General features: G+C 66.2%; 115 protein-coding genes (1 of these 115 only partly in view). 40 read left to right on the forward strand and 75 right to left on the reverse strand.

The window, feature by feature from the left end; translation table 11 throughout:
* On the reverse strand, positions 1-385 hold a 385-nt coding region (locus tag P1IM2_RS13460), incomplete at its 3' end, for a thiamine phosphate synthase (RefSeq protein WP_260834161.1).
* 93 nt (positions 386-478) lie between these two features.
* On the opposite strand from P1IM2_RS13460, the gene P1IM2_RS13465 reads away from it, so the two are divergent.
* A complete protein-coding gene (locus P1IM2_RS13465) occupies positions 479-1,141 on the forward strand; it encodes a YggS family pyridoxal phosphate-dependent enzyme (protein ID WP_186402784.1) in 663 nt (220 codons plus the stop codon).
* A gap of 31 nt (positions 1,142-1,172) precedes the next feature.
* Here the strand turns inward: P1IM2_RS13465 and P1IM2_RS13470 are convergent, their stop codons facing one another.
* From P1IM2_RS13470 to P1IM2_RS13480, 3 genes are read right to left on the reverse strand one after another with little or no spacing between them, the layout of a single operon-like run.
* Positions 1,173-1,676 (reverse strand): SRPBCC domain-containing protein, encoded by a 504-nt coding sequence (locus P1IM2_RS13470; protein WP_186402785.1) that lies wholly within the window; start codon positions 1,674-1,676, stop codon positions 1,173-1,175.
* Positions 1,654-1,986: an ArsR/SmtB family transcription factor gene (locus tag P1IM2_RS13475; protein ID WP_120694152.1), complete on the reverse strand. Its 333-nt coding sequence runs from the start codon at positions 1,984-1,986 to the stop codon at positions 1,654-1,656. Before P1IM2_RS13475 ends, P1IM2_RS13470 begins: the two co-directional genes overlap by 23 nt.
* On the reverse strand, positions 1,983-2,456 hold the full coding sequence (locus tag P1IM2_RS13480) for a VOC family protein (RefSeq protein ID WP_186402786.1): 474 nt from the start codon (positions 2,454-2,456) through the stop codon (positions 1,983-1,985). The genes P1IM2_RS13475 and P1IM2_RS13480 overlap by 4 nt, the downstream gene beginning before the upstream one ends.
* Before the next feature lie 96 nt (positions 2,457-2,552).
* Between P1IM2_RS13480 and P1IM2_RS13485 the strand changes: the two genes are divergently transcribed.
* Positions 2,553-3,479 carry a glutaminase gene (locus P1IM2_RS13485; RefSeq protein WP_186402787.1) on the forward strand — a complete coding sequence of 309 codons (927 nt, stop codon included), beginning with the start codon at positions 2,553-2,555 and terminating at the stop codon, positions 3,477-3,479.
* On the opposite strand, the gene P1IM2_RS13490 is transcribed toward P1IM2_RS13485, so the two are convergent.
* Complete coding sequence (locus tag P1IM2_RS13490) at positions 3,476-3,859, reverse strand: septal ring lytic transglycosylase RlpA family protein (RefSeq protein WP_186402788.1); 384 nt, start codon at positions 3,857-3,859, stop codon at positions 3,476-3,478. The two genes, P1IM2_RS13485 and P1IM2_RS13490, sit on opposite strands and share 4 nt — an antisense overlap.
* A 106-nt stretch (positions 3,860-3,965) precedes the next feature.
* Positions 3,966-6,515 carry a DNA topoisomerase (ATP-hydrolyzing) subunit B gene (gene gyrB, locus P1IM2_RS13495; RefSeq protein WP_186402789.1) on the reverse strand — a complete coding sequence of 850 codons (2,550 nt, stop codon included), beginning with the start codon at positions 6,513-6,515 and terminating at the stop codon, positions 3,966-3,968.
* A gap of 106 nt (positions 6,516-6,621) precedes the next feature.
* Here gyrB and P1IM2_RS13500 point away from each other — a divergent pair, with 106 nt between their 5' ends.
* Positions 6,622-7,068 carry a hypothetical protein gene (locus tag P1IM2_RS13500; protein WP_186402790.1) on the forward strand — a complete coding sequence of 149 codons (447 nt, stop codon included), beginning with the start codon at positions 6,622-6,624 and terminating at the stop codon, positions 7,066-7,068.
* Positions 7,069-7,077: 9 nt separating this feature from the next.
* On the opposite strand, the gene P1IM2_RS13505 is transcribed toward P1IM2_RS13500, so the two are convergent.
* From P1IM2_RS13505 to P1IM2_RS13540, 8 genes are read right to left on the reverse strand one after another with little or no spacing between them, the layout of a single operon-like run.
* Positions 7,078-7,587, reverse strand: coding sequence for a hypothetical protein (locus P1IM2_RS13505; protein ID WP_186402791.1), 510 nt, complete (start codon positions 7,585-7,587; stop codon positions 7,078-7,080).
* Between the two features lie 2 nt (positions 7,588-7,589).
* Positions 7,590-8,279: a nitroreductase gene (locus P1IM2_RS13510; RefSeq protein WP_186402792.1), complete on the reverse strand. Its 690-nt coding sequence runs from the start codon at positions 8,277-8,279 to the stop codon at positions 7,590-7,592.
* Positions 8,266-9,135 carry an RDD family protein gene (locus tag P1IM2_RS13515; RefSeq protein WP_186402793.1) on the reverse strand — a complete coding sequence of 290 codons (870 nt, stop codon included), beginning with the start codon at positions 9,133-9,135 and terminating at the stop codon, positions 8,266-8,268. Before P1IM2_RS13515 ends, P1IM2_RS13510 begins: the two co-directional genes overlap by 14 nt.
* Entirely contained in the window at positions 9,132-10,157 is a 1,026-nt protein-coding gene (locus tag P1IM2_RS13520) for a stage II sporulation protein M (protein WP_186402794.1), read from the reverse strand. The genes P1IM2_RS13515 and P1IM2_RS13520 overlap by 4 nt, the downstream gene beginning before the upstream one ends.
* Entirely contained in the window at positions 10,157-11,479 is a 1,323-nt protein-coding gene (locus P1IM2_RS13525; protein ID WP_186402795.1) for a DUF58 domain-containing protein, read from the reverse strand. Before P1IM2_RS13525 ends, P1IM2_RS13520 begins: the two co-directional genes overlap by 1 nt.
* The gene (locus P1IM2_RS13530; RefSeq protein ID WP_186402796.1) at positions 11,476-12,441 is read right to left on the reverse strand and encodes an AAA family ATPase; all 966 of its coding nucleotides are present in this window, start codon (positions 12,439-12,441) and stop codon (positions 11,476-11,478) included. The genes P1IM2_RS13525 and P1IM2_RS13530 overlap by 4 nt, the downstream gene beginning before the upstream one ends.
* Complete coding sequence (locus P1IM2_RS13535) at positions 12,431-13,666, reverse strand: DUF4350 domain-containing protein (RefSeq protein ID WP_186402797.1); 1,236 nt, start codon at positions 13,664-13,666, stop codon at positions 12,431-12,433. Before P1IM2_RS13535 ends, P1IM2_RS13530 begins: the two co-directional genes overlap by 11 nt.
* Positions 13,663-14,355 carry a DUF4129 domain-containing protein gene (locus P1IM2_RS13540; RefSeq protein WP_260834162.1) on the reverse strand — a complete coding sequence of 231 codons (693 nt, stop codon included), beginning with the start codon at positions 14,353-14,355 and terminating at the stop codon, positions 13,663-13,665. Before P1IM2_RS13540 ends, P1IM2_RS13535 begins: the two co-directional genes overlap by 4 nt.
* 167 nt (positions 14,356-14,522) lie before the next feature.
* On the opposite strand from P1IM2_RS13540, the gene P1IM2_RS13545 reads away from it, so the two are divergent.
* Both P1IM2_RS13545 and P1IM2_RS13550 read left to right on the forward strand, forming a co-directional pair.
* Positions 14,523-16,724, forward strand: coding sequence for a thiamine pyrophosphate-dependent enzyme (locus tag P1IM2_RS13545; RefSeq protein WP_186402799.1), 2,202 nt, complete (start codon positions 14,523-14,525; stop codon positions 16,722-16,724).
* Entirely contained in the window at positions 16,721-17,770 is a 1,050-nt protein-coding gene (locus P1IM2_RS13550; protein ID WP_186402800.1) for an ACP S-malonyltransferase, read from the forward strand. Before P1IM2_RS13545 ends, P1IM2_RS13550 begins: the two co-directional genes overlap by 4 nt.
* A gap of 248 nt (positions 17,771-18,018) precedes the next feature.
* On the opposite strand, the gene P1IM2_RS13555 is transcribed toward P1IM2_RS13550, so the two are convergent.
* From P1IM2_RS13555 to P1IM2_RS13585, 7 genes are all read right to left on the reverse strand, one after another.
* Positions 18,019-18,222: a LuxR C-terminal-related transcriptional regulator gene (locus P1IM2_RS13555; RefSeq protein WP_234178462.1), complete on the reverse strand. Its 204-nt coding sequence runs from the start codon at positions 18,220-18,222 to the stop codon at positions 18,019-18,021.
* Between the two features lie 25 nt (positions 18,223-18,247).
* A complete protein-coding gene (locus P1IM2_RS13560) occupies positions 18,248-19,648 on the reverse strand; it encodes an ATP-binding protein (protein WP_186402801.1) in 1,401 nt (466 codons plus the stop codon).
* Positions 19,635-20,321 carry a response regulator transcription factor gene (locus P1IM2_RS13565; protein WP_186402802.1) on the reverse strand — a complete coding sequence of 229 codons (687 nt, stop codon included), beginning with the start codon at positions 20,319-20,321 and terminating at the stop codon, positions 19,635-19,637. The genes P1IM2_RS13560 and P1IM2_RS13565 overlap by 14 nt, the downstream gene beginning before the upstream one ends.
* A complete protein-coding gene (locus P1IM2_RS13570) occupies positions 20,290-20,697 on the reverse strand; it encodes a PDZ domain-containing protein (RefSeq protein ID WP_186402803.1) in 408 nt (135 codons plus the stop codon). Before P1IM2_RS13570 ends, P1IM2_RS13565 begins: the two co-directional genes overlap by 32 nt.
* A 96-nt stretch (positions 20,698-20,793) precedes the next feature.
* Complete coding sequence (gene mprF, locus P1IM2_RS13575; protein ID WP_186402804.1) at positions 20,794-23,391, reverse strand: bifunctional lysylphosphatidylglycerol flippase/synthetase MprF; 2,598 nt, start codon at positions 23,389-23,391, stop codon at positions 20,794-20,796.
* Positions 23,388-23,786, reverse strand: coding sequence for a DUF2147 domain-containing protein (locus tag P1IM2_RS13580; RefSeq protein ID WP_186402805.1), 399 nt, complete (start codon positions 23,784-23,786; stop codon positions 23,388-23,390). Before P1IM2_RS13580 ends, mprF begins: the two co-directional genes overlap by 4 nt.
* A gap of 1 nt (position 23,787) precedes the next feature.
* Positions 23,788-24,597: an AcvB/VirJ family lysyl-phosphatidylglycerol hydrolase gene (locus tag P1IM2_RS13585; RefSeq protein ID WP_186402806.1), complete on the reverse strand. Its 810-nt coding sequence runs from the start codon at positions 24,595-24,597 to the stop codon at positions 23,788-23,790.
* A 242-nt stretch (positions 24,598-24,839) separates the two neighbouring features.
* Between P1IM2_RS13585 and P1IM2_RS13590 the strand changes: the two genes are divergently transcribed.
* Complete coding sequence (locus P1IM2_RS13590) at positions 24,840-25,124, forward strand: hypothetical protein (protein WP_186402807.1); 285 nt, start codon at positions 24,840-24,842, stop codon at positions 25,122-25,124.
* Between the two features lie 93 nt (positions 25,125-25,217).
* Here the strand turns inward: P1IM2_RS13590 and hemN are convergent, their stop codons facing one another.
* From hemN to ccoN, 10 genes are all read right to left on the reverse strand, one after another.
* Positions 25,218-26,543, reverse strand: coding sequence for an oxygen-independent coproporphyrinogen III oxidase (hemN, locus tag P1IM2_RS13595; protein WP_186402808.1), 1,326 nt, complete (start codon positions 26,541-26,543; stop codon positions 25,218-25,220).
* Positions 26,544-26,608: 65 nt separating this feature from the next.
* Positions 26,609-26,836, reverse strand: a complete 228-nt coding sequence (locus P1IM2_RS13600) for a hypothetical protein (RefSeq protein ID WP_186402809.1) — start codon at positions 26,834-26,836, stop codon at positions 26,609-26,611.
* A complete protein-coding gene (gene ccoS, locus P1IM2_RS13605) occupies positions 26,833-26,988 on the reverse strand; it encodes a cbb3-type cytochrome oxidase assembly protein CcoS (protein ID WP_058812252.1) in 156 nt (51 codons plus the stop codon). Before ccoS ends, P1IM2_RS13600 begins: the two co-directional genes overlap by 4 nt.
* Entirely contained in the window at positions 26,985-29,108 is a 2,124-nt protein-coding gene (locus P1IM2_RS13610; RefSeq protein ID WP_186402810.1) for a heavy metal translocating P-type ATPase, read from the reverse strand. Before P1IM2_RS13610 ends, ccoS begins: the two co-directional genes overlap by 4 nt.
* Positions 29,105-29,566, reverse strand: a complete 462-nt coding sequence (locus P1IM2_RS13615; protein ID WP_186402811.1) for a FixH family protein — start codon at positions 29,564-29,566, stop codon at positions 29,105-29,107. Before P1IM2_RS13615 ends, P1IM2_RS13610 begins: the two co-directional genes overlap by 4 nt.
* Complete coding sequence (ccoG, locus tag P1IM2_RS13620; protein WP_186402812.1) at positions 29,563-31,035, reverse strand: cytochrome c oxidase accessory protein CcoG; 1,473 nt, start codon at positions 31,033-31,035, stop codon at positions 29,563-29,565. Before ccoG ends, P1IM2_RS13615 begins: the two co-directional genes overlap by 4 nt.
* The gene (gene ccoP, locus P1IM2_RS13625; RefSeq protein ID WP_186402813.1) at positions 31,022-31,963 is read right to left on the reverse strand and encodes a cytochrome-c oxidase, cbb3-type subunit III; all 942 of its coding nucleotides are present in this window, start codon (positions 31,961-31,963) and stop codon (positions 31,022-31,024) included. Before ccoP ends, ccoG begins: the two co-directional genes overlap by 14 nt.
* The gene (locus P1IM2_RS13630) at positions 31,956-32,114 is read right to left on the reverse strand and encodes a cbb3-type cytochrome c oxidase subunit 3 (protein WP_086456482.1); all 159 of its coding nucleotides are present in this window, start codon (positions 32,112-32,114) and stop codon (positions 31,956-31,958) included. Before P1IM2_RS13630 ends, ccoP begins: the two co-directional genes overlap by 8 nt.
* Entirely contained in the window at positions 32,111-32,884 is a 774-nt protein-coding gene (ccoO, locus tag P1IM2_RS13635; RefSeq protein ID WP_186402814.1) for a cytochrome-c oxidase, cbb3-type subunit II, read from the reverse strand. The genes P1IM2_RS13630 and ccoO overlap by 4 nt, the downstream gene beginning before the upstream one ends.
* A gap of 13 nt (positions 32,885-32,897) precedes the next feature.
* A complete protein-coding gene (ccoN, locus tag P1IM2_RS13640; RefSeq protein WP_186402815.1) occupies positions 32,898-34,556 on the reverse strand; it encodes a cytochrome-c oxidase, cbb3-type subunit I in 1,659 nt (552 codons plus the stop codon).
* Positions 34,557-34,727: 171 nt separating this feature from the next.
* Here ccoN and P1IM2_RS13645 point away from each other — a divergent pair, with 171 nt between their 5' ends.
* Positions 34,728-35,399 (forward strand): OmpW/AlkL family protein, encoded by a 672-nt coding sequence (locus P1IM2_RS13645; RefSeq protein ID WP_003041537.1) that lies wholly within the window; start codon positions 34,728-34,730, stop codon positions 35,397-35,399.
* A 67-nt stretch (positions 35,400-35,466) separates the two neighbouring features.
* Here the strand turns inward: P1IM2_RS13645 and P1IM2_RS13650 are convergent, their stop codons facing one another.
* On the reverse strand, positions 35,467-36,159 hold the full coding sequence (locus tag P1IM2_RS13650) for a Crp/Fnr family transcriptional regulator (protein ID WP_186402816.1): 693 nt from the start codon (positions 36,157-36,159) through the stop codon (positions 35,467-35,469).
* A gap of 181 nt (positions 36,160-36,340) precedes the next feature.
* Here P1IM2_RS13650 and P1IM2_RS13655 point away from each other — a divergent pair, with 181 nt between their 5' ends.
* Genes P1IM2_RS13655 through P1IM2_RS13670 form a run of 4 tightly spaced genes read left to right on the forward strand, consistent with a single transcriptional unit; the run spans position 36,341 to position 38,209 of the window.
* Positions 36,341-36,820 (forward strand): response regulator transcription factor, encoded by a 480-nt coding sequence (locus P1IM2_RS13655; protein ID WP_231292865.1) that lies wholly within the window; start codon positions 36,341-36,343, stop codon positions 36,818-36,820.
* A 48-nt stretch (positions 36,821-36,868) separates the two neighbouring features.
* Entirely contained in the window at positions 36,869-37,249 is a 381-nt protein-coding gene (locus P1IM2_RS13660; protein WP_186402817.1) for a hypothetical protein, read from the forward strand.
* A gap of 27 nt (positions 37,250-37,276) precedes the next feature.
* Positions 37,277-37,690 carry a hypothetical protein gene (locus tag P1IM2_RS13665; protein WP_003041525.1) on the forward strand — a complete coding sequence of 138 codons (414 nt, stop codon included), beginning with the start codon at positions 37,277-37,279 and terminating at the stop codon, positions 37,688-37,690.
* 30 nt (positions 37,691-37,720) lie between these two features.
* On the forward strand, positions 37,721-38,209 hold the full coding sequence (locus tag P1IM2_RS13670) for a MarR family winged helix-turn-helix transcriptional regulator (RefSeq protein ID WP_186402818.1): 489 nt from the start codon (positions 37,721-37,723) through the stop codon (positions 38,207-38,209).
* Between the two features lie 54 nt (positions 38,210-38,263).
* On the opposite strand, the gene P1IM2_RS13675 is transcribed toward P1IM2_RS13670, so the two are convergent.
* From P1IM2_RS13675 to P1IM2_RS13700, 6 genes are all read right to left on the reverse strand, one after another.
* Positions 38,264-39,010 carry a sigma-70 family RNA polymerase sigma factor gene (locus P1IM2_RS13675; RefSeq protein WP_186402819.1) on the reverse strand — a complete coding sequence of 249 codons (747 nt, stop codon included), beginning with the start codon at positions 39,008-39,010 and terminating at the stop codon, positions 38,264-38,266.
* Positions 39,000-41,120 (reverse strand): flagellar biosynthesis protein FlhA, encoded by a 2,121-nt coding sequence (flhA, locus tag P1IM2_RS13680; RefSeq protein WP_058812245.1) that lies wholly within the window; start codon positions 41,118-41,120, stop codon positions 39,000-39,002. The genes P1IM2_RS13675 and flhA overlap by 11 nt, the downstream gene beginning before the upstream one ends.
* Positions 41,117-41,938 carry a transglycosylase SLT domain-containing protein gene (locus P1IM2_RS13685; protein ID WP_186402820.1) on the reverse strand — a complete coding sequence of 274 codons (822 nt, stop codon included), beginning with the start codon at positions 41,936-41,938 and terminating at the stop codon, positions 41,117-41,119. The genes flhA and P1IM2_RS13685 overlap by 4 nt, the downstream gene beginning before the upstream one ends.
* Before the next feature lie 78 nt (positions 41,939-42,016).
* A complete protein-coding gene (locus tag P1IM2_RS13690; protein WP_058812243.1) occupies positions 42,017-42,322 on the reverse strand; it encodes a hypothetical protein in 306 nt (101 codons plus the stop codon).
* The gene (gene flgM / locus P1IM2_RS13695) at positions 42,322-42,627 is read right to left on the reverse strand and encodes a flagellar biosynthesis anti-sigma factor FlgM (RefSeq protein WP_186402821.1); all 306 of its coding nucleotides are present in this window, start codon (positions 42,625-42,627) and stop codon (positions 42,322-42,324) included. Before flgM ends, P1IM2_RS13690 begins: the two co-directional genes overlap by 1 nt.
* A 169-nt stretch (positions 42,628-42,796) precedes the next feature.
* Positions 42,797-43,303 (reverse strand): flagella basal body P-ring formation protein FlgA, encoded by a 507-nt coding sequence (locus P1IM2_RS13700; RefSeq protein ID WP_062901622.1) that lies wholly within the window; start codon positions 43,301-43,303, stop codon positions 42,797-42,799.
* A 335-nt stretch (positions 43,304-43,638) separates the two neighbouring features.
* On the opposite strand from P1IM2_RS13700, the gene flgB reads away from it, so the two are divergent.
* The 14 genes from flgB to P1IM2_RS13770 all read left to right on the forward strand — a co-directional run bounded on the left by flgB (position 43,639) and on the right by P1IM2_RS13770 (position 54,499).
* A complete protein-coding gene (flgB, locus tag P1IM2_RS13705) occupies positions 43,639-43,992 on the forward strand; it encodes a flagellar basal body rod protein FlgB (RefSeq protein ID WP_062766137.1) in 354 nt (117 codons plus the stop codon).
* On the forward strand, positions 43,989-44,396 hold the full coding sequence (gene flgC / locus P1IM2_RS13710; protein ID WP_186402822.1) for a flagellar basal body rod protein FlgC: 408 nt from the start codon (positions 43,989-43,991) through the stop codon (positions 44,394-44,396). Before flgB ends, flgC begins: the two co-directional genes overlap by 4 nt.
* Before the next feature lie 3 nt (positions 44,397-44,399).
* A complete protein-coding gene (locus P1IM2_RS13715) occupies positions 44,400-44,726 on the forward strand; it encodes a flagellar hook assembly protein FlgD (protein WP_003041492.1) in 327 nt (108 codons plus the stop codon).
* A gap of 4 nt (positions 44,727-44,730) precedes the next feature.
* A complete protein-coding gene (locus tag P1IM2_RS13720) occupies positions 44,731-45,561 on the forward strand; it encodes a flagellar hook-basal body complex protein (RefSeq protein ID WP_003041489.1) in 831 nt (276 codons plus the stop codon).
* 32 nt (positions 45,562-45,593) lie between these two features.
* Positions 45,594-46,337, forward strand: coding sequence for a flagellar basal-body rod protein FlgF (gene flgF / locus P1IM2_RS13725; protein WP_062901623.1), 744 nt, complete (start codon positions 45,594-45,596; stop codon positions 46,335-46,337).
* Between the two features lie 12 nt (positions 46,338-46,349).
* Positions 46,350-47,138, forward strand: a complete 789-nt coding sequence (gene flgG / locus P1IM2_RS13730) for a flagellar basal-body rod protein FlgG (RefSeq protein ID WP_062901624.1) — start codon at positions 46,350-46,352, stop codon at positions 47,136-47,138.
* Positions 47,119-47,802, forward strand: a complete 684-nt coding sequence (locus P1IM2_RS13735; protein WP_186402823.1) for a flagellar basal body L-ring protein FlgH — start codon at positions 47,119-47,121, stop codon at positions 47,800-47,802. The genes flgG and P1IM2_RS13735 overlap by 20 nt, the downstream gene beginning before the upstream one ends.
* A 23-nt stretch (positions 47,803-47,825) precedes the next feature.
* On the forward strand, positions 47,826-48,938 hold the full coding sequence (locus P1IM2_RS13740) for a flagellar basal body P-ring protein FlgI (RefSeq protein ID WP_062901626.1): 1,113 nt from the start codon (positions 47,826-47,828) through the stop codon (positions 48,936-48,938).
* Positions 48,935-49,237 carry a rod-binding protein gene (locus tag P1IM2_RS13745; RefSeq protein WP_186402824.1) on the forward strand — a complete coding sequence of 101 codons (303 nt, stop codon included), beginning with the start codon at positions 48,935-48,937 and terminating at the stop codon, positions 49,235-49,237. Before P1IM2_RS13740 ends, P1IM2_RS13745 begins: the two co-directional genes overlap by 4 nt.
* On the forward strand, positions 49,234-50,562 hold the full coding sequence (flgK, locus tag P1IM2_RS13750; protein WP_062766134.1) for a flagellar hook-associated protein FlgK: 1,329 nt from the start codon (positions 49,234-49,236) through the stop codon (positions 50,560-50,562). Before P1IM2_RS13745 ends, flgK begins: the two co-directional genes overlap by 4 nt.
* A 39-nt stretch (positions 50,563-50,601) precedes the next feature.
* On the forward strand, positions 50,602-51,432 hold the full coding sequence (locus P1IM2_RS13755; protein ID WP_186402825.1) for a flagellin: 831 nt from the start codon (positions 50,602-50,604) through the stop codon (positions 51,430-51,432).
* Positions 51,433-51,525: 93 nt separating this feature from the next.
* Complete coding sequence (gene motA, locus P1IM2_RS13760; RefSeq protein WP_003041465.1) at positions 51,526-52,389, forward strand: flagellar motor stator protein MotA; 864 nt, start codon at positions 51,526-51,528, stop codon at positions 52,387-52,389.
* Positions 52,389-53,249, forward strand: coding sequence for a flagellar motor protein MotB (locus tag P1IM2_RS13765; RefSeq protein ID WP_062901628.1), 861 nt, complete (start codon positions 52,389-52,391; stop codon positions 53,247-53,249). The genes motA and P1IM2_RS13765 overlap by 1 nt, the downstream gene beginning before the upstream one ends.
* A 179-nt stretch (positions 53,250-53,428) precedes the next feature.
* Complete coding sequence (locus P1IM2_RS13770; protein ID WP_120694154.1) at positions 53,429-54,499, forward strand: sigma-54 interaction domain-containing protein; 1,071 nt, start codon at positions 53,429-53,431, stop codon at positions 54,497-54,499.
* 152 nt (positions 54,500-54,651) lie between these two features.
* On the opposite strand, the gene fliS is transcribed toward P1IM2_RS13770, so the two are convergent.
* The 17 genes from fliS to fliE are packed head-to-tail and all read right to left on the reverse strand — an operon-like array spanning position 54,652 to position 68,433.
* Positions 54,652-55,041 (reverse strand): flagellar export chaperone FliS, encoded by a 390-nt coding sequence (gene fliS, locus P1IM2_RS13775; protein ID WP_062766132.1) that lies wholly within the window; start codon positions 55,039-55,041, stop codon positions 54,652-54,654.
* A gap of 11 nt (positions 55,042-55,052) precedes the next feature.
* Positions 55,053-56,435, reverse strand: coding sequence for a flagellar filament capping protein FliD (gene fliD / locus P1IM2_RS13780; RefSeq protein WP_186402826.1), 1,383 nt, complete (start codon positions 56,433-56,435; stop codon positions 55,053-55,055).
* Between the two features lie 56 nt (positions 56,436-56,491).
* Complete coding sequence (flhB, locus tag P1IM2_RS13785; protein ID WP_062901630.1) at positions 56,492-57,631, reverse strand: flagellar type III secretion system protein FlhB; 1,140 nt, start codon at positions 57,629-57,631, stop codon at positions 56,492-56,494.
* Between the two features lie 2 nt (positions 57,632-57,633).
* On the reverse strand, positions 57,634-58,413 hold the full coding sequence (fliR, locus tag P1IM2_RS13790) for a flagellar biosynthetic protein FliR (RefSeq protein ID WP_003041447.1): 780 nt from the start codon (positions 58,411-58,413) through the stop codon (positions 57,634-57,636).
* A gap of 7 nt (positions 58,414-58,420) precedes the next feature.
* Complete coding sequence (locus P1IM2_RS13795) at positions 58,421-58,690, reverse strand: flagellar biosynthetic protein FliQ (protein WP_058812234.1); 270 nt, start codon at positions 58,688-58,690, stop codon at positions 58,421-58,423.
* 4 nt (positions 58,691-58,694) lie between these two features.
* Entirely contained in the window at positions 58,695-59,480 is a 786-nt protein-coding gene (gene fliP, locus P1IM2_RS13800) for a flagellar type III secretion system pore protein FliP (RefSeq protein ID WP_062766124.1), read from the reverse strand.
* Entirely contained in the window at positions 59,470-59,748 is a 279-nt protein-coding gene (locus P1IM2_RS13805; RefSeq protein WP_003041439.1) for a flagellar biosynthetic protein FliO, read from the reverse strand. Before P1IM2_RS13805 ends, fliP begins: the two co-directional genes overlap by 11 nt.
* Positions 59,748-60,086, reverse strand: a complete 339-nt coding sequence (fliN, locus tag P1IM2_RS13810) for a flagellar motor switch protein FliN (protein ID WP_003041437.1) — start codon at positions 60,084-60,086, stop codon at positions 59,748-59,750. The genes P1IM2_RS13805 and fliN overlap by 1 nt, the downstream gene beginning before the upstream one ends.
* Positions 60,079-61,008, reverse strand: a complete 930-nt coding sequence (locus P1IM2_RS13815; RefSeq protein ID WP_003041435.1) for a flagellar motor switch protein FliM — start codon at positions 61,006-61,008, stop codon at positions 60,079-60,081. The genes fliN and P1IM2_RS13815 overlap by 8 nt, the downstream gene beginning before the upstream one ends.
* A complete protein-coding gene (fliL, locus tag P1IM2_RS13820; RefSeq protein WP_003041433.1) occupies positions 61,005-61,622 on the reverse strand; it encodes a flagellar basal body-associated protein FliL in 618 nt (205 codons plus the stop codon). Before fliL ends, P1IM2_RS13815 begins: the two co-directional genes overlap by 4 nt.
* A gap of 20 nt (positions 61,623-61,642) precedes the next feature.
* Complete coding sequence (locus tag P1IM2_RS13825; RefSeq protein ID WP_186402827.1) at positions 61,643-63,043, reverse strand: flagellar hook-length control protein FliK; 1,401 nt, start codon at positions 63,041-63,043, stop codon at positions 61,643-61,645.
* Positions 63,040-63,483, reverse strand: coding sequence for a hypothetical protein (locus P1IM2_RS13830; protein ID WP_186402828.1), 444 nt, complete (start codon positions 63,481-63,483; stop codon positions 63,040-63,042). The genes P1IM2_RS13825 and P1IM2_RS13830 overlap by 4 nt, the downstream gene beginning before the upstream one ends.
* Positions 63,480-64,811: a FliI/YscN family ATPase gene (locus P1IM2_RS13835; protein WP_186402829.1), complete on the reverse strand. Its 1,332-nt coding sequence runs from the start codon at positions 64,809-64,811 to the stop codon at positions 63,480-63,482. Before P1IM2_RS13835 ends, P1IM2_RS13830 begins: the two co-directional genes overlap by 4 nt.
* A complete protein-coding gene (locus P1IM2_RS13840) occupies positions 64,808-65,404 on the reverse strand; it encodes a FliH/SctL family protein (protein ID WP_186402830.1) in 597 nt (198 codons plus the stop codon). Before P1IM2_RS13840 ends, P1IM2_RS13835 begins: the two co-directional genes overlap by 4 nt.
* Positions 65,397-66,443, reverse strand: a complete 1,047-nt coding sequence (locus P1IM2_RS13845; protein WP_062901637.1) for a flagellar motor switch protein FliG — start codon at positions 66,441-66,443, stop codon at positions 65,397-65,399. The genes P1IM2_RS13840 and P1IM2_RS13845 overlap by 8 nt, the downstream gene beginning before the upstream one ends.
* Positions 66,436-68,088 carry a flagellar basal-body MS-ring/collar protein FliF gene (fliF, locus tag P1IM2_RS13850; protein ID WP_186402831.1) on the reverse strand — a complete coding sequence of 551 codons (1,653 nt, stop codon included), beginning with the start codon at positions 68,086-68,088 and terminating at the stop codon, positions 66,436-66,438. The genes P1IM2_RS13845 and fliF overlap by 8 nt, the downstream gene beginning before the upstream one ends.
* A 3-nt stretch (positions 68,089-68,091) precedes the next feature.
* Entirely contained in the window at positions 68,092-68,433 is a 342-nt protein-coding gene (gene fliE, locus P1IM2_RS13855; protein ID WP_003041419.1) for a flagellar hook-basal body complex protein FliE, read from the reverse strand.
* Positions 68,434-68,679: 246 nt separating this feature from the next.
* Here fliE and P1IM2_RS13860 point away from each other — a divergent pair, with 246 nt between their 5' ends.
* A complete protein-coding gene (locus P1IM2_RS13860; RefSeq protein ID WP_003041418.1) occupies positions 68,680-69,498 on the forward strand; it encodes a flagellin in 819 nt (272 codons plus the stop codon).
* A 121-nt stretch (positions 69,499-69,619) separates the two neighbouring features.
* Here P1IM2_RS13860 and P1IM2_RS13865 read toward each other — a convergent pair whose 3' ends face one another.
* From P1IM2_RS13865 to P1IM2_RS13895, 7 genes are all read right to left on the reverse strand, one after another.
* Positions 69,620-72,904, reverse strand: a complete 3,285-nt coding sequence (locus tag P1IM2_RS13865) for an error-prone DNA polymerase (RefSeq protein WP_186402832.1) — start codon at positions 72,902-72,904, stop codon at positions 69,620-69,622.
* Positions 72,901-74,445, reverse strand: a complete 1,545-nt coding sequence (locus P1IM2_RS13870; protein WP_062901640.1) for a Y-family DNA polymerase — start codon at positions 74,443-74,445, stop codon at positions 72,901-72,903. The genes P1IM2_RS13865 and P1IM2_RS13870 overlap by 4 nt, the downstream gene beginning before the upstream one ends.
* The gene (locus tag P1IM2_RS13875; protein WP_058812224.1) at positions 74,354-75,139 is read right to left on the reverse strand and encodes an ImuA family protein; all 786 of its coding nucleotides are present in this window, start codon (positions 75,137-75,139) and stop codon (positions 74,354-74,356) included. The genes P1IM2_RS13870 and P1IM2_RS13875 overlap by 92 nt, the downstream gene beginning before the upstream one ends.
* Positions 75,140-75,218: 79 nt before the next feature.
* Complete coding sequence (locus P1IM2_RS13880) at positions 75,219-76,628, reverse strand: efflux transporter outer membrane subunit (RefSeq protein ID WP_062901642.1); 1,410 nt, start codon at positions 76,626-76,628, stop codon at positions 75,219-75,221.
* On the reverse strand, positions 76,625-79,819 hold the full coding sequence (locus P1IM2_RS13885) for an efflux RND transporter permease subunit (protein WP_186402833.1): 3,195 nt from the start codon (positions 79,817-79,819) through the stop codon (positions 76,625-76,627). The genes P1IM2_RS13880 and P1IM2_RS13885 overlap by 4 nt, the downstream gene beginning before the upstream one ends.
* A 6-nt stretch (positions 79,820-79,825) precedes the next feature.
* Positions 79,826-81,016, reverse strand: coding sequence for an efflux RND transporter periplasmic adaptor subunit (locus tag P1IM2_RS13890; protein WP_062901644.1), 1,191 nt, complete (start codon positions 81,014-81,016; stop codon positions 79,826-79,828).
* A gap of 104 nt (positions 81,017-81,120) precedes the next feature.
* Positions 81,121-82,023: a LysR family transcriptional regulator gene (locus P1IM2_RS13895; RefSeq protein WP_186402834.1), complete on the reverse strand. Its 903-nt coding sequence runs from the start codon at positions 82,021-82,023 to the stop codon at positions 81,121-81,123.
* A 101-nt stretch (positions 82,024-82,124) separates the two neighbouring features.
* Here P1IM2_RS13895 and P1IM2_RS13900 point away from each other — a divergent pair, with 101 nt between their 5' ends.
* The 9 genes from P1IM2_RS13900 to P1IM2_RS13940 all read left to right on the forward strand — a co-directional run bounded on the left by P1IM2_RS13900 (position 82,125) and on the right by P1IM2_RS13940 (position 89,440).
* Positions 82,125-83,621, forward strand: a complete 1,497-nt coding sequence (locus P1IM2_RS13900) for a CoA-acylating methylmalonate-semialdehyde dehydrogenase (protein WP_186402835.1) — start codon at positions 82,125-82,127, stop codon at positions 83,619-83,621.
* An 87-nt stretch (positions 83,622-83,708) separates the two neighbouring features.
* Positions 83,709-84,284: a hypothetical protein gene (locus P1IM2_RS13905; RefSeq protein WP_260834163.1), complete on the forward strand. Its 576-nt coding sequence runs from the start codon at positions 83,709-83,711 to the stop codon at positions 84,282-84,284.
* Positions 84,285-84,305: 21 nt separating this feature from the next.
* Complete coding sequence (locus P1IM2_RS13910) at positions 84,306-84,614, forward strand: I78 family peptidase inhibitor (RefSeq protein WP_186402836.1); 309 nt, start codon at positions 84,306-84,308, stop codon at positions 84,612-84,614.
* Entirely contained in the window at positions 84,607-85,008 is a 402-nt protein-coding gene (locus tag P1IM2_RS13915) for a RidA family protein (protein WP_186402837.1), read from the forward strand. The genes P1IM2_RS13910 and P1IM2_RS13915 overlap by 8 nt, the downstream gene beginning before the upstream one ends.
* Positions 85,005-86,150, forward strand: coding sequence for an acyl-CoA dehydrogenase family protein (locus P1IM2_RS13920; protein ID WP_186402838.1), 1,146 nt, complete (start codon positions 85,005-85,007; stop codon positions 86,148-86,150). The genes P1IM2_RS13915 and P1IM2_RS13920 overlap by 4 nt, the downstream gene beginning before the upstream one ends.
* Positions 86,147-87,193 carry an enoyl-CoA hydratase/isomerase family protein gene (locus P1IM2_RS13925; RefSeq protein ID WP_186402839.1) on the forward strand — a complete coding sequence of 349 codons (1,047 nt, stop codon included), beginning with the start codon at positions 86,147-86,149 and terminating at the stop codon, positions 87,191-87,193. The genes P1IM2_RS13920 and P1IM2_RS13925 overlap by 4 nt, the downstream gene beginning before the upstream one ends.
* Before the next feature lie 80 nt (positions 87,194-87,273).
* The gene (locus tag P1IM2_RS13930; RefSeq protein ID WP_186402840.1) at positions 87,274-88,056 is read left to right on the forward strand and encodes an enoyl-CoA hydratase-related protein; all 783 of its coding nucleotides are present in this window, start codon (positions 87,274-87,276) and stop codon (positions 88,054-88,056) included.
* 151 nt (positions 88,057-88,207) lie between these two features.
* Positions 88,208-89,083: a 3-hydroxyisobutyrate dehydrogenase gene (gene mmsB, locus P1IM2_RS13935; protein ID WP_186402841.1), complete on the forward strand. Its 876-nt coding sequence runs from the start codon at positions 88,208-88,210 to the stop codon at positions 89,081-89,083.
* Between the two features lie 111 nt (positions 89,084-89,194).
* On the forward strand, positions 89,195-89,440 hold the full coding sequence (locus tag P1IM2_RS13940; protein WP_186402842.1) for a hypothetical protein: 246 nt from the start codon (positions 89,195-89,197) through the stop codon (positions 89,438-89,440).
* 63 nt (positions 89,441-89,503) lie between these two features.
* On the opposite strand, the gene P1IM2_RS13945 is transcribed toward P1IM2_RS13940, so the two are convergent.
* The 11 genes from P1IM2_RS13945 to P1IM2_RS13995 all read right to left on the reverse strand — a co-directional run bounded on the left by P1IM2_RS13945 (position 89,504) and on the right by P1IM2_RS13995 (position 102,264).
* Positions 89,504-89,740, reverse strand: coding sequence for a hypothetical protein (locus tag P1IM2_RS13945; protein ID WP_186402843.1), 237 nt, complete (start codon positions 89,738-89,740; stop codon positions 89,504-89,506).
* Positions 89,741-89,881: 141 nt separating this feature from the next.
* Positions 89,882-91,915: a 3-hydroxyacyl-CoA dehydrogenase NAD-binding domain-containing protein gene (locus P1IM2_RS13950; protein ID WP_186402844.1), complete on the reverse strand. Its 2,034-nt coding sequence runs from the start codon at positions 91,913-91,915 to the stop codon at positions 89,882-89,884.
* 156 nt (positions 91,916-92,071) lie between these two features.
* Positions 92,072-93,274, reverse strand: coding sequence for a serine hydrolase domain-containing protein (locus P1IM2_RS13955; protein ID WP_186402845.1), 1,203 nt, complete (start codon positions 93,272-93,274; stop codon positions 92,072-92,074).
* A gap of 12 nt (positions 93,275-93,286) precedes the next feature.
* The gene (locus P1IM2_RS13960) at positions 93,287-94,090 is read right to left on the reverse strand and encodes an SDR family NAD(P)-dependent oxidoreductase (RefSeq protein WP_186402977.1); all 804 of its coding nucleotides are present in this window, start codon (positions 94,088-94,090) and stop codon (positions 93,287-93,289) included.
* Positions 94,090-94,866, reverse strand: a complete 777-nt coding sequence (locus P1IM2_RS13965) for an SDR family NAD(P)-dependent oxidoreductase (protein WP_062766094.1) — start codon at positions 94,864-94,866, stop codon at positions 94,090-94,092. Before P1IM2_RS13965 ends, P1IM2_RS13960 begins: the two co-directional genes overlap by 1 nt.
* Complete coding sequence (locus P1IM2_RS13970) at positions 94,863-95,936, reverse strand: phosphotransferase family protein (protein WP_186402846.1); 1,074 nt, start codon at positions 95,934-95,936, stop codon at positions 94,863-94,865. Before P1IM2_RS13970 ends, P1IM2_RS13965 begins: the two co-directional genes overlap by 4 nt.
* A complete protein-coding gene (locus P1IM2_RS13975) occupies positions 95,933-97,024 on the reverse strand; it encodes a Zn-dependent alcohol dehydrogenase (protein ID WP_186402847.1) in 1,092 nt (363 codons plus the stop codon). The genes P1IM2_RS13970 and P1IM2_RS13975 overlap by 4 nt, the downstream gene beginning before the upstream one ends.
* Positions 97,025-97,116: 92 nt before the next feature.
* Positions 97,117-98,409 (reverse strand): acyl-CoA dehydrogenase family protein, encoded by a 1,293-nt coding sequence (locus P1IM2_RS13980; RefSeq protein ID WP_003041345.1) that lies wholly within the window; start codon positions 98,407-98,409, stop codon positions 97,117-97,119.
* A 113-nt stretch (positions 98,410-98,522) separates the two neighbouring features.
* Entirely contained in the window at positions 98,523-99,974 is a 1,452-nt protein-coding gene (locus tag P1IM2_RS13985) for an MFS transporter (protein WP_186402848.1), read from the reverse strand.
* Positions 99,971-101,410 (reverse strand): MFS transporter, encoded by a 1,440-nt coding sequence (locus tag P1IM2_RS13990; protein ID WP_062901659.1) that lies wholly within the window; start codon positions 101,408-101,410, stop codon positions 99,971-99,973. Before P1IM2_RS13990 ends, P1IM2_RS13985 begins: the two co-directional genes overlap by 4 nt.
* Positions 101,407-102,264: an SDR family NAD(P)-dependent oxidoreductase gene (locus tag P1IM2_RS13995; RefSeq protein ID WP_062766081.1), complete on the reverse strand. Its 858-nt coding sequence runs from the start codon at positions 102,262-102,264 to the stop codon at positions 101,407-101,409. The genes P1IM2_RS13990 and P1IM2_RS13995 overlap by 4 nt, the downstream gene beginning before the upstream one ends.
* 172 nt (positions 102,265-102,436) lie before the next feature.
* Between P1IM2_RS13995 and P1IM2_RS14000 the strand changes: the two genes are divergently transcribed.
* The 4 genes from P1IM2_RS14000 to P1IM2_RS14015 all read left to right on the forward strand — a co-directional run bounded on the left by P1IM2_RS14000 (position 102,437) and on the right by P1IM2_RS14015 (position 106,252).
* Positions 102,437-103,618 (forward strand): acyl-CoA dehydrogenase family protein, encoded by a 1,182-nt coding sequence (locus P1IM2_RS14000; protein WP_003041330.1) that lies wholly within the window; start codon positions 102,437-102,439, stop codon positions 103,616-103,618.
* A gap of 3 nt (positions 103,619-103,621) precedes the next feature.
* Positions 103,622-104,740 carry an acyl-CoA dehydrogenase family protein gene (locus P1IM2_RS14005; RefSeq protein ID WP_186402849.1) on the forward strand — a complete coding sequence of 373 codons (1,119 nt, stop codon included), beginning with the start codon at positions 103,622-103,624 and terminating at the stop codon, positions 104,738-104,740.
* Between the two features lie 52 nt (positions 104,741-104,792).
* Complete coding sequence (locus P1IM2_RS14010; RefSeq protein WP_186402850.1) at positions 104,793-105,596, forward strand: SDR family oxidoreductase; 804 nt, start codon at positions 104,793-104,795, stop codon at positions 105,594-105,596.
* Positions 105,597-105,736: 140 nt separating this feature from the next.
* Positions 105,737-106,252: a hypothetical protein gene (locus P1IM2_RS14015; RefSeq protein WP_186402851.1), complete on the forward strand. Its 516-nt coding sequence runs from the start codon at positions 105,737-105,739 to the stop codon at positions 106,250-106,252.
* Positions 106,253-106,318: 66 nt separating this feature from the next.
* Here P1IM2_RS14015 and ppc read toward each other — a convergent pair whose 3' ends face one another.
* A complete protein-coding gene (gene ppc / locus P1IM2_RS14020) occupies positions 106,319-108,988 on the reverse strand; it encodes a phosphoenolpyruvate carboxylase (RefSeq protein WP_186402852.1) in 2,670 nt (889 codons plus the stop codon).
* A 109-nt stretch (positions 108,989-109,097) separates the two neighbouring features.
* On the opposite strand from ppc, the gene P1IM2_RS14025 reads away from it, so the two are divergent.
* A complete protein-coding gene (locus P1IM2_RS14025) occupies positions 109,098-109,652 on the forward strand; it encodes a hypothetical protein (protein WP_062901666.1) in 555 nt (184 codons plus the stop codon).
* A 2-nt stretch (positions 109,653-109,654) separates the two neighbouring features.
* On the opposite strand, the gene P1IM2_RS14030 is transcribed toward P1IM2_RS14025, so the two are convergent.
* Positions 109,655-110,076, reverse strand: the 3' portion of a protein-coding gene (locus tag P1IM2_RS14030; RefSeq protein ID WP_186402853.1) for a YbaY family lipoprotein. The gene runs 1 nt beyond the window's last position; 422 of the gene's 423 nt are visible here — the last part of the coding sequence; the start codon is cut by the window's right edge — 2 of its three bases fall inside, at positions 110,075-110,076; its stop codon occupies positions 109,655-109,657.

The following is a 110,076-nucleotide window of genomic DNA, read 5'->3' on the forward strand; positions in this document are numbered from 1 at the left end:
TTAGCAGCGCGGCATCGATGTGCGACCGCGTCGGGTGAAGCGGCGAGACGAATGCGGCGTCGGCGCCTGCCCGCCGGGCGCGGTGCGCCTCGCGATGGTCATGGACCGGCATGGTGACGATCAGGCCGTTCGCGCGCGCCTGCGCCGCCCGGCGCGCGGCATGCTGCCGCAGATGGACGCCATCGGCCCCCAAGCGCCGCGCCTCGGCGGGCGATCCCGCGATCAGCAGCGTCAGCCCGCGCGCTTTTGCGATACGCGCGAGGCGGCGCGCGAGGCGCCAGCGCGCGCCTTGCGGCAGCGCGTCGTGCCGCAGGACGATGCCGCTTCCCGGCGGCAACAGCGCGGCGAGCGCCACCGTCCCGGCCGCGCTGCGTGCGTCGCTCATCAGCCAGCATGCGGGCAGGGGGTGGCGTCGGACCATCGCCCTTCCTATAGGCGCGTCGCGGGCGCACGCAACGCGCCCTTCGAGGATGACGATATGAGCGATGCGGCAAGCCGGCTGGCCGAGGTAGGGACGAACATTGCAGAGGCGGCGCGCCGCGCCGGGCGCAAGGCGGGCGACGTCTGCCTGATCGCGGTGACGAAAACGCATGATGCCGATGCGATCCGCCCGCTGATCGCCGCCGGCCAGCGCCATTTCGGCGAGAATCGCGTGCAGGAGGCGGCGGCCAAATGGCCCGCGCTGCGCGGGGAAACTCCCGATCTGACGCTGCACCTGATCGGTCAGCTCCAGTCGAACAAGGCCGAAGAGGCGGTCGCGCTGTTCGACGCCATTCACTCGGTCGATCGCAGTTCGCTCGTCCAGGCGCTCGCCAAGGCGTGCGACAAGCTCGGCAAGGGGCCGCAGCTTTTCGTTCAGGTCAATATCGGCGACGAGGACCAGAAGGGCGGCTGCGCCGTCGCCGATCTCGCGGCGCTGCTCGCCGAGGCAAAGGCGGCGGGGCTGGCGATCGACGGCCTGATGGCGATCCCGCCCGCCGATGTGGACCCGGCGCCCTATTTCGCGCTGCTCGACGAACTGGCCGAGCGCCACGGCCTGCCGCTACGCTCGATGGGAATGAGCGGCGATTATGAAAAAGCGGTCATGCTCGGCGCGACCCACGTCCGCGTCGGCACCGCCTTGTTCGGCGAGCGCGACTAGCGTCCAAACCCCCAGGAATCTGCGGCCCGCCTTACAAATTGCGGCCCATCGCAGCTAGTAACGCGCGCCAATGTTCGCCGAGGCGGCGCTGGAACGGCATCAGGTCGAATCCGTGGCGCGCGGCATGGCTTTGCGGGATTTGGTCCCAGCCGCGATGCTCGACGGTGACGCGCGTTTCGGGGCCGACGGCGTCGAAGCGCACCTCGACTTCGGTGGTGTGGTCGGCGGCAAAGCCGGGAACGCGCCAGCCGAAGGCAAGCCGCTTGCCCGGCTCCCACGCACGGATGCGGCCGATCTCCCATTCGCGGCCGTCGGCGAAGCGCGTCACCAGCCGCCCGCCGGGCCCCGCGGGGTCGAAGCGCGGCACGCCGTCGTCTCCGCGCGCCAGCTCGAACAGCGGATGGCTTTGCCACCAGCTGCCGATGTCGCGGGTGAACACCTCGAAGGCGCGCGCCGGGGTGGCCGCGACGCGCAGGGCGACGATCACCGCCGCACCGCTCATGGCGAGCGGCTCATGGCGCGCCGCGCTCGACATGCGCCTTGAAGGCGGCGAGCTGCTCGCTCCACAGGCTTTCGGTTTCGGCGAGCCAGCCCTTGAGCGCGTCGGTCGCGCCGTCCTTCAGGCGATAGATGCGGACGCGGGCGTCGAAGGGCAGATAATGATCCTCGACCAGCCCGCCATCCTTCAGCGCCTTGAGGTGCCGGCTCATCGCGGGCGGCGCGAGGCCCAGCGTGCCGGCCAGCTCGCCGGCGCTATAGGGGCGCCGACCGAGCAGTTCGACCGCGCGCCGCCGCCGCGGGTCGGCGAGCGCCGCAAACACGGCATCGACCGCGGCCGCGCTCAATCGTCGAGCCGCGTCTGGGTGGTGAAGCCGCCCTCGGCATCCCATTCGGCGGCGGTCTTGGCCGCGACCGTGACGCCGAAGGTCCAGATATGTCCCTCGGGATCCTTGGCGCGATAGGTGCGGTCGCCATAAAATTGCGTCTCGGGCTCGGCGATGATCGCGGCGCCCGCCGCGCGCGCGGCTGCGCAATGTGCGTCGATATCCTCGCCGGGGGCGAGCTGGACATGGACGCTCTGGGTGTTCTTGCCGCCGATCGACTGCGGGCTCTTGTGATCGTCCGACCATTCATTGCCGATCATCACCATCGAGGCGCCATAGCCCATTTCGCTGTGCGCGAGATTGCCGTCGGCATCGAGCAGCACGAACAGCGGTTCGAACCCGAATGCCTCTTCCAGCCAGCGGAACGCCGCCTTGCTGTCGCGATAGCTGATCGCGCTCGATAGCCCCTTGGGGCGGTGCGCTTCGGTCATGTCTCTCTCCTTGCGACTCATTATTTCCAGAATGGAGAATATTTATCAAAAAACGAAACTAAGTGCAATTCCGTCTGAAGTCGCTAGGAAAATGGCATGCCCGATCTCGCCCGCTGCGTCGCCGAAGCCTATCAGACTGCGCTGCCGCACCGCGGCCAGGGCAAGGTCGCCGACTATATCCCCGCCCTCGCCGGGGCCGATCCCGACCGCTTCGGCTTTGCCCTCGCGCTCCCTGACGGAACGGTCCACACCGCGGGCGACGCCGACGAGGCTTTTTCGATCCAGTCGGTGTCGAAGGTGTTCACGCTCGCCCTTGCGCTGCGCCGGGTCGGCAGCTCGCTATGGGACAGCGTCGGCCGCGAGCCGTCGGGCAGTGCCTTCAACTCGATCGTCCAGCTCGAAAGCGAGCAGGGAGTGCCGCGCAATCCCTTTATCAACGCCGGGGCGATCGCGACCACCGACCGGCTGATCGACGGTCGCTCGGCCGACGAGGCGGTCGATGAGATCGTCGCCTTCATGCGGGCCAGAGCGGGCGACGCAAGCGTGGCGATCGACACCGGCGTTGCGGGATCGGAAAATGACACGGGCGCGCGCAACCGCAGCCTTTCCTATTTCATGGACGCCTTCGGGACGCTGCGCCATCCGGTGGAGACGGTGCTGTCGGTCTATTTCCGCCAATGCGCGCTGTCGATGAGCTGCCGCCAGCTGGCGCAGGCCGGCCTGTTCCTGGCCTTCGAGGGCCGCGACCCGCGCACCGGCGAACAGCTTCTCGACCCGCACCGCGCGCGGCGCATCAACGCGATCATGATGCTGTGCGGCCATTACGACAATTCGGGCGAATTCGCCTTTCGCGTTGGCCTGCCCGGCAAGAGCGGGGTGGGCGGGGGCATCCTGTGCATCGCACCGGGGCAGGGATCGATCGCGGTCTGGTCGCCGGGCCTCAACGAAGCCGGAACATCGCTCGTCGGCGCGCTCGCGCTCGAACATTTCGCCTATGCGGCGGGTTGGTCGGTGTTCGATTAATCCTGGTCGGCGACGAGCGTCAGGCTGACCTTGGCGGTGCCGCTGCGGTGCATGCCGATTTCCTTCGCCGCGGCCTGCGAAATATCGATGACGCGGCGGCCGCCGAAGGGGCCGCGGTCGTTGACGCGGACGATCACGCTCTGGCCGTTGGACAGGTTGGTAACGCGGACCTTGCTGCCGAAGGCGAGCGTGGGGTGCGCTGCGGTCATCTGATCGGGGTCGAAGCGCTCGCCGCTCGCGGTGCGATTGCCCGCGAGTTCGCGGCCGTAATAGCTTGCCGTGCCGTTGCCGATTTCGGTTTCGCCGCCGCCGAACTGATCCTGCGCCACCGCCGGCATCGCCAGCACCAACGCCAAACTCATCGCCATCACCCGCCGCATGGGCAGCCTCCCCCGTTTCAGGTGGAGCGCTCAAAGCAGCGGCGCGGGCGGCTTGCAAGCTGCCCGCGCCGTGCCGGTTTGATTCTGCGCCTAGTGGTTTGGTGCCTCAGACGTCCAGATTGGCAACCGACAGCGCGTTGGTCTGGATGAAATCGCGCCGCGGCTCGACCTCGTCGCCCATCAGCCGCTCGAAGATTTCATGCGCGACATCGGCCTGTTCGGCCTCGACGCGCAGCAGCGAGCGGTTGGCGGGATCGAGTGTGGTTTCCCACAATTGCTCGGCATTCATCTCGCCCAGTCCCTTGTACCGGCTGATCGACAGGCCGCGGCGGCTGTGCGTGAAGATGGCATCGAGCAATTCGGACGGGCGCGTCACCGGCGCGGCCTTGGCGGCGCTCGCGGCGGTCGGTGCCTCGCCATCCTCGCCCTCGGCATCGCTGACGGACTCGACGACCGCAGCGGCACTGGCTTTCACCAGCCGTCCGGGGCCACCATAGGTTTCGGCCTGTTCGGCGGCGAGTTTGTGAAGGCGGCGCGCCTCCTGGCTCGCGAGGAAGCCGGCGTCGATCGCGTGATGATCGCTCACCCCGCGCCAGCGGCGTTCGAGCGTATAGCCGCCGCCTTCGACCGCCTCGACGGTCCACACCGCTTCGGCGCCGCCGGTCAGCGCGCGCTCGGCGGCATTGAGCCAGTTCGCGGCAGTTGCCGCAGCGCTGTGGCGTCCTGCCGTATCGAGCGCGGGATCGAGGGCGCCGACCAGCGCCAGTGCCTCGACCAGCCCATGATCGAGCGTGCGGGGGACGTAACGCATCAGCGCGCGGAGCCGTCGGCCATGCTCGATCAGGCCGCGCAGATCGTTACCCGACCGTGCGCCGCCCGACGTTTCGAGCATCAGCGCGTCGATCCCGGCATCGACGAGGTAATTTTCAAGCGCGGTGTCATCCTTCAGATACACCTCGCTGCGCCCCTTTGCGACTTTGTAGAGCGGCGGCTGGGCGATGTAGAGATGGCCGTTCTCGATGATCTCGGGCATCTGGCGGTAGAAGAAGGTGAGCAGTAGCGTGCGGATATGCGCGCCGTCGACGTCGGCGTCGGTCATGATCACGATCTTGTGATAGCGCAGCTTTTCGATGTTGAATTCGTCGCGGATCCCGGTGCCGAGCGCCTGAATCAGCGTGCCGACTTCCTTCGACGAAATGATGCGGTCGAAGCGCGCCCGCTCGACGTTCAAGATCTTGCCCTTCAGCGGCAGAATGGCCTGCACATGCCGGTCGCGGCCCTGCTTGGCGCTGCCGCCTGCCGAATCCCCTTCGACGAGGAAGAGTTCGCACTTGCTGGGGTCGCGTTCCTGACAGTCGGCAAGCTTGCCGGGCAGGCTCGCGATATCCATCGCGCCCTTGCGCCGGGTCAATTCGCGCGCCTTCTTCGCGGCCTCGCGCGCCGCGGCGGCGTCGATCACCTTCTGGATCACCGCTTTGGCGTAGGCGGGATTTTCCTCAAGCCATTCGGTCATCCGGTCGGCCATCAGGCTTTCGAGCGGCTGGCGCACTTCCGACGAGACAAGCTTGTCCTTGGTCTGCGAGGAAAATTTCGGATCGGGCAGCTTGACCGAGACGATCGCGGTCAAGCCTTCGCGCATATCCTCGCCGGTCAGGCTGACCTTTTCCTTCTTCAGCAGGCCCGATTTTTCGCCATAACCGTTGAGCGTGCGCGTCAGCGCCGCGCGGAAAGCGGCGAGGTGGGTGCCGCCGTCGCGCTGCGGGATATTGTTCGTGAAGCAGAGGACATTTTCATAATAGCTGTCGTTCCACTCGAGCGCGACGTCGATGCCGATGCCGTCGCGCTCGCTGCTGATCGCGATCGGATCGGGCAGCAGCGGATTCTTGTTGCGGTCGAGATATTTGACGAAGGCCGCAATCCCGCCCTCGTAGAACAGGTCGTGGACGACATGTTCGGCATGGCGGGCATCGACCAGCTTGATCCTTACGCCGGAATTGAGAAAAGCGAGCTCGCGATAGCGATGTTCCAGCTTTTCGAAATCGAACTCGGTGACATTCTTGAAGGTATCGGTCGATGCCATGAAGGTGACACGGGTGCCCTTCTTGCCCGCAGGCGCCGGCCCGTTGACCTTGAGCGGCGCAACCGAATCGCCATGCTCGAAGCGCATCCAATGCTCCTCGCCATCGCGCCAGATCGTCAGTTCGAGCCATTCGCTGAGCGCATTGACGACCGATACGCCGACGCCGTGCAGACCGCCCGACACCTTATAGGCATTGTCGTCGCTCGTGTTCTCGAACTTACCGCCCGCGTGAAGCTGGGTCATGATGACCTCGGCCGCCGAAATGCCTTCCTCGGCATGGATGCCGGTCGGGATGCCGCGTCCATTGTCCTCGACGCTGACCGATCCGTCGCTGTTGAGCGTGATGAGTACCAGATCGCAGTGGCCGGCGAGTGCCTCGTCGATCGCATTGTCGCTGACTTCGAACACCATGTGATGCAGACCCGACCCGTCGTCGGTGTCGCCGATATACATGCCAGGCCGCTTGCGCACCGCGTCGAGGCCTTTCAGCACCTTGATCGAATCGGCGCCGTAGCTGTTCTGATTGGGCTGCTTGGGGGCGCTTTCGCTCGCGCCGCTCGCGGGGGTGTCTGTCATGCCGATTATATAGGGTCGGCGGCCGCAAAACCCAAGCAAAAATGCGCCGCTCGGCGCGCTGCCGACGGGCGTTGCGCACGGCGGCAGCGGCGGCTAGTTTCGAACGATGAAAAGCCCTCTGAACCTCCGTTCGATCCTTGCCGCCCTCGCGCTTGCCGCGCTGCCGCTCGCCGGCTGCTCGCAGCCCGCACCGCCTGCCGACAATGCCCCTGCGGTCGCCGGCCCGCCGCTCGCGACGCGCGCGGTCATGACCGGCACCGAAGGCCCGACGCTTCCCGCCTGCTCCAGCATCAGCCGCGTCAAGGACGGCGGCACCGACGTCTATTGGGCGCCGGGCGAAACGCGCGCCGTGAAGGCCAGGCTGCCCGGCGCGATGAAGGTGTCGGTGTGCGAGGCAACCGATGACGACGCTTGGTTCGGCATCGTCTTCGCGGCCCCCGGCACCGACGAGGATATGTGCGGCGTCGGCCGTTCGATCAGCAGCGCGCGCGAATATCAGGGACCGTGTCGCTGGGGCTGGATCCGCGGCGGAACGGTGCGGCTCGGCGCCTAGCGCGGCTGCCTAACGGCAATCCTCGATCACGCGGCCGATTTCGGACTGGACGGGCAGCGTCAGCGCCCGGCCGTTCGCGGCTTCGAGCGCAAAGCGGCCGCGACTGAAGGCGATGCGGTCGAGCCGGATATCGCGGCTCGGTACGATCGCCGTACCGCCGTCGAAGCGCACCTGGTCGGTGGCCGCGCTGGTGCGCAGTGCGACGGTGCCGTCGAGCGCGGCGGTCAGCCGGATAGCGCCGCCGCTGCACGCCATGGTCAACAGCGGCGCCGCGCCGGCGGTCGGTGTGAAGATCGCGCTGCGGCTGCCGGCATCATAGCGCCAAGCGCCGCGATCGAGCGCGCGGTCGTCCCACCCTTGCGTCGGCGCGGGGGCCGGCGGCGGCGGTGTTGCGGCGGGCGGTTGCGGCGCGGGGGCGGGCGGTGGTGCCGCCGCTTTCGGAATCGCGGCGCAGCCGGCGAGCAGCAGCCCCGTCGCCGTCACAGCCGTCAGTTCCGCCGTCTTGCCGCGCAAAACCATCCTCAAAACCCCTGCCAATCGATCACCTCATCCAGTTCGGCGCGCGGAACCGGCCATTGATTCACCGGTGCCGCCGCATCGGCATGACCGATCGCCAGCCCGGTGAACAAGATCTGGTCGTCGCCCAGTTCCAGTTCGTGCCGGATCGTCGCGCCGTACATCGCCCAGCATTCCTGCGGACAGCTTGCAAGGCCATGTTCGACGAGCAACAGCATCACCGACTGGAGCCACATGCCCATGTCGGCCCATTGCGGCGGTCCCATGATGCGTGAACAATGAAGGAAAAGCATCACCGGTGCGCCGAAACCCCGGTAATTCTCCATGAACCGAGCGAGCCGGCCCGGTTTGTCCTCGCGCGGGATGCCGAGCGAGGCGTAGAGTGCCTCGCCGACGCCGAAGCGCCGGCTTTCCCACGGGTCGGTCAGTCCGCGCGGGTAGATGTCATATTCGGGTTGCTGGCCGTCGCGCCCCATCGCGATCCGCGCCGCCACCGCCGCCTTCACGCGCTCCCAGCGCTCACCGGTAACGACCGTCACCTGCCACGGCTGCAGATTGCCGCCCGATGGTGCGCGCTGCGCGTCGGCAAAAATCCGTGCCAGTACCGCCCGGTCGATCGGGCGGTCCGAAAAGGCGCGCACCGAACGGCGGCGGTGCAACGCTTCGGCAACGGACAGGGCATCATTCGCTGGCATATTTATCCTCTCGGCGTTTTCCGAATAGCAAGCCGCGTTCGAGCCGGGCCTTGAGCTGCCGATAATAGCTCGTCAGGAACACGTCATCCTCTTCGGCGACGGGGCGGCCGATTTTGCCGCGGATCGTGTCGGCGACATCGCGCATCGCGCGCGGATCGGCGCCGCGCAGCACGCGCTCCAGTTCCTGCAATTCATAGATGCCATAGACGGCGAGTTCGGCGTCGGTAAAGCGGATCGCGTCGACCCCGCCGCCATCGGCGGTGATGTCGCGGTCAAGCTTCGCGCGCTTCGCCATCACGACCCAGGTTCCGGCGATCAGGTCGCCCATCCGCATCCGGTCGCGGTTGAAAAGCAGGAACAGGCTGAGCGTCAGCGACCAGGCGACCCCAGCGAGCGCGGTCCAGCCCGATACCATATCCTCGGCCGCGCCGACGCCCATCATGGTGAGGGGGAGGAAGAGCTCAAGCTCGCGGATCAGGTTGCGCGCGACCACTGCATCGGCGGTGAGCCGGCCGCCGTCGCGCGCAACGACGCGAATGCCCATCAGCCGCTTGCCGGGCGTCGCCGCACGCGTGCCAAGTTCGAAGCCGATGAACCAGAAGGTCCGCAGAACAAAGGCGCCGAGCAGCCAGACCGTCACTGCGATCGACGAATTGGACGCCAGCCCGGCCCAGAGGATCAGCAGAGTGAACAAAATGAGCGTCAGGACGATAAGGATCAGGTCGATCAGCAGCGCGCCGAGCCGGAGCGCCGCGCTTGCGATGCGCAATTGCAGATCGACTCCTTCGGGCGTCACGAATTCGCGCAGCTTCTTTTCCTGCGCCGCGCGCATCCGCAGATTACCCGCCGCGCTCAAGCGACATTCTCGCGGCGCGGGATGTAGAAATAGGCGAGCCAGAAGGCAAGCATCAGCGATCCGATCGCATAGCGCATCACGGTATCGGTGATGAGCTGGCGCCCGAACCCTTCGAGCAGGCCGGCGGCGAGCAGCATCAGGATGACGCCGACCATCACCTTGCCCGCGGTGCGGCCTGCCTCGGCGGCGGCCTGGAGGCGCGAGCGGGCGCCGGGAAAGACGACCGCGCTGCCGATCCGCAGCCCCGCCGCTCCGGACAGGGCTGCGGCGAACAATTCGGTCGTGCCGTGGATGAACAGCCAGCCGCCGAAATCGACGCCCAGCCCCTTGGCGGAAAAGACCGCGAGCATAGCGCCCAGCCCGATCCCCTGATAAAATTCCAGCATCATCGTCGGCACACCGAAGGCAAAGCCGAGCGCAAAGGACATGATCGAAACGCGGCTGTTGTGGGTAAACAGGAAGGTCGCAAAGACGTGCAGCGCGCCCTCATCCTCGCCCCCCGCCTTGCCGTGACCCAGCGTCGAGCGCAGAAACTCCACTGTCGCGCGCGGGTCGCGCCCGCCGGCCATCTCGTCGGGGACGAAATTATAATACCATTCGGGATTATGCGCGACGAGCGACCAGCTTGTCAGCGCGCCGAGCGTGATGATCAGCGCGATGATCAACGTTTCCTTCCACACCGCGCGGACCGCCGCCGGCCAGTCGTAAAGGAAGAAGCGGCGCAGGCGGCTGAGCCGCGTTTCGCGGACGCCGTAAATCAGGAAATAGCCGCGCATCGCCAACCCTTCGAGGTGGTCGAGCAGGGCCTTGTCGAGCATCGTCGCGCGCGCGATCGATAACGACGACAGCGTCGCGCGATAGAGGATCGGGAGCTGCAGCAGTTCGTCACTCGACAGCGCCTTGGCGCCGCGCGTCTCGAGACGGCCGAGCAGCGTGTCGAAGGCGATCCAGTCGGCCTCGCGCTCAGCGCGAAAACGACTGGTCGAAAAGCCGGGGGCGTCGGTCGCGCGCGCGGTTTCCATCACAGGCTCCCCTGGCGCTTGATGCCCAGATAGGCTTCGACGACATGTGCGCCCATCGCATCGGCGGGGACTTCGATGACGTCGGCGCCCAGTCGCTGGAGCCGCGCGATAACCAGTTGACGATCGCGCAGCATCGCCGCGGCGACATTGGCGCGCGTGACGTCCGATCCGCTTTCGGGACGGCGGCGTTCCTCGTCCTCCAATTCCTCGTCCTTGATGACGACGAACAGCAGTCGGTGCTTCTTGACCAGCCGGCCCGCCACACGGATCATCAGGTCGGCGCTCGTCGCATCGGTGAATTCGGTGAACAGGATAATCAGCGACCGGCGGTTGAGTTCGGCGCCGAGAGTCGACAGCGCGAGGGTGAAATTGCTCTCGACCGGCGCATAATCGATGCGGCTCGCCGCGCGTTGCAGCGCCGGAAAATCCTGCGTGTGCATATAGGCGGGGGTCATGCCGATCGGCTTGGCGGCAAAGGAAAAGAGGCTGATCCGGTCGCCGAGCTTCAGCCCTGCATAAGCCAGCAGCAGCGCCGCGGAGACCGCGCGGTCGACGCGCGGCATCGCGCCGACGGGCTCGGCCATCGTGCGACCGGCGTCGATCGCCAGCACGACGCGGTTGTCGCGCTCGACCCGATATTCCTTGGCAAGCAGCTTGACGTGCCGCGCCGATGCATTCCAGTCGATCGCGCGCCGATCCATGCCCGGCTGAAATTCGGCCAGCGCCTCATATTCATGGCCTTCGCCGCGCAGCTTCTGCTGGCGGAGCCCGAACCAGCTGTTGCGCTGGAACAGGCGGCGGCCTTCGTCAGTAACCAGGCGCATGTTGGGCACGACGCTGATCGCGCGATCGATCGCGAAGCGACGCTGTTTCCAGACGAGGCCGAACGGTCCTGCCCAGCGCACCCAAAGCGCATCGACCGCCGCCTGTCCGCGTCGCGAGGCGGTGAGCGCAAGCCGATGGGCGAGCGCGGCATCTTCGCCTTCGCCCACCGTTTCGAAAGCCGCCGCGATGCGGCCACCGGGTGCCAGCCGGTCGTCGAGCGACAGCGCGAACTCGGCGCGGCCCGGAAGGGCTGGCGCGCGCGCCGCAAGCATCATTTCGAACGGCTCGCCGACCCCGATTTGCAGCGGGAACTGGGCGTCGAGCGCGAGCCTGCGCGGCGCCGCGCCGGTCAGCGTATCGAGGAGAAGCCCCAGGGCGACGAGCGCGATCCAGCCGAGCGCGACGAGCCAAAGGTCCGGGCGCAGCAGGCCGAGCGCCAGCGCCACGGGGGCGCCGAGCAGCAGCAGATAGATTGCGCGCCGCGTCGGGTAGATCACCGCGGCACGTCCACCCGGTCGAGCAGCGCAGCGACGACGTGTTCGACGCCGCGCCCCTCGATCTCCGCCGCGGCCGACAGGATCACGCGGTGGCGCAATACGCCGCCGGCGAGCCGCTGCACGTCGTCGGGGATCACATAGTCGCGGCCGTCGAGCGCGGCGGCTGCGCAGGCGGCGCGGGCAAGCAGGCTCGCCGCGCGCGGACTCGCGCCGCATTCGAGGTCGGCGCTTTCGCGGGTCGCGCGCACCAGCCGGACGATATAGTCGACGATCTCGTCGGCCAGGCGGACGGTCGCGATCGTGTCGATCGCGGTACCGATCGTCGCGGCGTCGGCAACCTGCCCAACGCCGAAATCGGAGACCACGGGGCTTTTGAAGCGCCCGCCATGTTCGGCCACGATGCGCCGCTCCTCGTCAGCGTCGGGATAATCGACGACCAGCTTGAACAGGAAGCGGTCGAGCTGCGCTTCGGGCAGCGGATAGACACCCTGCTGCTCGATCGGATTTTGCGTCGCCAGTACGGTGAAGCGCGGGCTCATCGGGTGCGGCTCGCCGTTGATCGTCACGCGCCGTTCCTGCATCGCCTCGAGCAGCGCCGCCTGCGTCTTGGGCGGGGTGCGGTTGATCTCGTCGGCAAGCAGCAGCTCGGTGAAGATCGGACCCTTCGTCAGGGTGAAGCTCGACGTCTGGAAGTTGAACAGGTTCGATCCCAATATGTCGCCGGGCATCAGGTCGGGGGTGAACTGGATGCGCCCGAAATCGAGCCCGACAGCACGGGCGAAAGCCTGCGCGAGCAGCGTCTTGGCGGTTCCGGGCGGGCCTTCGAGCAGGACATGGCCACCAGCAAGCAACGCAATCGTGACCATGCGGGTCAGATCCTGCTGCCCGAACACGACCTTGGCGACTTCGCCCTCGATCGCCGCGCCGAGCGCCTGGACGCCCTCGATAGTGTCAGCCGTCACGCAATAATTCCTTCCTGATGTCGTGCAGCGCCTGCGCGTCTGCCAGAAATTCATGGGTGTTGCGCGCCAGCGGGAGACGGCGCGCGAGAGTGGCGAAGGAGGCGCTATCCGCCTTCAGATGGCGGTCGATCCACGCGTCGGTTTCCTCGGCGCTCAGACCGCCGGGGGCGTGCAACCGGCGTGCGATCGCGCCGCGCTGGCTGCGCACATAGGCATCGGCACCGTCGAGTTCGCGGCGCGCCTGCCGGATCAGATCGGCGCTGTTGGCGATCAGCGCCTGTTTGGAAATCGGAATTGCGCGCGCCGGACGCAGCGCGGGGCCGAAGCGCGCCCACGCCTGCCACAGCGCGAGCAGGCCCGCGGCGATCAGGCACAACGTGATCCCGATGAAGGGCGGCACGAAGGCGAAGCGCAGCAGCGACCGACCGCCGCCGAAGCCGTTGAGCGTCAGGTCGAAGGCGAGCCCTGCCGCTTCCGCATCCTCGCCGACCGCGTCGATCAGCATGGCCGCGGCATGCGCCTTGTCGCGCGACGCAAAGGCTAGATTGTTGAGGAGGTCGGGCTCGGCGAGAACATAGAATTCGCGGTTGGTCGTCCGCGCCAGCACCGCGCCGCCGTTCGCGCCGGGGATCAGCGTCTCGAGACCGGCGCCGCTGACCGTCTGGGCACCGGCCGGCAGCGGCACGGCAAAGCGGCGCCGCGCCACATCGGCGGTGACGCTCTGCGCCTTCGCCTGCGGCATCGCGATCTCGACCGTCCCGAAATAGTTTTGCGGCAACAGGCGGCTGGGCGCGGGCAGCGGCACGCCGAAGCCGACCCAGCCGGGTTTATGGCCCTCGCCGGTGCCGGGCATCGTCCGCCACTTGGGCAAGACGAGCAGAACCGGACCATTGCCCTGTCTTGCCAGCAAATCAGCTACATCTTCGGCATTTGTGTTGGCTGCGGGGGTCAGGACGAGCAACGGCTTGTCGTCCTCATAGGTTGCCGTCTCGACGCTGCGGCGCAGCTCGACATCGGCGCGGGCGCGTTCGGCGAGGTCGACGATGCCAGCAAAGCCCGGCGCCGCCTTCGACAGCGCGTGACCGCCGCCGTCATTGCCGCTCGACAGCTGCGGGCCAAGCGCAACCAACGCCCATAGCGCGATGAAGGCGACGACACCCACGGCGACCACCGCCGCAATCAGTCGCGGGTCGAAGGGATTGTCGCGATCGCTTCGCCCCATCATGCCCGCGCCCAATTCTTCGGTACCGTCAGCTCCGAATAGGCGCCGCGGCACGCGTCCCACGCCGCCGCGTCGATCGAGCGGCCGCCGAACAGGCTGATTTCGACCGAGCGCGCGATGCGGCTGAAAGCCTTGCGAGCGACCCCCGGCAAATCCTGCGCCTCCGCCAGCTCGCGCGACGTCATCGCCGGCTGCACCAGCCCCGGCCGCCGCGCGCTGATATCCTCGACGCTACGATAGAGCAGCAGATGAACCGCCTCGGCAAAGCGCCCCTCGGCGGCGAGCGCGTCGGCTTCGGCCAGCAGCGCGCGCGCCGCACCCGCTTCGACCGCGCCCGCCTCCTCCGCCTCGGCGCCCGCTCCGGTCTTGCGCAGGAAGGGTAACGCGTTGACCCAGCGCGCAAAGGCGGGGACCGTGAAATAGAGGATAAGCAGGACGAGCAAGATTGCGCCGCCCCACAGCATCGGCTTCAGCGCCGGCGCGCTCCATTCGAAGAAGCGGCCGATCGCTTCGAACAGCGATTTCAGCCAGTCGGGAACCTCGGGCGGCGGCGGCGGCGCGGGAAAGGCCGTCTGGATATCGCCGCGGGCAACCGTCTGACCATAAGCCGGATCGACGAGTTCAGGATCGAGCAGCCAGCCCTGATCGGGTGCGGCGGCGGCGGCCGACGCCTGGGCGATCCAGATCGACATCATATTGAAATTATGGCCTCGCCCCGCTGCACCATCGCGCTGCGGTGGTAGCGCGAGGCGCAACACCGACGCAAGAGGATGCTTGCGCGCCCGCAGCCCGCGTTCTAGCTGCGCGAGGCGGCGGCAAATGGTTGCACGGGCAACCGGAACACCGGCAGGAGGACAGCGTGGACGCGGCACAGGCGGTACATGAAAAATTTCTCGGCGCGCTGGCGAGCGGAACGCTCGCTCGCCGCGCCGATGCGCCCGATCCCGCGCATGCCGGGCTGACGCGGTCGGATGCCAGCGATATTTTCCTGTCGCAGCTCACCAGTCGCCAGATGGACCGGCTGTCGCGGACGCTGCAGGCACGCGGCGAGGGCTTTTATACCATCGGATCGTCGGGGCACGAGGGCAATGCCGCGGTCGCGGCGGCGCTGCGCGTCACCGACATGGCGTTCCTCCACTATCGCTCGAACGCCTTTCAGCTCCACCGCGCGCGCCAGCTCCCCGGACAGACCCCCGACTGGGACATGCTGCTGAGCTTCGCCGCTTCGGCCGAGGACCCGATTTCGGGCGGGCGGCACAAGGTCATCGGGTCGAAGCCGCTCGCGATTCCGCCGCAGACATCGACGATCGCGTCGCACCTGCCCAAGGCAGTGGGCGCCGCCTTTTCGATCGGTATCGCGCGGCGACTGGGCATGTGCGGCCTCCCGCTGCCCGAAGACGCGGTGGTGCTGGCGAGTTTCGGCGATGCGTCGGCCAATCATTCGACCGCGCAGGGCGCGTTCAATACCGCGGGCTGGTCGGCCTTTCAGGGCACGCCTTTGCCACTTATCTTCCTGTGCGAAGACAATGGCATCGGCATCTCGACACGCACCCCGACGGGGTGGATCGAGGCGCAGTTCCGCCACCGCGCGGGGCTTCATTATATCCAGTGCGACGGCACCGACCTTGTCGCGGCCTACGCGGGCGCAAAACAGGCCGCCGACTTCGCGCGCCGCACGCGCAAGCCGGTGTTTCTCCATATGGGAACGGTGCGGCTCTACGGACATGCCGGGTCGGACGTGCAGGGTGCCTATCTGCCCAAGGCGCTGATCGAAGCCGACGAGGCGCGCGATCCCCTGCTCGGGGGGGCGGCGCTGATGGTCGAACAGGGATGGATGTCCGCCGCCGAAGTCGCCGATGCCTATGAAGAGATCGGCGCAACGCTGGCGCGGCAGGCCGAAGCCGCGATCCGCCGCCCCAAGCTGACCACCGCCGCGGCAGTAATGGAGAGCCTGGTTCCGCCGAAGATCGACCGCCCGCCGGCCAATCGCCCCTCGACCGACGAGCGCGCGGCGCTGTTCGCCGGCGACGCGAACCAGATGGACAAGCCGATGCATATGGCGCGGCTGCTCTCCTGGGCGCTCGCCGATCTGATGCTCGCTTATCCCGAGATCGTCGTCGCGGGCGAGGATGTCGGGCCGAAGGGCGGCGTCTACAATGTAACCGCCAAGCTGCATCAGCGCTTCGGTTCGGCGCGCGTGATCAACACGCTGCTCGACGAACAGGCGATCCTCGGCCTCGCGATCGGCATGGCCCACAACGGCTTCGTGCCGATGCCCGAAATCCAGTTCCTCGCCTATGTCCACAATGCCGAGGATCAGATCCGTGGCGAGGCGGCGACCCTGAGCTTCTTTTCGAACGGCCAGTATACCAACCCGATGGTGATCCGGATCGCCGGGCTCGGCTATCAGAAGGGGTTCGGCGGCCACTTCCACAACGACAACAGCCTGGCGGTGTTCCGCGACATTCCCGGCGTAATCCTGGCGGTGCCGTCGAACGGGCGCGACGCCGTGCAGATGCTGCGCGAATGCGTGCGGCTGGCGCGCGAGGAGCAGCGCGTCGTCGTCTTCGTCGAACCGATCGCGCTCTATATGACGCGCGACCTGCACGAAGAGGGCGATGGCCTGTGGACCAGCGCCTATGAAGCGCCCGGCGAAGGGACGCCGATCCGGCTGGGCGACGTCGGCGTGCATGGCGATGGGACCGATCTGGCGATCGTGACCTATGGCAACGGCACTTATCTCTCGCGGCAGGCCGAAAAGCTGCTCGCCGCCGACGGCGTTAAGGCGCGCGTGATCGACCTGCGCTGGCTCGGTCCGGTCGATGCCGACAAGCTCGTTGCCGCGGTCGGCGAGGCGAAACGCGTCCTGATCGTCGACGAATGCCGCATCACCGGTTCGCAAAGCGAGGCGCTGATGGCGCTGTTAACCGAGCGCACGCCGGAGAAGAAGCTGGCGCGCATTGCCGCCGAGGACAGCTTCATCCCACTGGGCAAGGCGGCAACGGTGACGCTGCCGAGCCGCGATTCGATTTACGCCGCCGCGAAGGAGCTGCTGGCATGACGGCGGCGAAGAAGACTGCGCTTGTCGTCGCCCCCGGCCGCGGCACCTATGGCAAGGGCGAGCTTGGCAGCATCGCACGGCTTCACGGCGCGCGCTTCGGCGATATCATCGCTGGTTTCGACGCCCAGCGCCGCGAGCGTGGCCAGCCGACGGTCAGCGAACTCGACGGCGCCGATCGCTTCAGCGTCGCGACGCACATGCGCGGCGATGTCGCGGCCCCGCTGATCTACACCGCGACCCTGCTCGACTGGCTCAGCATCGACCGCGACCGATACGACATTGTCGCGGTCGCGGGCAATTCGATGGGCTGGTACAGCGCGCTCGCGCTTGGCGGCGCGGTGTCGGTCGAGGACGGTTTTCGCATCGCCAACGCCATGGGTCTCAACAGCCAGACGCACGGGCCGGGCGGACAGATATTGGTGCAGATCGTCGATGAAGACTGGCGCCCGGTGCCGGGGCTGCGCGCCAGCCTGCTGGCGCTCGTCGCCGACATCGCCGCGCGCCCGGGTCATGCGCTCGCGCTTTCGATCGACCTTGCCGGCATGCTTGTCTTGGCGGGCAATGAAGAGGGGCTGGCCGCCTTGCTTGCCGAGGCGCCGCCGACGCCGGGCCGCGATCCGCTGCGGCTGGCAGGACATGGCCCCTTTCATACGCCGCTGATGGTCGGCAGCTCGGACAAGGCGAAGGTCGAATTGCCCCCGGCACTGTTCGGCATGCCCGACCTGCCGATGGTCGACGGCCGTGGTCATATCTGGCGGCGCTTTTCCAGCAATCCCTGGGGCATGTGGGACTATACCTTCGGGCATCAGATCCTTGCGCCCTATGATTTTGCGCTGTCGGTGCAGGTTGCGGTCAAGGAATATGCGCCCGACGTGATTATCCTGCCCGGCCCCGGCGATACGCTGGGCGGCGCGATCGCGCAGGCATTGATCGGCATCGAATGGCAGGGGATCGCAGGCAAGGCCGACTTCATGTCGCGTCAGGCGGCGGACCCGATCCTGCTGTCGATGGGCCGCCCGGAACAGCGCGCGCTCGTCACGGGCTAGCCCATCTGTCTGTGGAGGTCCGGCGAAGGGGCCGAGCCGACGGAAGTGGAATATCCTCCGCCGGCCCGGCTGGGATGCGCGGCCAGGTGGGGATGGCACGCGCGGTCGAACGGATCGCCCTTGGGGACCAACACAAGGGCGACGGACCGTTCGAATCTCTTATAGGGGCCAATCTGTCGCGCTGTCCGGAGGCGGGCGGACTTCAAGCTCCGAAATGGACGGGATTGGCGATCCGGCCCCCGCGCGAATTAGACCGAAAAGCGCAGCCGTAGCAGCTCGGCGACGCTCGCCGCGCCCGACTGGCGCATGACATTGGCGCGGTGCACCTCGACGGTGCTCGGACTGACGTCGAGCTGCCGCGCGATCGCCTTGTTGCCGAGCCCCGCCGCTATGGTGCCAGAGGTGCCCGCCGCCGCCGAGCAGGGCTGCCTCGGCCTCGGCTCCGGCGTCAATTCGAAGTCTTCGGGGCGGCGGCGATCAGGCGGCCGGCGCGATGACCGGCAGACGAAGCGTGACGACGGTACCGTGGGGCTCGGCCGGGGCAATCGTCATTCGGCCGCCGTGCATATGCGCGATCGTTTCGACCAGCGACAATCCCAGCCCGGCACCCGATCCGCCGCGTGCGGGGTCGAGCCGGACGAAGCGTCGCGCCGCCTCGGCGATGCGGTCGGAGGGGATGCCGGGACCGTCGTCGATTACCGCGAGGTCGATTGCATCGCCAGCTTCCCGGACTGCGGTCAGCCGGATCTGGGTGCCGCCGGCTGCGTATTTCAGGGCATTGTCGATCAGGTTCGACAACGCGCGGACCAGCATTTCACGGTGCGCGACCACGTCGAGATCGACGGGTGCCGTCACCGCGATCGCAAAACCCTCGTCCTCGGCGAGCGGGCCATAGACTTCGGCCATGTCTTCGAGCAGCGGCGCGAGTGCGAAGCGCGTGAACTGGTCGCGGCCGATCCCGGCCTCTGCGCGGCTGATCTCCAGCGCGGTGTCGAGCAGGCGATGCAGGCTGTCGGCCTCGTCGATCGCCCCGGCGAGCGCGGCCGTCGTTTCGGGGTCGCGCGCGCGGCCCAGCGCCTGTTCCAGCTTCGCCTTCATCCGCGCGACCGGCGAACGCAGATCGTGCGCCATCGAGTCGGTGAGCATCCGCAGCTCGCCGACCAGCGTTTCGATCCGGTCGAGCATCGCGTTGATCGATACGCCGAGCCGGTCGAAGGCGTCACCGGTCCGGTCGCGCTCCACCCGCGCGTCGAGCCGGCCGCTGACAATTGCGGAGGCGGCGCGCGAAAAGACGTCGATGCGCCGCCCGAGCAGCCAGGCGACGAACGCGGCGACGATTCCGGCGATCGTGATGCCGACCGCGAGGGCGAACAGAAAGGCGGCCTGACTGGCGCGCGCGAGCTGAATCTGCGCCTCGAGCACTTCGCCCGTCAGCAGGGCATAGCCGCCGGGAAGCGGCGTGGTAATCAACCCGATCGGTTCGGCCTCGGCCGCATCCTGCCGGAACAGGCGGATTTCGCGCCACGCTTCATGGTCGGACACTGTCGCCGGCCATTGGCTGAGATTGCCGACGACGCGTGTGCCGTCGGGCGCCTTCAACAGTACGACGAAGTTGCGGTCGTCGCGCCGGGTCAGCCGGTCGCGGATCGCCTGAACCAGCGCTTCGGGCCCTTGCTGGCGCTGGGTCTCGGCAAAATCGTCGCGCGCGACTTCGGCGGCGATGCGCGCGTCGTCGATGATCGTCGCCTGGGTGAAGCGGTGGATGATCGTCAGACCGAGCGCCAGCGCCGCGACCTGCGCGATCACCAGCGCCAGCGTCAGGCGGACGATCGTCGATTGAAAGAAGCCTGCGCGCATCAGGCCGTCAGCTCGCGTCACCGAGCATATAGCCCGCGCCGCGGATCGTATGGACCAGCGGCGTTGCGAACCCGTCGTCGATCTTGCGGCGCAGCCGGCTGACATGAACATCGACGACATTGGTGCCGGGGTCGAAATGATATTCCCAGACCCCCTCCAGCATCATCGTGCGCGTCACCACCTGCTCCTTGTGGCGGAGCAGATATTCGAGCAGGCGAAACTCGCGCGGCTGCAGTTCGATCCGCTTGCCAGCGCGCGTCACGCGGCGGTTGAGCAGGTTCATTTCCAGATCCTCGCAGTACAGTGCCGTTTCGACCTGGGGGCCGTTGCCGGGCTTGGCGAGGAGCAGCTTGAGCCGGGCCAGCAATTCGGAGAAGGCAAAAGGCTTGACCAGATAATCATTGGCGCCCGACGTCAGCCCTTCGACCCGCGCATCGACCGCGCCAAGCGACGACAGGATGATAACCGGCGTCGCGATCTGCGCGGCGCGCATCGCCGCGAGCAGGGCCATGCCGTCCATGCCGGGCAGCATGCGGTCGAGGATGATCGCGTCGTAACTGCCATCGGTTGCATGAAACAGGCCGTCGCGGCCGTCGGCGGCATGATCGACAACGAAGCCTTCGCCGGTCAGGCTCTTGCTGATGAATTCGGCGGTCGTCCGGTCATCTTCGACGAGCAATATTTTCTGCGACATGCACTGTCCCCGGCTGTGGCCCGCGCGTCGCGGGAAGATGCTTATAGCTTGTCCGGATGCCACGGCGAATTCGCAGCGTCACCCCCTTGCGCGCGTCGCGGCGTAGCCGCGCGGCGGCATCGGCCGCCGACGCGATGGGGCGGCCATCGATCCGGTCGATCCGGTCGCCCGCCGCGATGTCGGCTTTCGCGGCCGGCCCGCCGTCCTCGACGCTGGTGACGACGAGCGCGATCGGCTGGTGGCGCCGGACAGGCTCCGCTTCGAAGGTCAATCCCCCCACCTGTCCCCCGCCACGCGAATGCGGCGAGGCATAGAGCCGCGCTGACAGGAAAACGATCCCCGCCAGCAGCAGGATCAACAAGGCCGTCGGCGGCATGGATCGGATGCGCGGCGGGTCCATTGGACCGGCGTAGCAGGCCGCGTCCCACCGCCCGATGGCGAGTAGATGAAACTGCGGTAATCTTGCCCCCGATCAAGCCGTCGCTGCAATGGGCGCGCGGGTATCCTTGCGGACCGGCGCGCGCGAGACGATCTGGTGCACCGCCGCCATCGCCTGCGCAAAGGCCATGCCGCGGGGTCCTGCGATGTAACGCGGCTGCCAATCGGTCGCGAATTTTGCCTTGTAGCTGCGCAAGCCTTCAAAACCATAGAGCATCTCGCCATGGCGAAAGACGAAGGCGGCCCCCTTCGCCCATGCGGGCGCAAGCTTGCGTCCCTCGATGCCCGACAAGGGCGCGATGCCGAGCGTGAACCAGCGATAGCCCGCTTGCTGCGCATGCTGCATCAGGCGAATGAACAGGAAATCCATAACGCCATAGGGGACGTCGTTCACATGGCGCATCAGGTCGACCGACATTTCGGCGCCATTGGGGGTCGCCAATATATTGGCGAAAGCGACGATCCGCCCGTCTATCCGTACCACCGCGCAGGGAAAGCGCGCTATATAGGCGGGATCGAAGCTGCCGAGGCTGAACGCCTTTTCGCGCTGCTTTTTCGCGTGCAGCCAATCGTCCGACACGGCCTTGAGTTCGGCAAGATGCGCGGGAACCTCGGCGGCGGCGATTACGGCGAATTCGGCGCCCTCCTGCACTGCGCGGCGCTCGGCGTGTCGCAGCGTCTTTGCCTGCGGTCCGGCAAGGGTGAAGCGGGCAAGCTCGACGCGTGCTTCTTCGCCATATTTGACGATCGACAGCCCTAGGTCGATTGCCTGGGGCAGACACGCCGCGCTGATCTGATAGAGCAGGATGCGTCCCTGTGCTGCGTCGGCCATCTCGCGCAGCTTCCACAAGAGATCGGCCCAGCGATCCTCTTTGCCGACCGGATCGCCCATCACGATCCAGTTGCCGCCCTGCACCCGGTACATCAGGAAGGCGTCGCCCTCATCGGCGAGCAGGAAGCGCTTGTCGCCGGTATAGGCCAGAAAGGCATCGGTGCTGTCGCTGAGCGCCAGCGCCGTTTGGAGCGCATCGAACCCCACCGGCGTATCGCGCACCGTGCGGGCCGACGGCGCGAATAGTCGCCACAGCGCGAGGCCGGTGATCAGGACTGCGATCCCGAAACTCGCGCGCAGAAAGCGCGGCGCGTCGCCGCGCAAGCTGAATTGCCACCACAGGCTGCTGGTATAATCGACATGCTTGTAAGCAAAGAAACCGACGAAGGCCGACCCCAGGATCGCGATCAGCGCCGCCACGATCCAGCCGGTCGACAGCGGTGCGTCGATCAGCGAAGTCTTGCGGTAAAAGGCGGGGCGGCTCCATTGCAGCGCGGCGCAGATGGCAAGGAGGATCACTGCCTCCTCATAATCGAACCCTTTGGTCAGCGAAAAAATCGCCGCGGCGAGCAGCAGCGCGCGCGTCGCGACGAAGGCGCCGTTGAGGCGGCGCAGAAGACCGGGCGCGAGAAAGAGCAGCAGCGTGCCTGACAGGCTGGCTGCGATATGCGATGCTTCGACGAAGGGCAGCGGCAGGATATGCCGCAAATCGTGCATCCGCCCCGCTTCGGCGGGGGTCGACCCCGACAGGAGCAGGATCAGGCCACCGGCGAAGACGAGTGCGGCGAACAGCGGGGGTGCCAGTTCGCGGAGCAGCGATTCGCCCGCCGCGGCGAACTGGCGCGCCGGGGCGTGCCACGCCTTGCTTTCGTGCCAGGCAAGCAGCAGCGCTGCGAGCAGCAGCGGCAGCAGATAATAAATGACGCGATAGGCGAGCAGCGCGGCAAGGAGCTGCGCCTTGTCGCCAGGGACCATCGCGATCACTACCGCCTCGAACACGCCGAGCCCGCCGGGTACATGGCTGATCAGCGCCGCGATGATCGCGAAGGCATAGCCAAGGAAAAAGGCGGGGTAGGCGGCGGGGTCGGGCGCTGGCAGCAGCACGAACAGCGCCGCGCTGGCCGCAGCCAGATCGAGCGCGGCGACGAGCGTCATCGACGCACTTGTCTTCAGGTCCGGGATCGGGGTGCGCCATCCGCCGATGTCGAGCGCGGTCAGCCCGAAATGGCGGAGCAGCAGCGGGATGAGGCACAGGGTCGCGACGACCATCCCGCCGAGATGCAGCCAGTGCAGCGACAGGCCGATGTCGAAAATCGGCAGCAACTGGGTACTCGCCATGGCCGCCAGACCCGCGAGCAGAACGACGCCGTTCCAGAAGCTCAGGCTGGCAAGCGCGATCACGCTCCCGACCTCTCCGCCGCTGAGACCCGCGGCGCGGTAGACGCGGTAGCGCGCCGAGCCGCCGGTCAGGAGGGCCAGGCCCAGATTGTGACTGAGCGTGTAGCTTGTGAAGGAGGCGAGGGCGGCCGTGCGCCAGGGCAATTTGCGGCCGATGACGCGCAATGCGCCGGTATCGTAAAAGGTGAGAAGCAGATAGCTGGTCGCGGTCAGCAGCAGCGCGAATCCGATCTGCGCGTTGGACACCGCGCGAAAGGCCTCTCGAATCGCGTGCGGGCGCACCGAATGCAGCAAATGATAGAGCGCGGTGAAACCGAGCGCCGCGACGATCAGCGCCGCTGCGATCGACAGCGTCCGGCGATGCCGCGAGGTCCAGGATTGTACGCCCCTGAAAACCGTCATCGACGCGTCCACTCCTGATGCTTGCAGATCAGCCCGCCCAGGATGCAACCCGAAATTCGCAAGCTGTTCGGGGTCCTTACCTCGATCGTCGAATAAAAGCGACGACCCTGGTCGGGCACATAGACCTGCCCGGTCCAGCGCCCCGCACCCGTCGCGCGATAGTCGCTGAGCAATTCGGTGCCGATCAATGCGGTGACACCGGCGTCGCGCGCGTCGGAGAGCGCGGTGGGGCTCGCCCAGACAATATTGCCGCACAGCATTGCACCGCAATTGCGCGTGCGCACCAAAATGGTGCCTTTGGGATTTTGCCAGACGCCGAGGGGGCTGGCCGCGGGCGGCGCGGCAGGAATGCCGGTCGCGGCGCCGAGCAGCAGGGCGATCGCCAGAGCCTTCATATCAGTTCCTCCGGGGGGACGGTGCGCGCATCCGGTCGGTCGCGTGCGCAATGGCAGGATAGATTGCGGCTTCGAGCGCCGCGTCGTCGGATTGCAGCTTGTGGCCGCCTGGCAAGGCGATCTTGCGTACGCCGGGAAAGGTCAGTTCGGGGCACAGGCTGTCACTTTCCTTGGTGCCCCAGATGCAGGTGAGCGGCACCCAGTCGAGCTGCGATGCGGTCGGCAAGGCGAGCTGGTCGGGGATTTCGAGACCGGCGAGTTCGATCGGCGAGGCGCGGAAGATGATGTCATGACCGGGAACGATCAGGATGACGGCGCCGATCGGTGTCCGGTCGGCCGCGGGCATCGCAGCGAGGCCGGCGTGCAACATGTCGGCACCGAAGGATTGTCCGATCAGGACAACGCGGCGCGTGCGGCCGAGCCGCATCGCCCGCGCCATCGCATTCTCGATCAGCGTCGCCGCTTCCTGCGGCGTGCGGCGCGGCGAGAAATAGGCGAGCGAATTGACCGTCACCACCGCATAGCCGCGGCGATTGATCCGCCGCGACACCGGCGGGGTCATGCCGATCTTGTTGCCCATATCGCCCGACAGCATCACGATCGCCGGCCGATCCGGCCCGGCCGCAGCCGATGCCAGATCGCGATAGAGCGGTCCGTGATAATAGCCCGCCCAGACATAGAAATCGCCGAGCACGAGCAGCGCAAGCAGCAGGCCGGCGAGCGCCAGCCGGACGCCGCGCGGGATGCTGCGGCGGCGCGCGGCCGGCGCGGCGGGTTCTGCGATCGGTGCCGTGTCGGCGTGCGCAGTCACGGGGATTCTCCCATCGAGCATGGTCCCGATATGCACCCGACCGGCCGTCCGGATGCTGGCGCGCGAATTACCATATTGTCATGTCGCGGCCATCACCCCGTCGGCCTCGCCGGTCTAACAGGGGTTTGTCCAAGGCGGGATCACCCCCTGTCCACCCAGACCCCGCCCTGGACGTCCTGCTTCCCCGCCGACCCCGTCGCTTTGACCAGGGCCGTGCGAGGGGAACATCCGGAGTAATAGAGATGGCACGTTTTGGTTCCCTGATCGGCGTCGGCCTGGCCGCGACGATGATGATCGCCGCCCCGAGTTTTGCAGCAACCACGACGGCGAAGCCCGCGACGACCGCGGTCAAGCCCGCCGCGAAGCCTTTCAAGCAGGCTGCCGCCAAGCCGAAGGCCGCACCGCAGCGCGTCGCCGCAGCCCGCCCCACCGGCCATATGGTCAAGGCGAAGCAGGCGAACGGCAAGACCGTGACCTATAATTGCAGCCTTCCCGGCAACAAGAACAAGCAGGCTTGCAAGGGCTGACCCCGGCACCCGAAGCCCCGAACAACCTGCTGCTGGCCAGCTCTCGCGCCCCGAGAGCTGGCCTTTCTTGTTCCGGCGAAGCGCGGCGCGCGATCAGCGCGCGATGGCGGCGGTATCGGCAGGGGCGATGGTGCCGCGGAAGCGGTCGAAGCGCGCCGCAATGGTGCGGGCATAAGGCTGCGATCCCTCTTCCAGCACCAGTTCGTCGCCATCCCAGCGGATCAGTCCGCGCTGCGCGACGTCCGCGAGCGCCGGGCGCGCGGCATCGGCCCATGCCGCGGGCAGCGCGGCGCGCCCATGACACAGGATCGCCTTGATAATCGCGCCGCGCAGGCGGTCTTCATCGGCTACCGCGACGCCGCGCACGGCGGCAAGCCGCCCTTCGCCGATCAGGTCGCGATAGGGGCCGGCGCGCTTTTCATTCTGGACGATCAACCCTCGAAAACGGCTGATCGCGCTCGCCCCGAAGCCGAGGAGGACGGGGGCGTCGTCTTCGGTGAAGCCCTGGAAATTGCGGTTGACGCGCCCCGCCTTGGCCGCCGCGGCAAGCGGATCGCCCGGCAGCACGAAATGATCGAAGCCGACGGGAATATAGCCCGCCGCGGTCAGCCGTTCGAAACCGTGCGCCGCTTGTTCGAAGCGCAACCGGTCGTCGGGCAGGTCGGTCGCGTCGATGCGCCGTTGCCGGGGCAACATCGCGGGCAGATGCGCATAGCCGAACAACGCGATCCGGCTGGGAGCGAGGCGGATCGTTTCGTCGAGCGTCGCGCCGAGATCGGCGATGGTCTGCCCCGGCAGCCCGTACATCAGATCGAAATTGATCGCGTCGATCCCGCGCAGGCGCAGCGCCGCGACCGTCGCCTCGATATCGCGGAGCGGCTGGACGCGGCCGATCGCTTGCTGGATGTGCGGGGCAAAGGTCTGAACGCCCAGGCTGACACGCGTGACGTTCGACGCGGCGAGGACAAGCGCCCATTCGGTCGTGAAGCCGCGCGGATCGATCTCGATCGATATTTCGGGCCGGCTGACGTCGAAGACGGTCAGCAGGCGGTCGAGGATGCGGACGAATTCAACGGGCGCGACCGCATTTGGGCTGCCGCCGCCAAAAGCGATATGCTGGACGCGCGCGCGGCCGCCGATCCGTTTCGCCACCATCGCGATTTCGGCGCGTAGCGCGACGAGATAGTCGGCGAGCCGCTGCTTGCGGCCTGCGGCCCCGGTATTGCAGCCGCAATACCAGCAAATCTGTTCGCAAAAGGGGATATGGGCATAGAGCGAAAGCGGCGTGGCCGGCTCGATCGCATCAAGCGCCCGCGCATAATCGGCTTCGCCCACCGCCTCGCCAAATTCCACCGCGGTGGGATAGCTGGTGTAGCGCGGCACGGGCTTTGCGAGCAGCTCGGGATAATAGGTCCACATGGCCACGGTCCTACGGGCGGGCGGTCTTTGCCGCATTGACCAAGGTCAAAGCGGCTGCGGCCATGTCAGCAACAACCCTTTTTGTCGTCGGTCGGCTTGCTTCGCCGCTCGGTCACGGCATGGCAGGGCTTCGAACAGGGGGGGTCGCCGGGCTTGTCCGGGGCGCCGGGAACGACGAGCAGATGCGTCCCGCCGCCGCATGCGGGAAGCAGCAAGATCTGCGCATCGCTGGCAAGCGGCGCGAAGGCGAGTCCGGTGGCGGCGGCGAGCGAGGCGAGCGGGCGCAGGATCATGGCGCGGCGTCCTCTTCATCCTCGACGAAGATGCGCAATGCGGCGCCGTCGAGATCGTCGAACTGGCCGTGGCGCAGTGACCAGAAGAAGGCCGCAAGACCGAGCAGTCCCAGCCCGAGCGCGATCGGGATCAGGAAAAGCAAACCGTTCACCGGATCGCCGCCTTCAGGCGCAACGCGTTGCCCACCACGATCAGCGACGAACCCGACATCGCGATGGCCGCGATCAACGGGGTCACATGGCCGAAGATGGCGAGCGGCACCGCGACGATATTATAGCTGATGGCGAGCGCGAAATTCTGCTTCACGATCCGCTGCGTCCGGCGCGCCATGCGCACCGTCTGCACCACCGGCGTCAGCCGGTCGCCGAGGAAGATGCAGTCGGCGGCATTCTTGCCCGCGTCGCTTGCCGATCCCGGCGCCATAGAGGCATGACCGGCGGCCAGTGCCGGGCCGTCGTTGAGGCCGTCGCCGATCATCAACACCCGGTGTCCGGCGCCCGCATGGCGGGCGATCGCGGCGAGCTTGTCCTGCGGCGTCATGCCGGTCTGGGCGGTGATGCCGAGCTCGCGGGCGACGGGTGCCACCGCCTCGGCCCGGTCGCCCGACAGGATCGTCGCGTTGATACCCTCGGCCGCCAGTGCGTCGATTGCGGCACGCGCGTCGGGGCGAAGTTGGTCGGCGAAGCGGATCGTCGCAAGCGGATCGCCGTCGATGGCGAGTTCGGTGGCCAGCGCGGTGCCCGCCGCGGGGCTTTGCGGGCGTCCGAGCGTGACTTTGTGCCCATGCCAGTCCGCCTCGATACCGAAGCCCGGCGTTTCGCGGATATTCTGGACCGTTTCGGGCGCCACGCCGAGCGCCGACAGGCCGCGCGTCAGCGCTTCGCTGAGCGGGTGGCGGCTGGCCTGCGCCAGCGCGAGGAGCAGCGGGCGATGGGCGGGATCGACGGCGTGGAGATCGGTGGCGACCGGCCGGCCGAGCGTCAGCGTTCCTGTCTTGTCGATCAGCGCCCGGTCGACCTCGGCCATGCGTTCGAGCGCCGAGCCGTCCTTGATCAGCACACCGACGCGCATAAGCGCCCCCGCTGCGACGATCTGCGCCGCCGGAACCGCAAGGCCGAGTGCGCAGGGGCAGGTGATGATGAGCACCGCGACCGCGATCAGGAGGCTATGATGCCAGCCTGCGCCGGCGATTATCCAGCCCGCGAATGCGAGCAGCGCGAGCGTGTGGACCGCGGGCGCATAGAAGCGGGCGGCGCGATCGGCGATGCGGACATAGCGCGACTTGCCCTGCGCCGCCTCGCCCATCAGCCGCGCGATATCCGCGATGGCGGTGTCGGCGCCCGCGGCGGTAATCCGGACGCGGATCGGAGCGCCGAGATTGAGCGTACCGGCGTGGACATGGTCGTCGACATGCACCGCCTGCGGCGCGCTTTCGCCGGTGAGCAGCGACAGGTCGATCTGGCTCGACCCCGCGGCGATGACCCCGTCGGCGGCAAGCCGTTCGCCGGCAGCGACCAGCATCACCATGCCCGGCTGAAGCGCGGTTGCATCGACCCAGTGGCCGCTTCCTTCGCCGCGCAGAACCGTCGCGCCGGTGCCCATGTTGCGGAGCAGCGCGGTAACGCCGCCACGGGCGCGGTCGCGCATCACGCTGTCGAGCCAGCGTCCGCACAGCAGGAAGAAGAGGAGCATGACGACGCCGTCGAAATAGGCGTGCTGGCCGTGCGTCGCGGTTTCGTAGACGCTGAGCGCGCTGGTGATGACGACGCCGATGCTGATCGGCACGTCCATATTGGTTCCGCCGTGGCGCAGCGCGCGCCATGCCGAGCGGAAGAAGGGGCGCCCCGAATAGGCGATGGTCGGCAGCGCGATCGCCGCCGACAGCCAGTGGAACAGGTCGCGCGTCGCGCCCTCGGCACCCGACCAGACCGATACCGACAGCAGCATGACATTCATCATTGCGAAGCCCGCGACGGCGACCGCACGCAGCAATTCGCGGCTGCTCGCCGCTTCGGGATCGCCTTCGCCGGGGGCGTCGCCGATCGGATGCGCCTCGAACCCCAGCAGCGCGAAGGCGCCAACCAGATCAGGCGTCTCGGCGTCCGGGGTGCAGGCGATATGGACGCGCTTTTCGGTGAAGTTGACGCGCGCCGAGGCGATGCGCCGATCGCGGACCAGCCCTTGTTCGAGCTTCGAGATGCAGCCCGCGCAGCGGATATCGGGAACCGCGAAGTCGCGCTCGACCAGTGGCGAGGCGGTGGCAACGCTCATTGCAGATCGATCCGGTAGCGGGCTTCGTCGGCGCCGTGCCGGACCGAAAGGTCGAGCCGCCAGCGGCCCGCCGGGACCGTTTCGCGCGAGATCAGGCGGCCGCCCGCTGCCGGCGCGAAATGCACCGCGCGCGCTGGCAACTGGCCGAGCGGGTGGCTGAGCGTCGCGGTCGTCGCCAGCCCGTCGAGCGGCTTGCCCTGGCTGCCGACGGCGAGTTCGATGTGGCGGTCGGCATCGAGCGTGGCGCTCTTGTCCCAGCCCAGTCGGTCCTGCGCAGCGGCGCGGGCAAGCCATTCATTGTAATGCTGGCTCGCGACATAGCTGTTTTCGACGACGGTGCCGCCGAAAGTCGAGAGGGCAAATCGCGCCATGACGATGTTCACGGTGATGACGACCGCGAAGAAGGCGACGAGGATCGTCGTCATGTGCCAACCGGTGAAGCGGCGCGCCTTGCTCATTGTCCGGGCTCCTGATTGTCGACCGGCGGCCGGTCGAACTGGATGGTTTCGCTGTCGCCGCGCGGGTCGCCGTCGAGGCCGCGCGTCGCGATCGTGAAATCCTGCCGCGCCGCGCCCGCGGCGGGGGCGGCGACGAACAGCTTGACGCGGGTGACGCTGTCGGGCGCGAGGGTCAGCGTAATCCGCTGCGCCGCCTTGTCGCGCGAGCCCTCCTCGGTCCAAAGCGCGGCATCCTTGAGCCCGCTGACCGTCACCTCGACCGCGCGCGGGCGCGTTTCCATGTTGCGCAGCTTGAGCGTGTAATTGTTGCGGATATGTCCGTCCGAAAGCTGGACGTAGAGCGGGCTGCGTTCGTGCTGGACGGCGAGGTCGAGCCGCGTGCGCTGGCCCAGCGTGAACAGCATGGCGGCGCCGATCGCGCACCAGATCGAAAAATAGATGATCGTGCGCGGGCGAAACAGCGTCTTGCGTACCGGCCGCGCGGTGCCGCCGGCCTTTTCCGCCGCGACATCCTCGAGCGTGCAATAGTCGATCAGGCCGCGCGGACGGCCGACCTGTGCCATCACCCCGTCGCAGGCGTCGATGCACAGCGCGCAGGTGATGCAGCCGATCTGTGGTCCCTCGCGGATGTCGATGCCGGTGGGGCAGACCGCGACGCACTGGTTGCAATCGATGCAGTCGCCGAAGGCGCCGGGGTGCGCCATCGCCTTCTTGGTGCTGCCGCGCGGTTCGCCGCGCCACTCGCGATAGGTCACGAGCAGCGACTTTTCGTCCATCATCGCGGTCTGGATGCGCGGCCAGGGGCACATGTAGATGCACACCTGTTCGCGCATGAAGCCGCCAAGGACGAAGGTCGTCGCGGTCAGCACCGCAACGGTGCCATAGGCGACCGGTGCCGCCTGACCGGTCCAGAAGTCATGCGTCAGCGTCGGCGCATCGGCGAAATACATGATCCATGCGCCGCCGGTCCAGAAGGCGATGGTCAGGTAGATCGCATATTTGAGCGCGCGCTTGCCGATCTTTTCGGCGCTCCACCGCCCCTGCGCGAGGCGGATCTGTGCGTTGCGATCGCCGTCGACCAGCCGGTCGACATGCTGGAACAGGTCGGTCCACACGGTCTGCGGACAGGCATAGCCGCACCAGGCGCGGCCGACCGCGCTCGTCACCAGAAACAGGCCGATGCCCGCCATGATGAGCAGCCCGGCGACATAATAGAATTCGTGCGGCCAGATTTCAATCTGGAACATGTAGAAGCGCCGGTGCGCAAGATCGACGAGCACCGCCTGGTCGGGTGCATAGGGGCCGCGGTCCCAGCGGATCCACGGCGTCCCGTAATAGATCGCCAGTGTCACCGCCATGATCGCCCACTTCAGGCGGCGGAAGGGGCCGTCCACCCGCTTGGGATAGACGGCCTTCCGGGCGGCGTAGAGCGACGTCTTGCCGCCGGTCAGATCGTCAGGGCTGGCCATCGGCTCCCTGCCCTTCCGGGGCGGCTGCGGCCACCGCCGCGGGTGCCGGCGCCTTTTCGCCGCCGCCCAGCGAATAAACATAGGCGGCGAGCATCTTGATCGTCACCGGGTCGAGCCGTTCGCCCCAGTGCGGCATCACGCCGTTGCGCGGCTGGTTGATCGTCGCGGTCAGGCTGGCGCGATCGCCGCCATAGAGCCAGATGGCGTCGGTCAGCTTGGGCGCGCCGACGCTGCGGCCGCCTTCGCCGCCGGCGCCGTGACAGACCGCGCAATTGGCCGAGAAGAGCGCCGCGCCGCGCGCCGACGAGGCGCTGGGCTTTTCCTGACGGCTGATGACACGCACATGGCTGACCAGATCGTCGATCTGCGCGGCGTCGAGGATGCCGTCCCGGCCGAAAGCGGGCATCTGGCTGGTCCGCGTCGTCTTCACGTCCGGATTCCGGATGCCGTTGGTGATCGTATAGTGGATCGCGGCGAGGTCGCCGCCCCACAGCCAGTCATCGTCGGTCAGATTGGGATAGAGCTTCTTTACACCAGCGCCTCCGGCACCGTGGCACTGAACGCAATGGACGCGGAACGCCGCGCCCCCGCCTTGGATCGCGGCCTGCATCAGTTGCGGCCGGGCGGGCAGTTCGGCGATCGGGGTGGCGGCGATCGCATTGACGATCGGCGCCCGCCGCTGCGCCTCGGCGGCGAGTTCCTTTTCGAGCTGGCCGCGGCTGCTCCAGCCGAGCACGCCCTTGGTCGCGCTGTGCAACATCGGCCAGGCGGGATAGAGGATTGCGTAGCCGAGCGCCCAGATGATGGTGAGATAGAAGGTCCACAGCCACCACCGCGGCAGCGGGGTGTTGAGCTCCTCGATCCCGTCCCATTCATGGCCGACCGTGCTTGTGCCGGTGGCTTCGTCGATGCGCCTTTTGTCAGCCATGGTCGTCGTCCTCGAAGATCATCGTTGCGGCCTCGCGATTGCGGTCGCCAGCGCCCTTGCGAAAGGGCCAGGCGATCAGGCCGAGGAACAGCAGGGCCATGCCAAGCAGGCCCCAGCTGTCGGCGAAGTGCCTCAAATCATTATAGGTCATGGCGCCTTCCCCTGCGGGGCGTCGGCGACATGCGCCTGCTCCTGCGGCGCCGCCTTTTCGACATCGACGAGCGTGCCGAGCATCTGGAGATAGGCGACGAGCGCGTCCATTTCGGTCAGACGGGTCGGATCGCCGTCGAAATCGCGAACCTGCGCCTTGGGATAGCGCTTCTGCAGATCGGCGGCCGAGGCGGGGTCGACCTGCGCCTTCAGATCCTCATTCGCCTTGGCGATGTCCTCTTTCGTATAGGGGACGCCGACGCGATAGAGCGCGGTCAGGTCGTTGCGCAGATCATCGGTCTTGAGGTCGTTTTCGGCGAGGAAGGCGTAGGGCGGCATGATCGATTCGGGTACGACACTGCGCGGATCGACCAGGTGCGCGCGGTGCCATTCGTCCGAATAGCGGCCGCCGACGCGCGCGAGGTCGGGCCCGGTGCGTTTCGACCCCCATTGGAAGGGATGGTCGTACATGCTTTCCGCCGCGAGGCTGTAGTGGCCATAGCGTTCGACCTCGTCGCGGAAGGGACGGATCATCTGGCTGTGGCACAGATAGCAGCCTTCGCGGATGTAGATGTTACGGCCGGCGAGTTCGAGCGGGGTGTAGGGCCGCATGCCGTCGACCTTTTCGACCGTATTGTCGATCCAGAAGAGCGGTGCGATCTCGACGAGACCGCCGATCGCCACGGTGACGAGCGCAAAGAGGCCGAGAAGGCTGACGTTGCGCTCGAGCTTTTTGTGGCTGAAGCCCTTTTCGGCGGGTTGGGTTGCCATGGTCGGGGCCTCCTTATTCGGCGGGAACGGGCGCGAGCGGGCGATCCGTCGCGGCGTTGTGGGGCGTTTCGGTCATCGGCTTTTCGTCGCGGACGCGGCCGGCGAGGGTGTAGCCGACGTTGATCAGCATGATCACGAAGCCCGACAGGTAGAGCGCGCCGCCGGTCGCCCGGATCAGATACATGGGATGCATTGCGGCAACGCTTTCGGCGAAGCTGTAGACGAGATAGCCGTCGGGGCCATATTCGCGCCACATCAGCCCCTGCATGATCCCCGCAACCCACATCGAGGCGGCGTAGAAAACGATGCCGACGGTCGCGAGCCAGAAGTGCCAGTTGACCATGCGCAGACTGTAGAGCCGCTGACGGCCCCACAGGCGCGGGATGAGATAATAGAGGCTGGCGAAGGTGATCATGCCGTTCCAGCCGAGCGCGCCCGAATGGACGTGGCCGATAGTCCAGTCGGTGTAGTGCGACATGGAATTGACCCATTTGATCGACATCATCGGGCCTTCGAAGGTGCTCATGCCATAGAAGGCGAGCGCCATCACCATCATGCGGATGATCGGGTCGGTGCGGATCTTGTCCCATGCGCCGTTCAGCGTCATCAGGCCGTTGATCATGCCGCCCCAGCTCGGCATCCACAGCATGATCGAAAAGACCATGCCCAGCGTCTGCGCCCAGTCGGGCAGCGCGGTGTAGTGCAGATGGTGCGGACCCGCCCAGATATAGAGGAAGATCAGCGACCAGAAGTGGATGATCGACAGGCGATAGCTGTAGACGGGGCGTTCGGCCTGCTTGGGCACGAAATAATACATCATCGCCAGGAAGCCGGCGGTCAGGAAGAAGCCGACCGCATTATGGCCGTACCACCATTGCGTCAGCGCATCCTGGACCCCTGCGAAGGCGGCGTAGCTCTTCGACCCGAAGATCGTGGCTGGCAGCGACAGATTGTTGACGATGTGCAGCATCGCGATCGTCAGGATGAAGCTGAGGTAGAACCAGTTGGCGACATAGATATGGGGTTCGCGGCGCTTGATGATCGTGCCGACGAACACCGCCAGATAGGCGACCCAGACGATGGTCAGCCACAGGTCGACATACCATTCGGGCTCGGCATATTCCTTGCCCTCGGTCACGCCCATCAGATAGCCGGTGGCAGCCAGCACGATGAACAGCTGATAACCCCAGAAGACGAAGCGGGCGAGCGAAGGCAAGGCGAGCCGCGCGCGGCAAGTGCGCTGAACGACGTAAAAGCTCGTCGCGATGAGCGCGTTGCCGCCGAAGGCGAAGATCACTGCCGAGGTATGCAGCGGGCGCAGCCGGCCGAAGGTCGTATATTCGAAGCCGAGGTTGAGCGCGGGATAGGCGAGCTGCAGCGCGATATAGAGGCCGGCAAGGAAACCCGCGGTGCCCCAGAACAGCGTTGCGATTACGCCCCAGCGGATCGGGTCGTCGTCATAGACGCCTTCATCGCCGGGCATTTTCAATATGCCGCGCGCGATACCGTCGAAATCGGCGCGCGAGACGGTTGCCCACAGAACGGCGAGACAGGCGATCGCGACGATCCCCATATGCACCGCAAAGGGCGCATCGACCGCCAGCGCTGCCATAATGAGCGCGAGGATGGCCAGCGCCAGCCAGCCACCCGCCTTTAAAACCACACCGTCCATATTGCTTGTCCCTGCTTGGCGCGGTCCCTTCGACCGCACGGCTGGGAACCGCTCATGGACGGGGGCGGCCGCCAAAACATTGACCAGGATCAAGTAATTTTTTGCGTTCCATCAATGCGCGGCGCGGCGGGCAAGCGCAGGGAGGCGCTCGTCAACGCAAGGAGTCACGACATGAAGACGCATTATCTCTCCCTCGCTGCCCTGGCCGCTGCCATGGTGGTTCCGGGCCAGGCCCAGGCCAAGGCCGGGGACGTTCAGGTGAAGCTGCTCGCGACCCTCGTCGCGCCCGACGGCAAGATCACCGACGTGAAATATGACGGCCTCAGCCTGCCGGCCGGGACGCAGAGCAAGGCGAACGACAATGTCACGCCGACGATCGCGGTCGAATATTTCGTCACCGACAATGTTTCGCTCGAAACCATTGCGGGCGTGACCCAGCATGATGTCGACGGCGCCGGGGCGCTGGCGGGTGCTGAGCTCGTGTCCGACGTCAAGATCATCCCCGCGACGCTGACGCTGAAATATCATTTCGGCCGCGACGGCGGGATTCAGCCCTATGTCGGCGCTGGCCCGAGCTATTTCTTCTTCATCGACGAAAAGCCGGGCGTGACGACGCGCGGGCTGGGCGCGACGCGGCAGAAGATCAACGACAAGTTCGGCGCCGCGGTGCAGGCCGGGATCGATATTCCGGTGAACGACAAGGGGCTGGCGGTCTCGTTCGATGCGAAGCGCTATTTCCTGCGCCCGACCGCGACCTGGTATGCAGGTACGACCGAAGTGCTGCAGACCAAGCACAAGCTCGACCCGTGGGTGATCAGCGCCGGGGTGGCGTTCCGCTTCTGAAGCGGCGCGCGGCACTGATCGGCGACATGCCCCGCCGAGGGGCGGGGTGTGTCGCCGACGCAGTCGGCTATCCTGCCATCGCTTCCATCGCGTCGCGATCGGTAATCACGATCTCGCGGCGCGAGGGGAGGTCGAGGAGACCGTCGGAGCGCATCCGGGTGAGCTGACGGCTCGTCGTTTCGATGGTCAGCCCCAATATGTCGGCGATTTGCTGGCGTCCGAAGGGTAGCTCGAAACCGTTACGCATGCCGCCAACCTGGCATCCCTGTCCCGAGAGCCGTTCGGACATTTCGAGGAGGAAGGAGGCGACCTTTTCCGACGCCGACTTGCGGCCGAGCAGCATCATCCAGTGCCGCGCCCGGTCAAGCTCGTCGAGCGTGCGGCGCAAGAGCTTCTGTTGCAGGTCGGGATGATTGCCCGCAAATTCGTCGAAGGCGTTGCGGTTGAAAATGCAGACCTCGGCATCGGTCATCGCGGTAACGCTGTACGGGCTTTCCTTGCCGAACGGGCGGCCGATGAAATCCGACGGAAAAACGATGCCGACGATCTGCTCGCGCCCGTCGGCGGTCGCGACGACCAGTTTGAGCACGCCTTCGAGGACATTGGCGACCACGGGTGCATCGTCGCCTTCCCAGAGCAGCGTCTGGCCCGCCTTGACGCGCTGCTTGCGCCCCATCTTGCCGAGCAGCAACAGCTCCTCGGGATTGAGGCTCGCACAGATCGCGCGGTTCCGCACGACGCAGGATGCACAGTCGGTCACGCCGTTCGCCTAGCTGAATGCGCGGCATTTGGAAATAGCGAGAGCTTTCGGTCTGGCTGGATGAAGCGGCGCTGCGGAATCCCGGAAATTCGCGCCTCGGGCGTGCCGGTGACGCAGGATGATACGCCTGTCGCGCTCCTCGTAACTTGATTTCGAATCATGATCCTCTATGCCCTTTTGTGTGCAGGGTGACCCAGACAATTACATCAGTCTCCTTTCGGCCGCGCAAATTGAAACGCTGCGGCTGGTTTTTGAGCACAAAAATTCCAAAGAGATTGCTCGCATTATGGATGTATCCCCGCACACGGTCGATGAGCGTGTGCGGCGCGCTTTGAAAAAACTCAATGCATCCAACAGGATAGAGGCTGCGACGATTTTAGCACGTAACGGTGTATTCGACCAAGTTACTCCCTATCAGCCATTGAGATATCAATTGATCAGCCTAGGCGACGAGGCGCCCGCCGATGAAGCCGGTGTGGGGCGCAGTTCGATCCGGCGGCTTTTCGATATCGGTTCGCCATTTCCTACCGCGTCCCAGCCGGCCAACCGGCATGGGTTGATGGAAAGGATTATCTGGCCAATCCTGATCGCATTTGCGACCATTTTGGCATTTTCCGCCCTCTATTCGATCCTTGTCGGTCTTGGTCGTGTTTTGACCTGAATGCTGCGGGGGGGATTCCGTCGGCATTCGTATACAAGGACCAGGATTATGCTGAATGAACGCATGTCTGCCGCCAAGAAGATCGCCTCGGACCTCCATCAGGCCGAAGATGCGATCGACGATACGATGATCAGCATCGCGCGCCTCGCCGCGACGCTGCCCACCGCACGCCGCGATACCAATATGTCGGCGATCGTCGGCCAGGAAGCGATGGCCAAGGTTGCGCAGGCGCTCGCCGCGGCCGGCGAAGTCCGCCAGCTGCTGACCGACGCGCATCTTGCGCTCAGCATCACGCAAAAGCAGGTCGGTCTCGGCACGCGCATGTTCGGTGCGGGTGTCAAGCCGCCGGCGGCAACGCTGGTCGAGGATGGCAGTAACGATCACGGCGATGCCGCGGTGGCGCAGCTGCCGCTCGCCAAAGCGTCGTAAGTTCAAGAGCGGGGGTGGACGAACCACATGTGGACCGTAGCGGGCTATTATGCGGTTCTGCTGACCACGGTGGCCGTCGCGATGTGGCGCGGCGGTCCCCTCGAGCGCTGGGCCGCCTATACGGCCCTGCTCGCGTCGGTTTGCACCACCCTCCTCGCACCCAATCCGGATTGGTCGCACATTGAATATAATATCTTTGCGATAGACCTGGTCGCGCTCGCGAGCTTTTGGTTCATCGCATTGAAAACACAGCGTTTCTGGCCCTATTGGATCACCGGATGGCAGTTGATCGCCATTTTCGGCCATGTCCAGAAGTTGATGTTTTCGGAGATATTGGCGCGTCCCTACGCGCTGCTTTCAATGTATATCTCTTACCCGATCTTGTTCGTCATTCTGTACGCATCGGGTTCGACCAGACGGAGGGGCGGTGTCGGTGTGTAGCGTCTGAAGGCGCACCAGGGGTCCCATCACATGCAGCAATTTTCCAACCAAGAAATTGCCGATCTGAAATCGCGTATCGACGAAATTCACGAGCTGCTAGCCGCGCGCGGCGGCGACGAGCCGCCGGTTCGCGTCGAGCTCGAACCGCGCAGCGACGTGGCGGCGCCGCGGCTGGTTGACCAATTGTCGTTCAGCATCCAGGCTCGCCGAATGCGGCGCCATCATTTCGGCAGCGCGCAGATGTCGGGTCCAACGTGGGACATGATGCTCGACCTGATGCTGGCCAATGCCAACGGCCGAATCCTGAGCGCGAGTGATCTCGCGACGGGGGCCGGCGTGCCGTTGTCGTCGGGGCTGCGGATGATCGCCTCGCTCGAGGCGATGGGGCTCGTCAAACGGTCGATCGACGAACGTGATCGCCGCCGGACCATCGTTCGCCTGACCGATGCGGGGACCGAGCGAATGGCCAGCTATTTCGAGAAGGTCGGCCTGGCGCTGCGGAGCAATCGCGCAGGTTGACCGGCGCGGCCGGATGCGGCTTTTGCTGGTCGCCGCCGCATCCGGCCGTTCGCGTCATTCGGTCATTTCGCGCATCATGCGGTCGATCCTGGCCATCGCGTCGCGCTTGATCTGGCAGACCCGCGCCGCGCTGACGTCGAGCGTCAGCCCGATCTCCTGCAGATTGAGCTCTTCGAAGAAATAGAGCTGCAGGACCATCTGTTCACGGTCCGACAGGCGCCCGATGCAGGCGCGCAGCGCGTCTAGCATTCCTTCCTGTTCGAGCAGCTCGCCGGCCCCGAGCCGGTCGTCGGCGAACAGGAAATCGCCTTCGTTCATCATTTCGTCGAGCGAGGTCGAGCGGCCGTGCGTCGCGCTGCGTTCGAGCTCGAAATATTCCTCGGCACCCATCCCCATCGCCTCGGCCATTTCGGCGGCGCCCGGCGCCCGCATCAGCTGTTGTTCGAGCGCGGCGCGCGTCGCCGCGAGCCGCTTGGCGGCCGCCATCGCGGCGCGCCCGACATCGGCCTCGCGCCGCTGCTGGTCGATCATTGCGCCGCGAATGCGCGTGGATGCATAGGTGGTGAAGGCGAAGCCGCGCTCCTCGTAGGTACGGCTCGCTTCGATCAGCGCGATCAGCCCGACCTGGATCAGATCCTCAAGATCGCTCGTCCGCGACACGCGCGAATGAACCTGCCAGGCGATCTTGCGCACGAGCGGCGCGTGTTCGGCGATCAGCGCCTCGATATTCTCGCCATAGCCGTGCGGCCGCAGGGCGTGCGCGGTCTTTCCCGCAAATTGCTCGGCGGGCTCAATTTTCATGGGGCTCGTCCTTCTGATAGGCTTCTTCGCCGCTGGTCAACCGCGGTTGATCGGCACCGATCGTCGCGACGATTTCGGTCGCCTTGGTCGCCGGGATTTCTAGGTAGGAGATCACCGCAACATCGGGGAATGTCGCGCGCACCAGCCGCGACAGCGCCGGGCGACAGATAGGGGAGGCGACGAGCGCGAAACTGCGCGTCTGGAGCAGCAGCGGCTCGACCGCCTGGCCGATCTGTTCGACGATCTTCATCGCCATGCCATGTTCGAACGGCCATTCGGCGCCCGGATTTGCGCGCACCGCCTGATTGAGCAGTACTTCGATATCGGGAGTGAAGGTCACGACAGGCAGCGGCATGCGGCTCGGCACAATCGTTTGGACGATCAGCGCGCCGATGCGCTGGCGCACCGCTTCGATCAGGTCCCCATCGCCGAGCTGCTGGCCGACGAGCGCCACCATAGCCTCCGCAATCTTGCGGAAATCGCGCAGCGGCACGCGCTCGATGAGCAGCGCCTTGCACAGCGCGGCGACGCGCGGCAGCGCATAGCCCTGGGGGCTGAGGTTCGCCGCAAGCTGCGGATAATGGGTCTTGAGATTGTCGATCAGCGACTGGGCATCGTCGATGCCGAACAGTTCGGCGGCCGAAGCGATGATGCTGTTGTTGAGGTGCGTCGCGACGACCGTGGCGGGGTCGACGACGGTATAGCCCGCCGCGATCGCGTCATTCTGGGCGCTTTTGGGAATCCACAGTGCGTCGAGGCCGAAGGTCGGATCCTTGCAGGGACGGCCCGTCACCTTGGTCACCAGTTCGCCCGAATCGAGCGCGAGCATTTCGTTGGGGAAGACCTCATCCTCGCCGACGATCACCCCGGCGATCGAGATGCGATAGACGTTGCCGGGCAGCGAGAGGTCGTCGGCGACCTTCACCGGCGGCACAACGAAGCCGAGTTCCTTCGACAACTGGCGCCGGATACCGGTGATCCGCGTCATCAGCGGCGCGCCCTTGCGTTCGTCGACCAGGCTGACGAGCGCATAGCCGATTTCGAGCTGGCACGGGCCGATGTCGCTGACGTCCGCCCACTCGATATGATGCGGGTCGGGCGCCGGGGCCGCGGGTTCGGGCTGGGCAGCGACTTCGGCTGCCGCGCGCCGGAGTTGCCAGCCGATGGTGAAGGCCAGCGCCGCGGCAGGCAGGATCAGCATCTGCGGCATCGCGGGAACAAGGCCGAGGATGAACAGGATACCGCCGACCGCCATCCATACATGGGGGGAGGCAAACTGGCTGCCGATCTGGCCCGACAGGTTGTGGGGCGAGGACACGCGGGTGACGATGGCGGCGGCCGCGATCGAGAGCAGCAACGCCGGAATCTGGGCGACGAGCGCGTCGCCGATCGCCAGCGTGACATAGGTGCTGCCCGCCTGCGAGAAGGACAGGCCGTGGCTGAACATGCCCAGGATCAGGCCGCCGACGATATTGACGAACAGGATGAGCAGGCCGGCGACCGCGTCGCCCTTCACGAATTTCGACGCACCGTCCATCGAGCCGTAGAAATCGGCCTCGGTAGCGACTTCCTGACGCCGCGCCTTGGCTTCGTCGGGGGTCAGCAGGCCGGCGTTGAGATCGGCGTCGATCGCCATCTGCTTGCCAGGCAGGGCGTCGAGGGTGAAGCGCGCCGACACTTCGGACACGCGCCCTGCGCCCTTGGTGATGACGACAAGGTTGATGATCATCAGCACGCCGAAGACGAACAGGCCGACGACATAGTCGCCGCCGATCAGCACCTGGCCGAACGCTTCGATCACATGGCCCGCCGCTGACGTGCCTTCGTGGCCGTGGACCAGCACGACGCGCGTCGAGGCGACGTTGAGGGCGAGACGGAACAGCGTCGCGAGCAGCAAGACGGTCGGAAAGGCGGAAAAATCGAGCGGCTTCGACGCAGACAGCGCGACCATCAGGATCGCGAGGCTGATCATGATATTGCCGATGAAGCTGATGTCGAGGATGATCGGCGTGACCGGGATCACCATCAACGCGACGAGAATCAGCATCGCCGCGGGCAGTGCCGCGGCAGTCGCGAAGCGCGCCGCATTGCGGACGTCGAGCCCGGTCATGCGGTGCCTCCCGACAGCGAAGCGAGCCGCTGATAGGCACTGGCGGCAAAGTCCATCGACAATTTCCTGGGCATGGGTTGAATATCCATCATCGGTAGCGGCGGCCGTCCGGCGGCTTCGCCCGAAAAACTGGTTGCGGCGCTGCGCCATGTCGAAACGGGCGCAGCCGCGGCGGGCAGCGGTGCCCCGCCGCCGGCGTCGAGCTTGGCGCGGAACAGATCGCGGATCTCGCCGACGCTGCGCATGCTGCCGTCGGGCGCATAAAAGATCGGACGGTTTGCCGCAGCGGCTTCGGGCAACAGCGTGGCGCCCGGCTGGTCGGGGTTCGCGTCGAGCGCGGTCAGAAAGCGCGCGGCCCCCGCGCTGCCAAGGAAATGCGCGAGGTAGAGATCGACCGGTTCGGCGGTGCGGCCCATCCGGCTTTCGAGGAACTCGCGATTATCGGCGGTCAGCGCCGCCGCCATGTTCGATGCGGCAAAGGGATCGTCGCGCAGCGCCATGATCTGGTTGCGCAGCGCCGGATCGCTGACCGACAGGCGGCCCGCGCCATCGCGGCGGATCGCGTCGGCCGCCCAGGCGAGCCCGTGATTGGCGCCGTGGCGTTCGAGCGTTGCGAGCCAGGTCTGATTGGTGAACTGATAGAGGCCGCGCGCCGACGAGGTTGCGGCCTTGGCGCCGGGATTGAAGCGGCTTTCGACGCGGGCGACATCGACCAGATAGTCGAAATCGACCCCCGTGCGCGCCGACGCCGTCTGCACCGCATCCATGACGGGTGCGGCGATCCGGTTCGCTGCCTGGGGGTTGTTGATTGCGTTCATTGCCTCTGTTCCGCTGTTTCAGCAGAAGAGAAGCAATCATCGTGCCATTTCCGGGAAAGCCCCCGAAAATCTTGCTTATCAATAGGTTAAAGCGGGGCCTCTGGGTTGCGTGCCGCGGATTGCATGGTTCATGTCAATCCTCTGACGCGTCCAGTTCTTCAGGACATTGATACGGATCGCGGCCGCTTCGAGCTGGCCTAGCGTCTTGCCGATCAGCGCCCGTGCCTGCATTTCGCTGCCCGCCGGAACGCCGGCGCCGCGAAACAGGATGACCGCCGTCGCCAGATCCTCGGTCGCCGACACGATCGCCCCGGCATCATGCCCGTCGAGCGCGCCGACGAGCAAATCGAGCTTGGCCTGAACTTCGTGCATCTGTTCGATCATCACGAATTGCCGCCCGTGCTGTGGAAAAGCGCCATCGACTTGGCGATCGCGACGGGATCGACGCTATATTCGCCGCTCGCAATGGCGGCGCGCAGCGATGCGATACGGGCATAGTCCACCGGCGGCTCCTGCGCGGCCATTTCGTTGGCAAGGCTGATCAGCCGCGCGACGGGCACCGCCGTCGGAGCGGGCTGGGCCGTCGTGCGCGGATTCGCCGAAGCGGTGGAACCGCTTGCCGTCCTGCGCACGGGTGTCGCTCGCGTGACACCGCCGACCTGCAGGACGAGTTTGTCGTCACCTGCCATCCTAGCCTCCATCATGCACCGTCGGAAAATCGACGGCACTGCTTCAGAGCCTTTAACGGCGGGTGGGGCGGCGCTTTAAGGGGCGGGTTGCCAAAAAATTAAAAAAAGAGGCCCGGCGGCGTCGAAAAATCGACAACCACCGGGCCAGTGGGGCTTAACTGTTTGAAAATCAGTCCTGAAGGCTCGCGCGGCCCGGACCGGTGACGGTAGCGCTGATCATGTTTTTCGCGTCATTGCCGCGCAGGGCAATCGTTTCGCCGACGCGGCCGTCTTCGGTCGCGATGGCGTTGTAGCTTACCGAAAAGCTGTCGGTGTCGATCGAGACGCGGACATTGTCGCCGCGGCGGATGACCGGCGCGGCGGCCGGGGCGGAGCGGGCGAAGACGGCGGAGGTCGCCGCGCCCGCCTGCGCCGCCATCGGCACCCGCAAGCGCCAGCCAAGCGATTCGCAGCGCACAGCGAGCGTCTGGCTGTCGATCGCGGTGATCGATGCCTGTTCGGGGCAGCGCGCCAGCTTGATGCGCCGGTCGATCGGTGTCGCGGTACGCCCCATCGCATTTGCGACCATCGCGGTCAGCGTGTCGATGGTCTGCCAATCCTCGGTCGCCTGCTGCGCGGTTGCGGCGGGCGCCATCGCGATGCCGGCGGCGAGGGCAGCGATCGTCCTGCGATACATGACCCAATCTCCTTTGCTGGTCCTTTGTCGCCGGTCACGGTGCAGGATGCGTGCCAATCGCGGGCAACCGCCGAATTTGCGGCCTGCGCACCCATTGCCGTCAATCTTTTGACGAGCGCCTGGCGGGCCGGGCCTGCTCCCGCCGCCACGTTGCCCCAGAGCACTGAAAAACAAGCGATAATGCAATTTGGCACGGCGATTGCATCATGCCTTGGTGATTCATCGCGCCCCTGCGCCGGACCGCCGGCAGCGAGGCGGGGCGACGGATCGAAGCCCGCCACTTGATGGCGGCAAGCGAAGGCCCGCTACCGAAAGGTGGCTTGCGAAGGAAAGTGATGATGGCATCCGAGAAGCTCTTTGGCCTGCATGCGACAGCGCTCCAGCTGCGCAGCCAGCGCATGATGATGCTCGCGTCGAACATCGCCAACGCCGCGACCCCCAATTACAAGGCGCGCGACCTTGATTTTACCAAGGCGCTCGATCTGGCCCAGCAGGGCGCATCGACCGACGGCGCGATCGAAGGCGCCATCGCCTACCGCGTGCCGGTGCAGGCCTCGCTCGACGGAAACACCGTCGAAATGGCGACTGAACAGACCGCCTTTGCCGAAAACGCGCTCGCCTACCGCTCGAGCCTGTCCTTTCTGCAGGGCCGGATCGGCACGTTGACGCGCGCGCTGAAGGGCGAATGACGATGAGCGCGCTCTCGATCTTCGACATCAGCGGCCGCGCCATGTCGGCGCAGCTAGTCCGCCTTAACACAACGGCATCGAACCTGGCCAACGCCGGCACGGTCGCGGGCAGCGAAAAGGAAGCCTTCCGTTCGCTGAAGCCCGTGTTCCGCACCGTCATGGACGGCACGGGGCGCGCGACCGTCGCGGTCGACCAGGTGACGGTCAGCAAAATGGCCCCGTCGAAACGGCACGACCCGTCGAACCCGCTCGCCGACAAGGACGGCAACGTCTGGGAGGCCGCGGTCGATAGCGCCGCCGAACTGGTCGAGATGGTCGAGACGGCCCGCCAGTATCAGAACAACGTCCAGGTCCTCGAAACCGCAAAGGGCCTGATCAACGAAACGCTGCGGTTGGGACAATAAGCCATGACGACCACCTCTGCCGTTAACGGAAGCAATATCACGGTGGTGCCGAAGAACAGCGGCACCCAGCTCGGCCAGCAGGATTTCCTGCGGCTGATGACCGCTCAGCTGTCGCAGCAGGACCCGTTCAACCCCGTCGACAACCAGCAGATGGTTGCGCAGATGGCGCAATTCTCGAGCCTGGCCGGCGTCACCGAAACCAACACGACGCTGAAGACGATCTCGGACCAGCTCACGGCGCAGACCGCGCTGCTTCAGGACATCAAGACCGCTCAGGACGCCGCCGCGGCGGCCGCCGCAGCCACTCAATCGACCACGCAGGAAGGATAAGTCCATGTCATTCTATACTTCGCTTTCGGGCCTCAAGGGTGCCCAGACCGACATGTCGGTCATCTCGAACAATATCGCCAACGCCAGCTCGACGGGCTTCAAGCGCAGCCGCGCCCAGTTCGGCGATCTGTTCGCCTCGTCGCCGACCCAGTCGACGCGCATGGTCGCAGGTCAGGGCCAGCGCCTGAACGGCATCATCCAGCAGTTCACGCAGGGTACGCTCGAGGCGAGCGAAAAGACGCTCGATCTCGCGATCGCGGGCGAAGGCATGTTCGTCGTCAAGGGCGAGCCGCCGCGCGAGCAGGTGACCTACACCCGCAACGGCGCCTTCACCCCGACTGATGACGGCCATATCGTGGACACCACCGGCCAGAAGCTGCAGCTGCTCCCGGTAGATGCGTCGGGCAATGTCACCGACCGCACGCTTGCCGGCATGACCGACTTCGTGCTCCCCGCGGGCGCGCCGTCGGATCCGACCTCGGCGCTGGTCAATGTGTCGGTCGGCCTCGACGGCCTTGTGACCGCGACCTTCGCCAATGGCGAGGGCCAGGTGCTCGGCAAGGTCGCGATGGCGAGCTTCCCCTCGATGGAGGGGCTGCGCCCCGTCGGCGACGCGCATTACCAGTCGACGGGCGAAAGCGGCCAGCCGACGATCGACGCCGCGACCAACGGCCCGATGGGTACGATCCGCTCGGGCGCGCTCGAACGCTCGAACGTCGACATCACCGAAGAGCTGGTGCTGCTGATCGCCGCCCAGCGCAACTTCCAGGCGAACGCGAAAGCGATCGAGGGCGCGTCGACGCTGACGCAGACCCTGATCAACATGCGTTCGTAATTTCCGATTAGCCGTCTGCCGGGAGCCAGAAGATGGACCGTCTCATCTACACCAGCCTCACCGCGATGCGGGGCAGCCAGGCCCGGCAGACGGCGATCGCCAACAATCTTGCCAATGCCCAGACGCCCGGCTTTCGCGGCGACATGGCGGAGGCGCAGTCGCTCTGGCTTCAGGGCAGCGGCGTCAATGCCCGTGCCATGTCGTCGGAGGAAGTGATCGGCGCCGACATGCGCGCCGGTGCGGTATTCGCCACCGGCCGCGACCTCGACGTCGCGGTGACCGGCGACGCGCTTCTCGTCGTGCAGGCCGAAAATGGCGAAGAAGCCTATACGCGCCGCGGCGATCTGCAGGTTTCGGCGAGCGGGCTGCTCACCACCGGCGACGGCCACCCCGTCCAGGGGGCGCAGGGCCCGGTGACCATTCCGCCCGCCGACAAGGTCAGCATCGACAGCGAAGGGCGCATCTGGGTCGTGCCCACGGGCGGCGATCCGCAGAACCCGCAGGAAGTCGACCGACTGCGTCTGACGACCCCCGCGGGATCGGACATCGTCAAGGGGCTCGACAATCTTTTCCGCGTCAAGGGCGGCGGCATCCTGCCCGACGATCCCGAAGCGCGCGTCGTCACGCGGTCGCTCGAGGGATCGAACGTCGCCGCCACCAGCGCTCTCGTCGAGATGATCGAGGCGAGCCGCAGCTGGGATTCGCAACTCAAGCTCATCAGCGACGCGCGCGACATGGACAGCGCGACCGCGAACCTGATGCAGCTCCCCCGTTAAGGAGAATAGACAATGAGCTTCGGTGCCTTGCACGTCGCGCGGACCGGTCTGGATGCCCAGGGCTTCCGGATGCAGGTGATCGCGAACAACCTCGCCAACGTGAACACCACGGGCTTCAAGCGCGACCGCGCCAATTTCGAAACGCTGGGCTATCAGATGATGACCCAGCCGGGTGCGCCCTCGTCGTCGGAAAACCGCTACGCGACCGGCCTCAACCTCGGCACCGGCGTCGAACTGGGTGGCACCGCGCGCATCGATACGCAGGGTTCGCTCAACGCCACGGGCAACGGGCTCGACATGGCGATCGAAGGCGCCGGCTTCTTTCAGGTGCTGCTGCCCGACGGCCGCACCGGCTATACCCGCGCCGGCAATTTCACCATGTCGGCCGATGGCACGATCGTCACGCCCGACGGCAAGCCGCTGCAGCCCAACATCCAGGTTCCTGAAGGCGCGACCGGCGTGTCGGTCGGAGCCGACGGCACCGTCTCGGCGACCGTTCCCGGCCAGGCCGAGGCAACCGAGCTCGGCCGCATCGAAATCGCGCGCTTCGTCAATCCGTCGGGCCTGCAGGCGATCGGCGACAATATGCTCGTCGAAACCGCCGCTTCGGGCGCACCGCAGGTCGGCGCTGCAGGCGAGGAGGGCCGCGGCATCCTGCGGTCGGGCATGCTCGAAGGATCGAACGTCAATGTCGTCGAGGAACTGGTCGACATGATCGAGACGCAGCGCGCCTACGAGGTCAATTCGAAGATGATCCAGGCCACCGACGAGATGATGAAAAATGCCACGCAAACGCTCTAAGGCCCTGCTCCTCGCATCGGCGCTGCTGCTGCCCTTCGGCATGCTGGCACCGGGCGCTGCGCAGGCGAAGGACAAGCTTGCACCCGACGCCTTTGCCGTCGCGATGCCCGTCGATCCCGCGCCGCCGCCGACGCCCAACGGTGCAATCTTCCAAGGGGGCTATACGCCGCTCACCTCGGGTGGCCGCGCCGGCCGGGTCGGCGACATCGTCACGATCCAGCTCGTCGAACGCACCGCGGCGACCAAGAGCAACAGCGCGACGACGCAGCGCGGCGGCAGCATCGGCCTGACCCCGCCATCGACCGGTCCCCTGTCGCTCTTTTCGCCCAGCGACATCGGCGCGAGCGGCGACCAGCAGTTCAAGGGCAAGGGCGATGCCGCCCAGTCGAACGCGCTGTCGGGCGAGATCAGCGTCACCGTCGCCGAAGTCTATCCCAACGGGATGATGCTGGTGCGCGGCGAAAAGCTGCTGACGCTCAATCGCGGCGACGAGCGCGTCCAGATCTCTGGCCTCGTGCGGCCGATCGACATCGGCCCCGACAACCGCGTCCTGTCGACCCGCGTCGCCAACGCGACGATCCGCTACGTCGGCAAGGGCGAGATCGCCCGCGCCAGCAAGCAGGGCTGGCTGCAGCGTTTCTTCTCGATCATCAGCCCCTTCTGAACGCCTTTTTAAAGGATAGTGCCGTGACCAAGCGTCCCACCCTTCTCGCCCTCTTCCTCCTGCTGATCGCGGGCTTCGCCTTCGCGGCGCCGGCGTCGGCCGAGCGGATCAAGGACATGGGCCAGTTCCAGGGCCTGCGCGCCAACCAGCTTACCGGCTATGGCATCGTCGTGGGCCTCGCCGGAACGGGCGACGACAGCCTCGATTATTCGACGCTAGGGATGAAGGGCGCGATGTCGCGCTTTGGCATGACGCTTCCTGCAGGGGTTAACCCGGCGCTCAAAAATGCGGCTGCGGTGATGGTCACCGCCGAACTTCCGCCCTTTTCCAAGCCTGGTCAACGGCTCGACATCACCGTGTCGGCGATCGGCAAGGCCAAGAGCCTGCGCGGCGGCACGCTGGTGCTTGCGCCGCTCTATGGCGCGGACGGACAGATTTACGCGATGGCGCAGGGCAACCTCGTCATCGGCGGTCTGGGGGTCGACGCCGCCGACGGTTCCAAGCTGACGGTCAATGTGCCGTCGAGCGGACGGATCGCCGGCGGCGCGACAGTCGAGCGCGCGGTCGATACGGGATTTGCCTATGGCGACCAGCTGACCTTCAACCTCCACCAGTTCGATGCGACCAACGCGCAGCGCGTAACCGATGCGATCAACCGTGCGGTCGGGCCGGGTGCGGCGACGATGCTCGATGGTGCGAGCATCTCGATTCGCGCCGGCGGCAGCGGCGACGATCGCATGCGCCTGATGTCCCGAATCGAGAATCTCGAGGTTATCCGCGCCGAACCGCCCGCCAGAGTCATTGTTAATGCGCGCACCGGAACGGTCGTTATCAACGGTGCGGTTCGGGTCGGCACCGCGGCGGTGACGCAGGGCAAGCTCTCCGTCTCGGTCAAGGAATCGCCCACGGTGGTGCAGCCTGCACCGTTCAGCCGCGGGGAAACGACGGTCGAACAGTCGAGCGAGATCGGCGTCGACCAGGAATATCGTCCGGTGATGATGGTGAAGCCCACCGCATCGCTTTCCGAGCTCGTCGATGCGATCAATCGCATGGGCGTTCCTCCCGGCGACCTTGTCGCCATCCTCGAGGCGCTGAGCCAGGCCGGCGCGCTCACTGCGGAACTGGTGATCATATGACGACACCTCTTTCTTCGATCGGCGCCCCCGCCGCCAGCGCCGCCCCCGGCGGGGCCGGCAGCGGCGACGGCGGACTGCGCAAGGCGGCCGAATCCTTCGAGGCAGTCATCCTGCGTCAACTCCTCTCGTCGATGCGGCAGGCCAAGCTGGGCGACGACATCTTCGGATCGAGTGCGACTGACAATTTCCGCGAAATGGCCGACGCCAAGACCGCGGACAGCATTGCCTCAATGCGCCAGTTCGGCATCGCCGACATGGTCGAGGCGCAGTTCCGCGCCCGGGTCGGAGGCGCGCAGTGAGCGACCTTCTCAACATCGGCGCCAGCGGCCTGCGCGCCTATTCGCGCGCGCTGTCGACGATCGGCGACAATATCGCCAACGCGCAGACGCCCGGCTATGCGCGGCGTACACTTGAACTGGTCGAGAATCAGGCGGCGAGCAACATGCCGCTCTATCGCAGTTCGATCAAGCCGGGCGGCGTGGCGATCCAGGGCGTGACGCGCTCGGTCGACCAGTGGCTCATTCAGGATTCGCGCATTTCGTCGGGCGACGCCGAGCGCTCGGCGACCAAACTCGACTGGATGAACAAGGTCGAGGCCGCAATGAGCGACGATTCGAACGGGATCGCGACCGGGCTGGGCAAGCTGTTCAACACTGCCGATCTGCTCACCGCCGATCCGTCGAACCCGACGCTGCGGGCGCAGTTTCTGCAATCGGTCGACGATGTCGCGTCGGGCTTCCGCACCGCGGCGGGCCAGCTTTCGAGCATGGCCGACGGGATTTCGAGCGCCGCGGCGGGCGAAGTCGATAGCTTCAACACCAATTTGAACGCCCTCGAACAGATCAACATCGGGCTGCGCAAGGCGCGCCCGGGATCGACCAACGAGGCATCGCTGCTCGACGAGCGCGACCGGTTGCTCGACGAGCTTTCGACGCAGGCCGGCGTCACCGCGAGTTTCGACAGCCATGGCGCGGTGACGCTGACCGCAACGGCGACCGGCGATACGCTGGTCGGCGGCGGCGTCGTGACGCCGATTTCGGTCAGCGCTGCGGCCGACGGCCGGCTGTCCTACAGTATCGGCGGATCGCCGTTCACGACCGCGACGGGCTCGCTCGCCGGACTGGCTGAGGCGGCGAACCATGTCGCTGACCAGCGCGCAGGGCTCGACACCATGTCGGCGCAGTTCGCGAACCAGGTCAATGCCGCGCACCAGGCGGGCGTCGATGCCAATGGCAATCCGGGCCAGCCGCTGTTCGCTGGCGTCGGCAGCGCTGCGACACTGGCCGCGGCGCCGTTGACGACCGCACAGGTCGCGGCGGCCGATGCGACGAGCAGCAACGGCAATATGCTTGCGATCGGCGGGATGCGCGGGTCGAACGATCCCGAAAGCGCCTGGGCGGCGCATATGGCGACGCAGGCGCAGGCGACCGCATCGGCGCGCGCGCAGGACGCCGCTGCGACGACCCGCCGCGACGCCGCCTCGGCGGCACGCAGCGCGGTCAGCGAAATCGATCTCGACCGCGAGGCGGCCGATCTGCTGCGTTTCCAGCAAGCCTATTCGGCGGCGGCGCGCACGATCCAGGTCGCGCGCGACACGATGCAGGCGCTGCTGAACGCGGTGTAGGCGAAGGATTTGGGGCCATGAGCCACAAGGGGCAGAACGATGATTAACGCCACCGGCAACCGCATGACGCGCGAGATCGCGCGCCAGTCAAAGCTCGCCGAACAGATCGAAAAGCTGCAGATCCAGGTTTCGACCGGCAAGCGGCTCCAGCGCATGTCCGACGATGTCGTGGCGTCGAAACGGATCGCGACGATCGGCAAGACCCAGGCGGCGATGGACACCTGGGCGACCAACATCAACACCGGCAAGGCGCTCGCTGCGCAGGCCGACGGTGTTCTGCAATCGACGAGCGATCTGCTCACCCGCGCTCGGGAACTCACGCTCAATGCGGCGAGCGACACCGCGAGTCCGGCGGATCGCGCGACGATCGCCGCGGAATTGAGCGCGATTGCCGACCAGATCGACGGGCTGGCCGCGACGCGCGATGCGAACGGCGAACCGCTTTTCGCAACCGGCAATGCGCGCGCAATGCGGTTCGATTCGGACACGGTATTCGCCCCGGTGCCATCTGCGGCCGATGCCCTGGCCGTCAGCGGGACGAGCCTGTCGACTTTCGTCCGCGATGCCGCGGCCGCGGTGGCGGCAGGCGACAAGACGGCGATGGGTGGGGCGATGACCGCTCTCGACACCGCAATCAACCACACCGCAGACCAGAACGCGGCCATAGGCCTCGCCGCCGGCCGCCTCGAGCGGATCGGCGACAGTCTTGCGGCGCGCGGCGTGACGCTGGCCGATGAACGCTCGTCGGTCGAGGATACCGATCTTTCGGTTGCGATCGCGCAGCTCAACGCTGCCGATCTGACGCTCGGCGCGGCGCAGGCGGCCTTTGCCAAGATCAACCGGCAGAGTTTGTTCGATCTTTTGAGCTGAGCGGCCTCAAGTTTCCGGCGCCGCTGCCGTTAAGCATAAGAGACGTCCCTGTTTAGGCGGACCCCGGGCGGGTCCGGATGGAGTTGAGCGCGCATGTTTCCCGTAATCGGCATCGTCGTACTGATCCTGCTGGTGTTCGGGGGTTTTGCGCTGACGGGCGGCAATCTTGGTCCCGTCATGCACGCGCTGCCGCACGAAATGCTCATCATCGGCGGCGCCGCAGTCGGATCGCTGATCATCGGCAATTCGGGCGCCGACCTGAAGGCGCTCGCCGGCGGGCTCGGCAAGGTGTTCAAGGGGCCGCAGTACAAGAAGCAGGATTATCTCGACGTCATCCTGCTCGTGTCCTCGCTGATGAAGATGATGCGCACCGAAGGCCCGGTCGCGGTCGAACCGCATATCGAAGACCCCAAAAGCTCCCCCATCTTCCAGCAATATCCCAGGCTGCTCAAGGACAGCACGCTCGTCCACCTGATCTGCGATACGTTGCGCCTGGTCGTCGTGTCGTCGGGAACGCTCGATCCGCACGCGGTCGAGGACGTGATGGACAATGCGGTGAAGAACCACCACCACCACGCGATGAAGCCGGCCGACGGCTTGCAGAATCTCGCCGACGCGCTCCCCGCGCTCGGCATCGTCGCGGCGGTGCTTGGCGTGGTGAAGACGATGGGCTCGATCGACAAGCCGCCGGAAATTCTGGGCGGAATGATCGGTTCGGCGCTCGTCGGCACCTTCCTCGGCGTGTTGCTCGCCTACGGGCTCGTCGGCCCGTTCGCGACGCGCGCGAAAAGCGTGATCGAAAGCGACGGCGCCATCTATCACACGGTGAAGCAGCTCATCATCGCATCGCTCCACGGCCACCCGCAGCCGCTCGTCATCGAAGCAGCGCGTTCGGGTGTCGAACATTCGAACCAGCCGAGCTTCGCCGAGGTCTTTGACGGAATGCGGGGCCGCTGATGGCCGCGCGTCCCAACACGCCGCCGCGGCCGATCATCGTCAAAAAGGTGATCGAGGGGGGGCATGGCGGCCACCATGGCGGTGCGTGGAAGGTCGCCTATGCCGACTTCGTGACCGCGATGATGGCCTTCTTCCTGCTCATGTGGCTGCTCGGCGCCACCACCGAAAAGCAGCGCAAGGCGCTTGCCGACTATTTCGCGCCGACGATCGTCCAGACCAAGCAGGAAAGCGCCGGGTCCAACGGCATGTTCGGCGGCGATTCGATCGTTTCGGCCGACAATTATCCGCATCGCGCCGGGCAGACGGGAACGCGGTCGATCACGATCCCGCGCGACGTTGTCGGCGGACCCAAAGAGGCTTCGGGCCGCGAACAGGAAACCAAGAAGTTCCAGCAGGTCGCGAAATCGCTCGCCGAGCGCGTCCAGCGCAAGGGTGATCTGCGCCGCCTCGCGCGCAACCTGCGCTTTACCCAGACCATCGACGGCATGCGCATCGACGTCGTCGACGATGCCGACTTCTCGATGTTCACGATGGGAACGAGCCAGCTCACCCCTGAAGGCGTGCGGCTGTTCCAGGAAGTGGCCGAGGCGATCGGGGGCGTGCCGAACCAGCTGATGATCCGCGGTCACACTGATGCGGCACCCTGGTCGGCAGGGGCGGGCACCAACAACTGGCGGCTGTCGGTCGACCGGGCGGAGGTGGTGCGCAACTATCTCCAGTTCCGCGGGATCGATTCAAACCGCTTCTCGCGCATTGAAGGGGTCGCCGATCGCGAACCCTATGTCCCGTCGAATCGCTTCGACCCGCGCAACCGGCGCATTTCGATCACGCTCGGCTGGGGCAGCGCGGCCAAATATTAGTGCCAGATTGGCAGTAAGATAAATCCTTAACAGCGCAATTCCGCCACCATTGCTACCATATTGGCAATAACGCTTTATTTTCAATGGGTTGTAATAGTCTGGATAATCTTTCGTTTACCATTTTCCTCAATCTCTCGGCTCATCGGAAAGGCGCCATGGGGGGCGCCATGGAGACGAAAATGACTGAGGTGGGGCAGAACAAGGGCAATAACGCAGCGCTCGAAGCGCTGATCATCGGCAACAGCCCGGCGGTCAGCCAGCTGCGCGAGATGATCCGCCGGGTGGCGCGATCGAACGCCTCGGTCATGCTGTGCGGTCCATCGGGATCGGGCAAGGAACTGGTTGCCCGCGCCATCCACGACGAAGGCGTCCGCGCTGGCAAGGCCTTCGCCGCAATCAACTGCGGTGCTATCCCCAGCGAACTCATCGAATCCGAACTTTTCGGTCACGAAAAGGGCTCGTTCACTGGCGCCACGGCGCGCCGTATCGGTCATTTCGAAGTCGCCAGCGGCGGTACGCTCTTCCTCGACGAAATCGGCGACATGCGCTTCGACATGCAGGTCAAGCTGCTCCGCGTGCTCGAGGAGCGCACCATCGTTCGCGTCGGCAGCAGCGAGGTCCGCCCGGTCGATGTCCGCGTCATTTCGGCCACGCACCAGGATCTGGGCGCGGCGATCGCCGAGGGCAAATTCCGCGAAGATCTTTTCTTCCGTCTGGGCGTCGTCGTCCTGCAGGTGCCGAGTCTCGCAAGCCGCGTCGAGGATATTCCCGCGCTGATCCGCCATTTCCAGCGCAAGATGCCGGCCGACGCCAAGTGCCGCTATGATGACGCTGCGATCGCGATGCTGATGCAGCATCGCTGGCCGGGCAATGTCCGCGAACTGCGTAACTTCGTCGAGCGTGCCAGCGTCCTGTTCGGCGGAGAAACGCTCGGCTGCGACGATGTCGCGATGCTTTTGAACCCCACCGCAGCGCTGGCACCGCGGCCGATCCTCCCCACGGGTACGGTCGCGGTACCAGCCGGCGGGCTGGACATCCCGGCGGCCGCCGGCGCGCAGGCGAAAAAGCCCGCGCCGGGTCAGCCGATCGACCTCAAGCGCGAGATCGAGACGATCGAACTGGAACAGATTCACGTCGCGCTCGACCTTGCCGACGGCATCATTTCGGAGGCTGCCCGCCTCCTGTCGCTCAAGCGCACGACGCTGATCGAAAAGATGCGCAAATATGGAGTTCAGCAGCAGGCCGCCTGAAAACTACCCCACCAGTTTCGGCGCCGCTGAATTCGGCACCGGTCGCACCCCACCCCAGTCGTCGCTTGTCCCCACTTATAGCGACGGCGCGGGCCGCGGCCGGTGCCGAACCCTTTTTTACCGATCGATAATGAAGAGACGACGCGGGCGCGTCAGCGAAGCTGGCGCCAAGCCTCGGCAATCGTACGGATGCCGTCGAGCACCTCGGCAAAACCGTCTTCGCGATTGGCGGCGATCGCCTCATCGAGCTTGCGGCGCATACTGCGATAGACGCGCGACAGCGCCGCGGCGACATCGCCGCCCGCGCTATGATCGAGATTGGCGTCGAGTCCGATCAGGATCGCGCGCGCGCGGTGCGCGGGGTCGGTGGCGGAGACGCGCTGTCCCTGCCGCGCCATCGATCCGAGCACGCCGACGGCCGTTTCGAGCTCGTCATAGAGCATGGCGACGAGCTCGACCGGGTCGGCGCCCTCGGCACGGCTTTCCTGCTGCAGCCGGCGGTAGGTGCCGGTGGCGCGGACGATCGAGGCGGTGGCAGGCACGGCGAAAACCCTTAGTTATTGCTGTTCTGGTTGTTCCACATCTGGATCTGCTGTTCCAGATAGGCCTGGGTCGCCTTGAAGGCTGCCAGCTTTGCGTCGAGCGTGCTGTATTTTTTCTCCAGCCGCGCGCGATAGGCGTCTTCGCGCTCGTTGACCTTGTCGAGCTGGTCGGCAAGATCCTTGCTCTTGGCATCGAGCGTCCTGGTGACGCGATCGATCACACCGCCTGTCCCCACGGCCTTGTCGCGCAGAGCGTCAAGCACACCGGCGATGCCCGGATCGCTGACGTCGGTATGCGCGCCATCGCGCGGCGGATTGAACAATGCTTCGACCGCGCCGGCGTCGGTCGTCAGGGCGGTTTCCAGCCGGGTTTGATCGACGGCAAGCAGACCGTCCTTGTTCGTGTAGATGCCGATGTCGGCGAGCGTCGTATAGGTGCCGCTGCTGGTCAGTGTTTGCGACATCATTCCGCGCAGCTGGCCCTCGAGCTCGCGCAGGCCGCGCGTGTCACCCGACATCGCGGCGGCATCGGTGATGCTCTTCTTGAGCTGGTTGTAGACGTCGACAAAATCCTTCACCGTCTGCCGGATCATATCGAGCGGGCGACTTGCCCCTACATCCACCTCCTGGCCTGGCGATGCCTTTTTAAGCGTGAGCGACATGCCGGGAATCACGTCGTCGACGATATTGGAACTGCGGCTATAGGCCACGCCGTCGATCGTGAATTGGGCATCGGTCGCCGATTGGCCCAGCGTCATGCCGCCGCCCGCACCATAGCCGAACGCCGCGAGCGCCGGATCGGCGCCCGCGTCGGCAGTCAGCGTGAAGCTGTTCGCCGCTCCCGTCGCGCCCTTGAGCACGATCCGGCTGCCGCCAGTGTCGGACACGATCGAGGCCGATACGCCGCTGCCGCTGGCGTTGATCGCTTTTGCCAGCCCTTCGAGGCTGTTGTTCGTGCCGTCGATTGTAATCACATGGTCGGTGCCGCCGACGCTGAGCGTCATCGTGCCGGTCCCGATCGCCGCCGTCTTGTCGGCGACCACCGCCGAATAGGCGGTCTGCGCCCGGGCAAGCTGGTCGACGACCACCGTCGCCGAGAAGCTGTCGGCGTTGATACCGGCGCGCGTCGTTGCCGAAATCACGCTTTCGTCCGAAACCGTCGGCGTACTGCGCAAGGTGCCGTCGGACACCATCTGCGCCAGCGAATCGGCAAAGCCTTCAAGGTTCGATCGCGCCTGCGATACGGCGCTGATCCGCGCCTGATTCTGCTGCGCCAGCGTCGAGAGCCGCGTAACCTTGGGCTCGCGCGAGGCAGCCGCAAGATCATCGACAAGCTTGGGAATGTCGATCCCCGACCCGGCGCCGAGCGAACTGGCAATGGAAGTGAGAGCCATGGCAAATATCCTTCGCTCTTCTTAACGGCCGCACGCGCGCGACATTAAGCGCGAAATCAGCCCTGCCGGCGCCCGTCGGGATCGAATTGGTGCGATACCGGAATCTCGACATCGGGCTGGCTGCGTCCTTCGGCAACCGCGCGTTCGAGCTGGAACACGAAGGCCAGGATCGTGGCGACCGCGATGAACAATTCTTCGGGGATCGTCCGCCCGGCGCGCACGGTGAAATAGATGGCGCGGGCGAGTTGCGGATATTCCAGGATCGGGATGTCGGCGCCGCGGGCAAGCTCGCGGATTGCCAGCGCGACATCGCCCCGCCCGCGGGCGACGACGACCGGCGCCGCATCGACGCCCGGGCGATAGCGCAGCGCGACCGAGAAATGCGTCGGGTTGGTGAGCACGACCGTCGCGTCGGTCACCGCCTTGCGTGCCGACCCGCTCAATATTTCATGCGCCCGCTGGCGCTGCGCCTGCTTGAGCTCGGGAGCGCCGTCCGACTGGCGCATCTCCTCTTTGACTTCCTGCTTGGTCATCATCAGCCGCCGGTTGCGCTGATACCATTGGGCGGGAACGTCGATCAGCGCGATCACCACCAGCCCGCCCGCCATAGCGAGCATCGAATGGCCGATGGCGCTGCCTGCGAGCCCGATCGCCGCATTGAGGTCGGTCGACGCCATGGTCATGATCGCGGGCAGATTGACCGCGATCAGCCAATAGCCGATCGTTCCCAGCAGCAGAACCTTGGCGATCGACTTGACCAGTTCGATCAACCCCTGCGGCCCGAAGATGCGCTTGAGGCCGTTCAGCGGATTGATGCGGTTACCCTTGAAATTGAGCGCCTTGCCGCGCCAGCCGAGCGAACCGAGCATCGCGGGCGCGGCGATCGCGGCGACGAAGGCGAGCGCGAACAGGCTGCCGAGCGGCAGCAGAATCTCGACCCCGTTGCGCATCACTGCTTCGCCCGGCGCAAAATGCGCGACATCGTCGGCGTTGAGCGTCAGGCCGCGTTTCATGAGGTCGCCCGCTGACTGAACGAGCCAGCCGCCCGCAGCAAAAAGCCAGCCGGCACCCGCGAGCATCATCAGCGCGGTCGCAAGTTCGCGCGACATCAGCACATCGCCCTCGCGTGCGGCATCGGCGCGCTTTTTCGGGGTTGGCTGTTCGGTTTTCTGGTCCTTGTCCGACTGTTCGGCCATCGTCAGCCCCCCGCGAGCAGGCGCGCCATGTCGAGCGCGTCGGAGAGGAAGCGGGCGATCGCCTCGGCCATTGCGGGGGTCGCGATGCCGAGCAGGATGACCCCGGCAAGCAGCGTCGCCGGCAGGCCGACGGCGAACAGGTTCATCGCCGGAGCCGAGCGCCCGATGACGCCCATCACCATCTGGACCATGATCAGCACGAAGCCGACAGGCAGGGCGATGGTCAGCCCCGCCGCGAACATCAGGCTGCCGAAGCGCAAGATGCCTTCGATCGCGCCATAGGAGGGAAAGGCGTTGCCCGGCGGCAGCGCATTATAGCTCTGCACGATGATCTCGATGAGCAGCAGATGGCCGTTCGCCGCCAAAAACAGCGCGGTGGCCAGCATCGAGAGGAACTGGCCGACCGCCGAGCTCATCTGTCCGCTCATCGGATCGACCATCGCCGCAAAGCCGAGGCCCATCGCGTTGCTGATCGCCTCGCCCGCGAGCAGTGCCGCGGCGAGACCCATTTGGAGCACGAAGCCGATCGCGAGGCCGATCACGACCTCGCCCGCGACGAGAAGCAGGCCGGTGAAGGACACGAGCCCTTCGGGCGGCAGATGGAGCCCCGACGCCGCGACCGCGGGAACGCCGACCGCGAGCGCGATAACGAGGCGCAGCTGCACCGGCACGTTGGTCGCCCCGAACACCGGCGCGGCCAAAAAGGCGGCGCCGGGGCGGATCATCCCCAGCATCCAGAGCTGGAGCATCGCCTCGATATTCGGGATATCGGCCGGGTTCATCGCGGCCCTATCGGACCAGATTGGGTATCTGGGCGAACAGGTCGCGGGTGAAATCGGTAAGCAGGACCAGGATACTGCTGCCGAAGATCGCCAGACAGATGGCGGTGATGATGAGCTTTGGTACGAAGCTGAGCGTCTGTTCGTTGATCGAGGTCGCCGCCTGGACCATGCCAAGCAGCACGCCGATGACGAGCACCGGAATCAGGATGGGCGCCGAGGCGAGCGCGAGAATCCAAAGCGCCTGCTGTGCGACACCGATGAAATAATCGGCCTCCATCGCCCTATGTCCCGAACGATGAGGCGAGCGACCCCATCGTCAGCGCCCAGCCGTCGACGAGGACGAAGAGCAGCAGCTTGAACGGCATCGATATGACCGTCGGCGACAGCATCATCATGCCGAGCGACATGAGCGCCGAGGCGACGATCAGGTCGATGACGAGAAAGGGCAGAAAGATCAGGAAGCCGATCTGGAAGGCGGTCTTGAGTTCGCTGGTGACGAAGGCGGGCAGCAGGATCGAAAAGGGGACGTCCTTCGGGCTCGCATATTCGGGCGCCTTGGCGATCTTGGCGAACATCATCAGGTCGGTCTTGCGCGTCTGCTTCATCATGAAGCCGTGGAGCGCGTCGCCCGACCGGACGACCGCCTCGCCGATGTCGATCTGTTCCTGACCATAAGGGGTGATCGCGACGCGGTTCACCTCGCTGAGCACCGGCTGCATCACGAATAGCGACAGGAAGAGGCTGAGCCCGACGAGTACCTGGTTGGGCGGCGTCTGTTGCAGGCCGAGTGCGTGGCGCAGGATCGACAGCACGATGATGATGCGGGTGAAGCTGGTCATCATCAGGAGCAGCGACGGCAGCACCGTCAGCAGGCTCATCAGCAGGAGGATCTGCAGCGACAGGCTCAATGGGCGGCCGTCGCCGCCGATTTCGCCGACCGCGCGGGTCAGTCCGTCCGCCGCCTGCGCATGCGCCGCGGGCGCCGCGGCGACGAACAGCGCGATGCCGCCGGCAACCGCCGCGCGGCGCAGCCAGCGGCTGCGCGCCGGGGCGGCGTCAGTCGACATGAAAATCGCCCTGGCTGTTGTCGGCAAGGCGCGTGATGCCGTTGCGCGACACCGCGATCAGAATCTGTTGCCCGGCAAATTCGACCACCGCGAGCTTCGACCCCGGACCGAGGGGGAGCACGCCGACAAGGTCGACCGGCCGATCCTGTTTCGCGCCGCCGCCCAGCGGCACGCCCATCTGGACGCGCTTCCACAGCCACAGGCTGCCCCAGGCCATGCCGCCGACGATCGGCAGCAGAATCAGCAGGCGCAGGATATATTCGAGCATCAGGCCCTCCGGTCGAAGCCGGCGATGCCGCGGTCGGGCGCGACGACTTCGGCGACCTGGATACCGTAGCGGCCCTCGACGCTGACGATCTCGCCCTTCGCGATCAGCGTGCCATTGGCATAGATGTCCAGCAGGTCGGTCGCCGCGCGGTCGAGTTCGATCACGCTGCCTTCGGTCATCGTGAGCAGCTCGGCGAGCGTCATCGACGTCGATCCGACCTCGACCGAGACACGCAGCGAAACGCCGGCGAGCAGGTCGAAATTGGGGGCGGCGGCAATCGTCTTGCCTTCGCGGCGGTCGCGCTGCGGCGCCGCGGGCGCGTCGCTGAGGTCAGTCATTGTCCGGTCCTTTTTCGATTTGATCGATCATGATGGCAGCGTTGCCATTGGCTTCGCCGATGCTGCCGAGCGCGAATTTACGTCCGGCGACGGTCACCGGCACCTGGCGCGGCATGGTGATGGGGATGATGTCGCCGACTTCGAGCGACAGAAGCTTGACGAGGCTGATCTCGGGACGCGCGAGCACCGAACGCACGGGCAGGCGGACGTCCTTGAGTGCCTTGTTGAGCGCGTTCGACCAGACGGGATCGGTCTGCGGCAGGTCGCGCATTTCGGGCACCGGTTCGGCGCCCGCGATACCGCGCAGCGCCGCCTGCGGATAAGCGCACATTACGGTCTTGCCATCGAAAGGCGCGCCGCGCAGCGTGAAGCGTTGGACGAGGAGTTCGTCGTCGGCGCGCACCGCGGCGAGCTTCGCGCTTTCGGTGGTGACGAAATCGAGTTCGGGATCGATCGGATGCTTGTCGCGCCACGCGGCAGCGAGCTGCAGCCCCATGTCGCGGCCGAGGCGCGCGGCAAAGCGCTCCTCGGCGTCGGTCAGATCCTCGCGCTCGCCCGCGGGCTGACCCTTGCCGCCGTAAAAGATGTCGACGAGCTGGAGGACAAGCGCGCGGCCGCCGGTGATCAGCACGGGCCCCTTGAGCGGCGGCGCGTGATAGCGCCAGAAAATCGCCGGTTCGACGACGGCGCACCAGTCGGCAAAGCGCATCGTTTCGGCGGGCGCGCGCTCGATCTGCACGAGCGGCGCGCCGAGCGCGCGCACCAGATCGCGCAGGCTGCGCGCGAACTGGTTGCTCACGGCATCGAGCAGCGGAAAGGCATAGCTGCCCTCCGACCGGCGGAGCAGCAGCGACGCCTGCGCGTCGGCCTCCTGCCGCGCCGCGGCGTCTGCGGCCGCTACGGGTTTGGCGTTTAGCGTCACTGAATCACCAAGCTTGTGAAATAGACATTGTCGATGCCACCGAACCCCTCCTTGTCGCGCAGTACTTGGTTAATCGCATTGGTCAACTGGCGTTGAAGCCGCTGTTTGCCCTGCGACGTCGAAAGCAGCGCCGGATCCTGTTCGGCAAGCGTCATCAGGACGGCCGACCGGATCGGCACCTCCTGCCGCTTGATGTTGGTGATCAGCTTGCCGTCATAATAGGTCGACAGGCTGATCCCGACCTGCAGAAAGCCCGATCCGTCGGCCAGATTGGTCGTGAAGGGCTGTTCGATCGGATAATAGGTGATTTCATATTTGCGGGGATCGACCTTGTAGTGATCGTTGGGAACGGAGACGGTGCCGACCTTCAGCGCCGGCGCGCCGCCACCTTCGCCGCCCTCGCCCGATGCCGCTTCTTCCTTTTCGCTGCGCACGACCAGCTTGGGGTAATTGTCCTGCGGCGTCGCCTTATGCTCGCCGAGGCCGCCACCCAGATAGATGCCCGCGCCCGCGCCGGCGCCGATCAGCGCGGTTCCCCCGACGCCGACCACCAGCAGCTTCTTCATCTTGCCGCCCTTCTTGGGCGCTGCTTCGGGGGCCTTGTCCTTGCTCATCTCGTCGGTTCCTTTCGATATCAGGCAAAGCGGCCGCGGCGGTTCGCGGCGCTGTCTTCATCGCGCGCGTCGGCGCGATCATTGGCGGTTTCGATCAAATGGCTCGCGTCGGGCGCAGCGCCGCGTCCCTGGTTCTGGCCTTGTCCCTGACCCTGGGCGAGCGACGGGCGCCCGGCCTGATCGGGGGTGCAGGTCACTTCGGCACCGGCAACGCGGATACCCTGCTGGCGGAGATCCTCTACCAGTCTCGGCTGTGCGGCGGCGACGATCGCAGCGGTGCTTTCATGCTGGGTGTCGAGCTTCATCGACACGCCGTCGCCGTCGAGTTGCATCGCGACGTCGAGCCGGCCGAGGTGGCGCGGCATCAGGCGGAAGCTGAGGTCGCCCTTGTCCGATTTGGTCGCGGCGATATCGGCGGCGAGCTGCGCGATCCAGCGATCATCGCTCGTCAAGTCGAGCGTGCGTTCGGCGAGCGGCGCCGCTTGCGCCGGGGCGCCGATGCTTGTGGCGCCGGGCGCTGCGGGCTGATTGAACAGCACGGTCATGGAAGCGCCGGCTTCGGCACGGATCGGCTTGGCCGCGGGTTCGGCGGCGGGCGCCGGCGTAGCGGTGGCGCTCTCGGCCTTCGCAAGCGTTACTGCGGGTGCGGTGGGTGCGTCGCGGCCTTGCGGAACGGTTGGGGCGAGCGCAGCCTTGGCGGCCTTCGCGGGCTTGTCCGCAACCGGCGCGGAGGTTTCGGGCGCCACGCAATTCGCAGCGGCAGGCGCCGGATTGACGGGCAGCGGCGCGGCGGGAGGCGTCGTCTCCGTAGTCGTGGCAGCGTCAGCCGCAGGCGCGCCATCGGTCGCTTCGGCATCGGCATCGCCCGTGCCCGCCTTCGCCGGATCGGTGGCGGATGGCTTGGCGGGTTTGCCGGTCAGGGCGGCGAGCAGGGTGGCGGCGTGGGCCGCAGCATCCTGCGGATCGGGTTGCGGAACGTCCGGGCCGGCACGCTTGGGCGCGGCCTTGGGCGACGTTTCGGGCGGGATCGCGGGCGCCGCTTCGGTATCGGCGGCGGGTGCCGTCTTGGCCTCGGTAGCGGGCTTTTTGCCGCCGACGATGGCGGCAAAATCGGGCGTCACGACGTGCGGCGTCTCTGCGGCAGGGGTGCCGTCGGGGTTGGTGGCCGTAGCCGGCAGAGCATCCGCTGTCGGCGCCGCTGCGCCCGCCGCCTCGGCCCCCACGAGCGCGATCACGCTCGCGGTCGTCGCCTTCGCCTGAGTATCGCCGGTCGTGCCGATCGTCGCGGTACCGGGAAGCGCGGCGAGGAGCTGGCTGAAGCCGCCGTCCTCGCCCGCGCCGCTGGCGGACGCCTGGCCGATATTGGACAGAAAGGCCGCGAAGCCGGGCTGGCTCGCGCTCTGGGGCAGGCCGGGCATCATTCCGGGCCGCCTTCGACCAGGCGCAGGCTCATCGTGCGGCGGCGGTGCGGGCGGTTCGCGTCGGCGCGGCGTTCCATCTCGACCTCGGCCGACTTGCGGCTGCGTTCATAGAGGCGCACCGCCGATTCTTCCTTCATCAGCGCGCTCTGCGCGAGCACGCCCATTTCGTCGCGGCGGGCGCTGGCGTTGACCAGCGGCGTCGCAAGATTTTCCTTCGCCATGTCGAGCCGCATGCCGAGCTCGCCGACCGTATTGAGTGCACGGCCCGCGACGACGCCCCGGGCGACTGCAAGGTCGGCGCGCAGCGCCTCGAGCCGGCGCGACAGCTCGACGAGGCTTGCAAGCTCGCCATTGGCGCGCGCCAGATTGGCCTCCGCCATCTGATGTTCGACGGTGCGCACGCGAATGATACGTTTGCGGCGTGCGGTGCGAGCGGTCATGCAGAATATCCTTCGATGAGTGACTGGCGTGCGGTCTGGAAGTCGACCTGGGCGCCGGCGGGCTGGGTAACGAATGCAAGCTGGTCGGCGCGCCGCGCGATTGCGGTGTCGAGCACCGGATCGGTGCCGGCGACATAAGCGCCCATCAGCATCAGGTCGCGATTCTCTTCATAGGCAGACCAGAGCTGGCGGAAGCGCGCGGCGGCGGCGGCGTGATCGGCATCGACCGAATCGGCCATGGTTCGCGACAGCGACCGGGCGATGTCGATCGCGGGATAGACGCCCTGTTCGGCAAGCTGGCGCGAGAGGATGATATGCCCGTCGACGATCGCGCGCGCCGAATCGACGACCGGATCCTCGATGTCGCCGCCATCGGCGAGCACGGTGTAGAGCGCGGTGATGGACCCGCCGGTGACGCGGTCGTTGCCGGCGCGTTCGACGAGCGAGGGGATGAGCGCGAAGGTAGAGGGCGGATAGCCCTTCATCGTCGGCGGTTCGCCCAGCGTCAGCCCGATCTCGCGTTGCGCGTGCGCGACGCGCGTCAGGCTGTCGATCAGCAACAGCACCTTTTTGCCGTCCTGACGAAAGGCTTCGGCGATCGCGGTCGCGCGCATCGCGGCGCGCAGGCGGAGCAGCGGCGGATGGTCGGCGGGAACCGCGACGACCACCGATTTCTTGCGGACGGCGGGCGGCAGCTTGGTTTCGACGAAGTCGCTGACTTCGCGGCTGCGCTCGCCGATCAGGCCGACGACGATCACGTCGCATTCGGTGCCTGCGATCATCTGGCCCATCAGCACCGATTTGCCGACGCCCGAACCCGCGATGATCGCGACGCGCTGGCCTTCGCCGACGGTGAGCAGGCCGTTGATCGCGCGCACGCCCATGTTGAGCGGTTTGGTCACCCGGCCGCGGCGCAGTGGATTGACCTTGCGGCCCGCGAGCGGCCACTGGAACTGCGACTTGACCGGCGGGCGGCCGTCGAGCGGATTGCCCTGCGCGTCGATGATGCGGCCAAGCAGCGCCTTGCCGACGGTCACCATGCTCGACGCGCCATGCGGCTCGACCGGCGCGCCGGTGACGAGCGGCATGTTGGTGTCGAAGGGCAGCACGAGACTGCGGTGCCCGCGGAAACCCACGACCTCGCCGTTCACATATTCGTTGTTCGCCGACTTGATGCGGACATTGCTGCCGAGCGGCTGGGGAAAGCCCGACACTTCGAGCATGATGCCTTCGTGCGCGACGAGCGTGCCGATGCGGCGCGGCGATGCGTCACTGAGGTCGACGGGGTCGAGCAACTGGCGGGCGGACATGGCGAGGCGGCGCGTCATGCGGCGCCGCCCTGGCTGCCGAGTGCGGCACGCAGCTCGTCGAGGTAGACCGCGCGGCCATGTTCGATCCAGCCGGCCGAGGTTTCGACACGGACGGTGCCGCGCGCCATCGACGGATCGCTTTCGATCGGCAGCGCGATCGGCGCGTCGACGAGCAGCACTGCGTCGGCGGGATTGACCCACAGGGTGCGCGCCTTGTCGGCTTCGGCGACCAGCGCGGCGGCGGTTTCGGCCTGCGCGCGCAGCCAGTCGGCCTCGATCGGCGCCGCCTCGACGATCTGGCGGACGAGCCGCTCGACCGTTTCGGCGATCAGCTGCGCGAGTTCCTCGCTGGGTTCGTCCTGCAGCGCTTCGGCGGCGGCAACCATCGCGAGCAATTGCTGGCGTTCGACCGCAAAGGCGGCTTCGGCCAGGCGCTGGCCTTCGGCAAGCCCGCGCGAAAAGGGGTCGTCGGCGGGTTCGGCCGCCACTTCGGGGGCCGGCGCTGGCGGAGCGCTGCGCGGCTGGCCGAACTGCAGCGGGCGAAAGCCGCCGTCGCGCGCCATCGCATGCGCCAGTGCGGCGACGGTCGATTCGGACGCGAGATCAGACATAATCGTCGCCCCCGCCTGCGAGCATGATTTCGCCCGATGCCGCCATCTGGCGGACGATCTGCATGATCGACTTCTGCGCTTCGTCGACGTCGGTGCGCTTGACCATCGTCATTTCGGCCATTTCGTCGCGGATCGTTTCCGATGCGCGCTGCGACATCGTCGATAGGCACAGATCGACCATGTCGGCGTCGGTGCCCTTGAGCGCGACCGCGAGGATCGCTGCATCGACCGAGCGCAGCACGGTGCCGATGCTCTTCTTGTCGAGCTCGCGCAGATTTTCGAAGATGAACATCTCTTCCTCGATCGCCTGTGCGAGCAGCTTGTCCTGCTTCTTGAGCGCGCGGATCGTGCGTTCGGACAGCGACTTGGGCATTTTCTTCATGATCTTCGCGACGTCGCTCGGGCCGCCGATCGGCTGCTTGGCGACGCGCTGGCCGCCGACATTGGCGGAAGCGAGCACCGATTCCAGATCCTCGATCGCGGCGGCCGGGACGGTGGTGAGCTGCGCCGCGCGCAGCACCAGATCGGCCTGCAGCACCTCGTCGAGCGTTTCGATGGCGCGCGCGGCGACGTCGGGGATCAACACCGACAGGATCAGCGCGCCGACCTGCGGATGTTCGCTGGCGAGCAGCGCGCTGATCGCCTCGACATCCATCCAGCGCAGCATCTCGAGCGACGCGGCGCTCGACTGCGGCGCGACGGCGGCCAGGATATTGTCGGCGCGGACATTGCCTACCGCCTGATTGATGACGGTGCGGATACGCGTTTCGGCGCCGATGGCGAGCGCGCTGACGTCGCGGCTGCGCACGACGAACTGGTCGAGCGCCTGTTCGATCTGGGTTTCGCTGGCGTTGGCGGCGTCGAACATGCCCTTGGCAAGCAGGCGCACCTCATCGGGATCGAGATGCTTGAGGATGGTGGCGGCGTCGCCTTCCTCGAGCAGCATCAGCAGGATCGCGGCGGCGGCCGATCCTTCGATGGCGGGGCGCAGGCCGACCGCGGGTGCGATCTCGCCGGCGACGTCGGTGTCGTCAGCCATGGGTGCCCTCCTGCATCAGCTGGCGCACGACGAGCGCGGCGCGCGCCGAGTCCTGGCGGACGAAGGCGCGGACCAGATTGGCGCGCGCTTCATAGCTTGGCGCGGCCTCGATCATCTCGAGCGTGATTGCGCTGTCGCCACGCGGCGCGTCGAGCGCGGCGCGGCTTTCGGTGGCGGTGAGCAGCGACTGTTCGATTTCGGCATCGCGTTCGGCGCGAGCGGCGGCGCGCTGTTTGGCCGACTTGATCATCGGACGGCCGATGAACAGAAAGGCGAGCAGCGCGGCGAGCACGGCGCCGATCTGCTTGGCGAGCGGCATGAACCACGGCTGGTCATAGAAGGCGGGAGCGACATCGTCGACCTTCGCAAAGGGGCGCTGGCTGATCGCGACGACGTCGCCGCGCGTCTGATCGTATCCGACCGCGCCCTTCACCAGCCCCTCGATCTTCGCGAGGTCGGCCTGGGTCAGCGCCTTCTGGCCCTGGTTCAGCGCGACGGCGATCGACAGGCGCCTCAGGCGGCCCTGCGGCTGGTGCGTAACCGAGATTTCGCGGCCGACCTCATAGGCGCGGGCCGAATTTTCGTTGCTCTGCGTGTCGGTGGTCGGCGCGCCGGCGGGCGTCGGCGCGGGGGCATTGTTCGTCACCGTAGTCGCCTGCGGCGGCTGGTTCGACAGCGCGCCGGGGATGCCCACGGCGGGCGGCGTGCTCTGGCCGCTGACGACCCGGCTCACCTGTTCGGTGCGCAGCGCGCGGTCGTTTTCGGGGAAGCTTTCGCGCGTCGCCTGGCTTTCCGACATGTCGACGTCGGCGTGGACCTCGACCGAATAATTGCCCGAGCCGAGCATCGGACCGAGCAGCGTTTCGAGCGCGCGGCGGAAGCGATCCTCCATCTGCATCTGGAGCTGGAAGCTCTTCATGTCGCCGCTGCTGGCGCCGTCGGAGAGCAGCGCGCCGCGCTGGTCGATCACTTGGACCTCGTCGGCGTTCATGCCGGGAACCGAGGAGGCGACGAGGAAACGGATCCCCTGAACCTGCGCGTCGCTGAGGTTGCGGCCGTTCTGCAACGTCAGCATCACCGACGCGGTTGCGGGCTTGTCGTCGCGGACGAACAGGCTGGGTTCGGCGGCGGCGATGTGGACGCGCGCGGTCTTGACCGCGTCGATCGTCTCGATCGTACGCGACAGGTCGGCTTCGCGCGCCGAGCGCAGCGTTTCGCCTTCGATCGCGCGGCTCGACCCCATCGGGAGCGAGGCGATCAGGCTGTCGCCGCTCGGCTGCGCCTTGGGCAATCCCTGCCCGGCGAGCGCGATGCGCGCCTGATACAGCTTGTCGGCATCGACGGTCAGTGCGCCGGTCGTCGGATCGATGGTGTGGCCGATCCCCTGCGACTGGAGCGCATCGGCGACGGCGGCCTTGTCGCTGTCGTCGAGCCCGGCGAAGAGCTGCGCCTGCGGCGCCGACTGGGTCATGAAATAGGCGAGCGCGGCCAGGCCGATCGCGGTCGTCGTGGCGATCGCGGGCAGCGCGCGCTGGACGGCGGGCTGGCGGACGAACTGCTGGACCGGCGCAAAGCGGCCGCCCATCGCAGGGAGGGGCAGCCGGTTCGTATCGGCAACGGGGGCGAGGAGTTGAGCTTCGGCCATGGATTACACCGGCATGTTCATGATGTCGCGATAGGCGGACAGCAGCTTGTTGCGGACCTGCAACGTGGTTTCGAAGCCGAGCGAGGCCTTCTGGCGTTCGATCATCACGCTGACGATGTCGTGCGTGTCGCCGCGTTCATAGGCTTCGCTGAGGTCGCTTGCCTTCGCCTGCTGGGTATTGACCTGCTGCAGTGCGCTGGCGATCGCCGATCCGAAATCGGGTGCCGCACCGGCACCTGCGGCGCCGCCCGCAGCCGCGCCGCCGGCGGCGCGCTGCAGCGCCTGGTTCTGATTGAGAATCGAACTGCGCATTTGCAGCAGTCGGCTCTGGTCAATCGTGCTCATAAGCTTTCATCCGTCCTGGTGCGCGGCGGTTCGCCGCACGCACAAAGAGTAATGCAAAGCTCGTGCCAAAAATTCTTTTCGTTGAAAAACAGCTATTTGATAGAGTGATCCTATCGCCGCCTGCGCTCCGCGGCGTTTTTTTGACGCGCCGGCTTAATCCGCCGCCGCCGCCGCCGTTACAGCTTTCGTGACCGCTCGCTGAGCCCTCACACCACGGGAATGGCCAAGGGGCCGGAAAGGAACATTATGACTGTCATCAACACCAATGTGAGCGCGCTTCGCGCCCAGAACAGCTCGCGTGTTGCCAATCGCATGCAGTCGCAGGCTATGGAACGTCTGTCGAGCGGCAAGCGCATCAACAGCGCCAAGGACGACGCCGCCGGCCTCGCCGTCGCAACTCGCATGCAGGCTGCCTCGCGCGGCTTCACCCAAGCGATCCGCAATGCCAACGACGGCATTTCGCTGGCGCAGACCGCCGACAGCGCTGCGGGCAGCGTTTCGGACATCCTGGTTCGTATGCGCGACCTGGCGATGCAGGCTTCGACCGGCACTCTCAGCGATGCCGACCGCGGTCTGGTGCAGAAGGAAGTTACCGCACTGATCTCGCAGATCGGCGACATCGTCGGCCAGACGACGTTCAACGGCAACAAACTGCTCGACGGCAGCGTCACCGCAGGCTTCGATATCCAGACCGGCATCAACACCGGTGAAAACGTGAACATCACGATCGGCAAGCTTGATGCGACGACGCTGGGCGTCAACGCGCTTTCGGTTGCCACGGCTTCCGGCGCGACCGGTGCACTGGCGACGCTCGACACCGCGATCACCACGGTCGCCGGCGAACGCGCCAACCTCGGTGCGCAGCAGAACCGTCTTGAAGCGGCTGTCGATAATTTGACGTCGCGTGTCACCAATCTGGACGAATCGCGCTCGCGGATCGAAGATGCCGACTTCTCGGCTGAATCGACGAAGCTGGCGGCGGCGCAGATCCTGTCGCAGGCTTCGACCGCGATGCTCGCCCAGGCGAACCAGAGCGCCCAGGGTGTGATGAACCTGCTGCGCTAAGCGCGGAACATCGCAAACATCTCAGGCTATATTTGGTTGGTCCCTTTAATAGCCTGATCGGATGCCCCGGCTCCCCACAGCCGGGGCATCTTTTTGCGTACGGGGCGGAGGCCTCCCCGCTTCAATGAAAATCGCGTGACTTGGGCAGGATGCGGACATTGCGGGGATGGCCGTTCCGCGCGCCCGGCGCGCGGTCGCGCGGCATTTGCGGGTGCTTGACCTCGTCGGCCCGGCACAAGTCGGGATCGAAGCCGCGATCGCTGCCCAGTGCGTCGAGCATCGCGGTGCGATCGACGATGCGGGTCGCCATCAGGTGGATGACGCCCTCCTTGCTGCGCTGCACCTCGCCTTCGGCCAGCATCAGCCGCGACGCCATGACGGCGCGGCGATAGCGTTCGAAATGGCGCGCCCATAGCAGGATGTTCACGATCCCGCCCTCATCCTCAATGGTGATGAAGATCGCATTGCCCTTGCCCGGCCGCTGGCGGATCAGCACGACCCCCGCGGTGCAAACGATCGACCCGTTCTTTGCCCCCGCAACTTCGCCCGCGCTCAGCACGCCTTCGCGCGCGAAGGCGGGACGCAGAAAGGCCATCGGATGGCCCTTCAGCGACAGGCGCGTCGTCTGATAATCGGTCAGCACCTGTTCGACCGGAGGGATCGGCGGCAGGCGTGCATCGTCTTCGGTGCCCAGTTCGTCGGCGCCCGCCGCACCGAACAGCGGCAACACCCCCTGACGGACGCGCCGCGCGTCCCATAGCGCGGGGCGCCGATCGAGTCCCATCGACCGGCATGCATCCGCATCGGCGAGCAGGCGCAACGCCCGCGGAGGCAGGTTCGCGCGGCGCGCGAGTTCCTCGACCGACGCGAAGGGCGCGGCATTCCGCGCGTCGGCGATCAGCTTCGACCACTCCTGGCGAAACCCGTCCACCTGCCGAAAGCCGAGCCGCAGCGCGAGGCTGCCGTCGGCGCGGGGTTCAAGGCTGCTGTCCCAATCGCTGGAATTGACGTCGACCGCGCGCACCTCGACGCCATGCTCGCGCGCATCGCGGACAAGCTGCGCCGGCGCATAAAAACCCATCGGCTGCGAATTGAGCAAGCCGCAGGTGAAGACGGCGGGGTAGTAATGCTTGATCCATGACGAGACATAAACAAGCCGCGCAAAGGACTGCGCATGGCTTTCGGGGAAGCCATAGCTGCCAAAACCCTCGATCTGCTTGAAACAGCGTTCGGCGAAATCCTGCGTGTAGCCGCGCCGCACCATGCCGCCGATCATCTTGTCCCGGAAATTCTCGATCGTCCCGACGTTGCGAAAGGTCGCCATCGCGCGGCGCAGGCCATTGGCCTCGTCGGGCGTGAAATCGGCGGCCACCATCGCCAGCTTCATCGCCTGTTCCTGGAACAGCGGCACGCCGAAAGTCTTGCCGAGCACGTCGTGCAGTTCGTCGGGCGGGTGCGGCGGGGCAGGCTCGGGGAATTCAACTGGCTCCTCGCCGCATCGCCGGCGCAGATAGGGGTGGACCATGTCGCCCTCGATCGGGCCCGGCCGGACGATCGCGACCTGCACGACAAGGTCATAGAATATCCTGGGTTTCAGGCGCGGCAGCATGTTGATCTGGGCGCGGCTCTCGACCTGAAACACCCCGATGCTGTCGCCGCGCTGGAGCATTTCATAGACGGCCTCGTCGCCGCAATCGATGTCGACCTCCAGCGTATGGTCGCCCAGCCCGTGCGCCCGCATCAGGTCGAAGCATTTGCGGATGCAGGTCAGCATGCCGAGCGCGAGGACATCGACCTTCATCAGGCCGAGTGCGTCGATATCGTCCTTGTCCCATTCGATGAAGGTACGGTCCTCCATTGCGGCATTGTGGATCGGCACCAGTTCGTCGAGCCGCCCTTGGGTCAGCACGAAGCCGCCGACATGCTGCGACAGGTGACGCGGCGCCTTCAGCAATTCGCCGACGAAACGGTGCAATCGCTCGATCTCGCCATTATGGGGGTTGAGTCCGGCTTCGGCCAGCCGCTCGACCGGCACCTCGTCGCCCCAGCTGCCCCAGCTCGTATCGGCGAGCCGCGCGGTGACATCCTCGCTGAGGCCCAGCGCCTTGCCGACCTCGCGGATCGTGCTGCGCGGGCGATAATGGATGACGGTTGCGGCAATCGCGGCGCGGTCGCGCGTGTAGCGGCGGTAGATATATTGGATCACTTCCTCGCGCCGCTCATGCTCGAAATCGACGTCGATGTCGGGTGGCTCGTCGCGCTCGGCCGAGACGAAGCGCGAGAAGAGCAGGTCGTGCTGCATCGGATCGACCGAGGTGACGCCGAGCAGGAAACAGACGATCGAATTGGCCGCCGATCCGCGCCCCTGGCAGAGGATCGGTGGCTTCTGGCCGCGCGCGAAACGGACGAGGTCGTGGACGGTGAGGAAATAATAGACATAATTCCGCCGCCGGATCAGCCGCAGTTCGTTGCCGATCAGCTTGCGGACTTTCGCCGACAAGGGCGTGCCGTAGCGCGCCTCGGCCGCCGTCTTCACCAGATGGTGCAGATAGTTGAAGGGCTTCCATCCCGGCGGCACCGGTTCGTGCGGATATTCGTAGCGCAGTTCGTCGAGCGCGAAGCCGATACGGTCGAGCAGCCGCGCGCTTTGCTCGACCGCTCCCCGACAGGCCGCGAACAGCCGGCGCATCTCGGCCGGCGCTTTTAGATGGCGTTCGCCATTGGCGTGGAGACGCCGGCCTGCCCTGTGCAGTGTCGTGCCCTCGCGGATACAAGTGACGATGTCGTGGAGCGGGCGCTGTGCGGGGGTTGCGTAAAGCGCATCGCAGGTTGCGAGCAGCGGGACGTTCACCGCCGCCGCCAGACGGTGCAGTCGCGCCAGCCGCCGCGCGTCGGCACCTCCCCGGGGCATGGTCGCGGCGAGCCAGAGCGATTTGGGACGTGCGTGCTTGAGCTGGCGCAGCAGGGTCTCGTCGCCCTCCGTCGCGATCAGCAACAGATCGTCGCAATAGGCGAGCAGATCTTCGAGGTGAAGGATGCAGTCGCCCTTCTGCGCGCGCAGATTGCCGGTCGACAACAGGCGCGTCAGGCGGCCCCAGCCATGGCGGCTGACCGGATAGGCGACAATGTCAGGGGTGCCGTCGGCGAATGCGAGCCGGGCGCCGACGACCAGCCGGAATCCCGCTACCGCCTCCGGCTGCTTGGCCTGCAGCTCTTTCAGGAAGGCCCAGGCCCGCACCACCCCCGCGACGCTGTTGCGGTCGGCGATGCCGATGCCCGTCATGCCGAGTTCGAGCGCGCGCGCGACCATTTCGGCGGGGTGCGAGGCGCCGCGCAGGAAGCTGTAGTTGGTCGCAGCGACCAGCTCGGCGAAACCGGGATCGGCGTCGGGACAAGGCGCGCTCATGCAAAGACCCCATGGATATACCAGCGCGGGTCGGGCTTTTCATCGTAGAGGCCGTGGCGGAACAGCCAGTAACGGCGACCCTGCGCATCCTCGACGCGGTAATAGTCGCGCGTCAGCCCGGCATTGTCGCGGCGGCGCCACCATTCGGCCGCGATGCGTTCGGGGCCTTCGAAGCGGCGTACCGCATGGAGCGTGCGGCGCCAGCGGAAGCGCTGCGGCGGGCCGTCGGGGACTTCAGCGATCACTTCGATCGGCTGCGGCGGGTCGAACAGGTGAAAGGGGCGCAGCGGCGGTTCGCCCGGCTCGGTCGCGGTCCAGGGCGTCGGCGGCGGCGCCTCGACCGCGGGCAAGGCAAGCTGCGCCTGTTCGGGGATATGGGTATCGGCGCTGCGCAGCCGCCGGACGCGCCCGCGCCCGAGCCGGGTCGCCAGCCGGTCGGCGAGTTCGTCGACGGCGGCGGCGCCCGGCGCGGTGTTCGCCGCGCCGCCCTCGAGCCTGAGCTGGCCGGCACCCAGCGCCTCGATCCGCGGCACGGCGAGGCGGATCATGTCGAAACCGAAACCGGGGTCGATCGGATCGCGCAGGCTGTCGATCCGTTCGGCGAACAGACGCATGACCAGATCGGCGTCGCGCGTCGGCTGGCCGGTTTCGATTGCGATGCTGCGCGCCAGCCCGTCGCTGCGAAAGAAGGTCGCGCGAAAATGGCGCCCGCCCTTGCCGCGTTCGCCGAGCGCGACGGCGGCCTCGGCGGCAAGCTCGGCGAGCACAGCAGCGGCATGGGCGCTGCTGCCTAGCGGTTCGGCGAAACGGCGCTCGACGACGATCGGCGGGGGCCGGATGCGCGGGTCGAGCGGGCTCGGTGCATCGCCGAGCAACCGGCGCAGCGCGTTCGCCGCCTCGGCCCCGAAGCGCGCGGCGATCGCGGCGACCGGGCGGCCCGAAAGATCGCCGATCGTCTTGAGCCCCGCGCGGACGAGCGCGGTCGTCGCCTCCGCCTCCAGCCCCAGCGCCGCGACGGGCAGGCGGCGCACCGCCGCCGCCTCGTCGGGGGCGGGGAGCGCCTGGTAGCGGGCGAGCGCGCGCGCCGCATCGGCGGTGCCGGCAAGCGCGCTGCGCAGCGTCATCCCCAGCCGGTCCATGCGCTCTTCGACATCGGCGACAAGTTCTGCTTCGCCGCCGAACAGATGCGCCGCGCCCGCGATGTCGAGGATCAGCCCGTCGGGGGCATCGAGCGCGACGAGCGGCGTGTAGCGCGCGCAGCCCTGCGCGAGCCGGTCGAGCCAGGCGGCATCGGCGACGGGATCGTGCGGCACGACGGCAAGGTCGCCGACCTGCGCGCGGGCATCGGCGAGCGGCATGCCGGGGCCGAGCCCCAGCGCCGCGGCGTGCGGATCGACGCTCGCAAGACGGAGTGCCCCGCGCTGCTTTTCGGCAAAGACGATCGGAGCGTCAGGCGGCGGCGCGGCGCGGCACAGCCGTTCGGCCGGGAGCCACGGGAAGAAGAGCGCCAGATAGCGCCGCCCCCCGGAAGACTTGCTCATCGCGATTCCATTCCATCTGCCAGCGGGCGCCCGCGGGGCCGCCGCGCCAGCGTATCAGGTCGAGGGTGAAGCCCGGCGCGCCCGGCGCATCGGCCTCGAGCGCCGTCGAGGGCGCGGCGGCGACCGTCCAGCGCGTTTCCGCCACGCTGGGAGCGGGAAGCGTATTGAGTCGCAGCATCAGGAGCACGGTCCCCGCATCGCGTGCGCCGAGTGCCAGCCGCCGCCCCGCGGTCAGGTCGAGCGCGGGCCACGCTCCCCAGCTTTCGACGATCACCGCCGCCGAGCCGCCGCACCGCACCGCGTCATTGGCGCAGGCGAGGAGCATTTTGGGGTCGGCGGTTTCGACGAGCAGCAGCCGGTCGGGGTCGCCGCCAAGCTCGGCGATGCCAGGCGCATAGATATGCCCCGCGCGCCGTGCGGCATCGGCGGTGCGCAGCCACAGCAGCGGCGCCGCGCCGGGCGTACGCAGCGCGAGCAACGCGGCAAAGGCCGCGGCGCTCGTCGCATCGAGCGCGTCGGCTGCGAAAAATTCATGCGTCTTGCCGATCGCCAACCCGCCGCCGATCGCCGCATCGAAATCCGCATGGCCACTCGCCAGCCAGCCGCCATCGCCCCCGCCGGACGGGGCGCCGCTATCGGCGAGCCGGGCGACGCGTTGGCGCAGCGCGGCGAGAGAGGAAGACGACTCGCGCATAATGTTCCTGATTTGTTCTATTAGCGCGCGAGCGGATGGGGTTGTCAAGCGGAGTCGGGATTCGCTTCTGGATGGCGCTCTAAGGCGCCGCGGACCCCGCGCTGCTGTCGCCGCCGAGCGCGCGGAACAGGGCGATGCGGGTCTGGACGAGCAGCAGGCCTGTCGCGATTTCGCTGCGCCGCGCGGCATAGAGGCTGCGCTGCGCGTCGAGGCTGGCGAGGAAACTGTCGACCCCGCCCTTGTAGCGCGCATCGCTGAGTCTCGCCGTGTCGGCTGCGGCTTCGGTGTTGGCGGCGGCGGCGCGGACCCGCTCGGCGATCGTCCCTTGCACCGCGAGCGCGTCGGCGACTTCGCGAAAGGCGGTCTGGATCGCGCCTTCATAGCTGGCAAGCGCGGCATCGCGCTGCGCCTCGCTCACCGCCACCCCGGCGCGGCGGCCACCGAAATCGAAGATCGAGGCGCTGGCATCGCCGCCCGCCGACCAGGCGAAGGAACCCTTGTCGAACAGGCTCGACAGCGCGTCGCTGGCAAAGCCCAGCAGGCCGGTCAGCGAAATCGTCGGGAACAACCGCGCGCGCGCGACGCCGATATCGGCATTGGCGGCGCGCAGCAGATATTCGGCCTGGATCACGTCGGGCCGCCGCAACAGGATTTCCGACCGCATCCCGGCCGGGGGCGCCGCAACCGCGGGCGTCACCTCGGCCAGGCTGGCGGGGAACAGCGCCGGATCGACATCGCCGCCGACGAGCAGGCGGATCAGATTTTCGTCCTGCGCGATCGCAGTCTGCTGCTGCGCGATCGCGTCCTCGGCGGTCGCCAATATCTGTTCGGCTTGCCTGAGGTCGGTGCGCGGCGCGACGCCGCCGTCGAGCCGCGCCTTCGTCAGCCGGACATTTTCGCGCGCATTGGTCGCGGTTTCCTGCGCAATGGCGAGCAGGTCGCGGTCGGCGCCATAGGCGGCCCAGGCATTGGCGAGATCGGCGATCAGGCTCAGCCGCACGGTGCGCGACGCGGCCTCGGTCGCCAGCGCGCGGTCGCGGTCGGCGGCATTCGCATTGGCGAGGCGCCCGAACAGGTCGAGTTCGAAGGCGGTGACCCCGCCTTGAAGCGCGAAACTACTGCCCGCGCCGCCGGAGCCGCCGGTGCCGCCGCGGTCGGCATAGTCGCCGCTCGCGCTGACGCCAATCGCCGGGAATTGCGCCGCCCGGCTGACCCGCACCTGCGCGCGCGCCGCCGCCAGATTGGCATAGGCGGTGCGCAGGTCGCGATTGTTCGCGAGCGCCTGTTCGACGAGCGACTGGAGCCGCGCGTCGGTAAACAATTGTTTGTAGGACAGGATCGGCAGCGCCGCCTCGCTCTGGATCAGATAGGCGTCGCCGACCGGCCAGCCTTGCGGTACCGGGGGCGGCGGTAACGCCGTCTTCGGCGCAAGCGAACAGCCCGCGAGCATCAGCGGCGCTGCGATCATCAGGAAGGGCGCGCGTTTCATGCCGTCACCTCCGCGTCGCCGTCCTTTTTGCCGAAGCGCCGGCGCAGCGCGGCAAGCCCGTCGCGCACGCCGCGGCGGACGAGCACGAAGAAGAGCGGAATGAAGAAAATGGCGAGCAGCGCGGCGGTCAGCATGCCGCCGATCACCGACGTGCCGATCGCGACGCGGCTGTTGGCCCCCGCACCGGTCGCAATGGCGAGCGGCAGGACGCCGAAGATGAAGGCAAAGCTGGTCATCAGGATCGGACGCAAACGGATGCGCGCCGCCTCGACCGCTGCCTCGATAACGCGGCGACCCTTGCGTTCCTCCTGTTCGGCGAACTCGATCATCAGGATCGCATTCTTCGCCGCCAGTCCCATCGTCGTCAGCAACCCGATCTGCAGATAGACGTCGTTTTCCAGCCCGCGCAGCGTCACCGCGAAAACCGCGCCGACCAGCCCGAGCGGAATGATGAGCAGCACCGCAAGCGGGATCGACCAGCTTTCGTAAAGCGCGGCAAGGCAGAGGAAGACGACGAGCAGCGACAGGCCATAGAGCAGGGGCGCCTGCCCCGATGACAGGCGTTCCTGATAGGACGCGCCCGCCCAGGCGACGCTGGTGCCGGGAATTTCGGCCGCCATCCGCTCCATCTCATCCATCGCCTCGCCCGAACTGACGCCGGCGGCTGCCTGCCCCGAAATTTCGAACGCCGGGACGCCCTGAAAGCGCGACGTGCTTGCCGGGGTGGTTGACCAGCCGATGCTCGAAAAGGCCGAGAAGGGCGACATCTCGCCATCGGACGATCGGACATACCATTGCCCGATATCGTCGGGCTTCGCGCGATAGGGGGCGTCGCCCTGGACATAGACGCGCTTGACGCGGCCCTTGTCGATGAAGTCGTTGACGTAGCGGCCGCCCCAGGCGGTCGCCAGCGTGTTGTTCACATCGCCGTTGCTGAGGCCATAGGCGGTCAGCCGCTGCGTATCGATATCGACCTTCAACGTCGCGACATCGGGAAGATCGCTGAGCCGAACCGAGGTGAGCTTGGGATTGGCATTGGCCATGTCGAGCAGCCGGTCGCGCGCCGCGACGAATTCGGCGCGGCTCATCCCGCTGCGGTTCTGGAACTCCATCGTAAAGCCCGACGAATCGCCAAGACCCCGCACCGCGCCGGGAACGAGGGCGAAGACCTGCGCGTCGCGCAGGCCCGACAGCGCCTTGCGCGTCCGGTCGGCGATCGCGTCGGCGGTGTTTTCCTTGCCGGGACGGTCGTCCCAGTGGACGAGATTCAAAAAACCCTGGCCGGTATTCTGGCCGGTAGCACCGCCCCCGCCGCCGCCCGCGACGAGGAAGAGCGCGCCGACATTGGCCTTTTCCTGGCTCAGCAGATATTTTTCGACGCTGTCGCGCACTGCGAGCGTGCGTTCCTGCGTCGCGCCCGCGGGCAAGCGGAACTGCACCGAAACGCGGCCCTGATCCTCATTGGGAAGAAAGCCGGTCGGCAGGCGCACGAACATAAGCACCAGCAGCACCAGAATGATGGCGTAAATGCCAAGGAACAGCCATTTGCGATCGACGACGCGGGTCACGCTGCCGACATAGCCGCGAACCGTGCGGTCGAACCGCGTGTTGAAGCCGTCGCGGGCGCGGATCATCGCGGCGTGCACGCGCGGGAAACGGTGCGGCCGATCCTCGTCCCCGCCATGGCTGCGCGGCTTCAGCAGGGTCGAGGTCAGCGCCGGGCTGAGGATCAGCGCGACGAGTACCGACAGAGCCATCGCCGACACGATGGTGATCGAGAACTGACGATAGATGACGCCCGTCGATCCGCCGAAAAAGGCCATCGGCAGAAACACCGCCGACAGCACCATCGCGATCGCGATCAAGGCGACCTGCAATTCCTTCATCGACTGGATCGTCGCCTCGCGCGCCGACATGCCGGGATTCTCTTCCATCAGCCGCTCGACATTCTCGACCACCACGATCGCGTCGTCGACGAGCAGGCCGATCGCGAGCGTCAGGCCGAACAGGGTGAGCGTGTTGATCGTGAAACCGGCGATATAGAAGACGCCGAAGGTGCCAAGCAGCACGACCGGCACAGCGATCGCCGGGATCAGCACCGCGCGCCAGCTTTGCAGAAAGACGAACATCACCAGCACGACAAGCAGGATCGCCTCGAACAGCGATTTCTGCACTTCGCTCACCGACAGCTTGATGAAGGCGGTGGCGTCGTTGGCATAGGCATAGGTCAGGCCGTCGGGGAAATCCTGCGCCAGTTCGGCAACGCGCGTCTTGACCCGGTCGGCGGTTTCCAGCGCGTCGGAGCCGGGCGACAGCGAGATCGAGATGCCTGCGCCCGGATGGCCGTTGATGCGCACGATGGTGCCGTAATTTTCGGCGCCGACCTCGACCCGCGCGACGTCTCTGATCCTTACGGTCGACCCGTCGGGCAGCGTCTTGAGCACGATATTCTCGAACTCTTCGGGCGTCTGCAACCGCGACTGGGCGGTTACGGTCGCATTCAGCATCTGTCCCTCGGGCGCCGGGGTGCCGCCGACCTCGCCCGCCGCGACCTCGCTGTTCTGCGCGGTGATCGCGGTGACGACGTCGCCGGGCATCAGCGACACCGCGGCGAGCCGCTGCGGGTTCAGCCAGATGCGCATCGCATGCGGCGAGCCATAGACATTGACGTCGCCTACGCCTTCGACGCGCGACAGCGGATCCTGCACGTTCGACGACAGATAGTCGGACACATCCTGGTTCGATCGCGTGTCGGTGGTGTCATAGACGCCGACGAGCAGCAGCGAATCCGAATTGGACTTGGTGACGCGCACGCCCTGACTCTGCACCTGTTGCGGCAGGCGCGAGATGGCGGAGGCGATCTTGTTCTGCACCTGCACCTGCGCGATGTCGGGATCGGTGCCCTTGGCGAAGATGGCAGTAATCGTCGCCTGCCCGCGCGAACTCGACTGCGAGCTGAAATAGAGCAGGCCGTCGATACCGGTGAGCTGTTGCTCGAGCACCTGCGTGACGCTGTTCTCGATCGTCTCGGCGGAGGCGCCGGGATAGCTGGCGCGGATATTGACCTGCGTCGGCGCGATGTCGGGATATTGTTCGATCGGCAGCGAAAACAGCGCGCCGAGCCCGCCGAGCATGACGACGATCGCCAGCACCCAGGCGAAGATCGGCCGATCGATGAAAATGCGCGACATGGGGCGTTATTGTCCTTTCGTCGCGGCGCTCTTGTCGGCGCTCTTCCCCGCGGGCGCCCCCACCCGCTGCGGACTGGTCGCGGGCACTGGCTTGATCGCCGATCCCTGCTTCAGGTTGCCGACACCCTGCGTGATGACCCGGTCGCCCGGTTTCAGCCCGCCGGTGACGACCCAGTTCGCGCCGACCGTGCGGTCCGCGTCGACCTTGCGCCGTTCGGCCTTATTGTCGTTGCCGACCAGATAGACGAAAGCCGATCCGTCGAAATCGCGCTGCACCGCGGCCTGCGGCACCAGCATTGCCGCGGGGTTCACCGCCTGGTCGAACAGCGCGGTCACGAACATGCCGGGCATCAGCAGGCCCGAGGGGTTGGGGAAGCGCGCGCGCAGCGTCACCGTCCCCGTCGCTTCGTTCACCGTCACTTCGGAAAACTGCACGGTGCCGGACAGGCCGTAATCGCTGCCGTCCTCCAGCTTCAGCCGCACGCTCGTGCTGCCGGCGGTCACCCCGCCGCTGGCAAGCGACTGGCGCAGGCGCGTCATGTCGGCGGCCGATTGCTGGATGTCGACATACATGGGGTCGGTGCGCTGGATCACCGCGAGCGGCGTCGCCTGGCTGGCGCTGACGAGCGCGCCGGGAGTAACGAGCGAGCGGCCGATATGGCCCCCGATCGGCGCGGTGATCGTCGAATAGCGCAGGTTGATCCGCGCAGTTTCGAGCGATGCGGCGCTCTGCGCGACGGCGGCGCGCGCGACGCGCGCCTGTGCCAGCGCGTCGGTATAATCTTGTTCGGCCACCGCCTGCATCTTGGCGAGCGGCTCGAAGCGCTTGGCCTTTTCCTCGGCCGCCTGCGCGCTCGCGCGGGCGCTCGCCAGATTGGCCGCGGCCTGATCGACCGCCGCCTTGTAAAGGCTCGCGTCGATCTGGAACAGCGGCTGGCCGGCGCGCACCGTCCCGCCCTCGGTAAACAGGCGCTGGCGGACAATGCCGTTTACCTGCGGCCGGACTTCGCTCGTCTCGAAGGCGACGGTGCGGCCGCCGAGCGCGGTGGTGATCGGCACGGCCTCCTCGCGCACCACGACAAAGCCGACCTGCGCGGCGCGGTTGCCGCCCTTGTCGTCCTTGCCCGAACAGGCGCCCAGCGAAAGCGTCATCGCGCACAGCGCTCCGGCAAGGAGCAGCGGCTTCTTGTGCAGCATAGTCTGTTGTCTCGTGTCGAAACCGCCGGGGAGGGCGGGGGGAAGGGCGCCTATTCAACCTATTGCGCCGCACCATGCAAGCCCCGAGGCTGCATTGCGACAAATTACGACAATTTTCCTGGCTCGGGGACGAACAGCGTGCGTGCGGCCTGCACTTCGGCGTCGAGCCAGTCGATGAAGGCGCGAATCCGCGGCTGCGGCGCGATGTCGCGGTGCAGCGCCAGCCAGAAGGCGCGCGCGATCGTCTGGTCGCGGCGGACGCGGACGAGCGCGGGGTCACCCGCAGCAAGGAAGCAGGGCAGGACGCCGACTCCGGCACCGCCCGCGATCATCCGCCGCTGCGCGAGGATCGAAGAGGATCGGATGCCAGCGCGCAACCCCGGTTCGATCTCGCCCAGATAGTCGAGTTCGGGGGCATAGAGGATGTCGGGGACATAGCCGACGACGGGAATACCGGTACGCGAGAGGGGCGCCGCTTCGACCGCCCGATGCCAGTCGCGGCGGTCGGCGGGGGCGTAGAGGCCGAGGCTGTAGTCCGCGAGCTTGCGCGTGATCAGCGGGCCCTTGCGGGGCCGCGCGAGCAGCACCGCCATATCGGCCTCGCGCCGCGAGGGGTTGAGGAAACCCGACGAAGCGACAAGGTCGATCTCGAGCTCGGGGTGGGCCGCGACGAAGGCGGCGAGGCGCGGCGCGATGAAGCTGCCCCCAAAACCTTCGGAGACGCTGATCCGCAATTGCCCCGAAAGCGCCGTGCCGCCATCGCCTGCCGAATGGATGCGCGCGGCCGCTGCCGCCATCGCTTCGGCATGCGGAACGAGCGCCCGACCGGCGGCGGTCAGAACGAAACCCGTCGGCGCGCGTTCGAACAGCGTCTGCTGCAAGGCGCTTTCCAGTGCACTGATGCGGCGGCTGACCGTCGTGGCGTCGACGTGGAGCGCCTGGCCGGCTCGCGCCAGCGTGCCATGACGCGCAACCATCTGGAAATATTGCAGGCTGTCCCAATCCATATGCTGCAAATATGCAGGATATGGCTGCAAGTCTATCCCTTGCAATCGCGCTGGTTTTGGTTTGTGGCTGCGACACGTCAGAAACGGGAGACTCGACCCTCATGCGACAGATCGATCATCACATCGTCGGCGGTGCCGGCGGCAATACGGGACGGCTCGGCGACGTGCTCGATCCGAACAATGGCGGCGTTCAGGCGCAGGTGGCGCTTGGCGACAAGGCGCTCCTCGATCGCGCGGTCGCGGCGGCCAAGGCGGCGCAGCCGGCCTGGGCCGCAGTGAATCCCCAGCGCCGCGCGCGGGTGATGTTCGAATATAAGCGGCTGGTAGAGGCCAATATGGACGAGCTTGCTCAGATGCTCTCGGCCGAACATGGCAAGGTGATCGCCGATGCCAAGGGCGACATCCAGCGCGGGCTGGAGGTCGTCGAATTCTGTTGCGGCATCCCGCATGTGCTGAAGGGCGAATATACGCAGGGCGCCGGCCCCGGCATCGACGTCTATTCGATGCGCCAGCCGCTCGGCATCGGCGTCGGCATCACGCCGTTCAACTTTCCCGCGATGATTCCGTTGTGGATGGGCGCGGTCGCCACCGCGGTCGGCAATGCCTTCATCCTGAAGCCCAGCGAACGCGACCCGTCGGTTCCCGTCCGCCTGGCCGAACTGTTCCTCGAAGCCGGAATGCCCGAGGGGATTTTCCAGGTCGTCCACGGTGACAAGGAAATGGTCGATGCCATCCTCGATCATCCCGACATCGCCGCGGTCAGCTTCGTCGGCTCGTCGGACATCGCCCATTATGTCTATGAACGCGGCGTGCGCGCGGGCAAGCGGGTGCAGGCGATGGGCGGCGCGAAGAATCACGGCATCGTCATGCCCGACGCCGATCTCGACCAGGTGGTCAGCGACCTGACCGGCGCCGCCTTCGGCTCGGCGGGCGAACGCTGCATGGCGCTGCCCGTCGTCGTCCCGGTGGGCGAGGATACGGCGCAGCGACTGCGCGACAAGCTGGTCCCGGCGATCGAGGCGCTGCGCGTCGGCGTATCGACCGATCCCGACGCGCATTACGGCCCCGTGGTGACGCAGGCGCACAAGGAAAAGGTCGAAGGCTGGATCGCGAAATGTGCCGACGAAGGCGCCGAGCTGGTCGTCGACGGGCGCGGCTTTACCTTGCAGGGGCATGAAAAGGGCTTCTTCGTCGGCCCGACGCTGTTCGACCATGTCACCCCCGAGATGGAAAGCTACAAGGAAGAAATCTTCGGCCCGGTGCTGCAGATCGTCCGCGCGCCCGATTTCGAAACCGCGCTCGAACTGCCGTCGAGGCATCAGTATGGCAACGGCGTCGCCATCTTCACGCGCAACGGCCACGCCGCGCGCGAATTTGCCGCGCGCGTCAATGTCGGCATGGTCGGCATCAACGTGCCGATTCCGGTGCCCGTCGCCTATCACACCTTCGGCGGCTGGAAGCGCTCGGCGTTCGGCGATACCAACCAGCACGGCATGGAGGGGGTCAAATTCTGGACCAAGGTCAAGACCGTGACCGCGCGCTGGCCCGATGGGTCGCCTGACGGCGGCAACGCCTTCGTCATCCCGACCATGGGCTGACGGCGCGCTGGCGATGAAACCGGCCCCCGTCATCGGGCATTTCCTGTTGGGGCGCCGGCCGGTCGCTGGCGCCGTGCAGGAGATCGAATGATGACGCGCTGGCTGTTTTCCGCTCCCTTGCTGCTGCTTGCCGGGTGCAGCGGCGGCAGCGACGGCACCGATGGCACCGATGACAAGGCACCCGCCGCTGAGGAACAGGCGGCCGATGCGCCGGCCGGGCCTTCGCAAAACGCGCCTGCTCAACCGGCGCCCGCCGCGGGCGGCGCCAGCGATGCCGACCTCGCCTATGTTGCCGATCCGTCGGTGGCCCCGCCGAAGGCACCCGACGCGGGGGTCGGTATCGGCGTGCAGGCGATTCCGGTTGCCATCCGCGGTCGCTGGGCGCTGAAGGCGGAGGATTGCGGCGCGCGTCCCGGCACCGACCTGACCGCGCTGGTGATCGACGCAAAGACGCTGCGCTTCTTCGAATCGGCGGGCGATCTGGCGCGGGTGCGCGACCGCGATGCAAACCGCATCGTTGCCGATTATAAATTCAGCGGCGAAGGGCAGCAGTGGGACCGGCTGATGCTGCTCGGCCTCGCCGACGGCGGCAAGACGCTCGTTCGCCGCGATTATGGCGATGGTGCCGCGCCCGACGCGATGCGCTATACCCGCTGCGCCTGACTTGCGAAGAAAGGGAGATATATGATGGATATCCGTTTTCTGACCCTCACCGCCGTCCTGCCGCTCGCCGCCTGCGCCAGCGCCGGGGACGGTTCTCCCTCCGATGCCGGGCCGCCGCCGGCCGCAATGACGTGCAACGCCGATGCGGCGCAAAGCTATGTCGGCCAGACCGCGAGCCCCGATCTGGGCGGCGCCATCCTGAAAGCGACCGGCGCGCGCACGCTGCGCTGGGGCCCGCCGCGCAGCGCGATGACGATGGATTATCGGCAGGACCGGGTGAACGTCATGTACGACGACGCCTACAAGATCACGCAGGTTACGTGTGGCTGACGGCCGGCGGCGCAATCACGGCTCGGCGTCGCCCTTTGAGCCCGTGTACGGTTACAGCCGCGCGGTCCGGGTCGGCAATCGCATCGACGTCGCCGGCTGCGCGCCGATCGAGCCCGACGGTTCGTCGACCGTCGGCGACGCCGGAGTGCAGGCCGCGCGCTGCCTGACGATCATCGGCGAAGCGCTCGAAGCCCTGGGCGGCAGCTTCGCCGACGTCGTGCGCACCCGCATGTATATCACCGACGCCGCCGATGCCGATCGCGTCGGACAGGCGCATGGCGCCATATTCGGCGCGATCCGCCCGGCCGCGACGATGCTCGTCATTCCGGCGCTGATCCGCCCCGAATGGAAAGTCGAAATCGAGGCCGAGGCCATTTTAGAGACAGGGATATGACCGACCAGTTCCAGCTTACCGACGACCAGCGCGCGATCCAGGACATGGCGCGCAAGTTCACCGCCGACGCCATCACGCCCTTTGCGGCCGAATGGGACGAAAAGGCGCATTTCCCGCGCGACGTGATCAAGCAGGCGGCCGAACTCGGCTTCGCGGCGATCTATGTCAGCGAGGAATCGGGCGGTATCGGCCTCGGCCGGCTCGAGGCGGCATTGATCATGGAGGCGATGTCCTACGGCTGCCCGGCGACGAGCGCCTTCATCTCGATCCACAATATGGCGAGCTGGATGATCGACAGCTTCGGCGGCGATGCGGTAAAGGCGAAATATCTTCCCGACCTCGTCACCATGGACCGCATGGCCAGCTACTGCCTCACCGAACCCGGTTCGGGGTCCGACGCCGCGGCGCTCAAGACCACCGCGACGCTCGACGGCGACCATTATGTCGTCAACGGCACCAAGCAGTTCATCTCGGGCGCCGGCGTCAACGATCTTTATGTGACGATGGTGCGCACCGGCCAGCCGGGACCGAAGGGGATCAGCTGCCTCGTCATCGAAAAGGACATGCCCGGTGTCAGCTTCGGCGCGAAGGAACGCAAGCTCGGCTGGAACGCCTCGCCGACCGCGCAGGTGATCTTCGACAATGTGAAGGTGCCGGTCGAAAACCGCGTCGGTGCGGAAGGCGACGGCTTCCGCTTTGCGATGGCGGGGCTCGACGGCGGCCGCCTCAACATCGGCGCCTGCTCGCTCGGCGGGGCGCAGCGCTGCCTTGACGAGGCGATCGCCTATACCAAGGACCGCCAGCAGTTCGGCCAGCCGATTTCGGATTTCCAGAACACCCAGTTCATGCTTGCCGACATGGCAACCGACCTCGAAGCCGCGCGCGCCCTCCTCTATATGGCGGCGGCAAAGGTCACCGCGAACGCACCCGACAAGTCGCGCTTCTCGGCGATGGCGAAGCGGCTTGCGACCGACAACGGCAGCAAGATCGTCAACGACGCGCTGCAATTGTTCGGTGGTTACGGCTATCTGAAGGATTATCCGATCGAGCGTTTCTGGCGCGACCTGCGCGTCCATTCGATCCTCGAAGGCACCAATCAGGTCATGCGGATGATCGTGGGAAGGGATTTGCTGCGCCAATGACCGAAGATGTTCTGATTTCGATCGACGGCCATGCCGGCCGCTTGTCGCTCAATCGTCCGAAGGCGATCCACGCGCTCAACCTGCCGATGTGCCGGGCGATGATCGATGCGCTGCTCGGATGGCGCGATGACGAGGCCGTCGAGGCGGTCATTATCGACCATAGCGAAGGCCGCGGCTTCTGCGCCGGGGGCGACATTCGAATGCTTGCGGAAAGCGGCGCCAAGGACGGAATGGAGGCGCGGCAGTTCTTCCACACCGAATATCGCCTCAACCATCTGCTCTTCACCTATGCGAAGCCTGTCGTCGCCTTCATGGACGGCATCACCATGGGCGGCGGGGTCGGCATTTCGCAGCCGGCGAAATATCGCGTCGCGACCGAACATACGCGCTTTGCGATGCCCGAAACCGGGATCGGCCTGTTCCCCGACGTCGGCGGCGGCTGGTATCTGCCGCGGCTGGAGGGGCGTGTCGGCGTCTATCTCGCGCTCACCGGCGCGCGGCTCGACGGGGCCGAATGCCTCGCGCTGGGCCTCGCGACCCACTATCTGCCGTCCGAAAAGCTCGCCGAGGCAAAGGCGCGCATCGCGCAGCACCCCGACCGCATTGGCGGCATATTGGGCGAGCTGTCGGTCACCGCGCCGCCCGCCGCGATCATGCAGCATTTCGACCGGATCAATCGCCTGTTCGCCAGCGACAGCTATGAAGAGATTCTTGCCGCGCTCGAAGCCGATGGCGGAGAATGGGCCGAAAAGGAACTGGCGACGCTCCACGGCAAATCGCCGCAAACCTGCAAGGTCGCGCTCCGCCAACTCAAGGAAGGCGGTGCGATGCACGACTTCGCCGCGCAGATGACGCAGGAATATGCGATCGGCAGCCGGGTGGTGCAGATGCACGATTTCATCGAGGGTGTCCGCGCGCTGATCATCGACAAGGACAACAGCCCGAAATGGGACCCGCCGACACCCGAGGCAGTCACCGACGACTGGATCGACGCGATCTTCGCGCCGTTGCCCGAGAATGAGACATGGACCCCGCTTAGCTGATCTTGGCCCCCGCGAAGGCGGGGACCGGTCGCGGCACAACGCCAACGGCCCCCGCCTTTGCGGGGGCGACGGAGAAGAAGATGACCTACGAAACCCTCCTCGTCGAACAGCGCGGCGCCGTCACGCTCGTCACGCTCAACCGCCCGCAGGCGCTCAATGCCCTGAACTCCGATGTGCTTGACGACCTGATCGCCGCATTCGCGGCTTTCGAGGCTGATGACAGCCAGCGCTGCGCCGTTCTTACCGGATCGGGCGACAAGGCGTTCGCCGCGGGCGCCGACATCAAGGAGATGGCCGACAAGCCCGCCGCCGATTTCTATCTCGAGGATTTCTTCTCGAAATGGACGAGCGACTTCGTGAAGAAGGTGCGCAAGCCGTGGATCGCTGCCGTGAATGGTTTTGCCTTGGGCGGTGGCTGCGAACTGGCGATGATGGCCGACTTCATCATCGCGTCGGAAAAAGCGAAATTCGGCCAGCCCGAAATAAAGCTCGGCGTCGCCCCCGGCATGGGCGGGTCGCAGCGGCTGACCCGCGCGGTCGGCAAGGCGAAGGCGATGGAAATGTGCCTCACCGGCCGGATGATGGACGCCGCCGAAGCCGAGCGTTCGGGCCTCGTTGCGCGCGTGGTCGCGCATGAAACGCTGGTCGACGAAGTGGTGAAGACCGCGGCGACGATCGCGTCGATGCCACCGATGGCTGCGATGGTGAACAAGGACATGGTCAACGCGGCGTTCGAAACGACGCTCGACCAGGGCCTTCTTTACGAACGCCGCCTGTTCCAGATCCTCGCCGCGACCGAGGACAAGGCCGAAGGCATGGCCGCCTTCATCGAAAAACGCGAAGGCGTGTGGAAGGGGCGGTGATCGTCTCGAACATAATCCATCTTTTGAGTGAAAAGCTGTGTGCCCCCGCGAAGGCGGGGGCCCATCATCGGACGGCGCAATTCAAACTGCCGGATGATGGATCCCCGCCTTCGCGGGGACACACAAGCCATTGAGGTTTGTGGAGAGAAATATGAAAATCGCCTTTATCGGACTAGGCAACATGGGCGGCGGGATGGCCGCGAACCTTGCGAAGGCGGGCCACGACGTCCGCGCCTTCGACCTCAGCGAAGAGGCGCTGACGCGGGCAGTAGAAGCGGGCTGCACCCGCGCCGCATCGGCGGCCGAGGCGGTGACCGGCGCCGAGGCTGTCGTGACCATGCTCCCTGCGGGCAAGCATGTCGCGGGCGTTTATGACGCCGAGGTCTTTCCCAATGCCGCGCCCGGCACTCTGCTGCTCGATTGCTCGACGATCGACGTCGCAACCGCGCGCTCGAACATCGAAGCGGCGACGGCGAAGGGCCTCGTCGCGGTCGACGCGCCGGTTTCGGGCGGGATCGCCGCTGCGAATGCGGGCACGCTTACCTTCATGGTCGGCGGCACCGACGAAGGTTTCGCGCGCGCCGAACCGATCCTCGCGAAAATGGGCAAGGCGGTGATCCACGCCGGCGACGCGGGCGCTGGGCAGGGCGCGAAGATCTGCAACAACATGCTGCTCGGCGCCTCGATGATCGCGACCTGCGAAGCGCTTGCGCTTGCGCAGAAGCTCGGGCTCGACCCGCAGAAATTCTTCGACATCGCCAGCGTGTCGTCGGGGCAATGCTGGTCGCTCACCAGCTATGCGCCGCTCCCCGGCGTGGGGCCGACGACACCCGCCGACAATGATTACAAGGGCGGGTTCGCCGCGGCCCTGATGCTCAAGGACCTCCGCCTCGCGATGGAAGCGGCGGCGAGCGTCAAGGCTGAGGTCCCGATGGGGTCGAAGGCCCGCGAACTCTATGAAGCGTTCGTCGCCGCCGATGAAGGCGGACATGATTTTTCCGCGATCATCAGGACATTGCAGGATTGAGCCGCAACGCCGTCCGTGACCGTTTGGGGGTCGGAAGCGGGCGTTAACGCATGGGTGGCTATAACGCTTATGACATCGAGATAGGCCCTCCGCACATAGGATCAGAGAGCAATGAAAGTTTATGGGACGGATGTGAACGCAAGCAATCCAGTGGAAGAAACTGGCGTATCGGAACTTAGAGAAGCAACCCTCGTCGTGTCCCTCGAAGATTTGAAGATGATCTCTGAATTTTTTACCGCTTGCTATGATGAGTATTGCGAGAATCCCGAATGGGACCACAAGCACCTCATCGATTTCGCCTATAGGTCGAGATATCAAGGACCTGATATTATCGTTTATGGATCGCGCAGCGAATAACAGGAAATAAGCGAGGTAAGTCCGCTATCGGTCGTAACCGGACCCACCGCGGCCGGCACCAGTTCAATAGAAATCCGCTGTCTCGCCGCCATCGAGCCTTTTGGTGCGATGCACTTGCGTGGGCGCTTTGCTGTTGCCGGAGCGCACTTCCAGTCGGCCGTTCACCCGCCGCACCTCGGCCGGGGCCACTATGCGCGCGCGGGCGACGCCCACGGCGCTTGCCTGCGGCGGCGGAGCTTGCGCTGCCGTCGGTGCGCCCGCAGCGACGAGCAGGGCGAGGGCAAAGGACATGGCGTTCATGCTCTGCCCTAACGGCCGATGCCGCCATGATCTTAACCCTGAATTGCCGCTGTTTTTACGGCCGGTCGCCGTGATTTTGACAAAAGAAGGGCCGCCTGACCCAAGCGGGGACAGGCGGCCCTTTCTTCGTTTCGCGCTGGTTTAGAAGCCCGCCTTCGCCGCGGCCTTCTCGGCGAGCAGCGGTGCCACCGTGAAGCCGTGCTTTTCCAGCGCCGCGGCGATCTTGTCGGTGCCTTCAAGGCCCGCCCAGAACATCGGACCGCCGCGATAGACCGGCCAGCCATAGCCGTAGATCCACACCACATCGATATCGCTCGCGCGCTGTGCCTTGCCTTCGGCGAGGATCAAGGCACCTTCGTTGACCATCGGATAGAGCGTGCGTTCGACGATTTCCTGATCGCTGATCTCGCGCTTCTGAATGCCCGCCTTCTGGCGGAACTCCTCGATGATCTCGGCAACGCGCGGGCTTTCCGACGGATTGCGCTTGTCGTCATAGTCATAGAAGCCCGCCTGCTTCTTCTGGCCCCAGCGGCCTTCGGCGCACAGCGCGTCGCGGATGCTTTCGATCCGGTTCGGGTCGCGGTGCCAGCCGATGTCGACGCCGGCAAGGTCGCTCATCTGGAACGGTCCCATCGGCATGCCGAAATCGACATGCACCTTGTCGACCTGCGCCGGGGTCGCGCCTTCGAGCAGCAGCTTCTGCGCCTCGATCTGGCGCGGCGCGAGCATGCGGTTGCCGATGAAGCCGTGGCATACGCCCGCGACGACGGCGACCTTGCCGATCTTCTTGCCGATCGCCATTGCGGTCGCCAGCACGTCGGGTGCGGTCTTGTCGCCGCGCACCACTTCGAGCAGCTTCATCACATTGGCGGGCGAGAAGAAGTGCATGCCGAGCACGTCGCCGGGGCGGCTCGTCGATGCTGCAATCTCGTTGACGTCGAGGTAGCTGGTGTTCGACGCCAGGATGGCGCCGGGCTTCGCGATCTTGTCGAGCTTGCCGAAGATGTCTTTCTTGACGTCCATATTCTCGTAGACCGCCTCGATGATGAGGTCGCAGTCGGCGAGCGCGTCGAGTTCGAGCGCGGGGGTGATGAGCCCCATCATCTGATCGACCTGTTCGGGCTTGAAGCGGCCCTTCGCGGCGCTGGCATCATAATTCTTGCGCACCACGCCCAGGCCGCGGTCGAGCGCTTCCTGCTGCATCTCGACGATGGTGCAGGGAAAGCCCTTTTGCAGGAAGTTCATCATGATGCCGCCGCCCATCGTGCCGGCGCCGATGATGCCGACCTTCTTGATGTCGCGCAGCTGCGTGTCCTTGGGCAGGCCGTCGATCTTTGCCGCTTGGCGTTCGGCGAAAAAGATGTGGCGCTGCGCCGCCGACTGGCTGCCCATCATCAGCTTCATGAATTCCTGGCGCTCGAAGGCGAGCCCTTCGTCGAAGGGCAGGCGCGTCGCCGCCTCGACGCAGGCGAGGTTCGCGTAAGGCGCCTCGAAACCGCGCCAGCGCTTCGCGTTCGCGGTCTTCAGCTTTTCGATGACGCCGACGTCGCCGAACACGGCGCGTTCGCGGGTCGGGCGCGGGCCGTCGGCGATCTTGGCGCGGGCAAAGGCGATCGCGTCGGCGGCAAGGCTGTCCTCACCCGCCAGTTCGTCGACCAAGCCCATCTCCTTCGCGCGTGGCGCGGGGACGGGGTCGCCGAGCGAGGTCATCGTCGCGGCGGCTTCGACCCCGACGACACGCGGCAGGCGCTGCGTGCCGCCCGCGCCGGGCAGCAGCCCCAGCTTCACCTCGGGCACGCCGAGCTTCGCCGACGGGACCGCGACGCGATAATGACAGACGAGCGCGGTTTCGAGGCCGCCGCCGAGCGCGGTGCCGTGGATCGCGGCGACGACCGGCTTGGTCGCGGCTTCGATCATGTTGAGCACGGCGTTGAAATCGGGACCGCGCGGCGGCTTGCCGAATTCGCTGATGTCGGCGCCGGCGATGAAGGTTGCGCCATCGCAGCGCAGCACGATCGCCTTGACGCTGTCATCGGCGAGCGCGGCTTCGAAATTATCCTTCAGCCCTTGACGGACATGCCACGACAGGGCGTTGACCGGGGGGTTGTTGACGATGACGACGGCGACCTCGCCATCCTTCTGCATCGTGACGGAAACGGGGGTTTCATCGGACATGGGAAAGCTCCTCTCAATCTAAAGCCTGTCAGAAAAGCCTTGTGCCCCCGCGTAGGCGGGGATCCATCATCGGACGGTACGATTTGGCACCGGCAGGAGATGGGTCCCCGCCTACGCGGGGACACAGGCTTTTTTCATTCGAACATATACATCATTTCAGTCGTCGATCGCGGCGTGGACGAGCGTCTTGACCTCGCGGCGCACGGGATAGGTGGACGAGGGCATGAGCTGGGTCATGAACACCATGCAGATTTCTTCGACCGGATCGACGAAGAAGCCGGTCGAAAACATGCCGCCCCAATAGAAATCGCCCGCCGAACCGGGAATGCCTGCCGCCGCCGGGTCGAGCGTGACCGCGAAGCCGAGCCCGAAGCCGACCCCGGCATTTTCGTCCTCGGAAAAGATGCCGACGCTATGCTGCGTCAGGTCGCCGCCGCCGACCAGGTGGTTCGCGGTCATCAGGGCGAGCGTCTTGCGGCTGATGATCCGCGCGCCATCCAGCTTGCCGCCGCCGAGCAGCATCAGGCAGAAACGGTGATAGTCGGCGAGCGTCGAGACGAGCCCGCCGCCGCCCGAATGAAAGCTGCGGTCCTTTGCCCAGCGGCTGCGGTCGCCGCTGTCGAAGCCCTTCATCTTCTCCTTCGGGTCGAAGGCGTAGCAGTCGGTCAGCCGATGCTGTGTGTCCGCAGGCACCTTGAACCCGGTATCGACCATGCCGAGGGGGCCGAAGATGCGCTCCTGCAGCACCTGGGCAAAGGGCTTGCCCTCGATCCGCTCGATCACCGCGCCAAGGACGTCGGTCGCCATCGAATAATTCCAGTGCGCGCCGGGATCGAACTGCAGCGGGATTTTCGCGAGCCCCGCGATGAAGCTGTCCATCGTATAATCGGCGTCGAAATCGTCGATCTTGGTCTTGCGATAGGCGGCGTCGACCGGCGTACGCTCCTGAAAGCTGTAGGTGAGGCCGGCGGTATGGCGCAGCAGGTCGACCATCAGGATCGGGCGCACCGGCGGCCGGGTCAGGAAGGGCACATTGCCGCCGCCCGCAACGAAGACGCCGGTGTCCTTGAACTCGGGGCAGAACTTTACCAGCGGATCGGACAGCGCGACCTTGCCCTCCTCGACCAGCATCATGAAGGCGGTGCTGGTGATCGGCTTGGTCATGCTGGCGATGCGGAAGATCGCATCCTCTTTCAGCGCCTCGCCCGGACGCGCCTCGCCGATGCACGACAGATGCGCGATCTCGCCGCGCCGCGACACCAGCGTCGCCGCATGCGGCAGGCGGCCGGCGCCGACATATTTGGCGTCGAGAAAGGTGGGAATGCGGTCCAGCCGCGCGGTATCGAATCCGTGACCCATGGGGCGTCGTCCTTAGTGCGATGTCTGGCCGAGAAGCTGGCGTGTCACCGGGTGCGAGCTGGTGAGGCCCCCGTCAACCGCAATCGCCTGTCCGTTGACGTAGCTTGCCTGGTCGCTGAGCAGGAAGAGCGCGACATTGGCGAGCTCCTCGGGCTGACCGGCACGCTTCAGCGGGTTGAGCTGGCCGATCTTGTGCGTGACGCCCTTCTCCTTTGCATAGTCGAAGGTGGGTTTGGTCATCCCGGTTTCGGTGAGGCCGGGGCAGATCGCGTTGACGCGCACATTGGCCGACGTCATCTGCTGCGCCGCGGTCTTGGCAAGGTTGATGACCCCCGCCTTCGACGCCGAATAGGCGGCCGGGCCGGCGCCCGAATTGATCCCCGCGACACTCGCGGTCAGCAGGATCGCGCCGCCGCGGCCCTGATCGACCATCGCCTTGCCCGCATGCTTCACCATCAGCGCCGGGCCGATCAGATTGACGCGCAGCGTTTCGGCCCAGGCCTCGGGCGAGATGTCGAAGATGCCGCCCATGTCGCCGATGATCCCGGCGTTGGCGAAGGCGATGTCGAGCCCACCGTAATTTTCCTGTGCGGTCGCGACCAGCCGCGCAACATCGGCTTCGACACCGGCATCGACTTCCAGCGCGACGACGGTGCCGCCTGCGTCCTTCACTGCCTGCGCCGTGTTATGCACCGCCGCGCTCTTGTCGCCGATGACGAGTTTCGCGCCTTCGGCGGCGAAGCGCAGCGCGCTTGCCCGGCCGATGCCGCTGCCCGCGCCGGTAATGATCGCGATCTTGCCGTCCAATGCGCCCATCATGCGCCTCCCGATATCGTGGCTCCGCCATCGCAGACGATGGTCTGGCCGGTTGTGAATGCCCCCGCCTTGCTGGCAAGAAAGACAGCCGCGCCGGCGATCTCGTGCGGTTCGCCGATGCGCTTCAGCGTCGAAGCCGCGGTGGAACGCCGAAGATTCTCTTCATTTTCCCACAGCGCGCGCGCCATGTCGGTGCGGATCAGGCCGGGCGCGATGCAATTGACGCGGACGCCCCTGGGGCCGAACTCGACCGAGAAATTGCGCGCCACCTGCATGTCCGCCGCCTTGGAAATCCCGTAGGCCCCGATGATCGGCGATCCCTTGAGCCCGCCGATCGAACTGATGATCGTGATCGATCCTTCGCCGCGTTCGAGCATTTCGGGTGCGACCATCGAAATCAGCCAGTGGTTGGACAGGATATTATTGTCCATGATCTTGCGGAACTGGTCGTCGCTGATGCCGAGGCCAGGACCATAATAGGGGTTCGATGCCGCGTTGCAGACGAGCGCGGTGATCTTGCCGAAGGCGGCGCGTGTCGCGTCGACGAGATGCTGCAGATCCTCCTTCGATGAGATGTTCGCGGCAACCGCAATCGCGGTGCCTTCGCCAAAGCGCGCGTTGATCGCCGCCGCGGTCTGATCGCACGCATCCTGCTTGCGGCTCGAGATGACGACCTTGGCGCCCTGTTCGGCCATTGCTTCGGCGGTCGCCTTGCCGATGCCGCGCGACGATCCGGTGATCAGCGCGACCTGCCCGGTCATGTCGAACAGGCTCATGCGCCGGCCTGCTGCGCGAAGTGCCACGCCTTTTGTGCCAGCGGCAGAACGCGTTCGGACATCGCCTTGGCATGGGCCGACGATGCGGTGCCGTCGATGACCCGCTTCTTGATCCCCTGCATGATGCCGGCGAGGCGGAAGAAATTATAGGCGAAATACCAGTTCATGTCGGGAACGCTGTCGCGCCCGGTCGCGGCGCAATAGCGATCGACCACCTCGTCGAGCTCCGGAATGCCGAGCGCCGCGCGGTCGAGGTCCATCACCCCCGAACGGCCGCCGTTTTCGGTCACCCACGCCATTGCGACATAGGTGAAATCAGCGAGCGGATCGCCGAGTGTCGACAATTCCCAGTCGAGCACCGCAAGCACCTGGGGCCGGTCCTTGGCCCAGATCATATTGTCGATCCGATAATCGCCGTGGACGACGCTGGTGCGCGTCTGTTCGGGCAAGGTCGCGGGCAGCCATTCGATCAGCCGCTCCATCTCGTCCATCGTCTCGGTCTCGGACAGCCGGTACTGCTTGGTCCAGCGATCGACCTGGCGCCCGAAATAATTGCCCGGCTTGCCGAAGTCCGAAAGCCCGGCGGCTTCGACATCGACACTGTGCAGCGCCGCGAGCGCGTCGATCATCGCGAAATAGGTCGCGCGGCGGTTTTCGGGGGTCGACCCCGGCATCGATCCGTCCCAGATGGTATGGCCGTCGACCATCCCCATCACATAGAACCAGCTGCCGACCACGCTGTCATCGGTACACAGCCCATATTGGCGCGCGACCGGATAGCCCATCTTATGGAGGCCAGCCTGCACCTTATATTCGCGGTCGACGGCGTGCGCCGACGGGAGAAGCGGGCCGAAAGGTTTGCGCCGCAGCACATAATTGCCCGACGGCGCCGAAATCTTGTAGGTCGGGTTCGACTGGCCGCCGGCAAATTTGCTCTGCGTCAGCGGGCCTTCAAACCCTTCGACATTGGCTTCCATCCAGGCGGTCAGCTTCGCCTCGTCGAGGACGTCGGCCCCCTCGGGCGCGACGGTGCCGCTGAAGGCCTTTTGCGCGTCGATTGTTTCCGTCATTGGCCGAACACGATCACCGACCGCGCGGCATCGCCCTTTCGCATCTTGTCGAAGCCTTCGTTGACCCGGTCGAGCGGGATCGTCTCGGCAACGATGCTGTCGAGATCGAGCAGGCCGCGCAGGTAGAAATCGACGAGCCGCGGAATGTCGACCGGGAAGCGGTTGCCGCCCATGATCGCGCCCTGCAGCTTCTTGCCCGAAAGCAGGTCCATTGCGCCCAGCCCGACCTTTTCGGACAGCGGCATCATGCCCAGGATCGTCGCGGTGCCCCCGCGGCGCAGCGACGCGACCGCGAGGCTGGCCGAGGCAGGACGCCCGACCGCTTCGACCGCATGGTCGACGCCGCCCTTGGTCATTTCGACGATCTGTTTGGCGGCATCGTCGGCGAGCGCGTCGACGACATCGGTTGCGCCGAGCTTCATCGCCAGTTCGCGCTTTTCGGGAACCGGGTCGGCGGCGATGATGCGCCCCGCGCCCGCGATCTTGGCGGCGTTGATCGTCGCGAGCCCGACGCCGCCGCAACCGACGACCGCGACCGTTTCGCCCGGCGTCACCTTGCACGCGTTGAAGATGGTGCCCGCGCCGGTCGTGACCGCGCAGCCGATCACCGCCGCCCGGTCGAGCGGCATTTCGGGATCGATCGCGACGCACGCATGTTCGTGGATCAGCATCACCTCCGAAAAGGCGCTGAGGTTGAGCATTTGGTTGACCGGCGATCCGTCGGGGCGCGTGATGCGCGGCGCCGATCCGACCGGCCGGCGCGTCTCGCCGCCAAGGCACAGCGACATGCGCCCGGTAACGCAGAACTCGCAATGGCCGCAAAAGGCGCTGAGGCAGGTGACGACCGCATCGCCCGGCTTCACCGTGCGGACTTCGCTGCCCACCGCCTCGACGATCCCGGCGGCTTCATGGCCGGGGATGGCGGGCAGGGGGTGCGGATAGGCGCCGTCGATGAAGTGCAGGTCCGAATGGCAAAGCCCGCAGGCGGCGGTGCGGATGCGCACCTCGTGCGGGCCGGGCTTGTCGACGACGATCTCCTCGATGACGAGGGGCTTGCCGGGTTCGATCAGGACGGCGGCTTTGGTCAATGTATCTTCTCCGTTCGGTTCGAGCGACTTCGAGAACCGGTTGTGGCCGTTCGTGTCTCGACTTCGCGCGACACGAACGGACGTGGGACGGCTTAACGCGTTACGCCGATGTCGCCCGACGAGAAACGATCGTCCTGCGCGGCGGGCGAATGTTTCGCCAGCTCGATGCGCGCGATGGCGCGGGCGTGGACTTCGTCGGGACCGTCGGCGATGCGCAGCGTGCGCTGGCCGGCATACATTTTGGCGAGGCCGAAATCCTCGCTGACGCCGCCGCCGCCATGCGCCTGGATCGCATCGTCGATGATCTGCAGCGCCATGTTCGGCGCCTGCACCTTGATCATCGCGATCTCGGCCGCGGCCGACTTGTTGCCGACCTTGTCCATCATGTCGGCGGCCTTCAGGCACAGGAGGCGCGTCATTTCGATGTCGATGCGCGCGCGGGCGATGCGCTGTTCCCAGATGCTGTGCTCGGCCACGGTCTTGCCGAAGGCGACGCGCGACTGGAGCCGCTTGCACATCCGTTCGAGCGCTTCTTCGGCGACGCCGATCGTGCGCATGCAATGATGAATACGCCCCGGCCCGAGGCGGCCCTGCGCAATCTCGAAGCCGCGGCCTTCGCCGAGCAGCATCGCATCCTCGGCCTTGACGCGAACGTCCTTGAGCTCGATTTCCATATGACCGTGCGGTGCATCGTCATAGCCAAAGACGGGCAGGTGGCGCAGGATATTGATGCCCGGCGCGTCCATCGGGACCGCCAGCATCGACTGCTGCGCGTGGCGCTTGGCGCCGAAGTCGGTCTTGCCCATGACGATCGCGACCTTGCAGCGCGGATCGCCCGCGCCCGACGACCACCATTTGACGCCGTTGATGACATAGTCGTCGCCATCGCGTTCGATCCGCGTTTCGATGTTCGTCGCATCGGACGAGGCGACTGCGGGTTCGGTCATCAGAAAGGCCGATCGAATCTCGCCATTCATCAGCGGGGCGAGCCATCTGTCCTTCTGCGCGCGGGTGCCGTAGCGATGGAAGACTTCCATATTGCCCGTGTCGGGCGCCGAGCAGTTGAACACCTCGCTCGCAAAGCCGACCCGGCCCATTTCCTCGGCGCACAGCGCATATTCGAGGTTGGTGAGCCCCGGACCTTCGAATTCGAACGTCTCGTCGACATGATGGTGCGCGCTGCTGCGCGGCGGCATGAACAGGTTCCAGATGCCGGCGGCCTTCGCCTCGGCCTTCAGATCCTCGACGACCTGGATGACTTTCCAGCGGTCGCCGCTCGCATCCTGCTGTTTGTAGGTCGCAACGGCGGGGCGGATCTTGCGGTCGATGAACTCGCGCACCCGGTCGCGCCAGTGCACCTGCCGGTCGGTGAAGTCGAAATCCATCGCTGCATCCTTTCCCTTTACGTTCACGTAAGCCTTTGGACCGATTCGCCCCCCTTTGCCAAGACCCGCGGCGCAGAAAATTGCCCCGGCATCGCTGCCCGCGCAATCTTCCGTTACGGCCGCGGCCCTTGGCTATCGGCCGCCGCGCCGCCCGTCGAGGCGAGGGCGGCGAGCCGTGCCTCGTGGCTGGCCCGGTCGATCGGATACCGCCGCAGGCCAATGGCCGCCATGACCGAAATCAAAATCATCAATCCGGCGAAAATCCACGCCATTGCCGCGGCAGTGCTGGCTGGCCAGTCCTCGGGCCGCACTTGATCGCTCAACCCTGCAAAGGCGACAAGCTGGCCGACGAGAAAGATGCCGAGCGCCTGCCCGAATTTCTGAACCATCAGATAGCCGGCGAAGAAGACGCCCTCGATCCGCGTGCCATGATCGACCTCATGCGCTTCGACGATTTCGGCAACCATCGACGAGGTGGAAATGGTTGCCACCACCAACCCGAACAGCGACAGGGTCTGCAACGACAGCAAAAGCATCACCGAAGGCCATCCGCCCAGATCGGGCCACCAGCCCAGATTGCGTGCGGCATAGGGCAGGAAAGCGATCACGCCACTCGCGAGCGCGGCACCGATCGCGCTGTCGCGCTTGCCAAAGCGGCGGTGCGCATGGCCGACCGCCGCGAAAGCGCCGAAGACCGCGACGGCGAGCCCGACAGGATAGAAACGCAGCTGTGCATCGCTGAGTTGCCAGACATAGAGCATCATATAATTGGTCGACGCGATCGTCGTCGCATAGGCGCCCGTGACGAACAGCGCGCCGGACGCCAGCGCAAGAAACGCCGGGTTGCGAAAGGCAAGCAGGATGTCAGCGAGCATCGAATGGCCGTGCGGCCTGCGCGGCGGAGGCGGCAGCGACAGGATGCGGCGTTGCTGACCGAATGCCGACGCCAGCGTCGTCAGCAAGATCATGGCGGCGCCGAACAGACCGTAGGCGGTATAGCCGGATGTCTCGAGCAAGCCGCTGCGCGCGGGATCGTCGGAGACCAGAAAGACATTATAGGCAAGCGCCACGGCAAGGAGGCCGCCCAGCCAGCCGAACAGAAAGCGATAGCGCATCAGCGCGGTGCGCTCGTCATAATCGCGCGTCAGTTCGGCGACGAGCGAGATCGACGGAATTTCGCACGCCGACACCAATATCCGCACGGCCACGACATTGAGGAACAGGCCCAACGTCGAATGTTTTGCGATATCGGGCGACACCCACAGCAGCGTCCACACGATTGCCATCGGCAGAGCGGCGCCGTAAAGCCAAGGCAGCCTCCGCCCAAGCCGGGTTCGCGTCGCATCCGACAGCCGGCCGATCATCGGATCGACGATCGCATCGACCAGCATCGCGCCGATCAACACGAGCGACACGACGCGCGGATCGAAACCGAGCACCTGGTTGTAATAGATCATGAAGAAGGTGGTGAGCCCCGACTCCTTGATTCCGAGCGTTACGGCACCCACGCCATGCGCCACCTTGATGCGCGTCGGCAGCGCGCCCGGGAGAATATTGGCGCTCATTGCAGCGCGATCGTTTCGGATGCGGACAGCGCGGCGACGCGGGCTTCGTGGTCGGCGCGGTTGATCGGGAAGCGCGCGAAGATCCACGTCGACAGGATTGTCGCGACGATCACGATCAGGCTGTAGCTGACGACCAGCCGGTCGACCACTTGCGGTGCAACCTCGCCGGGAACGGCTTTCGCCGGCAGGCCCGACAGGCTGATCAGCAGGCCGGTGAGGCCGATCCCTACGGCGGTGGCGCATTTCTGGACGAACATCCAGCCGGCGGCGAACACGCCTTCGGTGCGGCGTCCGGTTTCGACCTGCGAGGCTTCGACGACGTCGGCGAGCATCGACTGTGCGGAGATCATCACCATCACCGCGTTGACGTTGGAAACGAGGATGAAGCCCATCAGCAGATTGCTCGAAAAGGCGGAGCCGGTTCCCGGCCAATGGCCCGAAAGGAACAGGCCGAACGGCGCCACCCAGAACGTCGTGCTGATGATCCCGCAGATCACCGCGACGCGCTTCTTGCCGAACCGGTGGTGGAGTGGCTGCACAAACACGAAGGACAGCAGGACGCTGACCATCAGCAGCCATGGCAGCGCCGCGAAGGCGCCATCGGAAAAGCGCCAGACATAAAGATAAAGGAAGTTCGAGATGGTGAAGGTCATCTGCGTGCTCGAAATCGCGATCAGCGAGGCGCCGAGCAGGATCAGCGCCGCCGGGTGGCGCAGCGATTCCCAAATCTCGGCAAAGGCGCGCCGGGGCGTTCCGGGTTCGGGCTTCGTCGCGGGCAGATGCGCTATGCGCCGATGCTGGCCGAGCGCCGAGATGAAAACCGTCACCGCCATGATGATCGCCCCGCACAGGCCGTAGAGCCAGTAGCCCGCAGGATTGAGCTGCCCGAACTTGTGTGTCGCGTCGGGCCGCAGGAAGACGGTGTTGGCGAGGAAGAAGACGAGCAGCCCGCCGCCCCAGGCGAAGAGGAAGCGGAAGCGGACCAGCGCGGTGCGCTCGTCATAATCGCTTGTCAGTTCGGCGACGAGCGATTGCGACGGCACTTCGCAGCACGATACCAGCGTGCGCACCAACACCGCGACGACCACCAGATAGGCAAAGATGTGCGTATGATCGTCGGGCGGCGACCACAGCAGCATCCATGCGAGCCCGAGCGGCAGCGGCGCGAGATAGAGCCACGGATGGCGGCGGCCCCAGCGCGTATAGGTGCGGTCCGAAAAATAGCCGATCAGCGGATCGACGAAGGCATCGGCGAGCAGCGCGAACATCAGCGCCAGCGAAACAAGGCTCGCATCGAGCCCGACCACCTGGCTGTAAAAGATCAGGAGGAAGGTCGAAAAGCCGTTGTCCTTGACCCCATAGGCAACGCTGCCGAGGCCGTGGAATAATTTGAGCCCGAGCGGCAGGCGCGCCTGCGCCGGGGTCTCGGCGGTCACGCCGCGGCTCCGGCCTTGGCCGCATCCTCCATGGCTATCAGGGCGTCGAACAGGCCGGGCGCTTCGGGATCCCAGGCGTGGCGCTGGCCGATCGTCAGACCGCCGTCGACCAGCATATGCGTGCCGGTCATGAAGCTCGCCTCCTCGCTCGCCAGATAGGCGACGGCATTGGCGATGTCGTCGGGTTGTCCGCCGCGCGCGACCGGCTGCGCATGCGCACTCATTTCGGCGATCACCGCCTTGGCCGCATCCTTGCTTTCGTCGGGCACCTCGAGCGAGGTGGTGAAGATATTGGTGTTGATGAAGCCGGGGCAGATCGCGTTCACGCGGATGCCATATTGGGCAAGATCGGTCGCCGCGACCTTGGTCAGATGCAGCACGCCCGCCTTGGCGACGGCATAGGCGGTCGGCGAATAGCCAGCGCCGAGCGCCGCGACGCTCGCAGTGTTGACGATCGCGGCGCCTTTGCGGCCCTTCATATGAGGCGCAGCATAGCGGATGCCCATCGCGACCGATTTGAGGACGAGGTTCATCGTCCAGTCCCATCCGTCGGGCGTGATTTCGTCGATCGGGGCGCGGTCGCCGCCTGCGGCAGCATTGTTGAACACGATGTCGATGCCGCCGCCGCGCTTCGCGGCTTCGTCCATCAGCGCTTCGATGTCCGACGCGACGGTGACGTCGCACCGGATGAATTCGATCCGGCCGTTCGACGCCGCGGCAAGAGCCTGACCGCCCGCCTCGTCGATGTCGGCGGCGAAAACATGGGCGCCTTCGCCCGCGAGTTTCAGAACGGCCGCCTTGCCAATACCCGATGCTGCGCCGGTGACGACGGCGACCTTGCCTGCGAATCGCATTTCCTGCTCTCCCGTTTTCTTTTGCCACTTAGCTTAGGCGCATGGGAGGGCGCGTCAACGGCCCGCAATCGGACGCTACGGCGCCGTAACGGCAGCGCGGCACAGCCAAGTTGACGCTTGCGTAAACCGGGCGACTCCCCTTAGTTTGCGCGCCAGAAGAGGAGCCCGAAAGATGAGCGATCAGGACGCTTTTCGCGCCGAAGTGCGCGCCTGGCTGGAAGCCAATTGTCCCCCCGAAATGCGCGAACCCGTCCGCGACGAAGGCGATGTGTGCTGGGGCGGCCGCAAATGGGTTTTCAAGAATGACGCCCAGAAACAATGGCTCGAAGCCTGCGCCGCAAAGGGCTACACCGTTCCCGATTGGCCGAAGGAATATGGCGGCGCCGGGCTGACCCCCGAACAGACCAAGATCCTGAAACAGGAAATGAAGCGGATCAACGCGCGCTCGCCGCTCGACAGCTTCGGCATCTGGATGCTCGGCCCCGCGCTGCTCAAATTCGGTACCGAAGAGCAGAAGGTCCATTATCTGAACCAGATCGCGCGCGGCGAAATCCGCTGGTGCCAGGGCTATTCGGAACCCGGCTCGGGCAGCGACCTCGTCTCCCTGCAGACCTTCGGCGAGGACAAGGGCGATCACTGGGTCGTCAACGGATCGAAGATCTGGACCAGCTATGCCGACAAGGCCGACTGGATCTTCTGCCTCGTCCGCACCGACAAGGCGAACAAATATCAGGGCATCACCTTCATGCTCTTCGACATGGAGAGCAAGGGCGTCACGACCAAGCCGATCCTGCTGATTTCGGGCAATTCGCCCTTCTGCGAAACCTTCTTCGACGATGTCGAAGTGCCCAAGACGCAGTTCGTCGGCGAGATCAACCGGGGCTGGGACGTCGCCAAATATCTCCTCGGCCACGAACGCGAGATGATTTCGGGCGGCGGTGCGGGCGGCGACATGGTCAGCATCGGCGGCGCCTTTGCCAAGGCGATCGGCAAGAACGACCATGGCGAACTCGACGATCCGATCCTGCGCGCCGAAATGGCGGCGTTCGACGTCGATGTCTTTGCCTATCGCGCGATGGGCGAACGCTTCATGGACATGTGGAAGACCGGCCGCGCGCACCCCGCCTCGTCGAACATGATGAAATATGTCGGGACCGAGCTCAACAAGCGCCGCCACGAACTCGTCATGTCGGGCGGTGGCAGCGAAGCGCTCGAATGGGACAGCCCCGAAACAAAGGGTGGCGCCCGCCCGCGCGCGTGGCTGCGCACCAAGGCCAATTCGATCGAAGGCGGCACGAGCGAAGTGATGCTCAACGTCATCGCCAAGCGTATCCTCGATTTGCCCGGAGCCTGACCCATGCCCTTGTATCACAATGACGATCAGGCGATGCTCAAGGACAGCGTCGCGCCCTTTGTGGCCGAACAGGCCCCCGTCTCGCACCTCCGCAAGCTGCGCGACGAGGCCGACGCCACCGGCTTCTCGCGCGACCTGTGGGCGCAGTTCACCGAAATGGGCCTGCCCGGCATGCTGGTGCCGGAGGCGCATGGCGGGCTCGGCATGGGGCATATGGAAGCGGGCATCGTGCTCGAGGAAATCGGCCGCAACCTGACGCCGTCGCCCTTCCTCGCGACCAGCGTCGGCGCGGTCGCCGCGCTGGCGAAGGCGGGCGGAACGCAGGCGGGCCGCTGGCTTCCCGCCATCGCCAGCGGCGAGGCGATCGTCGCACTCGCGATCGACGAGGGTGCCAAGCACCGCCCCGACCGCATCGCGACCGCCGCGACACGCGCCGGCAACGGCTTTCGATTGGACGGCAAGAAAAGCTTCGTCCTCCACGGCCATATCGCCGACATGAGCATCGTCGCGGCGAAAACCGACGGCGGTATCACCCTGTTCGCGGTGCCGAAGGATGCAAAGGGGCTGACCGCCGATCCGCGCCGCCTCGTCGACTCCTCGTTTGCAAGCCATGTCACCCTCGACGGCGTCGAGGTCGATGCCGACGCGGTGATCGGCGAAGTCGATGCCGGCGGCCACATCCTCGACGCGCTGCTGGCCGCCACCCGCACCGGCGCTGCCGCCGAAATGGTTGGCGTCGGGCAGGGCGCGATGGACATGACCGTCAATTACCTCAAGGAACGCAAGCAGTTCGGCAAGCTAATCGGCGAGTTTCAGGCGCTCCAGCACCGCGCCGCGCATCTCTATGGCGAGATGGAAGTCGCGCGCGCCACGGTGATGAAGGCGCAGCAGCTCCTTGACGAAGGCAGCGAAGGCGCGAAGCTGATGGTCTCGGTCGCCAAGGCCAAGGCGGGCCGCGCCGCCAACCTTGCGGTGCGCGAAGGCGTTCAGATGCACGGCGGCATCGGCATGACCGACGAATATGACATCGGCCTCTACATGAAACGCGACCGCGCGCTCGCCGAATTCATGGGCGATGTGCATTACCATATCGACCAGGTCGCCCGGATGAACGGATACTGAAACGACTCAAACCCCCTGCCGCCTGCGGGAGGGGAGTGATCGGAGAAAAACAATGAACCTCAATGATATGTTCGGCCTCAACGGCCGCATCGCGCTCGTCACCGGCGGTTCGCGCGGCATCGGCAAGATGATCGTCGAAGGCTATCTCGCCGCGGGATGCGCGCGCGTCTATATCTCAGCGCGCAAAACGGCGCAGATCGAGGAAGCCGTCGCCGATTTCGAAACGCGCTATCCGGGCAAGGTCATCGGCCTTCCCGTCGATCTTTCGACCGTCGAAGGCTGCCGCGCGCTCGCCAAGGAACTCGAAGCACGCGAGGAAAAGCTCGACATCCTCGTCAACAATGCGGGCGCCGCCTGGGGCGAACCCTTCGAGAATTTCCCCGAAGCCGGCTGGGACAAGGTGATGGACATCAACGTCAAATCGCCCTTCTTCCTGACCCAGGCGTTGCACAATCTGCTGAAGGCGGCGGGCACGCCCGCACGGCCGGCAAAGGTCATCAACATCGGGTCGATCGACGGCCTGCGCCTCAACCCGTGGGAAACCTACAGCTATCATGCGTCGAAGGCGGCGATCCTCTATCTGACCAAGCGCATGGCGGCGCGGCTGGTGCAGGACAATATCATCGTCACCGCGATCGCACCCGGCGCCTTCCAGTCGGACATGAACAAGGCGGCGCGCGACCATGGCGACGCAGTTGCCAAGAGCATCCCGACCAAGCGCATCGGCGTGCCCGAGGATATGGCCGGCGCAGCGATCTTTCTCGCATCGAAGGCGGGCGATTATGTCGTCGGCGAAACGATCGCGGTCGACGGCGGTCTCGTCCATGGCGACCTCAAGACCAGCATCGACGCTTAGGCCGCTTCTTGTTGGCCATCCCGGACTTGATCCGGGGGGTATCCCTGTCGAACCGTAACCGCGTTATGGCGAGCCGACAGGAAATTGACTCGCCGCGCGCGCAGGTGTATTATTCAGATAATGCACCAAGGAGACAGTCCATGCGTTTCGCCTTCCTGATTCCCCCGATGCTGTTGCTCGGCGCCTGCGGGCACGCCGAAGACAAGAGCGATAAGGCTGAGGTCACGGTGAATGCCGATGGCGACGGCGGCAATGTCCGGATCACCGCCGGCAAGGACGGCGGCAAGGTCAGCATCGATGGCGACCACGGCTCGATGAGCTTCAAGCTCCCCGATTTCGCCAATATCGACGTCGATAGCGATTTCGACATCGACGGGGTGAAGCTCTATCCGGGCAGCAAGATCGCAAGCATCGACGTCAATGCGAGTGACAAGGGCGGCGCCGACAAGGCGAGGGTGCGCCTCGGCTTCACCTCGCCGGCGGCGCCCGCCAAGGCAGCCGACTGGATGGCCGGCGAATTTGCGAAGAAGAATATCCAGGTCCAGCGCGCCGGCGACACGCTGCGCGGAACCGACAAGGACGGCGCCGATTTCACGATCAGCTTCGAACCCGCGGGCGAGACGAGCAAGGGCGAGGTGCGGATCGTCAAGAATTGACCCCTCGTCATGGCGAGGCGCGAAGCGATTGCTTCGCCTTGCTCCTCGCCATGACGGTGTTCGGGTCTACCCGCTGTTGCGCAGCGCGGTTGCGATCGCGTTGATGGTCAACTGGATGCCCTCGGCGATGCGGGGGTCGGTTTCGCCCGCGCGGTGGCGCTTCATCAATTCGATCTGCAGCAGGTTGAGCGGCTCGATATAGGGCAGGCGCAGGCGGATCGATGCCTCGAGCGCTGGATTATTCTCGAGCAGCCGCGACTGGCCGGTGATTGTCAAAAGCCCGTCGTGGGCGCGGTGCCAGCCGTCGCGGATGCGCGAAAAGATCGCCGCATGCCCGCCCACATGCCCGGCCAGTTCGGCATAGCGCGCGGCGATGCCGATGTCCGATTTTGCCAGCACCATTTCCATATTTCCGAGCAGCGCGCCGAAGAAGGGCCAGCTTTGCGCCATATCGGCGAGCAGCGCCTGGTCCGCGAACGCCGCAAAGGCCTCGCCGGTGCCGTACCAGCCGGGCAGCATGGTGCGCGCCTGCGCCCAGCTGAACACCCAGGGAATCGCGCGCAGGTCCTCGATCGCGGTCGATTTGGTGCGGCTCGACGGCCGCGACCCGATCTTCAGCGTCGCGATCTCGGCGATCGGCGTCATCGCGCGGAAGAAGTCCTTGAAGGCGGGCGTATCGTAAACGAGCCCGCGATAGGCGGCGAAGGCATCGTTCGACAGCGCGGTCATTGCGCCCGCAAAGCGCCCGGCGTCGTCCGCGCTCATCGCCTCGGGCTCGAGGCTGGCGAGCAGGCTTGCCGATACCATCGCCTCCAGATTGGTCGCGGCGCTGTCGGCGGTGCCATATTTGGCCGCGATCACTTCACCCTGTTCGGTGATGCGGATGCGGCCCTGCACCGTCCCCGCGGGCTGCGCGCGGATCGCGGCGAAAGCGCTGCCGCCGCCGCGCCCGACCGCACCGCCGCGACCGTGGAACAGCTGCATCGCGGTATCGGCGGCCTCGAACACCGGGGTCAACGCTTCCGATGCCTGGTAGAGCCCCCATGTTGAGGTCAGATAGCCGCCATCCTTGTTCGAATCCGAATAGCCGATCATCACTTCCTGATGTCCGCGCGCGACGACATGCGGCGCAATCTCGGGCAGCGCGAAATAGGCGGCCATGATCCCCGGCGCCTCGTCGAGGTCGGCGATGGTTTCGAACAGCGGCACGACCATCAGATTGTCCTGCGCCTCGGCCGACCACAATCCGGCTTCGCGGGCGAGGACATGGACTTCGAGCAGGTCGGACAGGCTTTCGGCCTTGCTGATGATCCACTGGACGATCGCCTCGACGCCCAGCCTGGCGCGGATCGCGGCGGCGGCGTGGACGATCGCGAGTTCGCCGGCGGTTTCTTCGCTCCATTTGTGCCACGGCGCGGCAAGCGGGCGGTTGGTCGCCAGTTCGCGGCGCAGCAGCTCGACGCGCGCCTCTTCGCCCAAGCTGAGATAATCGCCTTCGACGCCCGCGACCGCGAGCAGCTCGGCGAGCACGCGTTCGTGCACCGCGCTGTTCTGCCGCATGTCGAGCGTCGCAAGGTGGAAACCGAAGACCTCGACCGCGCGGATCAACCGGCCGAGCGCGCCGATGCCGCCAAGCTGGCCCTCGCCGCTCGCCGACAGGCCGGCGGCGATGGTGACGAGGTCGCGGCGAAAATCGGCGGGGGCGGCATAGGCGTCGCCGGCCAGTGCCGACGGCCGCGGCGGCGCGCGCCCGACGATGCCGGCATAGGTTGCGCACAACCTAGCATAGATGCCCGACAGTGCGCGGCGATAGGGCTCGTCGCTGCGGCTCGGCGCGGTATCGCCGCTCGCCGCGGCCAGTGCCTCGACCGCTTCGGAGACTGTCGCGAGCGAAGACGACACCGACAGTTCGGCGCCGAGCGCATGCACCGCGTCGATATAATGGCCGAGCACCGCGGCGGCGTTGCGGCTCGTTGCCATATGCAGCGTCTCGGCGGTGACGAAAGGATTGCCGTCGCGGTCGCCGCCGATCCAGCTCCCGACGCGCAGGAAGCTTGCCGGGCGCGCGCCAAGTTCCTGTTCCCAGCGCGCATAAAGCTTGGGGATCACGGGCACGAACACGTCGCGCAAATAGGTCAGCGCATTGTCGATCTCGTCGGCAACGAACAATTTTTCGGTGCGCAGCGGCCGCGTCTGCCACAGCAGCACGATCTGGCGGCGGATCGCTTCCTCGACGACATCGCCCTCGGCGGTTTCCTCGACGCCGGCATCGCGCAGCCGCATCAGCTCGGCGATGCGGTTCTTGTGGTCGAGCATCGACTTGCGGCGCACCTCGGTCGGGTGCGCGGTGAGCACCGGCGCGACCAGCGCGGCGCCGAGCAGCGCCGCGACCGCATCGCCATCGATACCGTCCTGTTTCAGCCGGGCAAGCGCTGCCGCCACCGTCGCCTCGGGCTCGGCGGCGACGCCCTGCCGGTCTTCGGCCAGATTGGCGAGCATCGAAAACAGCATGAAGCCGCGCACGAAGGCGATGGTATCGTCGAGGCTCAGCGCCTCCAGCCCCGGATCGATCGTCTCGGCGCCCGCGATGCCGCGATGCCGGTCGACGCTCGACGATCGGATATATTCGGTCTGCCGGAACAGCTTCTCGCCGCCATAGGCGCGAATGACGTCGCCGAGGATTCGCCCGAGATAGCGGATGTCGGGATTTTGCGAGATCTGGATTGGTGGGCCCATGGACGCAGCTTGCTGCACCGCAACAGGCGCCGGGTCAAGCGGCGCATAGCTATGCCTTTATTACGTGTCTGTTAAAGCTATTGAAATGGCTTGGGCTGAGGGAGGCAATATGAAGCAACGAAGCGCCATGATTGCCGTCGGCACAGCACTGCTCCTTTCCGTGGGCGTCGTTTTGTCGCTGGCCATGGGATCGGAGGTGTCGGGCGACGAATATATCATGTCGCCGCCCTCCAGGCCTTCGGCCGGAGCCACGCCGGTCAGGCCGTGGCCGCAAGCCGCCGAGGTCCGCCTGTTCGTTGAAGATCTATCTTATGACGATCAAGAAAAGATGGGGAAATGGACGTCGCGACCCGAAGGCATTCGCCTGACAAAGGCGCAGCGGGATATTCTCGACGGATCGGTATTTCTTTACCGTCTGACAAAGAAGGAATGGGCTGAGCGGGTCCATGCGGCTTGCTTTATTCCGCATCACTTCTTTCGATATTATGACGGATCGGGGCATCAGCTCGGCGAGATTCAGGTCTGCTACTGCTGCCAAGGTGTCGGCATGACTCCCGCGCTTCGCCGGACCGATTCCTATGACGAATGGCAGTTCGACTTTCCGAGAGTCGAAAAGATGCTGCACGAGATGGGCGTGCGCACAGACCTAAACTGTGACGGCTGAGGTCAGCGCGTCTTCACCATCACCAGCGTGCCCAGGTCGATCCGCGGCGCACCGTCGAAGGTCACGCTGTTGCGCGTGTCGGTGATGAACATCAGCTTGCCCGACGCATCGGTGATCCTCGCCGCCACGGCATAGCTGTGGCGCGGGTCGAGACGGCGCTGGTCGACAGTCAGCGAAAAGGCGAAGGGCACCTGCCGGCCGTCGGCGGTGAAGCTCTGGCGTGCGATCACCGACGCGGGCGCATCCATCAGGCTGACGTCGGCCAGCGTCACCTCGACCTGCGCCGTCGGCGGCAGTGCCATGCGTTCGCGATAGGTTATCGCGCCGGTCACCGACACGGGCTGCTCGGCGGGCGCGAAGCTTGCGCAGGCGGCAAGGGGCAGGGCGGCGATGCCGATGGCGAGCGAGGCGATGGCGCGGTTCA

This window comes from Sphingopyxis sp. P1IMeth2 (genome assembly GCF_900185685.1).
In the GTDB taxonomy this organism is placed as follows: Bacteria; Pseudomonadota; Alphaproteobacteria; order Sphingomonadales; family Sphingomonadaceae; genus Sphingopyxis; species Sphingopyxis terrae_A.

Coding starts and splice junctions, on each gene's coding strand:
- P1IM2_RS13720 (WP_003041489.1), top strand. CDS start 44,731: ATGTCATTCTATACTTCGCTTTCGGGCCTCAAGGGTGCCCAGACCGAC.
- fliN (WP_003041437.1), bottom strand. CDS start 60,086: ATGACTGACCTCAGCGACGCGCCCGCGGCGCCGCAGCGCGACCGCCGC.
- P1IM2_RS13805 (WP_003041439.1), bottom strand. CDS start 59,748: ATGCTCGAATATATCCTGCGCCTGCTGATTCTGCTGCCGATCGTCGGC.
- P1IM2_RS13925 (WP_186402839.1), top strand. CDS start 86,147: ATGACCGAAGATGTTCTGATTTCGATCGACGGCCATGCCGGCCGCTTG.
- P1IM2_RS13565 (WP_186402802.1), bottom strand. CDS start 20,321: ATGTCGCAGAAAATATTGCTCGTCGAAGATGACCGGACGACCGCCGAA.
- P1IM2_RS13830 (WP_186402828.1), bottom strand. CDS start 63,483: ATGACCGCTCGCACCGCACGCCGCAAACGTATCATTCGCGTGCGCACC.
- P1IM2_RS14005 (WP_186402849.1), top strand. CDS start 103,622: ATGCCCTTGTATCACAATGACGATCAGGCGATGCTCAAGGACAGCGTC.
- flgB (WP_062766137.1), top strand. CDS start 43,639: ATGATGGCATCCGAGAAGCTCTTTGGCCTGCATGCGACAGCGCTCCAG.
- P1IM2_RS13540 (WP_260834162.1), bottom strand. CDS start 14,355: ATGTCGATCTGGATCGCCCAGGCGTCGGCCGCCGCCGCCGCACCCGAT.
- P1IM2_RS13845 (WP_062901637.1), bottom strand. CDS start 66,443: ATGGCTGACGACACCGACGTCGCCGGCGAGATCGCACCCGCGGTCGGC.
- P1IM2_RS13950 (WP_186402844.1), bottom strand. CDS start 91,915: ATGTCCGATGAAACCCCCGTTTCCGTCACGATGCAGAAGGATGGCGAG.
- P1IM2_RS13645 (WP_003041537.1), top strand. CDS start 34,728: ATGAAGACGCATTATCTCTCCCTCGCTGCCCTGGCCGCTGCCATGGTG.
- fliP (WP_062766124.1), bottom strand. CDS start 59,480: ATGTCGACTGACGCCGCCCCGGCGCGCAGCCGCTGGCTGCGCCGCGCG.
- P1IM2_RS13715 (WP_003041492.1), top strand. CDS start 44,400: ATGACGACCACCTCTGCCGTTAACGGAAGCAATATCACGGTGGTGCCG.
- P1IM2_RS13980 (WP_003041345.1), bottom strand. CDS start 98,409: ATGGATTTCGACTTCACCGACCGGCAGGTGCACTGGCGCGACCGGGTG.
- mmsB (WP_186402841.1), top strand. CDS start 88,208: ATGAAAATCGCCTTTATCGGACTAGGCAACATGGGCGGCGGGATGGCC.
- P1IM2_RS13840 (WP_186402830.1), bottom strand. CDS start 65,404: ATGTCTGATCTCGCGTCCGAATCGACCGTCGCCGCACTGGCGCATGCG.
- P1IM2_RS13570 (WP_186402803.1), bottom strand. CDS start 20,697: ATGCCGCCGACGGCCTTGTTGATCCTGCTGCTGGCGGGGATCGTTTTC.
- P1IM2_RS13485 (WP_186402787.1), top strand. CDS start 2,553: ATGCCCGATCTCGCCCGCTGCGTCGCCGAAGCCTATCAGACTGCGCTG.
- P1IM2_RS13615 (WP_186402811.1), bottom strand. CDS start 29,566: ATGAGCAAGGCGCGCCGCTTCACCGGTTGGCACATGACGACGATCCTC.
- flgC (WP_186402822.1), top strand. CDS start 43,989: ATGACGATGAGCGCGCTCTCGATCTTCGACATCAGCGGCCGCGCCATG.
- P1IM2_RS13870 (WP_062901640.1), bottom strand. CDS start 74,445: ATGAGCAAGTCTTCCGGGGGGCGGCGCTATCTGGCGCTCTTCTTCCCG.
- ccoN (WP_186402815.1), bottom strand. CDS start 34,556: ATGGACGGTGTGGTTTTAAAGGCGGGTGGCTGGCTGGCGCTGGCCATC.
- P1IM2_RS13670 (WP_186402818.1), top strand. CDS start 37,721: ATGCAGCAATTTTCCAACCAAGAAATTGCCGATCTGAAATCGCGTATC.
- P1IM2_RS13660 (WP_186402817.1), top strand. CDS start 36,869: ATGCTGAATGAACGCATGTCTGCCGCCAAGAAGATCGCCTCGGACCTC.
- P1IM2_RS13745 (WP_186402824.1), top strand. CDS start 48,935: ATGACGACACCTCTTTCTTCGATCGGCGCCCCCGCCGCCAGCGCCGCC.
- P1IM2_RS13500 (WP_186402790.1), top strand. CDS start 6,622: ATGAAAAGCCCTCTGAACCTCCGTTCGATCCTTGCCGCCCTCGCGCTT.
- P1IM2_RS14025 (WP_062901666.1), top strand. CDS start 109,098: ATGAAGCAACGAAGCGCCATGATTGCCGTCGGCACAGCACTGCTCCTT.
- P1IM2_RS13465 (WP_186402784.1), top strand. CDS start 479: ATGAGCGATGCGGCAAGCCGGCTGGCCGAGGTAGGGACGAACATTGCA.
- P1IM2_RS14000 (WP_003041330.1), top strand. CDS start 102,437: ATGAGCGATCAGGACGCTTTTCGCGCCGAAGTGCGCGCCTGGCTGGAA.
- P1IM2_RS13665 (WP_003041525.1), top strand. CDS start 37,277: ATGTGGACCGTAGCGGGCTATTATGCGGTTCTGCTGACCACGGTGGCC.
- P1IM2_RS14015 (WP_186402851.1), top strand. CDS start 105,737: ATGCGTTTCGCCTTCCTGATTCCCCCGATGCTGTTGCTCGGCGCCTGC.
- P1IM2_RS13910 (WP_186402836.1), top strand. CDS start 84,306: ATGATGGATATCCGTTTTCTGACCCTCACCGCCGTCCTGCCGCTCGCC.
- P1IM2_RS13690 (WP_058812243.1), bottom strand. CDS start 42,322: ATGATCGAACAGATGCACGAAGTTCAGGCCAAGCTCGATTTGCTCGTC.
- P1IM2_RS13885 (WP_186402833.1), bottom strand. CDS start 79,819: ATGTCGCGCATTTTCATCGATCGGCCGATCTTCGCCTGGGTGCTGGCG.
- ccoO (WP_186402814.1), bottom strand. CDS start 32,884: ATGGCAACCCAACCCGCCGAAAAGGGCTTCAGCCACAAAAAGCTCGAG.
- P1IM2_RS13685 (WP_186402820.1), bottom strand. CDS start 41,938: ATGAACGCAATCAACAACCCCCAGGCAGCGAACCGGATCGCCGCACCC.
- P1IM2_RS13825 (WP_186402827.1), bottom strand. CDS start 63,043: ATGATGCCCGGCCTGCCCCAGAGCGCGAGCCAGCCCGGCTTCGCGGCC.
- P1IM2_RS13535 (WP_186402797.1), bottom strand. CDS start 13,666: ATGATGGGGCGAAGCGATCGCGACAATCCCTTCGACCCGCGACTGATT.
- P1IM2_RS14010 (WP_186402850.1), top strand. CDS start 104,793: ATGAACCTCAATGATATGTTCGGCCTCAACGGCCGCATCGCGCTCGTC.
- P1IM2_RS13865 (WP_186402832.1), bottom strand. CDS start 72,904: ATGAGCGCGCCTTGTCCCGACGCCGATCCCGGTTTCGCCGAGCTGGTC.
- P1IM2_RS13880 (WP_062901642.1), bottom strand. CDS start 76,628: ATGAAACGCGCGCCCTTCCTGATGATCGCAGCGCCGCTGATGCTCGCG.
- P1IM2_RS13985 (WP_186402848.1), bottom strand. CDS start 99,974: ATGAGCGCCAATATTCTCCCGGGCGCGCTGCCGACGCGCATCAAGGTG.
- P1IM2_RS13960 (WP_186402977.1), bottom strand. CDS start 94,090: ATGGGCGCATTGGACGGCAAGATCGCGATCATTACCGGCGCGGGCAGC.
- fliD (WP_186402826.1), bottom strand. CDS start 56,435: ATGGCTCTCACTTCCATTGCCAGTTCGCTCGGCGCCGGGTCGGGGATC.
- P1IM2_RS13470 (WP_186402785.1), bottom strand. CDS start 1,676: ATGTCGAGCGCGGCGCGCCATGAGCCGCTCGCCATGAGCGGTGCGGCG.
- P1IM2_RS13505 (WP_186402791.1), bottom strand. CDS start 7,587: ATGGTTTTGCGCGGCAAGACGGCGGAACTGACGGCTGTGACGGCGACG.
- P1IM2_RS13600 (WP_186402809.1), bottom strand. CDS start 26,836: ATGATCCTGCGCCCGCTCGCCTCGCTCGCCGCCGCCACCGGACTCGCC.
- P1IM2_RS13970 (WP_186402846.1), bottom strand. CDS start 95,936: ATGACGGAAACAATCGACGCGCAAAAGGCCTTCAGCGGCACCGTCGCG.
- fliL (WP_003041433.1), bottom strand. CDS start 61,622: ATGAGCAAGGACAAGGCCCCCGAAGCAGCGCCCAAGAAGGGCGGCAAG.
- P1IM2_RS13765 (WP_062901628.1), top strand. CDS start 52,389: ATGGCCGCGCGTCCCAACACGCCGCCGCGGCCGATCATCGTCAAAAAG.
- gyrB (WP_186402789.1), bottom strand. CDS start 6,515: ATGACAGACACCCCCGCGAGCGGCGCGAGCGAAAGCGCCCCCAAGCAG.
- P1IM2_RS13755 (WP_186402825.1), top strand. CDS start 50,602: ATGATTAACGCCACCGGCAACCGCATGACGCGCGAGATCGCGCGCCAG.
- P1IM2_RS13580 (WP_186402805.1), bottom strand. CDS start 23,786: ATGAAGGCTCTGGCGATCGCCCTGCTGCTCGGCGCCGCGACCGGCATT.
- P1IM2_RS13995 (WP_062766081.1), bottom strand. CDS start 102,264: ATGCGATTCGCAGGCAAGGTCGCCGTCGTCACCGGCGCAGCATCGGGT.
- P1IM2_RS13510 (WP_186402792.1), bottom strand. CDS start 8,279: ATGCCAGCGAATGATGCCCTGTCCGTTGCCGAAGCGTTGCACCGCCGC.
- P1IM2_RS13955 (WP_186402845.1), bottom strand. CDS start 93,274: ATGGGTCACGGATTCGATACCGCGCGGCTGGACCGCATTCCCACCTTT.
- P1IM2_RS13490 (WP_186402788.1), bottom strand. CDS start 3,859: ATGCGGCGGGTGATGGCGATGAGTTTGGCGTTGGTGCTGGCGATGCCG.
- ppc (WP_186402852.1), bottom strand. CDS start 108,988: ATGGGCCCACCAATCCAGATCTCGCAAAATCCCGACATCCGCTATCTC.
- P1IM2_RS13930 (WP_186402840.1), top strand. CDS start 87,274: ATGACCTACGAAACCCTCCTCGTCGAACAGCGCGGCGCCGTCACGCTC.
- ccoP (WP_186402813.1), bottom strand. CDS start 31,963: ATGGCTGACAAAAGGCGCATCGACGAAGCCACCGGCACAAGCACGGTC.
- flgG (WP_062901624.1), top strand. CDS start 46,350: ATGAGCTTCGGTGCCTTGCACGTCGCGCGGACCGGTCTGGATGCCCAG.
- fliF (WP_186402831.1), bottom strand. CDS start 68,088: ATGGCCGAAGCTCAACTCCTCGCCCCCGTTGCCGATACGAACCGGCTG.
- P1IM2_RS13795 (WP_058812234.1), bottom strand. CDS start 58,690: ATGGAGGCCGATTATTTCATCGGTGTCGCACAGCAGGCGCTTTGGATT.
- flgM (WP_186402821.1), bottom strand. CDS start 42,627: ATGGCAGGTGACGACAAACTCGTCCTGCAGGTCGGCGGTGTCACGCGA.
- P1IM2_RS13480 (WP_186402786.1), bottom strand. CDS start 2,456: ATGACCGAAGCGCACCGCCCCAAGGGGCTATCGAGCGCGATCAGCTAT.
- P1IM2_RS13630 (WP_086456482.1), bottom strand. CDS start 32,114: ATGACCTATAATGATTTGAGGCACTTCGCCGACAGCTGGGGCCTGCTT.
- P1IM2_RS13965 (WP_062766094.1), bottom strand. CDS start 94,866: ATGAGCCTGTTCGACATGACCGGGCAGGTCGCGCTGATCACCGGATCG.
- P1IM2_RS13945 (WP_186402843.1), bottom strand. CDS start 89,740: ATGAACGCCATGTCCTTTGCCCTCGCCCTGCTCGTCGCTGCGGGCGCA.
- P1IM2_RS13905 (WP_260834163.1), top strand. CDS start 83,709: ATGATGACGCGCTGGCTGTTTTCCGCTCCCTTGCTGCTGCTTGCCGGG.
- fliR (WP_003041447.1), bottom strand. CDS start 58,413: ATGAACCCGGCCGATATCCCGAATATCGAGGCGATGCTCCAGCTCTGG.
- flgF (WP_062901623.1), top strand. CDS start 45,594: ATGGACCGTCTCATCTACACCAGCCTCACCGCGATGCGGGGCAGCCAG.
- P1IM2_RS13700 (WP_062901622.1), bottom strand. CDS start 43,303: ATGTATCGCAGGACGATCGCTGCCCTCGCCGCCGGCATCGCGATGGCG.
- motA (WP_003041465.1), top strand. CDS start 51,526: ATGTTTCCCGTAATCGGCATCGTCGTACTGATCCTGCTGGTGTTCGGG.
- P1IM2_RS13550 (WP_186402800.1), top strand. CDS start 16,721: ATGACGGCGGCGAAGAAGACTGCGCTTGTCGTCGCCCCCGGCCGCGGC.
- P1IM2_RS13860 (WP_003041418.1), top strand. CDS start 68,680: ATGACTGTCATCAACACCAATGTGAGCGCGCTTCGCGCCCAGAACAGC.
- flhA (WP_058812245.1), bottom strand. CDS start 41,120: ATGACCGGGCTCGACGTCCGCAATGCGGCGCGCTTCGCGACTGCCGCG.
- P1IM2_RS13735 (WP_186402823.1), top strand. CDS start 47,119: ATGCCACGCAAACGCTCTAAGGCCCTGCTCCTCGCATCGGCGCTGCTG.
- flhB (WP_062901630.1), bottom strand. CDS start 57,631: ATGGCCGAACAGTCGGACAAGGACCAGAAAACCGAACAGCCAACCCCG.
- fliE (WP_003041419.1), bottom strand. CDS start 68,433: ATGAGCACGATTGACCAGAGCCGACTGCTGCAAATGCGCAGTTCGATT.
- P1IM2_RS13590 (WP_186402807.1), top strand. CDS start 24,840: ATGGCACGTTTTGGTTCCCTGATCGGCGTCGGCCTGGCCGCGACGATG.
- P1IM2_RS13610 (WP_186402810.1), bottom strand. CDS start 29,108: ATGAGCGTTGCCACCGCCTCGCCACTGGTCGAGCGCGACTTCGCGGTT.
- P1IM2_RS13675 (WP_186402819.1), bottom strand. CDS start 39,010: ATGAAAATTGAGCCCGCCGAGCAATTTGCGGGAAAGACCGCGCACGCC.
- P1IM2_RS13940 (WP_186402842.1), top strand. CDS start 89,195: ATGAAAGTTTATGGGACGGATGTGAACGCAAGCAATCCAGTGGAAGAA.
- P1IM2_RS13770 (WP_120694154.1), top strand. CDS start 53,429: ATGACTGAGGTGGGGCAGAACAAGGGCAATAACGCAGCGCTCGAAGCG.
- P1IM2_RS13890 (WP_062901644.1), bottom strand. CDS start 81,016: ATGCTGCACAAGAAGCCGCTGCTCCTTGCCGGAGCGCTGTGCGCGATG.
- P1IM2_RS13835 (WP_186402829.1), bottom strand. CDS start 64,811: ATGACGCGCCGCCTCGCCATGTCCGCCCGCCAGTTGCTCGACCCCGTC.
- P1IM2_RS13520 (WP_186402794.1), bottom strand. CDS start 10,157: ATGGAAACCGCGCGCGCGACCGACGCCCCCGGCTTTTCGACCAGTCGT.
- P1IM2_RS13895 (WP_186402834.1), bottom strand. CDS start 82,023: ATGGATTGGGACAGCCTGCAATATTTCCAGATGGTTGCGCGTCATGGC.
- ccoG (WP_186402812.1), bottom strand. CDS start 31,035: ATGGCCAGCCCTGACGATCTGACCGGCGGCAAGACGTCGCTCTACGCC.
- hemN (WP_186402808.1), bottom strand. CDS start 26,543: ATGTGGACCTATTATCCCGAGCTGCTCGCAAAGCCCGTGCCGCGCTAC.
- P1IM2_RS13875 (WP_058812224.1), bottom strand. CDS start 75,139: ATGCGCGAGTCGTCTTCCTCTCTCGCCGCGCTGCGCCAACGCGTCGCC.
- P1IM2_RS13900 (WP_186402835.1), top strand. CDS start 82,125: ATGCGACAGATCGATCATCACATCGTCGGCGGTGCCGGCGGCAATACG.
- mprF (WP_186402804.1), bottom strand. CDS start 23,391: ATGACGGTTTTCAGGGGCGTACAATCCTGGACCTCGCGGCATCGCCGG.
- P1IM2_RS13920 (WP_186402838.1), top strand. CDS start 85,005: ATGACCGACCAGTTCCAGCTTACCGACGACCAGCGCGCGATCCAGGAC.